General features: G+C 67.3%; 110 protein-coding genes, 1 tRNA gene and 1 pseudogene (2 of these 112 only partly in view). 65 read left to right on the forward strand and 47 right to left on the reverse strand.

Features of this window, described 5'->3' with window-relative positions; all coding sequences use genetic code 11:
* From ACW170_RS06445 to ACW170_RS06455, 3 genes are all read right to left on the reverse strand, one after another.
* Positions 1–642, reverse strand: the 5' portion of a protein-coding gene (locus ACW170_RS06445) for an acetyl-CoA C-acetyltransferase (RefSeq protein ID WP_492088831.1). It extends 564 nt beyond the left edge of the window; 642 of the gene's 1,206 nt are visible here — the first part of the coding sequence; its start codon is at positions 640–642; its stop codon lies off the left edge, out of view.
* A 269-nt stretch (positions 643–911) separates the two neighbouring features.
* Positions 912–1,133: a hypothetical protein gene (locus ACW170_RS06450; protein WP_492088832.1), complete on the reverse strand. Its 222-nt coding sequence runs from the start codon at positions 1,131–1,133 to the stop codon at positions 912–914.
* A 60-nt stretch (positions 1,134–1,193) separates the two neighbouring features.
* Positions 1,194–2,453: a PQQ-dependent sugar dehydrogenase gene (locus ACW170_RS06455; RefSeq protein WP_492088833.1), complete on the reverse strand. Its 1,260-nt coding sequence runs from the start codon at positions 2,451–2,453 to the stop codon at positions 1,194–1,196.
* Between the two features lie 195 nt (positions 2,454–2,648).
* Here ACW170_RS06455 and ACW170_RS06460 point away from each other — a divergent pair.
* The 3 genes from ACW170_RS06460 (at position 2,649) to ACW170_RS06470 (ending at position 3,450) form a co-directional block, all read left to right on the forward strand.
* A tRNA-Met gene (locus ACW170_RS06460) sits at positions 2,649–2,725 on the forward strand.
* A 154-nt stretch (positions 2,726–2,879) separates the two neighbouring features.
* A complete protein-coding gene (locus ACW170_RS06465) occupies positions 2,880–3,053 on the forward strand; it encodes a hypothetical protein (RefSeq protein ID WP_492088834.1) in 174 nt (57 codons plus the stop codon).
* An 88-nt stretch (positions 3,054–3,141) separates the two neighbouring features.
* A complete protein-coding gene (locus tag ACW170_RS06470; protein WP_492088835.1) occupies positions 3,142–3,450 on the forward strand; it encodes a hypothetical protein in 309 nt (102 codons plus the stop codon).
* Positions 3,451–3,458: 8 nt separating this feature from the next.
* Here the strand turns inward: ACW170_RS06470 and ACW170_RS06475 are convergent, their stop codons facing one another.
* A complete protein-coding gene (locus tag ACW170_RS06475) occupies positions 3,459–4,124 on the reverse strand; it encodes a redoxin domain-containing protein (RefSeq protein ID WP_492088836.1) in 666 nt (221 codons plus the stop codon).
* A gap of 70 nt (positions 4,125–4,194) precedes the next feature.
* Here ACW170_RS06475 and argH point away from each other — a divergent pair, with 70 nt between their 5' ends.
* The 4 genes from argH to ACW170_RS06495 are packed head-to-tail and all read left to right on the forward strand — an operon-like array spanning position 4,195 to position 7,772.
* A complete protein-coding gene (argH, locus tag ACW170_RS06480) occupies positions 4,195–5,559 on the forward strand; it encodes an argininosuccinate lyase (RefSeq protein ID WP_492089142.1) in 1,365 nt (454 codons plus the stop codon).
* On the forward strand, positions 5,556–5,786 hold the full coding sequence (locus ACW170_RS06485) for a hypothetical protein (protein ID WP_492088837.1): 231 nt from the start codon (positions 5,556–5,558) through the stop codon (positions 5,784–5,786). Before argH ends, ACW170_RS06485 begins: the two co-directional genes overlap by 4 nt.
* A 6-nt stretch (positions 5,787–5,792) precedes the next feature.
* Positions 5,793–7,067, forward strand: a complete 1,275-nt coding sequence (gene lysA, locus ACW170_RS06490; protein WP_492088838.1) for a diaminopimelate decarboxylase — start codon at positions 5,793–5,795, stop codon at positions 7,065–7,067.
* 48 nt (positions 7,068–7,115) lie between these two features.
* Complete coding sequence (locus ACW170_RS06495) at positions 7,116–7,772, forward strand: hypothetical protein (protein WP_492088839.1); 657 nt, start codon at positions 7,116–7,118, stop codon at positions 7,770–7,772.
* 6 nt (positions 7,773–7,778) lie between these two features.
* On the opposite strand, the gene ACW170_RS06500 is transcribed toward ACW170_RS06495, so the two are convergent.
* Positions 7,779–7,976 carry a hypothetical protein gene (locus ACW170_RS06500; protein ID WP_492088840.1) on the reverse strand — a complete coding sequence of 66 codons (198 nt, stop codon included), beginning with the start codon at positions 7,974–7,976 and terminating at the stop codon, positions 7,779–7,781.
* A gap of 12 nt (positions 7,977–7,988) precedes the next feature.
* Here ACW170_RS06500 and ACW170_RS06505 point away from each other — a divergent pair, with 12 nt between their 5' ends.
* Positions 7,989–8,852, forward strand: a complete 864-nt coding sequence (locus tag ACW170_RS06505; RefSeq protein WP_492088841.1) for a cation diffusion facilitator family transporter — start codon at positions 7,989–7,991, stop codon at positions 8,850–8,852.
* Positions 8,853–8,883: 31 nt separating this feature from the next.
* Here ACW170_RS06505 and ACW170_RS06510 read toward each other — a convergent pair whose 3' ends face one another.
* Positions 8,884–9,741: a glutamate racemase gene (locus ACW170_RS06510; protein ID WP_492088842.1), complete on the reverse strand. Its 858-nt coding sequence runs from the start codon at positions 9,739–9,741 to the stop codon at positions 8,884–8,886.
* Between the two features lie 128 nt (positions 9,742–9,869).
* Between ACW170_RS06510 and ACW170_RS06515 the strand changes: the two genes are divergently transcribed.
* Positions 9,870–12,047 (forward strand): M3 family metallopeptidase, encoded by a 2,178-nt coding sequence (locus ACW170_RS06515; protein ID WP_492088843.1) that lies wholly within the window; start codon positions 9,870–9,872, stop codon positions 12,045–12,047.
* Between the two features lie 70 nt (positions 12,048–12,117).
* On the opposite strand, the gene ACW170_RS06520 is transcribed toward ACW170_RS06515, so the two are convergent.
* Complete coding sequence (locus ACW170_RS06520) at positions 12,118–12,399, reverse strand: UrcA family protein (RefSeq protein ID WP_492088844.1); 282 nt, start codon at positions 12,397–12,399, stop codon at positions 12,118–12,120.
* A gap of 243 nt (positions 12,400–12,642) precedes the next feature.
* On the opposite strand from ACW170_RS06520, the gene ACW170_RS06525 reads away from it, so the two are divergent.
* Positions 12,643–13,608 carry a magnesium and cobalt transport protein CorA gene (locus ACW170_RS06525; protein WP_492088845.1) on the forward strand — a complete coding sequence of 322 codons (966 nt, stop codon included), beginning with the start codon at positions 12,643–12,645 and terminating at the stop codon, positions 13,606–13,608.
* A gap of 45 nt (positions 13,609–13,653) precedes the next feature.
* On the opposite strand, the gene ACW170_RS06530 is transcribed toward ACW170_RS06525, so the two are convergent.
* Positions 13,654–13,995, reverse strand: coding sequence for a UrcA family protein (locus tag ACW170_RS06530; protein WP_492088846.1), 342 nt, complete (start codon positions 13,993–13,995; stop codon positions 13,654–13,656).
* 138 nt (positions 13,996–14,133) lie between these two features.
* On the reverse strand, positions 14,134–16,833 hold the full coding sequence (gene ppc / locus ACW170_RS06535) for a phosphoenolpyruvate carboxylase (RefSeq protein WP_492088847.1): 2,700 nt from the start codon (positions 16,831–16,833) through the stop codon (positions 14,134–14,136).
* 171 nt (positions 16,834–17,004) lie between these two features.
* Between ppc and ACW170_RS06540 the strand changes: the two genes are divergently transcribed.
* Together ACW170_RS06540 and ACW170_RS06545 are read left to right on the forward strand one after the other, a co-directional pair.
* On the forward strand, positions 17,005–18,201 hold the full coding sequence (locus ACW170_RS06540) for a divergent polysaccharide deacetylase family protein (protein WP_492089143.1): 1,197 nt from the start codon (positions 17,005–17,007) through the stop codon (positions 18,199–18,201).
* The gene (locus ACW170_RS06545) at positions 18,201–18,677 is read left to right on the forward strand and encodes an RNA pyrophosphohydrolase (RefSeq protein WP_492088848.1); all 477 of its coding nucleotides are present in this window, start codon (positions 18,201–18,203) and stop codon (positions 18,675–18,677) included. The genes ACW170_RS06540 and ACW170_RS06545 overlap by 1 nt, the downstream gene beginning before the upstream one ends.
* Positions 18,678–18,722: 45 nt before the next feature.
* On the opposite strand, the gene ACW170_RS06550 is transcribed toward ACW170_RS06545, so the two are convergent.
* Entirely contained in the window at positions 18,723–19,202 is a 480-nt protein-coding gene (locus ACW170_RS06550; RefSeq protein WP_492088849.1) for an Hsp20 family protein, read from the reverse strand.
* A 256-nt stretch (positions 19,203–19,458) separates the two neighbouring features.
* Between ACW170_RS06550 and ACW170_RS06555 the strand changes: the two genes are divergently transcribed.
* From ACW170_RS06555 to ACW170_RS06570, 4 genes are all read left to right on the forward strand, one after another.
* Entirely contained in the window at positions 19,459–20,268 is an 810-nt protein-coding gene (locus ACW170_RS06555) for a class I SAM-dependent methyltransferase (protein WP_492088850.1), read from the forward strand.
* Positions 20,269–20,357: 89 nt separating this feature from the next.
* Positions 20,358–21,272, forward strand: a complete 915-nt coding sequence (locus ACW170_RS06560; RefSeq protein ID WP_492088851.1) for a class I SAM-dependent methyltransferase — start codon at positions 20,358–20,360, stop codon at positions 21,270–21,272.
* Positions 21,269–22,318, forward strand: coding sequence for an alpha/beta fold hydrolase (locus tag ACW170_RS06565; RefSeq protein ID WP_492088852.1), 1,050 nt, complete (start codon positions 21,269–21,271; stop codon positions 22,316–22,318). The genes ACW170_RS06560 and ACW170_RS06565 overlap by 4 nt, the downstream gene beginning before the upstream one ends.
* Positions 22,319–22,362: 44 nt before the next feature.
* Positions 22,363–23,016 carry a hypothetical protein gene (locus ACW170_RS06570; protein WP_492088853.1) on the forward strand — a complete coding sequence of 218 codons (654 nt, stop codon included), beginning with the start codon at positions 22,363–22,365 and terminating at the stop codon, positions 23,014–23,016.
* Between the two features lie 74 nt (positions 23,017–23,090).
* Here the strand turns inward: ACW170_RS06570 and hisN are convergent, their stop codons facing one another.
* Together hisN and ACW170_RS06580 are read right to left on the reverse strand one after the other, a co-directional pair.
* On the reverse strand, positions 23,091–23,876 hold the full coding sequence (hisN, locus tag ACW170_RS06575; RefSeq protein ID WP_492088854.1) for a histidinol-phosphatase: 786 nt from the start codon (positions 23,874–23,876) through the stop codon (positions 23,091–23,093).
* 67 nt (positions 23,877–23,943) lie between these two features.
* Positions 23,944–24,336 (reverse strand): helix-turn-helix domain-containing protein, encoded by a 393-nt coding sequence (locus ACW170_RS06580; protein WP_492088855.1) that lies wholly within the window; start codon positions 24,334–24,336, stop codon positions 23,944–23,946.
* 192 nt (positions 24,337–24,528) lie between these two features.
* Between ACW170_RS06580 and ACW170_RS06585 the strand changes: the two genes are divergently transcribed.
* Positions 24,529–24,771 carry a GlsB/YeaQ/YmgE family stress response membrane protein gene (locus tag ACW170_RS06585; protein ID WP_008258823.1) on the forward strand — a complete coding sequence of 81 codons (243 nt, stop codon included), beginning with the start codon at positions 24,529–24,531 and terminating at the stop codon, positions 24,769–24,771.
* 355 nt (positions 24,772–25,126) lie between these two features.
* On the opposite strand, the gene ACW170_RS06590 is transcribed toward ACW170_RS06585, so the two are convergent.
* Entirely contained in the window at positions 25,127–25,681 is a 555-nt protein-coding gene (locus ACW170_RS06590) for a hypothetical protein (protein ID WP_492088856.1), read from the reverse strand.
* A gap of 157 nt (positions 25,682–25,838) precedes the next feature.
* Between ACW170_RS06590 and ACW170_RS06595 the strand changes: the two genes are divergently transcribed.
* Together ACW170_RS06595 and ACW170_RS06600 are read left to right on the forward strand one after the other, a co-directional pair.
* Positions 25,839–27,497, forward strand: coding sequence for a GNAT family N-acetyltransferase (locus ACW170_RS06595; RefSeq protein ID WP_492088857.1), 1,659 nt, complete (start codon positions 25,839–25,841; stop codon positions 27,495–27,497).
* Positions 27,497–28,663 carry a kynureninase/PvdN C-terminal domain-containing protein gene (locus tag ACW170_RS06600; protein ID WP_492088858.1) on the forward strand — a complete coding sequence of 389 codons (1,167 nt, stop codon included), beginning with the start codon at positions 27,497–27,499 and terminating at the stop codon, positions 28,661–28,663. The genes ACW170_RS06595 and ACW170_RS06600 overlap by 1 nt, the downstream gene beginning before the upstream one ends.
* Here the strand turns inward: ACW170_RS06600 and ACW170_RS06605 are convergent.
* The 3 genes from ACW170_RS06605 to ald form a co-directional block, all read right to left on the reverse strand.
* Positions 28,660–29,541, reverse strand: coding sequence for a hypothetical protein (locus ACW170_RS06605; protein WP_492088859.1), 882 nt, complete (start codon positions 29,539–29,541; stop codon positions 28,660–28,662). The two genes, ACW170_RS06600 and ACW170_RS06605, sit on opposite strands and share 4 nt — an antisense overlap.
* A gap of 141 nt (positions 29,542–29,682) precedes the next feature.
* Entirely contained in the window at positions 29,683–30,729 is a 1,047-nt protein-coding gene (obgE, locus tag ACW170_RS06610; protein WP_492088860.1) for a GTPase ObgE, read from the reverse strand.
* 194 nt (positions 30,730–30,923) lie between these two features.
* Positions 30,924–32,042 (reverse strand): alanine dehydrogenase, encoded by a 1,119-nt coding sequence (ald, locus tag ACW170_RS06615; RefSeq protein WP_492088861.1) that lies wholly within the window; start codon positions 32,040–32,042, stop codon positions 30,924–30,926.
* Between the two features lie 147 nt (positions 32,043–32,189).
* On the opposite strand from ald, the gene ACW170_RS06620 reads away from it, so the two are divergent.
* Positions 32,190–32,666 carry an Lrp/AsnC family transcriptional regulator gene (locus ACW170_RS06620; protein WP_492088862.1) on the forward strand — a complete coding sequence of 159 codons (477 nt, stop codon included), beginning with the start codon at positions 32,190–32,192 and terminating at the stop codon, positions 32,664–32,666.
* On the opposite strand, the gene ACW170_RS06625 is transcribed toward ACW170_RS06620, so the two are convergent.
* From ACW170_RS06625 to nepR, 7 genes are all read right to left on the reverse strand, one after another.
* Entirely contained in the window at positions 32,667–33,992 is a 1,326-nt protein-coding gene (locus ACW170_RS06625; RefSeq protein ID WP_492088863.1) for a GSCFA domain-containing protein, read from the reverse strand.
* Positions 33,989–34,795: a WcbI family polysaccharide biosynthesis putative acetyltransferase gene (locus ACW170_RS06630; protein ID WP_492088864.1), complete on the reverse strand. Its 807-nt coding sequence runs from the start codon at positions 34,793–34,795 to the stop codon at positions 33,989–33,991. Before ACW170_RS06630 ends, ACW170_RS06625 begins: the two co-directional genes overlap by 4 nt.
* A 187-nt stretch (positions 34,796–34,982) precedes the next feature.
* Complete coding sequence (locus ACW170_RS06635) at positions 34,983–36,437, reverse strand: NAD-dependent succinate-semialdehyde dehydrogenase (protein ID WP_492088865.1); 1,455 nt, start codon at positions 36,435–36,437, stop codon at positions 34,983–34,985.
* Between the two features lie 90 nt (positions 36,438–36,527).
* Positions 36,528–36,665 carry an entericidin A/B family lipoprotein gene (locus ACW170_RS06640; protein ID WP_492088866.1) on the reverse strand — a complete coding sequence of 46 codons (138 nt, stop codon included), beginning with the start codon at positions 36,663–36,665 and terminating at the stop codon, positions 36,528–36,530.
* A 48-nt stretch (positions 36,666–36,713) separates the two neighbouring features.
* The gene (gene phyK, locus ACW170_RS06645; protein WP_492088867.1) at positions 36,714–38,417 is read right to left on the reverse strand and encodes a sensor histidine kinase PhyK; all 1,704 of its coding nucleotides are present in this window, start codon (positions 38,415–38,417) and stop codon (positions 36,714–36,716) included.
* A 112-nt stretch (positions 38,418–38,529) separates the two neighbouring features.
* A complete protein-coding gene (locus ACW170_RS06650) occupies positions 38,530–39,141 on the reverse strand; it encodes a sigma-70 family RNA polymerase sigma factor (RefSeq protein WP_492088868.1) in 612 nt (203 codons plus the stop codon).
* Positions 39,138–39,341, reverse strand: a complete 204-nt coding sequence (gene nepR / locus ACW170_RS06655; protein WP_271165325.1) for an anti-sigma T factor NepR — start codon at positions 39,339–39,341, stop codon at positions 39,138–39,140. The genes ACW170_RS06650 and nepR overlap by 4 nt, the downstream gene beginning before the upstream one ends.
* 200 nt (positions 39,342–39,541) lie before the next feature.
* Between nepR and phyR the strand changes: the two genes are divergently transcribed.
* Entirely contained in the window at positions 39,542–40,336 is a 795-nt protein-coding gene (gene phyR / locus ACW170_RS06660) for an anti-anti sigma factor/receiver protein PhyR (RefSeq protein WP_492088869.1), read from the forward strand.
* A gap of 65 nt (positions 40,337–40,401) precedes the next feature.
* Here the strand turns inward: phyR and ACW170_RS06665 are convergent, their stop codons facing one another.
* A complete protein-coding gene (locus ACW170_RS06665) occupies positions 40,402–40,710 on the reverse strand; it encodes a hypothetical protein (RefSeq protein WP_492088870.1) in 309 nt (102 codons plus the stop codon).
* Between the two features lie 385 nt (positions 40,711–41,095).
* Between ACW170_RS06665 and ACW170_RS06670 the strand changes: the two genes are divergently transcribed.
* Both ACW170_RS06670 and ACW170_RS06675 read left to right on the forward strand, forming a co-directional pair.
* A complete protein-coding gene (locus ACW170_RS06670; RefSeq protein WP_492088871.1) occupies positions 41,096–42,124 on the forward strand; it encodes an NADP-dependent oxidoreductase in 1,029 nt (342 codons plus the stop codon).
* A gap of 9 nt (positions 42,125–42,133) precedes the next feature.
* Positions 42,134–42,541: an acyl dehydratase gene (locus ACW170_RS06675; protein WP_492088872.1), complete on the forward strand. Its 408-nt coding sequence runs from the start codon at positions 42,134–42,136 to the stop codon at positions 42,539–42,541.
* Between the two features lie 56 nt (positions 42,542–42,597).
* On the opposite strand, the gene ACW170_RS06680 is transcribed toward ACW170_RS06675, so the two are convergent.
* Positions 42,598–43,374, reverse strand: a complete 777-nt coding sequence (locus ACW170_RS06680; RefSeq protein ID WP_492027256.1) for a SapC family protein — start codon at positions 43,372–43,374, stop codon at positions 42,598–42,600.
* A 110-nt stretch (positions 43,375–43,484) separates the two neighbouring features.
* A complete protein-coding gene (locus ACW170_RS06685; protein ID WP_492088873.1) occupies positions 43,485–45,527 on the reverse strand; it encodes a TonB-dependent receptor in 2,043 nt (680 codons plus the stop codon).
* Between the two features lie 107 nt (positions 45,528–45,634).
* Between ACW170_RS06685 and ACW170_RS06690 the strand changes: the two genes are divergently transcribed.
* The 7 genes from ACW170_RS06690 to ACW170_RS06720 all read left to right on the forward strand — a co-directional run bounded on the left by ACW170_RS06690 (position 45,635) and on the right by ACW170_RS06720 (position 51,419).
* Entirely contained in the window at positions 45,635–46,132 is a 498-nt protein-coding gene (locus ACW170_RS06690) for a Fur family transcriptional regulator (RefSeq protein ID WP_492088874.1), read from the forward strand.
* A gap of 2 nt (positions 46,133–46,134) precedes the next feature.
* The gene (locus ACW170_RS06695) at positions 46,135–47,025 is read left to right on the forward strand and encodes an alpha/beta fold hydrolase (RefSeq protein WP_492088875.1); all 891 of its coding nucleotides are present in this window, start codon (positions 46,135–46,137) and stop codon (positions 47,023–47,025) included.
* Between the two features lie 185 nt (positions 47,026–47,210).
* Complete coding sequence (locus tag ACW170_RS06700) at positions 47,211–47,789, forward strand: nicotinate-nucleotide adenylyltransferase (RefSeq protein ID WP_492089144.1); 579 nt, start codon at positions 47,211–47,213, stop codon at positions 47,787–47,789.
* Positions 47,790–47,922: 133 nt separating this feature from the next.
* Positions 47,923–48,348, forward strand: coding sequence for a ribosome silencing factor (rsfS, locus tag ACW170_RS06705; protein ID WP_492088876.1), 426 nt, complete (start codon positions 47,923–47,925; stop codon positions 48,346–48,348).
* Between the two features lie 4 nt (positions 48,349–48,352).
* The gene (gene rlmH, locus ACW170_RS06710; RefSeq protein WP_492088877.1) at positions 48,353–48,817 is read left to right on the forward strand and encodes a 23S rRNA (pseudouridine(1915)-N(3))-methyltransferase RlmH; all 465 of its coding nucleotides are present in this window, start codon (positions 48,353–48,355) and stop codon (positions 48,815–48,817) included.
* 1 nt (position 48,818) lies between these two features.
* A complete protein-coding gene (locus ACW170_RS06715; RefSeq protein WP_492088878.1) occupies positions 48,819–49,898 on the forward strand; it encodes a murein hydrolase activator EnvC family protein in 1,080 nt (359 codons plus the stop codon).
* A 138-nt stretch (positions 49,899–50,036) separates the two neighbouring features.
* Complete coding sequence (locus tag ACW170_RS06720; protein ID WP_492088879.1) at positions 50,037–51,419, forward strand: S41 family peptidase; 1,383 nt, start codon at positions 50,037–50,039, stop codon at positions 51,417–51,419.
* A gap of 24 nt (positions 51,420–51,443) precedes the next feature.
* Here ACW170_RS06720 and ACW170_RS06725 read toward each other — a convergent pair whose 3' ends face one another.
* Positions 51,444–51,959, reverse strand: a complete 516-nt coding sequence (locus ACW170_RS06725) for a hypothetical protein (RefSeq protein ID WP_492088880.1) — start codon at positions 51,957–51,959, stop codon at positions 51,444–51,446.
* A 384-nt stretch (positions 51,960–52,343) separates the two neighbouring features.
* Between ACW170_RS06725 and ffh the strand changes: the two genes are divergently transcribed.
* From ffh to ACW170_RS06745, 4 genes are all read left to right on the forward strand, one after another.
* Complete coding sequence (gene ffh / locus ACW170_RS06730; protein WP_492088881.1) at positions 52,344–53,891, forward strand: signal recognition particle protein; 1,548 nt, start codon at positions 52,344–52,346, stop codon at positions 53,889–53,891.
* A gap of 24 nt (positions 53,892–53,915) precedes the next feature.
* A complete protein-coding gene (gene rpsP / locus ACW170_RS06735) occupies positions 53,916–54,464 on the forward strand; it encodes a 30S ribosomal protein S16 (protein ID WP_492088882.1) in 549 nt (182 codons plus the stop codon).
* A 69-nt stretch (positions 54,465–54,533) separates the two neighbouring features.
* Positions 54,534–55,061, forward strand: coding sequence for a ribosome maturation factor RimM (gene rimM / locus ACW170_RS06740; protein ID WP_492088883.1), 528 nt, complete (start codon positions 54,534–54,536; stop codon positions 55,059–55,061).
* Between the two features lie 79 nt (positions 55,062–55,140).
* Positions 55,141–55,842, forward strand: coding sequence for a glutathione S-transferase N-terminal domain-containing protein (locus tag ACW170_RS06745; RefSeq protein WP_492088884.1), 702 nt, complete (start codon positions 55,141–55,143; stop codon positions 55,840–55,842).
* Here ACW170_RS06745 and ACW170_RS06750 read toward each other — a convergent pair.
* The 8 genes from ACW170_RS06750 to ACW170_RS06785 all read right to left on the reverse strand — a co-directional run bounded on the left by ACW170_RS06750 (position 55,839) and on the right by ACW170_RS06785 (position 64,170).
* A complete protein-coding gene (locus ACW170_RS06750; RefSeq protein ID WP_492088885.1) occupies positions 55,839–57,020 on the reverse strand; it encodes a benzoate/H(+) symporter BenE family transporter in 1,182 nt (393 codons plus the stop codon). The two genes, ACW170_RS06745 and ACW170_RS06750, sit on opposite strands and share 4 nt — an antisense overlap.
* Before the next feature lie 43 nt (positions 57,021–57,063).
* Positions 57,064–57,861, reverse strand: coding sequence for an enoyl-ACP reductase FabI (locus ACW170_RS06755; RefSeq protein ID WP_492089145.1), 798 nt, complete (start codon positions 57,859–57,861; stop codon positions 57,064–57,066).
* Positions 57,862–57,962: 101 nt separating this feature from the next.
* Positions 57,963–58,841: a UTP--glucose-1-phosphate uridylyltransferase GalU gene (galU, locus tag ACW170_RS06760; RefSeq protein WP_492088886.1), complete on the reverse strand. Its 879-nt coding sequence runs from the start codon at positions 58,839–58,841 to the stop codon at positions 57,963–57,965.
* Between the two features lie 86 nt (positions 58,842–58,927).
* Positions 58,928–59,995: a substrate-binding domain-containing protein gene (locus ACW170_RS06765; protein WP_492088887.1), complete on the reverse strand. Its 1,068-nt coding sequence runs from the start codon at positions 59,993–59,995 to the stop codon at positions 58,928–58,930.
* 96 nt (positions 59,996–60,091) lie between these two features.
* Positions 60,092–60,961 (reverse strand): phosphonate ABC transporter, permease protein PhnE, encoded by an 870-nt coding sequence (gene phnE, locus ACW170_RS06770; protein WP_492089147.1) that lies wholly within the window; start codon positions 60,959–60,961, stop codon positions 60,092–60,094.
* Positions 60,962–60,978: 17 nt separating this feature from the next.
* A complete protein-coding gene (gene phnD / locus ACW170_RS06775) occupies positions 60,979–62,007 on the reverse strand; it encodes a phosphate/phosphite/phosphonate ABC transporter substrate-binding protein (protein WP_492088888.1) in 1,029 nt (342 codons plus the stop codon).
* Positions 62,004–62,813, reverse strand: coding sequence for a phosphonate ABC transporter ATP-binding protein (phnC, locus tag ACW170_RS06780; protein ID WP_267515367.1), 810 nt, complete (start codon positions 62,811–62,813; stop codon positions 62,004–62,006). Before phnC ends, phnD begins: the two co-directional genes overlap by 4 nt.
* 118 nt (positions 62,814–62,931) lie before the next feature.
* Positions 62,932–64,170 (reverse strand): DUF2254 domain-containing protein, encoded by a 1,239-nt coding sequence (locus ACW170_RS06785; protein WP_492088889.1) that lies wholly within the window; start codon positions 64,168–64,170, stop codon positions 62,932–62,934.
* Positions 64,171–64,400: 230 nt separating this feature from the next.
* Between ACW170_RS06785 and ACW170_RS06790 the strand changes: the two genes are divergently transcribed.
* The 3 genes from ACW170_RS06790 to ACW170_RS06800 are packed head-to-tail and all read left to right on the forward strand — an operon-like array spanning position 64,401 to position 67,162.
* Positions 64,401–65,666, forward strand: a complete 1,266-nt coding sequence (locus ACW170_RS06790; protein WP_492088890.1) for a type III PLP-dependent enzyme — start codon at positions 64,401–64,403, stop codon at positions 65,664–65,666.
* Positions 65,667–65,702: 36 nt separating this feature from the next.
* Positions 65,703–66,077, forward strand: coding sequence for a four helix bundle protein (locus ACW170_RS06795; RefSeq protein WP_492088891.1), 375 nt, complete (start codon positions 65,703–65,705; stop codon positions 66,075–66,077).
* 41 nt (positions 66,078–66,118) lie between these two features.
* Entirely contained in the window at positions 66,119–67,162 is a 1,044-nt protein-coding gene (locus ACW170_RS06800) for a 1,9-bis(guanidino)-5-aza-nonane synthase (protein WP_492088892.1), read from the forward strand.
* Between the two features lie 6 nt (positions 67,163–67,168).
* Here ACW170_RS06800 and ACW170_RS06805 read toward each other — a convergent pair whose 3' ends face one another.
* Positions 67,169–68,062: a Rossmann-fold NAD(P)-binding domain-containing protein gene (locus ACW170_RS06805; protein ID WP_492088893.1), complete on the reverse strand. Its 894-nt coding sequence runs from the start codon at positions 68,060–68,062 to the stop codon at positions 67,169–67,171.
* A gap of 8 nt (positions 68,063–68,070) precedes the next feature.
* Positions 68,071–69,303, reverse strand: coding sequence for an NAD-dependent epimerase/dehydratase family protein (locus tag ACW170_RS06810; protein ID WP_492088894.1), 1,233 nt, complete (start codon positions 69,301–69,303; stop codon positions 68,071–68,073).
* A gap of 353 nt (positions 69,304–69,656) precedes the next feature.
* On the opposite strand from ACW170_RS06810, the gene ACW170_RS06815 reads away from it, so the two are divergent.
* The 3 genes from ACW170_RS06815 (at position 69,657) to ACW170_RS06825 (ending at position 72,683) form a co-directional block, all read left to right on the forward strand.
* Positions 69,657–70,643 (forward strand): DUF4167 domain-containing protein, encoded by a 987-nt coding sequence (locus ACW170_RS06815; RefSeq protein WP_492088895.1) that lies wholly within the window; start codon positions 69,657–69,659, stop codon positions 70,641–70,643.
* Positions 70,644–70,822: 179 nt separating this feature from the next.
* Positions 70,823–71,476: a DUF4893 domain-containing protein gene (locus ACW170_RS06820; RefSeq protein ID WP_492088896.1), complete on the forward strand. Its 654-nt coding sequence runs from the start codon at positions 70,823–70,825 to the stop codon at positions 71,474–71,476.
* A gap of 13 nt (positions 71,477–71,489) precedes the next feature.
* Positions 71,490–72,683 carry an FAD-dependent oxidoreductase gene (locus ACW170_RS06825; protein ID WP_492089148.1) on the forward strand — a complete coding sequence of 398 codons (1,194 nt, stop codon included), beginning with the start codon at positions 71,490–71,492 and terminating at the stop codon, positions 72,681–72,683.
* Between the two features lie 129 nt (positions 72,684–72,812).
* On the opposite strand, the gene bglX is transcribed toward ACW170_RS06825, so the two are convergent.
* Positions 72,813–75,173 carry a beta-glucosidase BglX gene (gene bglX / locus ACW170_RS06830; protein WP_492088897.1) on the reverse strand — a complete coding sequence of 787 codons (2,361 nt, stop codon included), beginning with the start codon at positions 75,171–75,173 and terminating at the stop codon, positions 72,813–72,815.
* 124 nt (positions 75,174–75,297) lie between these two features.
* Between bglX and ACW170_RS06835 the strand changes: the two genes are divergently transcribed.
* The 3 genes from ACW170_RS06835 (at position 75,298) to ACW170_RS06845 (ending at position 78,132) form a co-directional block, all read left to right on the forward strand.
* A complete protein-coding gene (locus ACW170_RS06835) occupies positions 75,298–76,581 on the forward strand; it encodes an MFS transporter (protein ID WP_492088898.1) in 1,284 nt (427 codons plus the stop codon).
* A 181-nt stretch (positions 76,582–76,762) separates the two neighbouring features.
* The gene (locus ACW170_RS06840; RefSeq protein ID WP_492089149.1) at positions 76,763–77,416 is read left to right on the forward strand and encodes a cytochrome c oxidase assembly protein; all 654 of its coding nucleotides are present in this window, start codon (positions 76,763–76,765) and stop codon (positions 77,414–77,416) included.
* Positions 77,413–78,132, forward strand: a complete 720-nt coding sequence (locus tag ACW170_RS06845; RefSeq protein WP_492088899.1) for a cytochrome b — start codon at positions 77,413–77,415, stop codon at positions 78,130–78,132. The genes ACW170_RS06840 and ACW170_RS06845 overlap by 4 nt, the downstream gene beginning before the upstream one ends.
* Positions 78,133–78,145: 13 nt before the next feature.
* Here the strand turns inward: ACW170_RS06845 and ACW170_RS06850 are convergent.
* Positions 78,146–78,847 (reverse strand): annotated as a pseudogene (locus ACW170_RS06850) (c-type cytochrome); the annotation flags it as partial.
* Here ACW170_RS06850 and ACW170_RS06855 point away from each other — a divergent pair.
* Genes ACW170_RS06855 through ACW170_RS06870 form a run of 4 tightly spaced genes read left to right on the forward strand, consistent with a single transcriptional unit; the run spans position 78,825 to position 83,053 of the window.
* Positions 78,825–79,238, forward strand: a complete 414-nt coding sequence (locus ACW170_RS06855; RefSeq protein ID WP_492088900.1) for a c-type cytochrome — start codon at positions 78,825–78,827, stop codon at positions 79,236–79,238. The pseudogene ACW170_RS06850 and the gene ACW170_RS06855 sit on opposite strands and share 23 nt — an antisense overlap.
* The gene (coxB, locus tag ACW170_RS06860; RefSeq protein ID WP_492088901.1) at positions 79,228–80,205 is read left to right on the forward strand and encodes a cytochrome c oxidase subunit II; all 978 of its coding nucleotides are present in this window, start codon (positions 79,228–79,230) and stop codon (positions 80,203–80,205) included. Before ACW170_RS06855 ends, coxB begins: the two co-directional genes overlap by 11 nt.
* Positions 80,202–82,748 carry a cbb3-type cytochrome c oxidase subunit I gene (locus ACW170_RS06865; RefSeq protein ID WP_492088902.1) on the forward strand — a complete coding sequence of 849 codons (2,547 nt, stop codon included), beginning with the start codon at positions 80,202–80,204 and terminating at the stop codon, positions 82,746–82,748. Before coxB ends, ACW170_RS06865 begins: the two co-directional genes overlap by 4 nt.
* Positions 82,745–83,053 (forward strand): hypothetical protein, encoded by a 309-nt coding sequence (locus tag ACW170_RS06870; protein WP_492088903.1) that lies wholly within the window; start codon positions 82,745–82,747, stop codon positions 83,051–83,053. Before ACW170_RS06865 ends, ACW170_RS06870 begins: the two co-directional genes overlap by 4 nt.
* A gap of 25 nt (positions 83,054–83,078) precedes the next feature.
* Here the strand turns inward: ACW170_RS06870 and ACW170_RS06875 are convergent, their stop codons facing one another.
* On the reverse strand, positions 83,079–84,434 hold the full coding sequence (locus ACW170_RS06875) for a M23 family metallopeptidase (RefSeq protein WP_492088904.1): 1,356 nt from the start codon (positions 84,432–84,434) through the stop codon (positions 83,079–83,081).
* Positions 84,435–84,821: 387 nt separating this feature from the next.
* Here ACW170_RS06875 and ACW170_RS06880 point away from each other — a divergent pair, with 387 nt between their 5' ends.
* From ACW170_RS06880 to ACW170_RS06890, 3 genes are all read left to right on the forward strand, one after another.
* Entirely contained in the window at positions 84,822–87,980 is a 3,159-nt protein-coding gene (locus tag ACW170_RS06880; protein WP_492088905.1) for an intermembrane phospholipid transport protein YdbH family protein, read from the forward strand.
* Positions 87,981–88,057: 77 nt separating this feature from the next.
* Positions 88,058–88,246: a YnbE family lipoprotein gene (locus ACW170_RS06885; RefSeq protein ID WP_492042207.1), complete on the forward strand. Its 189-nt coding sequence runs from the start codon at positions 88,058–88,060 to the stop codon at positions 88,244–88,246.
* A gap of 32 nt (positions 88,247–88,278) precedes the next feature.
* A complete protein-coding gene (locus tag ACW170_RS06890) occupies positions 88,279–88,638 on the forward strand; it encodes a DUF1318 domain-containing protein (protein ID WP_492088906.1) in 360 nt (119 codons plus the stop codon).
* 204 nt (positions 88,639–88,842) lie between these two features.
* Here the strand turns inward: ACW170_RS06890 and ACW170_RS06895 are convergent, their stop codons facing one another.
* A complete protein-coding gene (locus ACW170_RS06895; protein WP_492088907.1) occupies positions 88,843–89,967 on the reverse strand; it encodes a DNA cytosine methyltransferase in 1,125 nt (374 codons plus the stop codon).
* Between the two features lie 81 nt (positions 89,968–90,048).
* Here ACW170_RS06895 and ACW170_RS06900 point away from each other — a divergent pair, with 81 nt between their 5' ends.
* Positions 90,049–90,510: a COG3650 family protein gene (locus ACW170_RS06900; protein WP_492088908.1), complete on the forward strand. Its 462-nt coding sequence runs from the start codon at positions 90,049–90,051 to the stop codon at positions 90,508–90,510.
* 21 nt (positions 90,511–90,531) lie between these two features.
* Here the strand turns inward: ACW170_RS06900 and ACW170_RS06905 are convergent, their stop codons facing one another.
* Positions 90,532–91,305, reverse strand: a complete 774-nt coding sequence (locus ACW170_RS06905; protein WP_492088909.1) for a LytTR family DNA-binding domain-containing protein — start codon at positions 91,303–91,305, stop codon at positions 90,532–90,534.
* A gap of 157 nt (positions 91,306–91,462) precedes the next feature.
* On the opposite strand from ACW170_RS06905, the gene ACW170_RS06910 reads away from it, so the two are divergent.
* Complete coding sequence (locus ACW170_RS06910; RefSeq protein ID WP_492088910.1) at positions 91,463–91,987, forward strand: DUF2306 domain-containing protein; 525 nt, start codon at positions 91,463–91,465, stop codon at positions 91,985–91,987.
* Here the strand turns inward: ACW170_RS06910 and ACW170_RS06915 are convergent.
* Positions 91,984–92,751, reverse strand: a complete 768-nt coding sequence (locus tag ACW170_RS06915; protein ID WP_492088911.1) for a TetR/AcrR family transcriptional regulator — start codon at positions 92,749–92,751, stop codon at positions 91,984–91,986. The genes ACW170_RS06910 and ACW170_RS06915 overlap by 4 nt on opposite strands.
* A 190-nt stretch (positions 92,752–92,941) precedes the next feature.
* Between ACW170_RS06915 and ACW170_RS06920 the strand changes: the two genes are divergently transcribed.
* From ACW170_RS06920 to ACW170_RS06970, 11 genes are all read left to right on the forward strand, one after another.
* A complete protein-coding gene (locus ACW170_RS06920) occupies positions 92,942–95,167 on the forward strand; it encodes a TonB-dependent receptor (protein WP_492088912.1) in 2,226 nt (741 codons plus the stop codon).
* A gap of 120 nt (positions 95,168–95,287) precedes the next feature.
* Positions 95,288–96,808 carry a spinster family MFS transporter gene (locus ACW170_RS06925; protein ID WP_492088913.1) on the forward strand — a complete coding sequence of 507 codons (1,521 nt, stop codon included), beginning with the start codon at positions 95,288–95,290 and terminating at the stop codon, positions 96,806–96,808.
* An 87-nt stretch (positions 96,809–96,895) separates the two neighbouring features.
* Entirely contained in the window at positions 96,896–98,086 is a 1,191-nt protein-coding gene (gene sucC / locus ACW170_RS06930; protein WP_492088914.1) for an ADP-forming succinate--CoA ligase subunit beta, read from the forward strand.
* A 207-nt stretch (positions 98,087–98,293) separates the two neighbouring features.
* The gene (locus tag ACW170_RS06935; RefSeq protein WP_492088915.1) at positions 98,294–98,806 is read left to right on the forward strand and encodes a hypothetical protein; all 513 of its coding nucleotides are present in this window, start codon (positions 98,294–98,296) and stop codon (positions 98,804–98,806) included.
* Positions 98,807–98,856: 50 nt separating this feature from the next.
* Positions 98,857–99,114 (forward strand): DUF6364 family protein, encoded by a 258-nt coding sequence (locus ACW170_RS06940; RefSeq protein WP_492042221.1) that lies wholly within the window; start codon positions 98,857–98,859, stop codon positions 99,112–99,114.
* Positions 99,098–99,523 carry a PIN domain-containing protein gene (locus ACW170_RS06945; RefSeq protein ID WP_492088916.1) on the forward strand — a complete coding sequence of 142 codons (426 nt, stop codon included), beginning with the start codon at positions 99,098–99,100 and terminating at the stop codon, positions 99,521–99,523. The genes ACW170_RS06940 and ACW170_RS06945 overlap by 17 nt, the downstream gene beginning before the upstream one ends.
* An 18-nt stretch (positions 99,524–99,541) precedes the next feature.
* On the forward strand, positions 99,542–100,444 hold the full coding sequence (gene sucD, locus ACW170_RS06950; protein ID WP_492088917.1) for a succinate--CoA ligase subunit alpha: 903 nt from the start codon (positions 99,542–99,544) through the stop codon (positions 100,442–100,444).
* A gap of 261 nt (positions 100,445–100,705) precedes the next feature.
* Positions 100,706–103,720: a 2-oxoglutarate dehydrogenase E1 component gene (locus ACW170_RS06955; RefSeq protein WP_492088918.1), complete on the forward strand. Its 3,015-nt coding sequence runs from the start codon at positions 100,706–100,708 to the stop codon at positions 103,718–103,720.
* 40 nt (positions 103,721–103,760) lie between these two features.
* The gene (odhB, locus tag ACW170_RS06960; RefSeq protein WP_492088919.1) at positions 103,761–105,269 is read left to right on the forward strand and encodes a 2-oxoglutarate dehydrogenase complex dihydrolipoyllysine-residue succinyltransferase; all 1,509 of its coding nucleotides are present in this window, start codon (positions 103,761–103,763) and stop codon (positions 105,267–105,269) included.
* Positions 105,270–105,329: 60 nt separating this feature from the next.
* Positions 105,330–105,953, forward strand: a complete 624-nt coding sequence (locus tag ACW170_RS06965; protein ID WP_492088920.1) for a glutathione S-transferase family protein — start codon at positions 105,330–105,332, stop codon at positions 105,951–105,953.
* A gap of 154 nt (positions 105,954–106,107) precedes the next feature.
* Complete coding sequence (locus tag ACW170_RS06970) at positions 106,108–106,452, forward strand: hypothetical protein (RefSeq protein WP_492088921.1); 345 nt, start codon at positions 106,108–106,110, stop codon at positions 106,450–106,452.
* Here ACW170_RS06970 and prfA read toward each other — a convergent pair whose 3' ends face one another.
* Entirely contained in the window at positions 106,453–107,520 is a 1,068-nt protein-coding gene (prfA, locus tag ACW170_RS06975; protein WP_492088922.1) for a peptide chain release factor 1, read from the reverse strand.
* Positions 107,521–107,699: 179 nt separating this feature from the next.
* Between prfA and ACW170_RS06980 the strand changes: the two genes are divergently transcribed.
* Together ACW170_RS06980 and ACW170_RS06985 are read left to right on the forward strand one after the other, a co-directional pair.
* On the forward strand, positions 107,700–108,140 hold the full coding sequence (locus tag ACW170_RS06980; RefSeq protein ID WP_492089150.1) for an RrF2 family transcriptional regulator: 441 nt from the start codon (positions 107,700–107,702) through the stop codon (positions 108,138–108,140).
* Between the two features lie 33 nt (positions 108,141–108,173).
* Positions 108,174–108,950 (forward strand): sulfite exporter TauE/SafE family protein, encoded by a 777-nt coding sequence (locus ACW170_RS06985; RefSeq protein ID WP_492088923.1) that lies wholly within the window; start codon positions 108,174–108,176, stop codon positions 108,948–108,950.
* A 26-nt stretch (positions 108,951–108,976) separates the two neighbouring features.
* On the opposite strand, the gene ispG is transcribed toward ACW170_RS06985, so the two are convergent.
* From ispG to ptsP, 3 genes are all read right to left on the reverse strand, one after another.
* Positions 108,977–110,113: a flavodoxin-dependent (E)-4-hydroxy-3-methylbut-2-enyl-diphosphate synthase gene (gene ispG / locus ACW170_RS06990; RefSeq protein ID WP_492088924.1), complete on the reverse strand. Its 1,137-nt coding sequence runs from the start codon at positions 110,111–110,113 to the stop codon at positions 108,977–108,979.
* Positions 110,114–110,163: 50 nt separating this feature from the next.
* Positions 110,164–111,276: a helix-turn-helix domain-containing protein gene (locus tag ACW170_RS06995; protein ID WP_492088925.1), complete on the reverse strand. Its 1,113-nt coding sequence runs from the start codon at positions 111,274–111,276 to the stop codon at positions 110,164–110,166.
* Between the two features lie 184 nt (positions 111,277–111,460).
* Positions 111,461–111,707, reverse strand: partial view of a phosphoenolpyruvate--protein phosphotransferase gene (gene ptsP, locus ACW170_RS07000; protein ID WP_492088926.1) — the end only. It continues 2,012 nt past the right edge of the window; 247 of the gene's 2,259 nt are visible here — the last part of the coding sequence; the start codon falls outside the window, past its right edge; its stop codon occupies positions 111,461–111,463.

Here is a 111,707-nt window from a genome sequence, read left to right on the forward strand (position 1 = left end):
CATGTCCGTGTTCGGACGAATGGTCTCGTCGCGGTCCAGGATGGTCAGGCCCAGCTGGTCCTTGACGCCGATGACCGACTTCTTGAATCGGCCCTCGGCCCAAGCCTGGGCGGCGCGCTTGTGGCTTTCGACCGAATAGGCGTCCACGTCGTCGCGGCTGAAGCCGTATTTGGTGGCGATCATGTCGGCCGACACGCCTTGCGGCACGAAATAGGTCGGGAAGGCCGACGACGGGTCCGTGGGCCAGGCGCCCATGTCCGAGCCCATGGGCACGCGGCTCATGACCTCGACTCCGCCGCCGACGGCGAAGTCGGCTTCGCCGGACTTCACCTTGGCGGTGGCCATGTTCACGGCTTCCAGGCCCGAGGCGCAGAAGCGGTTGACCTGAACGCCCGCCGTATATTGCGACCAGCCGGCCGAGAGCACCGCCGTGCGGGCGATGTCGGCGCCGAGTTCGCCCACGGGGGTGACGCAGCCCAGGATGACGTCGTCGACCTTGGACGTATCCAGGTCGTTGCGGTCGCGGAGGGCCTCCAGAACCTGGGTGGCCAGGCTGAGGCCGGTGATCTCGTGCAGCGAGCCGTCCTTCTTGCCCTTGCCGCGCGGGGTGCGGACGGCGTCGTAGATATAGGCGTCAGCCATGGGCGTGTGTCTCCATTTTTGATCCCGGCGCTCAAGGTCCGCCGGCTGGGCGGGCGTCTCGCGACCTGGGGGAAGGACGGGTCTAAGCTCGGACGTCAAGAACCCTACGTTTACGTCAACGTCAAGTAATAAGCCGCGTGAACGGCTGCGGCGACAGGGCCGCTGAGACGAAATGGGGGGCAGGTCGGCGACCGCGCCAGACACGAAGGCGTGCGGGGAGCCGGCCGCGACCGACACGGTGACGCGGCTCGGGCCGGCTCGGCCGGTCGTCAGTTCGAACGAATGCGGCTGGCGCCGCCGGTAATGCGGCAGGCGTATTCAGTCTCGGGCCGGCCGCTCTGCAGACCGGTTGGCGTCAGAATGCCGCCTCGCTCGGTGCAGCTGGCTTCAAGCCGATCCATGTCGGCCTTGTAGCTGTTCTTCTGGCCGGTGGAGGCGCAGGCGGTCAGCAGGGGGGCGGTCATCAGAAGGGAAACGAGGACGGCGCGCATGATGTCTCCTGTTCTCGAAACGCGAAACGTTCCGATCCTGCCCCCCGGCGTGGCCGCAGATTACTGCGCGACCGCCAGCCTGACCAGCTTGCCGTCCGTTTCATCGGTAATGGCCCAGACGGCGCCGTCTGGTCCCACGGCCACGTCGCGGATCCGCTCGCCCAGGTCGGTCAGCAGCCGCTCCTCGCCGACGACGCGGTCGTTTTCGATCACCAGTCGGGCGATGTGTTTCTCCCTCAGACCGGCGACCAACAGATTACCGTCCCAACCGGGGAACATGGCGCCTTGATAGAAGGTCGCTCCGCCCGGCGCGATGACCGGGTCCCAGTAATAGACCGGCTGTTCCGTACCCTGCGCTTGGGTGGCCCCGTTGTTGATCTGACCGCCCGCATATTCGACGCCATAGGCCGCGTCGGGCCAGCCGTAGTTCAGACCCGGCTTGTCCAGATTGACCTCGTCGCCGCCGCGCGTGCCGTGTTCGATGGTCCAGATGGCGCCCGTGCCGGGCTGGACGGCGATCCCTTGGGCGTTGCGATGGCCCAGGCTCCAGACCTCGGGCAGGGCGCCGGCGCGGCCGACGAAGGGATTGTCGGAGGGAACCGAGCCGTCGGCGTTGATGCGGATGGTCTTGCCCATGTGCGAGCCCAGATCCTGGGCCTGGGGCCGCATCGGCCGGTCGGAGCGTTCGCCCAAGGTGATGAACAGCTTGCCGTCCGGTGCGAAGGCCAGGGCCGAGCCGAAATGCTTGTCGCCGTCATAGACGGGCAGGGCGCGGAAGATGACCTGGACATTCTCCACCCGCGCCCCGTCGTCGGACAGGCGGCCCCGCGCGACCGAGGTGGCGTTGCCGCCCTCACGGGGCTCCGAATAGCTCCAGTAGATCAAGCGGTCCTGGGCGAAGCCGGGGCTGACGACGACGTCCAGCAGGCCGCCCTGGCCGCGCGCGTCGACGCGCGGCAGGCCTTGAACCGGTTCGCCGATCTGGCCCTGGGCCGTGATGATCCGCAGTCGGCCGGGCTTCTCCGTCACCAGCCAGCGCCCGTCGGGCGTCAGGGCCAGTCCCCACGGGTGCGACAGGCCCGAGGCCACGACGCTGTGGCTCAGCGCCTGTTCGGTCTTCACGCCTGGGGCGCGGGTCTGTCCGGCGAAGGCGGGCTTTTGATCGGGGTTGTTGGCCGGCCGGGTCTCCAGCGGCGCGCCCGCCTGACCTCCTGTTTGCCCCCCCGCATGGCCCGAGGCCGGGGCGCTCTCGCCGCTGGCGCCGCAGGCTGCGGCGAGGACGAGCAGGGAGGTCGAGGCGGCGAGGATGATCAGGCGCATGGGGGTGACTCCGGTCGGGTCTGGACGTTCCGTCTGAACAGAAGCCTCAGGGTTAGCCTTCCCGCGAAACCCTGTCATGCGCCGCATCGCCGCACGATCTGCGTCGAGACGACTTGAACCGCGCGCCCGACGGCGATATAGGCACGCCTCTTTCGCGCTGGCCACCGGCCTCGCGGACGCCCGGAGACGGGATGCGACTGGGTAGCTCAGATGGTTAGAGCGGTGGATTCATAACCCACAGGTCGGCGGTTCGATCCCGCCTCCAGTCACCACTCCCTTGAAATCATGTCGCTCGCAGCTCGACCGAGATGAGCGCTGCCCGAACCCCTTGGTGCGGCTGAGGTTGCGGTGGTTCGCGTACAGGGGGCATTGTCAGTTCCTGAAGGGCCGCGCCGCGACACAGTGTGCGCATTCAACGAGGGAGAAATGATGAAGCCTGTAAAGCTGAGCGTCGCCGTCAATCTTGTGGGCATGGCATGCCTCTGTGGGTCGTTTTTGCTGCGACACATTCTGGATTTGGATGGAGCGAGCGCGGTGATGCTGGTGATCGCCGTGCCGCTCCTGCTCACCGCTGTCGTCTTGGCGACCAACGGCCGATGACCCTCCAAGCCGGGAAGTATCCGTGTTCGCGCAACCGGCTTGGCCTTACTGCGTTCTGCGGCGGACAACCTCGACCCGGAGAAACCCCATGACCATCCGTACGAAGGCCCTGCTGGCCGCCGCCGCCGTTCTGTCACTGGGCGCCGCCGCCTGCACCGAGACCGAGCAGGAAAACACTGAGGCGCGCGCCGAGGCCGCCGCCGACAGCACCGCGGAGGCTGCGGCCCGAGCGGGGGAGGTCATCGAATCCGGCGCCATGAAGGCCGCTCAGGCTGTCGAAACCGGCGCCGGCAATGTCGCCGACGAGCTGGAGGAAAACCAGGCCGAAGCCGCAGCAGAGGGCAAACCCGGCGCCGTCAATCCGAACACCGGCCGGCGCGTGCCGGCCGAAAACTGAACCCCCGATCAGGCGGCAGGCGTCGTCCCGGCGGAAGGCGCGCCTTCCGCCAGCAGGGCGTCGATCAAGGCGTGGGCCTCGGGGCTGTTCCAGTCGGCCTCGCCCGAGAAGGTGGCGCGGATCCGGCCTTCGCGATCCAGGAAGATGGTCTGGGGCATCTTGCCCTTGCCCGGAAACTCGAACGGCAGCTGGAATTTGATGTCGCTGTACAGCGGCAGCGGCTCATGGACGTCGATGAAACTCTTGGCGTCGGCCAGGGCGTCGGCCGAGGCGTCGACATTGATCGGCAGGACAATCAGGTCCTCGTTGGTCTGATAATGCCTGGCCAGGGCCGCCAGGGTCGGCATCTCGGTGCGGCACGGGGCGCACCACATGGCCCACAGATTGACCACCACCACCTTGCCCTCGAAGGTCGAGAACCGCACGGCCGTGCCGTTGCGGTCGCGGAACATGTATTCGGGCGCGGTCTTCAGATCGGTCGGCGTCTCCAGCGACGCCAGCGGCCCGACGGCGAACCGGGCCAGATCGCTTTTTGCGACGGGCGTCGTCTGGGGTTGCGCCTTCTGCCTATGATTGGCGTATAGCGACATCGCCAAGCCGCCGGCGCCGGCGAGCGTGCTGAACAGCACGAGCGCGCCGACGACCGCCCAGATCGCCTTTCTCGAGCCACTCATGACAGACGCCGCCTCCGATACCGCCCAAGCCAATGTTTCTAAGGCCCCGGCAAAGCCCGCAGGTCAAGACATGTGGGGCGGTCGCTTTTCGTCGCGCCCCGCCGAGATCATGCAGGCGATCAACGTCTCCATCGGCGTGGACCAGCGTCTGTGGCGTCAGGATCTGGCCGGATCGCGCGCCCATTGCCGGATGCTGGCCAAGCAGGGCGTGATCCAGGCGGCGGACGCCGAGGCCATTCTGGGCGGGCTGGACGCTATCGAGGCCGAGATCGTCGGCGGGACCTTCCCCTTCCGCGACCAGTTCGAGGACATCCACATGAATGTGGAGGCCCGGCTGTCGGAACTGATCGGCGAACCCTCGGGCCGGCTGCACACGGCGCGCAGCCGCAATGACCAGGTGGCGGTCGATTTCCGCCTGTGGGTCCGCGACGCCGCCGACCGCACCATCGCCCAGCTCAAGGCCTTGCAGGCCGCCCTGCTGGACCGGGCCGAGCAGCACGCCGCCGACCTGATGCCCGGCTTCACCCATTTGCAGACGGCCCAGCCCGTGACCCTGGGCCACCATCTGATGGCCTATGTCGAGATGTTCGGCCGCGACGCCGGCCGGTTCGCCGACGCCCGGACGCGGATGAACGAGAGCCCGCTGGGCGCAGCGGCGCTCGCCGGTTCGCCCTTCCCCATCGACCGCCACATGACGGCGGCCGAACTGGGCTTCGACCGGCCGATGGCGAACTCGCTGGACGCCGTGTCGGACCGCGACTTCGCCTTGGAAAGCCTGGCCGCCGCCTCGATCACGGCCGGCCACCTGTCGCGTTTAGCTGAAGAGATCGTGGTCTGGATGACGCCGATGTTCGGCTTCGCCAGCCTGCCCGACGACCTGACGACGGGGTCGTCGATCATGCCGCAGAAGCGCAATCCCGATGCGGCCGAACTGGTCCGGGCCAAGACCGGTCGGATCCTGGGCTCGCTGGTCGCCCTGTCGACCGTGATGAAGGGCCTGCCCCTGGCCTATTCCAAGGATATGCAGGAAGACAAACCGCCGGTGTTCGAGGCGTTTGACGCCCTGGATCTGGCCCTGGTCGCCATGACCGCCATGGTGTCGGCCCTGCGGCCCAATACCGAACGGATGGCGGCCGCGGCCGGCGCCGGCTTCTCGACTGCGACCGACTTGGCCGACTGGCTGGTGCGCGAACTGAACCTGCCCTTCCGCAAGGCGCACCACGTCACGGGGGCGGCGGTGAAACAGGCCGAGGCGATGGGCGTGGACCTGTCGCAACTGCCTTTGGAAGAAATGCAGAAACTCGAGCCGGGGATCACGGAAGCGGTTTACAAGGTGCTGACCGCCGAGGCTTCGTGCCAGAGCCGTCAGAGCTATGGCGGCACCGCGCCGGAACAGGTCCGCGCGCGCATCGCCGACTGGAGAGCCCGCCTATGAAGAAGACCCTGATCCTCGCGGGCCTGCTCGCCCTGTCGGCCGCCGGCTGCGGCCGTATGGCCGATCTGGAATCGCCGGTGCGCGAGACCGAGCGGGCCACCCGCAGCAGCCGCGCCCCCGGCCTGCCCGAGCCGGCGACCATCAACCGCCCGTCCAGCAGCGTGCCGATCGACGGCGGTCCCAACAACCCGATCGGCGCCGGCGCCGCCCAGAACGACCCCCGCTAGGCCGCCTTGCACCATTTCGACCTGAAGGACGGTGCCCTCCATGCCGAGGGCGTGCCGCTGGAAATCATCGCCGACGAGGTGGGGACGCCCGTCTATGTCTATTCCACCGCGACGCTGAAGCGACACTACGGCCTGCTGCGCGCCGCCGCCGATGCGCATCGTGAGGCCCTGGGCGAGGCCCTGATCGCCTTTGCGGTCAAGGCCAACTCCAACCTGTCGGTGCTGGCGACCCTGGCCAAGTTGGGCTCGGGCGCCGACACCGTGTCCGAGGGCGAGATTCGTCGCGCCCTGGCGGCGGGGATTCCCGCCGACCGGATCATCTTCTCCGGCGTCGGCAAGACGGATGTGGAGATGGTCTTCGCCATCAGCGTGGGCGTGCGCCAGATCAATATCGAATCCGGCGCCGAGCTGGATCGGCTGATCGCGGTCGCGGCCCTGATGCAGGCGTCGCCGGCCGTGGCCGTTCGGGTCAATCCCAATGTGGGGGCCGGCGGCCACGCCAAGATCACCACCGGCGGCAAGGGCGACAAGTTCGGCGTGCCGGTCGAGGAGGCCATGGGGCTTTACGCCCGCGCCTCGGCCTCGCCCCATGTCACGCCTGTGGGCCTGGCCTGCCATATCGGCAGCCAGATCACCGACCTGGCCCCGCTGGAGGCCGCCTTCACGGTTCTGGCCCAGATGACCCGCGACCTGCGGGCCCAGGGTCATGCGGTGACGCGTCTGGACCTGGGCGGCGGCCTGGGCGTGCCCTATTCGGGCGGGGTCGAACCCCCGTCGCCGGCCGACTATGTCGCTATGGCCGCGCGGGTGCTGACTGGCCTAGACGTCGAAGCCGCCTTCGAGCCCGGCCGTCTGCTGGCCGCCAACGCCGGGGTGCTGCTCAGCCAGGTGATCCAGGTCAACGAACGCTCGGACGGGCGACGCTTCCTGGTGCTGGACGCGGCAATGAACGACCTGATGCGGCCCGCCCTGTACGACGCCTTTCACGACATCAAGCCGGTCAATCCGCGCCCCGGCGCCGCCCGCGCCCATGATGTGGTCGGTCCGGTTTGCGAGACCGGCGACACCTTCGCGAGGGATCGCGACCTGGCGCCGCTGGAAGCCGAGGATCTGGTCGTCTTCACTGGGGCCGGCGCCTATGGGGCGGTGATGTCCAGCGAATACAACAGCCGACCCCTGGTGCCCGAGGTTCTGGTGGACGGCGACCAATGGGCCGTCATCCGGCCGCGTCCCACCTATGAGGACATGCTGGACCGGGAGCCCTTCGCCGACTGGCTTTAACGCTGAATTGGCCTCGACTGTTATAAAGTAACGAGCTATAGGGCCGCCATGTCGCCCGTCTCCGAACCGTCCGTGCTGCTGTCCCTGCTCGGGGGCGGCTTCGTCGCGGCCTTCCTGCACGCGGCCCTGCCGACCCACTGGCTGCCCTTCACACTTGTGGGGCGGGCCCAGGGCTGGCGGGCGTCGCGGGTGCTGCTGGCGGTGACGGTGGCGGGCCTGGCCCATATCGCGACGACGGCGGTGGTCGGCGGCCTGATCGTGGCGGCGGGCCTGGCCCTGGACCAGTGGGTCGAGGGGCTTCTGCCCCATCTCGCGGCGGTGCTGCTGTTCCTGTTCGGCGCCTTCTACCTGGCGCGGGCGACCCTGCTGCGTCCGGTGACGGCCGGCGGGCCGCAAATTGCCGCCGCCGCCCCTGCCGTCTCCAACAAGGCGGCCTTCCTGGGCCTGGTGGCCATGATGGCGGTGTCGCCGGGCGAGGTGCTGTTGCCTATCTATCTGTCCTCGGCCTCGGAAGGCTTCGCCGCCTTGGTCCTGCTGACCCTGGTCTTCGCGGTCGGCACCATCGCCGGCATGGCGGTGTTCACCGCCCTGGCGAGCGCGGGGGCCTCCATCCTGCGGCTGGAGCGCTGGGCGCGATACGAGGGCGCGGTGCTGGGGGCGGCCCTGATCGCCCTGGGTCTGATGGTCGCCCTGCATCAGCATTGACGAGTATTACATGATAACATTCAATGCGTTATCATGTACCAGCTTGGCCGTTTGCGGAAATGGCGTATAGGCGGACACATGAGCGCCTCGCACGGACACGATCACGCCGATCACGCCGATCACGACCATGATCACGACCATGATCATGGTCATGCGCATGGCCATCATCACCATGGCCATGGGCATCACCACGGACACGGCCACGCTCACGGGCCGGTGGACACCGGCGACTGGCGCTACGCCGTCGGCCTGGTGGTCAATCTGGCCTTCGTCGTCTGCGAGTTCGGCGCGGGCCTGATCGCGGATTCCACCGCCCTGATGGCCGACGCCGGGCATAATCTGTCGGATGTGCTTGGCCTGGCCATGGCGGGCGGCGCGGCCTGGCTGGCGCGGCGTGGAGCCCATGGGGCGGCCGGTGGTCGGCGGACCTACGGCTTCGGCAAGGCCACTGTGCTGGCGGCCCTGGCCAACGCCCTGCTGCTGATCTTCGCCTGCGGGGCCATCGCCTTCGAGGCCGTGCGCCGCTTCGCCGAACCTGCGCCGGTCGGCTCGGGCGTCATCATGACGGTGGCGGCCATCGGCTTCGTCATCAATCTGGGCACGGCCCTGCTGTTCATGAAGTCCCAGCACGACCTGAACGCCCGCGGCGCCTATCTGCACATGATGGCCGACGCCGGGGTGTCGCTGGGGGTGGTGGCGGCGGGCGGGCTGATCATGCTGACCGGCTGGTCCCTGGTGGATCCGATCGTCAGCCTGGTCATCGTCGCCGTGATCCTGTGGTCGACCTGGGGGCTGCTGAAGGATTCGGTCAACCTGGCCATGGACGGCGCGCCCGGCGACGTGGACATGATCGGGCTGGAGCGGGCGCTTGCGGGGCTGGACGGGGTTCGCGAAGTCCATGACCTGCACGTCTGGGGCCTGTCCACCACCGAGACCGCCCTGACGGCCCACCTGGTTCATGACCGCGCGGATGGTGCGGCCTTGCTGATGGAGGCCCAGGCCGTGGCGAAACGCCATTCGATCCGCCACACGACGCTTCAGCTGGAAAACGAGGCCCTGCCGGATTGTCCGGGGTGTTGAAGAGGGCGCCGCGCGTCGGCGGCGGACTGCCCTACGCCCGCGCGAACGCCAGCGGCGCGCCCCAGAACTGCGACACCATTTCTGACTGCGGACCGGCCTGGCCCGTCGTCAGGAAGTCGCGGCGGCCGCTATCGCCCAGCTCATACTCGGGGTGCCGCGCGAAATAGCGCTCCAGCGCATCGGCCACGGCCGCCGGCTGGTTGATCAGCACCGTCCCCGCCGGCAGGGCCGAGGCGAACAGTTCGGCGATGATCTCGTAATGGGTGCAGCCCAGAATGGCCTTGTCCGGATGGCGGCCGACGCGGCGGCGCAGGGCGTCGACATGGTCGTCCACCACCACCTTCAGCTCCTCGCGCGGGGCGCCCAGTTCGATCAGGCCGGCCAGGCCGGGACAGGGCTCGGAAAAGACGGCGATGTCCTCGCGCCGCTTGTCGATCTCGATCTCGAACACGCGGCTGATGGCGGTGGCGGCGGTGCAGAAGACGCCGGTGATGTCGATGGCCTCGACCTTCTCGCCCTCTTGGGGTCGCTCCGCCTCGAAGCTCCAGGGCTTGCCGGTGGCGGCCTCGATGGTGGGCACGATGATGCCCAGCACATTGACCGGACGGCCCAACCGCTGGCGCAGGCCGGGGATCCAGGTCTGCTGCAGGCGGCGCAGGGCGATGGCGCTGGCGGTATTGCAGGCCAGGACCACGACCGAGGCGCCCGCGTCGAACAACCGCTCGCACCCCGTCTTGGTCAGTTCGACGATGTCTTCGCCGCCCCGCCCGCCATAGGGCGCGTGGGCCTGGTCGGCCAGATAGACGAAGTCGCGCTGCGGAAAGCGCCGGGTCAGTTCGCGATGGACGGTCAGGCCGCCCACGCCGGAGTCGAAAACGCCAATAGCCATGACCGCGCTTTAGAACAGTGCGACGATCGATCCAACAAGATTACGGGCCTTTAACGCCCCGCGCAGGTGACGATCCGCCCTGGCGCGCCTAAGTGTAGCCCCGACATGATTTTTCCACGGAGCATTCCATGCACAGACGCCAGCTTCTCATCGCGGGCGGCAGCCTGATGGCCCTCTCGGCCTGCGCCTCGACCGGATCCGGCGCCGCTTCCGTCGCGCCGCCCGCCATGGATCTGGCCGAAGAGGCCCGCATCGCCCGCGCCGTCCTGCCGGCCGTGACGCCCCGGGCCGAACTGCTGCAGCCCTGGACCGGGTCCTATGACGGCCTGCCGCCGTTCGACAAGGTGACCCCGGCCAAGCTGCGCGAGGCCATGCTGGAAGGCATCGAGCTGCAACGCGCCGACATCGCCGCCATCGCCAACAATCCGGAAGCCCCGACCTTCGCCAACACCATGGCGGCGCTGGAACTGGCCGGCGAGCCGCTGGACCGGGCGTCCAACCTGTATGGCGTCATGACCTCCAACATCGGCGGCGAAGCCTATGACGCCGTCGACACCGAACTGTCGCCCATCCTGTCCGCCGCCTCGGACGAGATCACCTTCAACGCCGCCCTGTTCCAGCGCGTCAAGACCATCGCGGACAACGCCGACGCCATGGGCCTGAGCGCCCAGCAGAAGCGTCTGGCCGAGCGTCGCCGCGACGCCTTCATCCGTTCGGGCGCCAATCTGGACGCGGCCGGCAAGGCCGAGCTGGGCCGGATCAACACCGCCCTGTCCAACGCCTTCACCCGCTTCGGCCAGAAGGTCGTCGCCGACGAGAACGCCTGGACCCTGATCCCGAACGAAGCCGGTCTGGCCGGCCTGCCCGCCTCGAACAAGGCCGCCGCCGCCTCGGCCGCGCGCGGCCGCAATCTACAAGGCTGGGCCATCCTGAACACCCGTTCGTCGGTCGATCCCTTCCTGACCTTCGCCGACGACCGGGCCCTGCGCGAGCAGGTCTGGAAGAAGTTCGTCAATCGCGGCGACAACGGCGACGCCAACGACACCAATGCGACCATCGCCGAGATCGTGAAGCTGCGCGACCAGAGGGCCAAGCTGCTGGGCTATCGCAACCATGCCGAACTGCGCATGCAGGACACCATGGCCAAGACCCCGGCCAATGCGCAGAGCCTGATGGACCGCGTCTGGGCGCCGGCCAAGGCCCGCGTGGCCGAGGAGGTCGCCGACATGAAGGCGATCGCCGGCTTCGACATCGAGCCCTGGGACTACCTCTACTTCGCCGAGAAGGTGCGCAAGGCCAAGTACGACCTCGATCAGAACCAGCTGAAGCCGTACTTCGAACTGAACGCCGTCCGCGCCGGCTCCTTCGCCATGGCCGAGCGTCTTTATGGCTTGAAATTCACCAAACTGCCCAAGGGTTCGGTGCCGACCTTCGAGCCGGACGTCGAGGTCTATGAGCTGCACGACAAGGCCACCGGCAAGCTGATCGGCCTGTATTACACCGACGACTACGCCCGTCCGGGCAAGCGTTCGGGCGCCTGGATGACCACCTATCGGTCCTTCTCGACCCTCGACGGCTCAAAGGTGATCCTGGGCTCGAACAACAACAACTTCACCAAGCCCGAGCCCGGCGAGCCGGTGCTGATCTCGCTGGACGACGCCGAGACCCTGTTCCACGAGTTCGGCCACACCCTGCACTACTTCTCGGCGAACGTGACCTATCCGTCGTTCGGCAATACGCCGCGCGACTTCGTCGAATATCCGTCGCAGGTGCACGAGCACTGGGTGCTGAGCCGGCCCATCCTAGACGGCTATCTGAAACACTATCAGACGGGCGAAGCCATGCCCCAGGCCCTGGTCGACAAGATCCAGGCCTCGTCCACCTTCAACCAGGGCTATGCGACGGTCAGCTATCTGTCGTCCGCCATCGTCGACATGGACCTGCACACGCAAACCACGCCGCCGACCGACATCGACGCCTTCGAGAAGGCCAGCCTGGCGCGCATCGGCATGCCCAGGGAGATCGTGATGCGGCACCGCCTGCCGCAGTTCAATCACCTGTTCACGTCCGACGCCTATTCGGCCGGCTACTACAGCTACCTCTGGTCCGAGACGATGGACGCCGACACCTGGGCCTATTTCGAGGAGTCGGGCGACGTCTTCAATCTGGACATCGCGGGCCGGTTCAAGTCGATCATGCTGGCGCCGGGCAACACTACCGACCGGGCCGAAGCCTATCGCGCCTTCCGCGGTCGCGACCCGGACGTGGCGGCTCTGCTGAAGGTCCGGGGTTTCCCGGTGTCCTGATCGGGCGGGCTTAGAGCGAAAGCCGATAACGGGGACGCCGTCGGACATCGGTCCGGCGGCGTCCTGCGTTTCAGGCCTCGAACGAGCGGCTGCCCCGGGCGTATTCGGTTCGGGCCTGCGCCGGCAGGTTCGACAGGGCCTCCTCGCGCACGCCTGCGCGGCAGGACAGGCGCTGGACGGGCGTACGGTTGTCGCAGAGCTGGTTGGCCAGTTGACGAATGCGGGTGTCCAGCCGCGCCGCGCCTTCGCGGGTGGTCAGGTCGAGATCCCCATAGGAGATGCGAAGGTCTGAAGCGGAGGCGGCGCTCGCAGCCAGGATGGCGGCGGTCGTTAGAGAGGCAATCCTGAACATGATCCTGTTTCCCTTTTTCTCGCCCCTCTATCGGCTGGGGCAGTGCAAGGTGGCTCAGAACCGCAGCCAAACGGCGAAGCTTCCGCGGCGGAAACACGGCCGAGTCATAATTCGGCGTCATGACATTTCGGACAGATGAACGTCGCTTGGACGGCCGCGAGGCCGACGCGTTCTTCGAGCGCATTTCGTCAGGCGCTGTCATGCCCTAAGGCGTAAGTAGCGCATCCGTTTTCGGGAGAATCCATGTCCGTCGTCGCCTCCTACGTCTACAAGGACGGCAAGCGCGTGCGGGCGGCGTCTCTGACGCACAAAGGTCTGGCCCTGAAGCTGGGCGAGTTCGTCTGGATCGGTCTGCACGATCCGACCGATGCCGAGTTCGACATTCTGGTGAAGCGGTTCCACCTCCACCCCCTGGCGGTCGAGGACGCCCTGTCAGCCCACCAGATGCCGAAGGTCGAGGTCTATGGCCGCGAGCTGTTCGTGGTGGCGCGCACGGCGGAAAAGCTGGACGACCATATCAGCTATGGCGAGACCCACGTCTTCGTCGGGACCGACCATGTCATTACGATCCGCCACGGCTCGGATCGGTCGCACACGGCCCTGCGCGCCCAGCTGGAGGCCGCGCCTGACCAACTGCGAGCCGGGCCGGACTTCGTCCTGCACGGGGTGCTGGACTTTATCGCCGACGCCTATGTGCCGATCGTCGACGGGGCCGAGGACAGTGTGCTTGAACTGGAGCAGAGGGCGCTGGACACCTTCCTGTCTCGCGCGGAAATCCGCCGACTGTTCACCCTGCGCCGCGAACTGCTGAAGTTCCGGCGCATCCTGGGGCCGATGGAGGAGGTGGCGGGCAAGCTCCAGTCGCTGGATTTGCCGTGTATCGACCCCGACATCCGCCCCTATTTCCGCGACATCGGCGACCATGTGCGGCGCGTCAACAGCCGGTTGAACGGTCTGACGGAAATCCTGGCCTCGGTGTTCGAGGTCGCCAATCTGCTGGAGCAGCAGAGGCAAGGCGTCATAACCCGCAAGCTGGCGTCCTGGGCGGCGCTTCTCGCCGTGCCCACGGCTATCGCCGGCATCTACGGGATGAATTTCGAGTTCATGCCTGAACTGCACTGGCGTTACGGCTACGCGGCCGTGATGGGCCTGATCGTCGCCGTCTGCGTCGGGCTGTACATCACCTTCAAACGCACGAAGTGGCTATAGGCTGACGTGTCGGCGAAGGGCGGACGCCCTTCGCCGACCGCAGCATCAGCTGTCGGCGAACAGGCCGACGGCCTGGACGATCTGACGCGCGCCGCGCGGGGCGCGGGCATAGTCGATCTGGCGCGAGCGCGGCAGTTGGCGCATCGCCTCGGCGCGAACGGCCGAGCGGCAGGCCTCGGTGCGGACGATCCGGCTGCCCGAGACCGAGAAGTTGCGGCACAGGTCGGCGGCGGCCTGGTCGATACGGTCGTCGAAGGCGGCGGCGCCGGCGGCGGTGGACAGGTCCAGATCGCTGAACGAGATCGAGGCCTTGTCCTGGGCCAGGGCGGGAACGGAAGACACGGACAGGACGGCGACGGCGAAGAGAACGGGGGAGAGAACCTTCATCGCTTTGCTCCTAGGAGAAAGATAATCGCCCGAAACGGCGACGAGGGCGCAATACGCGTGTTGTGTAACAGCACGATGAGGGTTCCGGCGCCGATGTGCGACAGCCGGATTAAATCGTCTTAAGGGTAATGGCCGCAATCAGCCGCTGTTGCGCAGCCCCGCGGCCACCCCGTTGATCGCGAGCAGGATTCCCTCGCGCACCCGCGGATCCTCGTCACCCGCCCGTCGCCGACGGATCAGCTCGATCTGCACATGGTTCAACGGCTCGACATAGGGCATCCGCAGCCGGATCAGACGATCCAGCTCCGGCTGGCCCCCAAGAAGCTTGTCATGGCCGGTGATGGCCAGGATGGCGTCGTGGGTTCTCTGCCATTCGTCGCGGATCTCGCCATAGATGCGGGCGGCCAGCGCGGCGTCGGTCACCAGGGTGGCGTAGCGCCGGGCGACGGTCATGTCCGACTTGGCCATGACCATTTCCATGTTCTGCACCAGGGTGCGGAAGAAGGGCCAGGCCTCGGCCATGGACTTCAGCCTGGCCATGTCCTGCCCCTCGACCGCCGAGCCGAAGCCGAACCAGCCGGGCAGCATGACCCGGCTCTGGGACCAGCTGAACACCCAGGGAATGGCCCGCAGATCCTCGATCCGCGTCGAGGCGGTCCGCGACGACGGGCGCGAGCCGATCTTCAGGTCGGCGATCTCGGCGATGGGGGTGGCGGCGCGGTAATAGTCGACGAAGCCGTCGGTCTCGTAGACCAGCTTGCGATAGGCGGCCATCGACCGGGCCGACAGGTCCGATAGGGTAGCGCCGTGTTCGGCGGTGAAGACCTGGTCCTTGCCCTGGCCCAGCGAGGCCAGGACCGCGCCGCAGGTCAGGGCGTCCAGATTGCGCAGGGCGATCTCGGGCTCGCCGTACTTGTTGGCGATGACCTCGCCCTGTTCGGTGGTGCGGATCCGACCCTGGACCGTGCCCTCCGGCTGGGCCAGCACCCCGGCGAAGGACGAGCCCCCGCCGCGTCCGACCGTGCCGCCGCGTCCGTGGAACAGCTGCAGCTTCAGACCCGCGGACTGCGTCACCTCGACCAGGGCGCGCGAGGCCTCGTGCAACTCCCAGCCGGACGTCAGATAGGAGCCGTCCTTGTTGGAGTCCGAATAGCCGATCATCACCTCCTGCACGCCGCGCGCCTTGGCCACGGCCAGGGCGGACGGCTCCTTCAGCAGACGCTCCAGCGTGGGCCGCGAGGCGCGCAGATCCTCGATGGTTTCGAACAGGGGGGCGGCCTGGATCGGGCAGGCGGCGGGATCCTCATGGCGATAGAGGCCGACCTCCTTCAACAGCAGATAGACTTCCAGCAGGTCCGAGGCCGCGTCGGTCTTGGACACGATGTGGGTGCGGATCGCCTGGGGGCCGAAGGCGGCCAGGGCGGCCGCGGCGGCCTGGAGAATGCCCCGCTCTTTCAGGGTCTCGGCGGCATAATCGGCATAGGGGCTGAACAACTGGCGCGGCGAGGCCAGTTCGGCCGCCAGCACCGCCAGCCGCCCTTCCTCGTCGAGAGCCGAATAGTCGGCGCAAACCCCGGCCGTCTTCAGCAGATCGGCGACGACCCGCTCGTGGACATCGGAATTCTGGCGCAGGTCCAGGGTCGCCATATGGAAGCCGAAGATCTCGACCGCCGTGACCAGGTCGTTCAGCCGGTCGTCGGCGAACACGCCGCCGTGGTGGTTCACCAGGCTGTCGTGCAGGATTCTGAGGTCGGCCTCGAAAGCGTCCGGGCCGGAATAGGGATCAGCCGCGACGACGGCGCGACGCGGCGGCGGGGTTCCGCCCCGCGCCTCATAGGTGGCGGCCAGACGCGCGTAGACCCCGGTCAGGGCGCGACGATAGGGCTCGTCGGCGCGCTGGGGCGAGGGGTCGTGGGCGGCGTCGGCCAGGGCCGCTAGCTCCGGCGAAACCTCGGCCAGTTCGGCCGCCAGGCTCAGCTCGGCGCCCAGGGCGTGAACCTCGTCCAGATAATAGCCCAGCACCGCGCGCGACTGGGTGCGGAAGGCGGCGGCCAGCACCGTCCCGTCAACGTTCGGATTGCCGTCCCGGTCGCCGCCGACCCAGGTGCCGACCCGCATGAAGGGTTGGAGGTCCGGGGCGTCCAGCAGGCGTCGCCAGGCCGACAGCTGTTTCGGCGCGACGCGCAGGAAGATGCGATCCAGGAAGGAGACGACCGTGTCGATCTCGTCCTGCACCACCAGCCCCTGGGTGCGGACCAGGCGCGTGGCCCACAGGATGACGATCTGGCGGCGCAGCGGCTCGTTGATCAGGGCCGGCGAACAGGCGTCTCCGGCCTTGTCGCAGGCGTCCAGCATGTCGGAAATGGCGGCGATCCGGTCGATGACGCTCTTGCGCCGCACCTCGGACGGGTGGGCCGTCAGGACCGGCGAGACCAGGGCTTCTTCCAGCAGGGCGCGCACCGCCGCCTTGTCCACCTTCTGCTCGGCCAGCCGCTGCAGGGCGCCTTCGGGCGTGTCGGGGCGGGCGCCGGCGACGGCCTGGCCCTGGGCGCGACGACGGGTGGCCCGGTCCTCGGCGATATTGGCCAGAAGCGAGAACAGGGCGAAGCCATGCGCCAGACCGGCGGCCTGATCGACCGACATGGTGGTCAGCAGCTTTTCCAGCCGCTTGGCCGGATGCGAGGCCGGGTCGCGGTGATAGGCCACCGAGGCCTGACGCACGGCCTCGACGTGTTCGAACAGGGCCTCGCCGCCCTCCTGACGAATGACGTCGCCCAGTATGCCGCCCAGCAGTCGGACTTCTTCGCGCAGGGCGTCGTCGGCGGCGGGCGTCATCATCGGTTTGTCCTAGGCGGGGGCAGGGAGACGGCCATGTGAAAGAGCCGAAACGCCCCCGTCAACGCACGATCCATGACAACGGGCGATAGAAGCGGTTCATGGTGAACGACCGTTAGGCTTTCTTAACCGGCGCGATGCGAGGATGAGGGCGAAGGATTCCGCCCCGTGTCCATGTTCGCCAAACGCCAGTCCGCTCTCGCCGCCGCCGCCGGTTCTCCGCCCGCCGCGCGTGGAAAGCCGAGCCTGAAGCCCGTCGTCGCCGTGCTGAAGAAGCCGCCGGTGATCGCCGGCCTGGCCGGTCTGTTCCTGCTCTCTACCGGCGCCCTGTTCCTGACTGTCCTGGGCGATCCGCATGCGGGCACGCCCTCGGCCCGTATCGCCCTGCACCGCGAGGAGGCGGCGGCGACGCCGACGCCGGCCCCGACCGGGTTCGAGGCCTTTTCCATGGGGGCCATGGGCCTGTATCAGGACCTGACGGGAACCGGCGATCCCTCCAGCGCGGCGGGCGGAGAGGCCGTGATCACCCTGCCGGACGGCGCCACCGTCTCGGGCGGCGCCAGCTATACCGCCCCGGTCCAGCCCGCCTCGCCCCTGCCCAAGGCCCCGATCGCCGGCCTGTCCCAACCCGGCCCCAGCGGCCCCCTGCCGATGATCGCGCCCGACGGCCGCGTCCCGGCCCAGGCCTATGCCCGACCCTTCCGCTCGAACGGCAAGCCGCGCGTGGCTCTGATCGTCGGCGGCCTGGGGCTGAACGCCGTCACCACCCGCGCCGCCATCGAACGCCTGCCGGCCGAGGTGACCCTCAGCTTCGTCCCCTATGCCGACAATCTCCAGTCCTGGATCGACCAGGCCCGCGCCCAGGGCCATGAGGTCATGCTGGAAATGCCGATGGAGCCCAGCGGCTATCCCGACAACGACCCCGGCCCCTACACCCTGCTGGCCAGCGGAACCCCGGACGACGTCCAGGCCAAGATGGACTGGCTGCTGGGCCGCGCTGTCGGCTATTTCGGCGTGACCAACTATCTTGGCGACCGGTTCGCGACCTCGGACACGGGGATGAACGCCTTCCTGTCGACCCTGCGCCAACGCGGGATCGCCTTCCTCGACGACGGCTCGTTCCAGCGTCGCCCCGGCGCCTGGGCCCGCGCCAGCGCCGACAAGGTCATCGATCAGACCCAGTCCCCCGCCGCCATCATCGCCGCCCTCAACAGTCTTGAGGCCCAGGCCAAGCTGCGCGGCTCGGCCCTGGGGACCGGCTTCTCCTATCCGGTCACGGTCGAGGCCGCCGCCCGCTGGACCGCCGGCTTGGAACAGCGCGGCCTGCAACTGGCGCCGGCCTCGGCCATGACCCTGCGGCCCGGCCGGTAATGACCGACCTCAGTCTGTACCGCCCCAATGTCGGGGTCGTGCTGTTCAACGCCGACGGTCTTGTCTGGTACGGCCGCCGCCACGCCACGCCCGGCCCGCATAACTGGCAGTTTCCGCAAGGGGGCGTGGACGAGGGCGAGGATCTGACAGCCGCCGCCCTGCGTGAACTGCGCGAGGAGACCGGGGTCGTCTCGGTCGAGTTCCTGGCGCGAACCGACGACTGGATTCTGTACGACTTCCCGCCCGAGGCGATGAACAACGCCAAGGCCTGGCGCGGCTTCGTCGGTCAGCGCCAGCAGTGGTTCGCCTTTCGCTTTACGGGCCAGGACAGTGAAATCGACCTGCAAGCCGACGACGAGATCGAGTTCGACGCCTGGCGCTGGGGTTCCCTGTCCGAGGCCTGCGACCTGATCGTGCCGTTCAAACGCCCGGCCTATGAACAGGTGGTCGCCGCCTTCGCGCATCTGGCGGCATAAAAAAGGGCGGCGCGAACGCCGCCCTTTCCAGTTCCATGGGGCCGATCAGGCCGCCTTGGCCTTGTCCGTCTTGGTCTTGCCTTCGATCAGGGGCTGGGCGCCGCCGATTTCGATGCGGCGGGGCTTCAACGCCTCAGGCAGTTCGCGCTTCAGCGAAATCGACAGCAGGCCGTTGACCAGATTGGCCTCGCTCACGACCACATAGTCGGCCAGCTGGAAGCGGCGCTCGAAATCGCGCTCGGCCAGGCCGCGGTGCAGATAGGTCTTCTGCGCCTCGGCGTCGTCATTGGCGGTCTTGCGGCCTGTCACGGTCAGCAGGTTTTCCTTCACCTCGATATTCAGCTCGTCGGGAGAGAATCCGGCGACGGCGATCTCGATGCGATAGGCGTTCTCGCCCGTGGTCTCGATATTATAGGGCGGATAGCCGCCGTCCTGGCTGGTCCGCGCGGCGGTCTCCAGCAGATTGGCAAGACGGTCGAAACCGACGGCCGAACGGTACAGCGGGGTGAAATCATAGGTACGCATCAGCATCCTCCTGAGGATCAGCAAGGTTGAGCCGCCCGGCGGTTTGCCCGGACGGTAGGAGTTCAGCTCAACGACCCGAAATCGGCGCCGTCGGTCTGGAGAGCCCGGAACCGGCGCTCTCGAGAGATGAAATGGGATGCGCCGAACGGGCGTCAAGGGGGCGGCCGTGCGCGACCAATCCCCGCGTCTCACGATCGTCATTTGCGCCGGCCGCTGCGCCCCGTATTGAAGATCACCCCTGATGAAGGAACACCCCATGCGTCTCGCCGCCTTCGGCCTCGCCGCCCTGCTGTCGACCGTCGCCGCGACGACGGCCTCCGCCCAGTCTCAAACCGCCCCCACTCAGGGCGCCTGGACCCCGCCGCGCTCGGCCCTGTCCAGCGCCATCCCGACCCTCGCCGAGGATGCGGCCCTTCAAGCCGCCGTCGCCGCCGAGACCCGGCCCGCCGCCGACCGCGCCCGCGACGCCGCCCGCCGCCCTTACGAGGCCCTGACCTTCTGGGGCCTGACGCCCGACATGACGGTGGTCGAGATCGAACCGGGCGGCGCCAGCTGGTGGCGGCATATTCTCGAACCCTATGCGGCGGCGACCGGTGGCCGCTATGTCGGCGTCAACCGTCCGCTGGAGAGCATGGGGGTCGAGCCCGGCTCGGCCGACTTCATCCTGGTGGCCCGCGCCTTCCACAACTGGTCGCGCAGCGGCCGCACCGAACCCTATCTGAAAGCCTTCTACGCCGCCTTGAAGCCTGGCGGGATCCTGGCCGTGGAACAGCACCGCAGCGCCGAGGGTCTGAACGTCGCCGACGTCGCCTCGACCGGCTATGTCCCCGAAAGCTATGTGATCCACGAGGCCCAGGACGCCGGCTTCGTGCTCGAGGCCCGCAGCGAGCTGAACGCCAATCCCAAGGACGACCACGACCACCCGTTCGGCGTCTGGACCCTGCCTCCGGTGCGTCAGTCCCAGGCCCGTGACGGCTCGGGCGCCCTGACCCCGGACCAGCGCGCGGCCTTCGATGCAATCGGCGAGAGTGACCGCATGACCCTGCGGTTCCGCAAGCCGGAATAGTCCCTTTTGACCCGCGCCGCGAACGTGAGTAAGCCCGTTCGACCAAGGTTTGCCGGACGCGGGGCCCGGCGTTCCGAGGGGGTGTTTTGATGGCTGAACTTTCTGCGATTTCCAGCGGCCTGTCGCGCCGGTTTCTGCTGTCCGGCGCGGCCGGACTGGCCCTGACCGGGACGTTAGCCGCCTGCGGACGCGAGAAGGACGCGGCTCCCAAGGCGCCGCCCGCCCCGGCCGGCCCGCCCGAAGGGTCGCTGGAATGGGCGCTCGCCGGCCCCTGGCGCGCCCAGGACCGGCCGCGCGACGCCTTCCGGCATCCGATGGAGACCCTGCGCTTCTTCGGCCTCAAGCCGACCATGACAGTGGTCGAGTTCTGGCCCGGCAGCGGCTGGTACACCGAAATCCTGGCCCCCTACCTGGCCGAGGGCGAGGGGACCTACGTCGCCGCCCTCTTCCCCGAAGGCCCGACCGCCGACCCGGCCCAGGCCGCCCTCAACGCCGCCTTCCAGACCCGGTTCAGCGGCGACAAAAAACTGTACGGCGAGCCCCAGTTCACCTTCTTCGGCGCGGGCTCCGGCCCCGTGGCGCCGGCGGGCACGGCCGATCTGTGCCTGTTCCTGCGCACCCTGCACGGCTGGATGGCCGCCGGGATCGCGGAAAAGGCCTTCTCCGACGCCTTTGCGGCCCTGAAGCCCGGCGGGGTTCTGGGCATCGAACAGCACCGTCTGGCCCCGGAAGAGGATCAGGATCCCGTGGCCGCCAACGGCTATGTCCAGGAGGCCTTCGTCAAACAGCTGGCGGCCGAGGCCGGCTTCGTCTTCGTCGCCGCCTCCGAGATCAACGCCAACGAAAAAGACACCAAGGACTATCCGTTCGGGGTCGACACCCTGCCGCCGATGCGCCTGACCGCCCCCCGGGGCGAACCCGCCGACCCCACGTTCGACCGGTCCAAGTTCGAAGAGATCGGCGAAAGCGACCGTATGACCTTGAAGTTCAGGAAACCCGAGTGAACCGCGCCCAAGCCTTCGCCGCCAATGCGCCCCTGATGGGGGTTCCCGGCGCCTCTTCGCCTCCGGGCGGCAAGGGCGACTGGTATCGCGGCGCCGGCGGCATGCGCCTGCGCGCCGCCCTGTGGATCCCCACCCATCTGACGGCCGAGACGGCGCGCGGCACCGTGGTGCTCAGCCCCGGCCGCACCGAGCCGATCGAGAAATATTTCGAGGTCATCGGCAATTTCCTGGCGCGCGGCTGGTGCGTCCTGGCCCACGACTGGCGCGGCCAGGGCCTGTCCGCCCGCCTGCTGCCGGACCGGCTCAAGGGCCACGCCCGCGCGGTCGAGGAATTCCTCGATGACTACGGCCGCCTGCTGGACGCGTTCGAAAGCCAGTGCCCCAAGCCCTGGATCATGGTCGGCCATTCGATGGGCGCCTGCCTGAACCTGCTGACGCTGGAAGCCGGCGAGACCCGTTTCGCGGGCGCCGTCCTGTCCAGCCCCATGCTGCGGATCAAGACCGGCAAGCGGTCGATGTGGTCGGTCAAGCTGGCGGTGCGCTGGAACATCCGCCACGGCCATGCGGGCGACTATATCCTGGGCGACCCGGACGATCCGTTCGACCACACCTTCGCCGAGGACGCCCTGACCTCGGACGAGACCCGCTACGAGATGTGGCGCCAGCAGCTGTACGCCTGCCCCCACCTGGCCATCGGCGGCCCCACCTACGGCTGGCTGGCCTTCGCCCTCGACGCCGGCGAGCGCGCCCTGAAGCCCAAGGCCCTGAAAACGGTCAAGATCCCGGTCTCGATCGTCCAGGCCGACGCCGACGACGTGGTCTGGAAACAGACCAGCCGCTGGGCCGCCAAACGCCTGGGCCGCGGCCGCTATGTCGAGGTCCCCGGCGCCAAGCACGAAGTCATCATGGAAGCCGACCCCATGCGCGCCGTCTTCCTCGACGAGTTCGACGCCATGGCCGACTACGTCTCGCCGCCCAAGGGGGCGACGGCTGATCCGTCGGCGCGGGTCGAGGACGTGACGGAAGAGCAGCCGTCAGTGGCGTGAGTTAGGGGGGCGTCGAACGTCGAGTCTGTACGCTAGGCCGAATCTTGCAACGCAACTCTCAAAGGCGTTCAGGAACTTTCAAAAATGAAGGACTGACTACAATCACTCCCGAGCAGGCTTTCGATGACATCGTAGTCCCGGCCCTCTTAGAATATGCGTTGGCCGAGACGGAGTTGACGACTGCGTGCGTCGCGAAACTCGACCTGACCGTTGCTCGGGCTAATGTCGTGCGCCGAGGGCGTACTGCCGCTATAGAACTCCACCAGTTCGCTGATAGGGTGTTTGAAAGCGTGCCTCGGCAGAGCTGGATGCCGGTTGCCGCGAATGTTCACGAGTTGCGGAAAGTCGTTGAGGACCAACACTGCGTGTTCGTTGGCGGCTCAAAGCCGATGAAAGACCTTAGCCTGCTCCACGACGTAGCGGATGCCTACAAGCATGTTCGCCTCGAACCACGCGCGAGCCGACGTGTTCTCTCTGAAACTGCGACGAACCTCATCTCCACTGGTTTCGGACAGCTTGCCTGGGGAGAGGGTAAGTGGGGTGGTGTCGAACAAGCCATCGTTGCCCAGAATGACGGGTGCCAGCGAGCTCTATCGTCAATCTTGCTGAACGCCGCCAATGCCTGGCTGGTGACGATGGGCAGGCCGCCGGACATCCATCTGATGACGCCAGAAAATCGACCCGACGACAAAGTCTAGCACTCGTAGATCATGCAAGGGTGGGGGCGGTTAGCCGACAATCTCCAAGTCTGCTTTGTAGTTCCCCGCGTCCGCTACCCCGCCGCCCTCTTCAGCGTCACCAGCGCCTGACCGATCAGCCGCTCATCCCCGACGGCCAGGATCTGCCCGCTCCCATCCGGCGCCTCCCCGCGCCAGTTGACCACCCGTCCCCCGGCGGCCTCGATCACCGGGACCAGGGCGGACCAGTCCCAGGACTTCAGGCTGGTCTCGGCGACCAGATCCATCTTGCCCGCCGCCACCATCGCATAGGCGTAGGCGTCGCAGCCCAGTCGGGCCAGGCGGGCGGCGGCGCGGACCTGGGTCCAGGCGCCCCGTTCGGCGCCGTTGAAGATGTCGGGATCGGTGGTCGAGATGACGGCCTCGGTCAGGTGCTCACAGGCCCGCACCGCCAGAGGCGTCTCGGTTTCGCCGCGCATCAGCCGGGCGCCGGACGGGCCGCCGATGAAGATCTCGTCCAGATAGGGCTGGGCGATCACGCCCACGGTCGGTTTGCCGCCCGCGCGCAGGGCGATCAGCGTGGTCCACAGCGGCAGGCCCGAGATGAAGGCCCGCGTCCCGTCGATGGGATCCAGCACCCAGACGTGGTCGGCGTCCGGCCGGTCCTCGCCGTATTCCTCGCCGATGACGCCGTGGTCGGGATAGCGCGCGGCGATCAGGCGGCGAATGGCCGCTTCGGCCTGTTTGTCGGCCTCGGTCACCGGGTCGAAGCCCGCCGCCCCGCCCTTGTCCTCATGCCCGATGTCCGAGCGGAAGAAGGGCAGGGTGACGCGCGCGGCTTCGTGCGCCAGCTCCACCGCGAAGGATTCGAATTCGGTCATGGGCGCTATTAGCCCAGATCGCCCCGTTCCGAGAACCCCGCGCCGACGCCCTCGGCCGCGCGTCTTGTCAGGCGACCGCTTCGCTGGACTCGTGCAGCGACTTGGCCAGGTCCAGCAGGCGTCGGCGCGGCCGTTCGCCCAGCTGGTAGTAGGCCTGGATCAGATCCAGCGTCTCCTTGCGCGAGAACATCTCGCCCCCTCCGCCGGACATGGTCTGGACGGCGTCCTTGCGCTCCAGCGCCTCGGTCACGCCGTCGTAGAAATAGCTGACGGGCGTCTCCAGCGCCTCGGCCAGCTGCCACAGGCGGGCGGCCGAGATGCGGTTGGCGCCGCATTCGTATTTCTGGATCTGCTGGAAGCGGATGCCGACCTGAACGGCGAGCTGCTGCTGGGTCAGGCCCAGCAGGCGGCGGCGGCGACGCAGGCGGCGGCCCAGGTGGAGATCGATGTCGGTGGCCATGGCCCCCTGTTCCTCATCTTGCGACCTGTCCCAACGCGGGACGGCTCGCCTTCCACGCCGCAATCCGCGTGCCGAAGGTCGCGCGGCAGGGGAGTTACGCGGTTCTTCGAACGCCTCGTCAAGTCGGTCGCAACCCAATTCCCCCGGACGCATTAAGTCCGCAGCTTGGCTTCAACGGAAGGAAACTACACCATGGGCATTATCGCCTGGATCATCATCGGTATCGTCGCGGGCTGGCTCGCGGAACAAATCATGGGCCGCAACCACGGCCTGATCACCAATCTGATCGTCGGCGTCATCGGCGCCCTGATCGGCGGTTTCGTCGCCAATGCGCTGGGCTTCGCCTGGGGCGGCTGGATCGGTTCGACCATCGTGGCGACCATCGGCGCCATCATTCTTCTGTTCCTGCTGGGTCTGGTCAAGCGTCGCGCCTGATCGTCCCTCTGGACTGCAACGACGAAAGGGCGGCTCGCAAGAGCCGCCCTTTTTCGTATGGGGCGAGGCCGGCGTTCCGACGTTGGACACGCTCAAATCTTTTGACCATCACTTCAAATCGCGGCGGCGCGAGGCTTTCCGCCCCGTTTCGACCTCTCAGCCCAGCCCGCCTTCCGGCGGGGTTACACTGATCCCAAGAGGCTTTTGGGGGGAGGGGGATCATGCAGCAGGTTTGGCAGTTTGGCGCTTTGTCACCCTGTTTTTACGACACCGTGCAGCCGGACACGAAAAAGGCGGCCGGGACGCATCCCGACCGCCTTGTCTCTATCGATCCGCGGGCGTGGCCCGCCGGTCGTCAGCCCTGGGGCTGGTCGCCGGTGGGCGGGGCCATCGGGTCGCTGCTGCCCGACGGAGAAGCCGGATCGGGGATCGCCGGTTCCGGGGTCGTGGGCGTCGGCAGGGTCGGCGGCGTGGACGGCATGGTTGTGGACGGGTCCATGGTCGACGGCGTCGAGGACGGCGAGGCGGCCGAAGGCTCGGTCATCGGCGCGGGGGCGGCGCCTGGAATGGGAGCGGCGGCGTCGAACTCGGCCTTGGTATAGGCCACGGCGACATTGGCGCCCTCTTGGCGAATGCCGTTCAGCGGCACCGCGCGAAGCTGGCCGTCGGCGCCGCGCACCGTCAGCTCCTGTGCGCCCGAGGCGTTGTTCTGCACGCCTTCCAGCTTGCCCAGTTCGCCGTCAGGGCCTTGAACCGAGGTTCCCGGCGTCAGCGACAGGCTCGGCTGGGCGGCCGGCTCTTGGGTCGCGGGGGTCTGAGGGGCTGCGGTCGCGGCGTCCTGCGCCAGAGCAGGCGAGGCGATCATGAAGGCGGCGGCGGCGCTGCCCAGAATAGCGGTCTTGAGGTTCATGGGACTTCACATCCGGTGGCGCGGGCCCGGCGCCCGCATCCCCAAAACTCGCCGTGTTACGGATTGTTTCGTATGCCTCGAAAAGACCTCGGGACTGCCCCGGTTGGCCGATTCCTGGTCTAAGGTGAGGCGTTATGTCGAATCGCCAGGGGGCCGCGTGAACCGCCGCAACGTCTATGTGCCCCGTCTGCTGCGCCGATTGTTGGGGCTGGCCTATGAGCTGACGCCTCAGATCTTCGCCGTCTTCGCCTTCGGCGCCGGGTCCCTGATGCTGATCTCGGCCGTCACGCCCGAGTTCGACGACCGGCTGCGCCAGCTGACCGGCGTGGTCTCGCCGATCCTGATCGACCTGTCGCACTTCGTGGCCAGTATCGCCGGCTTCGTCCTGCTGCTGCTCTCGGCGGGCCTGTGGCGACGCCGGCGCGGCGCCTATTGGGCCGCCCTCGCGGCGCTTGCGGTCGGCGCGGTCTTCTCCCTGCTCAAGGGGCTGGACTGGCAGGAATCGATCGACCTCATCATCGTCGCCGTCCTGCTCGCGCCCTGCCGGACGGCCTTCAACCGTCGCTCCCGCCTCAGCGAGCCCTTGAGGCCAGGCTGGCTGCTGCTGCTGGTGGCCGTGGTCGTCTCCATGCTGTGGCTGGGCTTCTTCGCCTATCGCGACGTCGCCTATTCCGATGAACTGTGGTGGCGGTTCCTGGTGGACCGCCAGGCCTCGGGCTTCCTCCGCGCCGGCCTGGTCCTGTCTCTGCTGACTCTGCTCGTCGCCGGCCGTTCCCTGCTCAGTTCGCCCGGCGCGGACAGCCATGGCCCCGCCTCGGCCGACGAGATCGAGCGCGCCCGCATCGCCCTGGAGACGGCCGAGGAGGCGACGCCCGAGGCCTGGCTGGCCATGCTGGGCGACAAGGCCCTGCTGTTCAGCCCTTCGGGCCGCAGCTTCCTGGCCTATCGGGTGCGCGGGCGGCGCTGGATCGCCATGGGCGAGCCGGCGGGCGCGCTGGAGGAACGTCAGGAACTGCTGTGGGCCTTTGCTGAACTGGCCGACAGCTACGGCGGTTCAGCCGTCTTCTATTCCGTCGGCGACGATATTCTCAGCGAACTGGCGACCATGGGTCTGGCCATGCGCAAGGTGGGCGAGACGGCCGTGATCCGCACCGAGGCCTTCACCACCGAGGGGAAGGGCAAGCAGAATCTTCGCACCGCCCTGAACCGGGCCGAGCGCGAAGGCGCCCGGTTCGAGGTCCTGCCGCCCGGTGCGGCCAAACCCCTGGAGGCCGAGCTGAAGGCCATCTCCGACGCCTGGCTGGCCATGCACAATGGGGCGGAGAAGGCCTTCTCCCTTGGCCGTTTCGACATCGACTATCTGAACCTTACGCCCCTGGCGGTTATGCGCGAGGGCGATCGGATCGTGGCCTTCGCCAATCTGCTGGTCACCCCCGGCGAGGCGGCGGTGGATCTGATGCGCTATACGCCGGACGCCCCCCACGGGGTGATGGACTATCTGTTCACCCGCTGCGTCCAGTGGGCCAAGGCCGAAGGCGTCGCCGTCTTCGACCTGGGCATGGCCCCCCTGGCCGGGCTCGAGGACCGTCGCGTCGCCCCGGTCTTCGCCCGCGTCGGCGCCCTGGTGTTCGAAGAGGGCGGGGCCCTCTACGGCTTCCAGGGCCTGCGCAGCTACAAGGCCAAATTCTCCCCGGACTGGAAGGCCCGCTTCATCGCCGCGCCGGTCTCGACGCCCCTGCCCCTGGCCCTGCTCGACGTCGCCCTGCTGACCAGCGGCGGCTGGCTGGGCATGCTGGGGATCAGAAAGGGATGCTGATGTCGTTCAAACCCCTCTTTTCGCGCGCCCTGGCCCTCGCGCCGGACCGCCTGCACTTCGCCGCCCACAGCCATCATCTCTGGCCCGACGTCAGTTTCGAGGCCCAGCAGCAGGCCTGGCTGGACGCCAATCTTCATGCCGACCGCAAATGGGATCTGATCTTCGACGAAGTCATCCCTCGCGCTCAGGCGGAAGTGGCGCAGGAACTGGGCCTGCCTGATCCGAACAGCCTGGTCTTCTCGTCCAACACCCACGACCTGCTGCTGCGGGTCTTTTCAGGCTTCGAGACCCGGCCGGTCCGCATTCTGTCCACGGACGGCGAGTTCCATTCCTTCCGCCGCCAGGCCGAACGCTGGGAAGAAGCGGGTCAGGCCGTGGTCACCCGCGTGCCCCTGGCGCCGTTCGAGACCTTCGCCGACCGCTTCGTCGCGGCGGCCGCAGAGGGCGGTCACGACTGGATCCTGGTCAGCCAGGTCTTTTTCCGCACCGGCGGCCTGTTCGACGGGATCGAGGCTCTGGCCGCTTTGGCCCGGCCCGAGGGGCCCTGGGTTCTGGTCGACGGCTATCACGGCTTCATGGCGACCCCGACCGACCTATCCGCCGTCGCGGACCGGATCTTCTACGTCGCCGGGGGCTATAAATACGCCATGGCCGGCGAGGGCGCCTGTTTCCTCCACGCCCCCGACGGCTTCGCGCCCCGGCCGGTGGTGACCGGCTGGTTCGCCGAGTTCGGGGATCTGTCAGGCCCGCCGGGCGGGGTCCAGTATAGGTCGGACGGCGGTCGCTTCTGGGGCGCCACCTTCGACAGTTCGTCCCTGTATCGGTTCAACGCCGTGCGCGGGATGCTGACCCAGGCCGGGCTGACCACGGCCGCTGTAGCCGGTCACAGCCTGGGCCTGGCGATCCAGTTCCAGGACGCGGTTCGCGCCGGTCAGGCCGGCGTTCTGGGCGAGGCGCAGATCCTCAACCCCGTGCTGGGCGACGCCCCCCGCGCGCGATTCCTGGCCCTGCGCCATGACAAGGCCCCGACCTGGCGCGCAGCCCTGCTGGCCGAGGGGATCGTCACTGACGTCCGTGACGACGTGATCCGCTTCGGCTTCGGCCTGTACCAGGACGCCGAAGACGTGGAGCGGCTGATCGCCGCCTGCCGGACGCTTGGAGCCTAGAAGAAGGTCGTATCGTCCTGCTTCTTGGCCTCGGGGGCGGCGCGCGGGGCCGGAGGAGACGCCGCCGCGGGCGTCCCATTGGGGGGCGTATTCGGCGTCTGGCCTGCTGCGGGCGGTATGGCCGGCAGGGCCGGATAGGGCAGGGCCGCCGGATCCGCCGCCGCTGGGAATCCGTCTCCGGGCGTGGTCTCCGGCGCGGGGAGGGCGTCGACCGGTTCAGCCTGGCCCACCCGGTCGGGGGCGTTCAGATCGTCGCGGATAAAGACCCAGGCCCGGCTGTCCGCACAGCCGCAGGCCTTCAGGAAGCCCTCGCGGTCGCGCCACAGGATCAGGGGATAGGTGATCTGCACGCCTGCATCCTTCAGCAGGGCGCTCAGACGCGTCTCGAACTGGCGGCTGGCCTCGACCACGGCGGACCGGGCCAGATTGCCGTCGGCCGCCGGTATGCCCGCCGCCGTCCACGCGCTTGCCGGCGTCGCGGTCCAGCGCTGATACAGCGACCAGTCGCGAGTCAGCCACAGTTCGGCGATCGTGGCCCGCTCGGCGGCCGTGGACTGGGGCAAGCCTTCCCGGTCGGCGCGGGCGAACAGGATGACCCGGGCTTCGACCCCCGCCGCCCGCAGCTTCGCCACCTCCTCGCGCTCATAACGCTGGGCCGAGGCGCTGTCCCGATAGGCGATGATATAGAGGGGCGCGCCCCCGCCGCCGCCGGATACCCAGGAGGCCTCGTCGAGCAGTTGCTGGATCTGGGCTTGGTCGCGGCTGATCGTGACCGGCTGGAACCGTGAATAAAAGTTCCAGTAAGCCCAATAGCCGACCCCGGCCAGGATCAGGCCGATCAGGGCGGCCAGGGCTGACCATATCAGTAGTCGACGCATGGGGAGGCGGGCTCCAGCTTTACCGTTGGCGCTGGTTAACGCATAGCATTGAAAACCGTTGTCCGCCCACTTCTCCGACGGATTATCCGGCGAAATCCTAGGGTGACGTTCGCGCGCCACACCCGTGCATCCGCAAGCCTGTCAGGGTTGCCAGCCCGAAGTCTGATCGGCATCGCTGTCGCCGGCCAGGGCGCCCCGGGTCTTCTTCACCTCAGCCCAGGCGGCGCGCAGCAGGGCGGCCACGCCCTCGCCGGACACGCCGGACACCAGCATGGGGCGACGACCGGCGACGGCCTCCAACTCGGCCGCCTTCTCCTCGCGTTCCTCGGGCGACAGGGCGTCGATCTTGTTCAGCGCCAGGATCTCGGCCTTGTCGGCCAGGCCTTCGCCATAGGCCTCAAGCTCGCCGCGGATGATCCGATAGGCCTCGGCCACGTTCTCCTGAGTTCCGTCGATCAGGTGGATCAGGCTGGCCGAACGCTCGACATGGCCCAGGAAGCGGGTGCCCAGGCCGGCGCCCTCGCTCGCGCCCTCGATCAGGCCGGGGATGTCGGCGATGACGAACCGTTCGGACGGCGACAGGTCCACCATGCCCAGATTGGGCGCCAGGGTGGTGAAGGGATAGTCGGCGATCTTGGGCTTGGCGGCGCTGGCCGCCGACAGGAAGGTGGACTTGCCCGCGTTCGGCAGACCGGCCAGGCCGATGTCGGCGATCAGTTTCAGCCGCAGCCAGATCCAGCGTTCCTGACCGTCCTGGCCAGGGTTGGCGTAGGTCGGCGCCTGGTTGGTCGGTCCCTTGAAACGGACATTGCCCCAGCCGCCGTTGCCGCCCTTCAGCAGCAGTTCGATCTTGCCCGGCGTGTCCATGTCCAGGAGGACGGTCTCCTTGTCCTCGTCCAGCACCTGGGTGCCGACCGGCACCTTCAGATGCACGTCCTCGCCCTTGCCGCCGTGCATCTGGCGGCCCTGGCCGTGGTGGCCGGTCTGGGCCTTGAAATGCTGCTGATAGCGATAGTCGATCAGGGTGTTTAGCCCATCGACCGCCTCGATCCAGACGTCGCCGCCCTTGCCGCCGTCGCCGCCGTCCGGGCCGCCGTTGGGAATGAATTTCTCGCGTCTAAACGACACTGAGCCCGCGCCGCCGTTGCCGGAGCGGATATAGATCTTGGCCTGGTCGAGGAACTTCATCGCGGGCTTATGCCGCAAGACGACAAGAATTTACAGCCGCCCTCTCCCCTTGCGGGAGAGGGAGACCGCGCACGGCGGCGAAGCCGTCGTTCTGGCGCGGCCGGGCGAGGGGTCACACACGCGTTCGAGCGAGTGCGACCCCTCATCCGGCCCTTCGGGCCACCTTCTCCCGTAAGGGGAGAAGGATAGGCGCGTCAGCCCTTGGCCCACACCCCGAACGGGTCGCTGGACTCCATGCCCAGGGCCTGGGCCACCGCCGGATAGGTGATCTCGCCCTTCAGCACGTTCAGGCCGCGCGCCAGGTGCGGGTCCTTCTTCAATGCGTCCAAGCCGTGATCCGCCAGGGCCAGGCCGAAGGGCAGGGTGGCGTTGTTCAGGGCTTCGGAACTGGTGCGCGGCGCGGCGCCGGGCATGTTGGCGACGCAATAGTGGACCACGCCGTCGATGACGTAGGTCGGGTCCTCGTGGGTCGTCGCGTGCGAGGTCTCAAAACAGCCGCCCTGGTCGATGGCCACGTCGATCAGCACCGATCCGGGCTTCATCGTCTTCAGATGGTCGCGCTTCACCAGTTTCGGGGCCGAGGCGCCGGGCACCAGGACGGCGCCGATCACCACATCGGCCTTGACCAGTTCTTCCTCGATGGCGCCGATGGAGGAATAGCGGGTGATGACCCGGCCGCCCGTGATCTCGTCGATATAGGCCATGCGCGGGATGGAGCGTTCCAGCACCACCACCTCGGCGCCCAAGCCCATGGCCATCCGCGCCGCGTTCAGTCCGACGACGCCGCCGCCCAGCACCAGTACCCGCGCCGGCGCCACGCCCGGAACGCCGCAGAACAGCAGGCCCATGCCGCCGTTATGCTTCAGCAGGGTCTCGGCGGCCGAGAAGACCGCGATCCGGCCCGCGACTTCCGACATGGGGGCCAGCAGCGGCAGGCCGCCGCGCGCATCGGTGACGGTCTCATAGGCCACTGCGGCGCATTTCGACGCCAGCAGGCCCTTGGTCTGTTCCGGATCGGGCGCCAAGTGAAGATAGGTGTAGAGGATCTGGCCCTCACGCAGCATCTCCCACTCGACCTTCTGCGGCTCCTTGACCTTCACGATCATGTCGTTGTTCGCGAACACGGTCGCGGCGTCGGCGACCAGGGTCGCGCCCGCCTTCTCGTAGTCCGCATCGGTGAAGCCGGCGCCCAGGCCGGCGCCGGTCTGGACCGAGACCTGATGACCATGGGCCACATATTCGCGCACCGCCGTCGGCGTCAGGCCGACCCGGTGTTCGTTCTTCTTGATTTCGCTGGGAACGCCGACGCGCATGGGGAACCTCTCCGAAAAAAATGGGAGCGTCCGTCTCTGCGGGCGGATCGCTATCGTTTCACATATAGCGCCGAGCGGGTCGCAGAATCCTGTTCATTTCACGACCTGATCGCCGTACATGCGCTCCTTCTGCGAAGGAGCTGCGCCATGAAGACTGTTTCCGCCGTCGAACTGGATGGAACTGACAGGAAGATGCTCCGTCTGCTGCAGCAGGACGGCCGCATGACCAATGCCGATCTGGCGCGTCAGGTGGCTTTGTCCGAAAGCGCCTGCCTGCGCCGCTTGCGAGCGCTGGAGGCGGCGGGCGTGATCGACCACTACGCCGCCGTCATCAGCGAACGAGCGGTGGGCCTGCCGATCAGCGTCTTCGTCACCGTCACCCTATCGTCTCAGTCAGAGGCGGCTTTGAGCGCCTTCGAACAAGCGGTCGCCGCCGCGCCGGAGGTGATGGAATGCTATCTGATGACCGGGGGCGCCGACTATCTGCTGCGGCTTGTGGTGCGCGACGTCGACGATCTGGAACGGGTCCACGCCAAGACCCTGACACGCCTGCCAGGCGTCCACCGCGTCTCCTCCAGCGTGGCCATGCGGTCGGTGGTCAAGCGCGGGGTCTTGCCGGTGTGATCAGCCACCGCCTGTCCATTCGAGCCATAGCCCTACGGCGTCTGGGTCGATCGTCCCCTTCGCTCGGAACTCGGTCGATGCCAGGAGAGTCCTTGCGAAGCTGAGTCGGTCGGGATGGTGTCGCCGATGCAGATCGATGACTTCCGGGCTTTCTGGCCGTCGATTGAGGAACAACTTGTAGCCATTGCGGATTTCTCCGGCGGTCAGCCCGGGTTCGTCGGAGTGTGTCGAAACCGCCGCGATAGTCGGTTCGGAAGCTTCGTGCCGCTTGATCCGGCTGCTTTCGAGCGCCGCTTCCAGTACGTCTTCATCGCAGACGAGGTCGGCGTTGGACCCGCTCTCGTAAAGGGGCGCTGGAAGTGAGCTGTCGGCGGCCTCGCCGCGGATGAAGTGGCGTTCGAAGACGCGCATGACGTGGGCGACGCCCGCCTCCTCCACCTCACGCAGATCCTGAGCATAGTATCGCCCGGCCCCGCCGGGCCCGGTGATTATCTCGAAGGATGGGAAATAGACCACACCCTCGCGGGTGTCCGCCGCGTTCTGGGCCGCCACACGAAGCACGGATTTGCTGTAGACCGTTGATTGCAGGACGTGGCGGTCTTCGAACGTCGCCTTTAGGGGAACCGGGGAAACCGTGAGGATGATCCTTACCTTCGGATTGACCGATCGGGCCTTGTCGATGAACAGGTCTAGGTCGGCGATAACCTCGTGGACCTTGAAATTGACGGGCTCGTGCAGCGCCGGGTCGAACGCTCCGCCCGCCACGCCCGGCGCTGTCGGATAGATCGCGCCGCCGTTACGGGCACGCCAGGCTTCGGTAAGGCCCAGGGTGAAGACCAGGACATGGGCATCCTCGAACACGCGGCGTACGGCGGCCAGATGCGACTCCCGGGAGGCGGTCAGGTCCTCAAGGCTGGCGAAACCGCCCGGATCGATCTGGGGTCGGAAAGGATCGACGAAGCGGTCGCCCCTTTTCCAAGCTTCGTCGAAGGTCGCCTCACCGAAGGCGCGGTCGAACAACTGCACGGCCTGCCTCACGGTATAAACATTGCCATAGCGAGCCGAGAAAACGCCGTAGTTGGCGTTGCGGGCGTCGGCCACCGACATGCCCGGAGGCGCGGCTTCAGGAACATGATAGTTGAACCCGGCAGCCTGAAGCCGTCGCGAGATATGCTGTGCGAAACAGCTGCCCATCGTAACCACCTTGTCGGATGGCGCGATGAGGAACGGCGCGTTCGACATGGGATCTATCTGCGCCGGATGAACCCAGGTGACGCCGCGGCTCCAGAAACAATGGTCCGGCAGAGCGCTGTAAGGATTGGTCATTGCGCGGCCGCCTTCCGCATCACGGCGTCGAAATGCCGGTCGTCGGCCATGGAGCAGATTACGGGAGAATCGGCTTCTTCCAGGGCGCGGAACTGGAGGTTCAGATAGCCATCGATATCGTAGAATGTGTTCTGGAACTTCCACAGCGTGCTTGGAGGCAAGGCCAGAAAGTCGGCCACCCCTGGATAGACCGGCCACACAGCACCGTGGCTCAGGGCGTCGGGAACCATATGCTCGGCCAACTGGCGAACTGCAGCCTCGTCCGCGCCGAGTCGCCGCGCCACGACCCGCGCCAATTGGGCGATGGCCGAGATGTGCGGGTGATTCAGGACATGCATGAACAGGCTGCCGGAAGACTGCAACGGCAGAAAGAAGTCGGCGAACGGGATGGACGTAAGGTCAAAATAGTGACGCGACTCGTTCACGGCGGTCGTCCAGTATCGATCGAAGCCGAGCGCGCTCATGGTTTCCGGGGTGAACAGCCGCATGGCCTCCGCCGGCTCCATTCCCTGCTTCCAGCACCAGACGCCGATGGCCGAATGGTAGGGGGCGCTGGCCGTGACATTGATGGGCTTGCCGTCGCTGTAGGCGACGGTGAGGTCCGGATGGAAGCCAGCGAAATGGATGCTGGGAATGAGCAGGCATTTCGATTCGTCGAAATCGTGGTCGACGGTCATCTGCGCTCTCAGTTCAGGCGGCGCGGAGGTAACAACGATGTCCGCCTCGGCGGCGGCCGCAGCCATGCTCGCTCTAGCCTCCGCTGTATCAAACCAGTGTTGGCCCGTAACGTTGTCGCCGGGCATGAATATGTCCAGGCAAGCGGTAAGGCCGCCGGTTTGGCAGTTGGCGATGACTAGAATTTTGCGGCCGCTACGGTCGACACGCTTACTGAAGGATGTCACGCTGAGCTATCCACAGGGCCAAAAGGGCAGGCAGTCGACCGATACCAACATTTGACGCCGTCGTCATGTTTCGAGTCGCTGTTCGACCCTACCGCAACGCTAGGGTCACCGTCTTCACGTCCACATACTCGTCGATGCCGTGGATTGAGCCTTCGCGGCCATAGCCGGACTGTTTGACCCCGCCGAACGGGGCCACGGCGGTGGAGATCAGGCCAGTGTTGACCCCGCACATCCCCGCCTCGATCCGGCGGCTGAACCGAATGGCCCGGTCCAGATCGCGGGTGAATAGATACGACGCCAGTCCGAACTCGCTGGCGTTGGCCTTCTCCAGAACCTCGTCCTCGCTGTCGAAGGGGAAGACCGGGATCATAGGACCGAAGGTCTCTTCCTCGCGGAACAGTTCGTCGTTTCCGCCCAGGGTCACCGTCGGCTGGAAAAAGCGGCCGCCCAGCTCATGACGCGACCCGCCCGTCAGTACCAGGCCCCCGTCGGCCTGCACCGCCGCAACGTGTTTCTCGACCTTGTCGATGGCCTTGTCCTCGATCAGCGGGCCGACCTTGACCCCGTCTTCGAAGGCGTTCCCGACCTTGATCTTCGCCACTTCCGCCGCCAGCTTTTCGGCATAGGCCTCAGACACAGACCGTTCGACATAGACCCGATTGGGACAGACGCAGGTCTGGCCCGAGTTGCGGAACTTGCCCTTGATGGTTTCGGCCACGGCCAGATCCAGATCGGCGTCAGCGAACACGATCAACGGGGCGGCGCCGCCCAGCTCCATCGACACCCGTTTCAGGGTCGGGGCGCATTGCTCGGCCAGCTTCCGACCCACGCCTGTCGATCCCGTAAAGGACAGTTTGCGGATCAGGGGGCTTTCCGTCAGCACCTTGCCGATCACCGAGGCCTCGCCTGTCACGATTGATAGAGCCCCGACCGGCAGACCCGCCTGGTAGGCCAACTCGGCCAGCGCGATGGCCGTGAACGGAGTCTGGCTGGCCGGCTTGACCAAGGCGGTGCAGCCGGCGGCGAAGGCCGGACCCAGCTTCCGCGTCAGCATGGCCGCCGGAAAGTTCCAGGGCGTGATCAGGGCGCACGGCCCGACGGCCTCGCGATAGGTCAGCAGGAGATGGCCCAGCGGGCTGTCCTGGGTCTCGCCGATCAGCCGCTCGGCTTCTCCGGCGAACCATTTGATGAAGCCGTTGGCGTAGACCACTTCGCCCTTGGCCTCCTCGAACGGCTTGCCGTTCTCCAGCGCCATCAGGGCGCCCAGGCCCTCGACATTCTTGTCGATCAGCTCGGCCCATTTGCGTAGAAACGCAGCGCGTTTGTGCGGATCGGTGCGGGACCAGGCGGGAAAGGCGTCGGCTGCGGCATGTATGGCGCGTTCGGTCTCTGCCGCGCCCAGGTCCGGAACATGGCCGATTATCTCTCCCGTCGCCGGATCGTCCACCGCTATGCCGCCGCCGCCGGCCGCGACAGGCTCTCCGGCGATCAAGGCGTGTTGGCGAAGCAGGGCGAGGCCGGCGTTCCGGACGGTCTGGTTCACGGAAATCTCCTGATGAGGTCCTGAAACGAACAAGGCCCCGACGAAGCGGGGCCTTGCAAGTCTCGATCACACGGCCTTGACCGCAGACGATCAGTTCTTGGCGTCTTGGGCCGCATCCGAAACGGCCGAGCCGGCGGCCTGGGTGTCACGGCCCACGCCTTCGACGGTGTTGCAGGCGGCGGTGGTCAGGGCGGCGGCGGCGGCGACCAGTACGAAAATCTTGCGCATGAGAAAGCTCCGGTTGAGCCGACATGGGAGTCTGTCGGTCTTGTCCTATCAACGCGACGGCACGGCTCCGGTTCCGTCGGCGCCGCCTGTCTTGTCCGCAGGGTCCGTCGGCGACAGAGCTTCTGGCGTGGCGAACGTCATGCGGGCGATAGTTCCCCCGCTCGGCGCCGCGACGAACTCGGCCTCGCCCCGCAACTGTTTGGCGAAGGCGCCCATCAGGGTTCGTCCCACCCCCGCTTCCGCGCCGTCCGAGGGGCCGGGGCCGTCGTCTTCGACTTCCAGCGTGGAGGTTTCTCCATGAACCCGGAAACGTACGTTCAACGCCCCGCCCCGCCCCGCAAAGGCGTGCTTCTGAGCGTTCGTGACGGCCTCCACCAGCCACAGCGCCAGGGGCGCCAGTTTGTCGGGATCGACCAACAGAGAGTCCGCCTCCACTGAACTGACTACGACCGGTCCCCGCACGGCTTCACTGGCCACCAGTTGACCGACGAGTTCGGTCAGGAACTCCCGCGCGTCGGCGTGGCGGATGTCGTCGCTCTGGTAAAGCGTGCGGTAGATCAGGGCCAAGGCCGAGATCCGTTGGCGCGTGTCCCCCAGCGCCGCCTTCGCCGGAGCGTCGGTCAGGGCCCGCTGTTGCATCGACAGCAGGGACGAGATGATCTGGAGATTGTTCTTCACACGGTGATGGATTTCGCGCATCAGCGCGTCCTTCTCCGCGATCGCATCGGTCAGCTCGCGGTCGCGCACGGTGATGGCTTCGGCCATCTCGTCCAGGGTCCGGGCCAGGGTGCGGATTTCAGACGGGGCGTTCATCGCCTGCAACGGCCGCACCGAAAACCGGCCCTTGGCGTAGAGGGCGGCGATCCGCTCCAGATAGTCGAGCCAGCGGATGAAGATCCGTTCGGACAGAAGCATGACCGCCGCAAAGGCCGTCAGCCAGGCGCCGAGCGGCAACAGCAGGCTGCCGATCGGATTGAGCCTGGCCCAAGATAGAAGTCCGGGGGCGGGCGCCGACAGCAGCGCGTAGAGGTCGCCGCCCGCCAAGACGGCGCCTGCGTAGTCGCGATTCTGGCCGCGGCTGTCCTTGGCGGCGAAGACGGCTGAGCCCTCGTCTCGCGCTCGCGCGACCCAGCCCGAAACATCGCCGCCGTCGGCGAATTTGAAGGCGCCGGGATCGCTGGCGACCAACAGACGGCCGGCGCCATCGGTCAGGGCGGCCTCCGAGGCCGAGGGCAGGGCGGGGTCCTTGATGTCGGGCTGAAGCGCAGACAAGGGAATGACGGCCGCCATGGCTCCGTCGAACCGCCCCATGGGCCTTTCCGCTCGAATAGCGATGATCAGGGCGGCGGGGTAGCCGGCGTCGGCTGGCGCGCGGACGACGACTAGATCCTCACCCTGCCTTAGACGTTGAAACCAATAGGCTTGAGTGGCTGGCGCCACCCCGGACCGAAGCCCGTCCGGGCGGCCGGATGCACAGACGGCGTCGCCGGAGGGGCTGAGGCGATAAAGCCCTTCATAGCCATCCAGGCGATCAACCAGGGCCGTCAGCCGGGGAGCGCAGTAGGGCCCCAGGGCGTCCGGGCTCAGCGCCCGCAACAAGACCTGGGCACCGTCCAATCGCGCCTTGACGTCGCCCGCGCTGCGCTCCGCAGCGAGCTGCAGATCGACCTTTCGGTCCTCGGCCTGGCCGCTGAAGTCTGCCTGGGTCTGAACCAAGATGAGGATGAGGATCGGCAAAAGGGCCAGAGCCATGGCGGAGCCCAGCCGGAAACGAATCCCTTGAAATCGGGCGGCGTTCCACTTCCGCTCGAGCCGCGGCTGGGCGGCTGTCGGATCGGGTCTGGCTTCCTCCGTCACCGAGGGCTCAGGATCGGGCGCCGGCCAGCCTGTCGGCCTCGCCGAGAATGGAGCGCATGGCGTCGCCTGCCGCCTTGCCGTCGCGTCCATAGCCCCCCTTCTCCAGGATGGCTTGCAAGGCGCGGCGCGCCCGGCTGACGCGGCTCTTAACCGTGCCGACGGCGCAGCCGCAGATCTCGGCCGCCTCTTCATAGGCGAAGCCGCCAGCCCCGACGAGAATCAGCGCCTCGCGCTGTTCCTCAGGCAGGGTCTTCAGCGCCTGGCGCAGTTCATCCAAGGCCACGGGAGCCTCGGGGTCGTCGACCGCCACCAGGGTGCGCTCTGCGGCCTCTTGGTCCAGCTGCGACTGGCGCCAGGACCGGCGCTTCTCGGAATAGAACTGGTTGCGCAGGATCATGAAGGTCCAGGCCTTCATGTTTGTGCCCATCTGATAGCTGGCGCGCGCGTCCCAGGCCTTCATCATGGCGTCCTGCGCCAGATCGTCGGCCGCGGTCGGATCGCCAGTCAAAGTGCGGGCAAACGCCCGCAGATGCGGAATCAGCTGGACCAGTTCACGCTTGAAGCCCTCGTCATCCGCCGAAGCAGGCTTAGGCGCGGCGCCCAGACGTGACGAGCTCATGAGCCACCGCCGGGAGACTTGGCGTCGGCGCGTTTTAGAATTTCAAGAAATTCGTCAGGAACAGGCTCGTTGACGACCTCGTCGAACATGTGGCGAAGCTTGACGCCAATAGCCTGCTGACGAAGGCGAGCTTCTTCGAGCCCCGCCTCCCCCGGCTTATCGGCGCCTTTGCGCCGCGAGGAATCGGAAGAATCAATCATAGACAGAACACCGCCCACCCAACTGCAGTGCAGAAATGCAGGGTCGATAACGTACCGCCACGCAGCGAGTTCCGGGGAATGTGGAATAAATGCTCAAGCTTGGGCGCGGGAGCGGAACCGTGAGCCGATTGGCACGTTTCCAGCCTTGTAGCGCTGCGTCCTGTGAGACGATCCAGCGAATTTTGTCGGGGACTGACTATATGAGCCTTCTGGCCAGACTTGCGCCGCATCTTCCTTACGTCCGTCGCTATGCGCGGGCGCTCACCGGCGATCAGGCGACGGGAGACAACTATGTGCGTGTCGCGTTGGAGGCCCTGGCCGCCGGCGAGCAGCAGCTTTCGCCGGAGATGACGCCGCGGGTTGCGCTCTATCACGTCTTCCACGCCATCTGGTCCTCGACCGGCGCTCAGCTTGAGGACGGGATCGGCGCCGAGGGCGGTTCGGACGCCTCCAGCCGTCTGTTGCGCATCGCGCCCCGGTCTCGCCAGGCCTTCCTACTGACTGCGCTTGAGGGCTTCACGCCCTCCGAGGCCGCCCAGATCCTATCCGCCGATGCGCGGGACGTGGAGCGGCTGATCGCCGACGCCCAGTCGGACATCGACGCCGAACTGGCGACCGACGTCCTGGTGATCGAGGACGAGGCCATCATTTCGGCCGACATCCAGAGCCTTGTGAAGGAACTGGGACACCGCGTCACCGGCGCCGCCACCACGCACGAGGAAGCGATCGAGGCTGTCGCGCGTCACAAGCCCGGCCTGGTCCTGGCCGACATCCAACTCGCCGACGGATCGTCCGGCATCGACGCGGTCAAGGAAATCCTTAAGAGCATGGATGTGCCGGTGATCTTCATCACCGCCTTCCCGGAGCGCCTGCTGACCGGGGAGCGGCCCGAACCGACCTTCCTGATCACCAAGCCCTTCCAGCCGGAGACGGTGAAGGCGGCGATCAGCCAGGCGCTGTTCTTCCATCCCTCGCGCCAAAAGCAGGCCGCCTAAGGTCCCTTGGGCCGCCATAGGTGACGATGAGCCCCGGTCACGTCGACCGGGGCTTTTTTCTGGGTTCAGCTGGACGGTTGAGTGGGAGCGTTGACATTGGGCGCCTCGCCCGTGGGGACGGGGCGCGGCTCGCCGTTCGGTCCTGTGGGGGCGTCTGCAGCAGGAGGCGTCGCCGCGTCTCCGCTGAAGGCGCGCGCATCCACCGCCTGATCGCCGTCATTGGCGTTGGTTTGCGACAGGCCGCCTTGGCTGAAGAACCAAATCAGGGCCAGCAGCAAGGCTGCGCCGCCCAGCGACGCGATCAGGATTATCAGGATACGCGAGCCGGACCGGCCCTGCCGGGTTGATTGCGCATCGACTCCTTGGCGCGCCACCGCCGCGTCGCCAGGGTTTGCTTGGGGATCTCGCTCTGCCATCTTTGCCTCCCGATTGGTGTTCAGATGGACACAACGCCCCCTCGGTAACGGCGTTCCGAAATCGTTGCCGACCGAGGGCTGATCTACGGCTGTTCGCCCGGAGCCAAAAAATCCTCTGATCGTGGGGAACCGCTGTTCCTAAGCGCCGTTACGGGTTTGCGGAGGCGGCGACGCCCCCCGACTTGAGATTGGCGAAAGCCAATCTGTCGCCTCCGCGCCTCATTCTCGATGATGCCACTTCAAGGCGGCCCTCAGGGGTCGCCTTTTTCTTTGCGGCGGGCCTCGACCGTCGCGCGAGACCGGGCCACCATGGTCCTCAAAGAAAACTTGCGGAGGATAGACGATGACCTCGAACGGAAAGACCAATCGCCAATGGGTGCTGCGCCAGCGACCCAAGGGCCTGATCCAGCCGGGCGACCTCGAACTGGTCGAGGGCCCGATCCCCGACATCAAGGAGTCCGAGGTGCTGGTCCGCACCCTCTATCTGTCGCTGGATCCGACCAACCGCACCTGGATGAACGATTCCGAAGGCTATTTGCCGCCGGTCGGCCTGGGCGAGGTGATGCGCGGCCTGACGCTGGGGGTTGTCGAGCACAGCCGCTCGGATCGGTTCAAGGTCGGGGATCTGGTCATGCCGGCTTCGGGCGGCTGGGCCGACTACGCCGTCGTGCCGGAGGGCGGGCTTCGGCCGGTGCATCGCGCGCCCGGCCTGCCGCTGACCGCCAATATGTCCGTGCTGGGCATGACGGGACTGACCGCCTATTTCGGCGTCACTGATGTGTTGAAGGCCAAGGCGGGCGAGACGCTGGTCATCTCGGCCGCAGCGGGCGCCGTCGGCTCCATCGCCGGCCAGATCGCCAAACAGCGCGGCTGCCGCGTCATCGGCATCGCCGGCGGACCCGCGAAATGCGCCTGGTTGACCGATGAACTCGGTTTCGACGCCGCTATCGACTACAAGAACGAGGATGTCGGCGAGGCGCTGGACCGCCTGGCGCCGGACGGAATCGATCTGAATTTCGAGAACGTCGGCGGCGACATCATGATCGCCGTGTTCAACCGGCTGAAGGTGCACGGACGGATGGCGGTCTGCGGTCTGGTCTCATCCTACAACGCCACCAAGGCGCCGCCGTCGCCGAACTTCGCCCGGATCATCACCCATCGGCTGAACGTCCAGGGCTTCCTGGTGCTCGACTACGCTCCCCGCGCCCGTGAAATGGTCGCCGAGATGGGGCCTTGGCTGGCGGATGGGCGGGTCAAGTGGAAGGTTCACGTCGATGACGGGCTGGAAGGGGCGCTCGACTCGCTGAACCGCTTGTTCACCGGCGATCATGACGGCAAGTTGCTCGTTCGCGTTTCCGAAGAACCCGCCTGAAGGATTGCCATGAGCGCCCCCCTGCTCGTCCACTATGAGGATCTGGAGACAGGGCAGGTGGTGCCGCTGGGCGCCTGCGCCGTCGATACTGCGGCGCTTGACGTCTTCGTCGAACGGTTCTCGCCCGGCTGGGACACCGCCTACGGCGCGCCTGACGCCATGGTCTATGTTCTGTGGAGCCGCCTGGCCGCCGAGAAATCCGGCGGCTGGGCCCAGACCAAGGTCTTGGCCGTGGACGGCCTGCGTTTCATGCGTAATCCGCCGCCTGGCGAGTTGCTGCGCGGCCGTATGACGGTGATGGGCAAGGACCCGGTCGGCGATGAAAAGGGGATCGTGATCGCGTCGCACGACCTGCTGGACGAGGCGGGGCGGCTGGTGTTCTCCTGCCTGACCCGAGCCCTGTTCGCGCGACGCTGAAACAAAAAACGCCCCGCCGGCGGACCGGCGGGGCGCTTGTTCTCGATGCCGAGGTCTTAGTTGACCGTGCCCGGCGCCTGGCGAAGGAAGGCCAGGGCGATCAGACGGTCCCAACCCAGCAGCGACACCAGGTGGGCGTAGATCTGGCCCAGGGCGCCATTGTCGCGCAGCTCGGCCAGCTTCTCGGCCGGCAGGGCCTTCAGCTTGTCTTCCGACACGGCGTAGTATTCGGCCAGCTTCTGCGGCGCGCCGGGCGTGCCGTCCGGGTTGCGCGGCGTGAACACGGCTTCACGGACGTCCAGCAGGTCCAGGTCCTGGATCAGCTTGACGAAGGCTTCGGTGCGCTGGCGCTCTTGTTCGAAGTTGTTGCAGAACTCCATCGCCATGGTCGTGTAGTCGCTGGCCTGACCATTGACGAACAGCGGGTTCTGGCCGCCTTCGGCGACGATCGGCGAGCCGCGGTCGATGCACAGGATCAGGCGCTGGTTCTGCTTGTCGTCGGCGAAGACGAACGGATAGCGGCGCACATAGGCGGGGATATAGGCGTCGGGGCGGAACTCGCCGTCGGCGGCCACGAACAGGTTCTCGCCCTGGCGCAGGCCCATGACCACGACCGGTTGGCGGTTTTCGCCGGTGAAGATGACCGGATAGGACAGGGCGGCGGCGGCGAATTCGGTCACCGTCAGCGGCACGACATTGGTCTGGGCCACGAAGGCGTAGGGCTTATCGGCCGGGTTGACGCCCAGCCCGCCGTGCTGGACCGGATCCAGCGGCTCGGGCTTGGTGTAGAAGAGGACATTGCCTTCGAGCGGCGAGTTGGTCGTGTCGGTCATGAGAAGCCAGGCACTCTGGAATTGATTGAGGCGGGCCTTCTAGCCCAAGCCTGCCTCAGCGGCAAACGGCCTCACGGACGGGGGGATTCCGTGAGGCCGTGCCGACAGGGTCAGAAGGCGTAGGTGACGCCGACGCGCAGGTTCCGGCCGGGCAGGGGGGCGATATCCTTCAGGAACGAGGTGTGCTCGCGCGCCTCTTCGTCGGTCAGATTATGCGCCTCGGCGAAGACGGTGATCTCCTTGTCGGCGAACGGACGCACCGCGCCCCGCAGATTGACCATCGTATAGGCGTCGGTGGGCAGTTCATTGTCGGACAGACGATCCTGCTCGCCGACGTGACGAACCTCTCCGGCCAGGTCCCACATGCGCGATGTCCAGGCCAGGCGGGCGGTGGCGGACCACGGCGGGATGCGCGCGGCCGGCCCCAGGTCGGTGTCCGCCTTGACGTAGTCCGCCGCGCCTTCCAGCGACAGTTTGCGGTCGCCGCTCTGCCACAGGGCGTAGGCGGCCTCGGCCTCGAAGCCCTGGAAGTCGGCGTCGGTCTGGACGAACTGATAGATCGGGAAGAACTCGTCCTCTTCCTCGAAATAGAAGTCGTCGCCCGTCGCGCGTTCGTCGATGAAGCCGTCGTACCAGGACTTGTAGACGTGCAGGTCGCCGGTGAAACGGCCGCGGTCATAGTGGACCGTGCCCTCTAGGGTGGTGACCTTTTCGGTGTCCAGGTTCACGTCGCCGGTCTCATAGGCGGCGGTGGCGATGTGGACGCCGTCGGCGAACAGTTCGACTTCGCTGGGCGCGCGCTCGGTGCGCGACAGGCTCAGGCCCAGGAACAGACCGGCCTGCGGACGCAGGAAGGCGGCCGCGCTGGCCGACCAGTTGTCGAACTCGCGCTCGACCTCGGCCGTCTCGCCCAGAGGCGTGGCGGTCAGGGTGCGGCGGTCGTAGCGCAGGCCGCCTTCGAAGCCGTAGCGGCCCAGGTCATAGCGCTGGACGGTGTACAGGCCCTGTTCCTCGATCTTGACGGTCGGGACGAAGGCTTCCTCGCCGATGGCCTCGAAATTACGCTCCAGGGCCTGGACGCCGATGGCGCCGTTCCAGCCGTTCTGCTCGCGCTGGACCAGTTCGCCGCGCGTTTCCCAGCCGTCCGAGTTGAACACGGTGCCCGGCTCGCCCGGTCCTTCAAACTCGGTGTGGGTGTAGTCGGCGTGGCCGTACGAGGCGCGGACTTTGGCGAAGGGGCCGGTGTCGAAGCGGTACTCGCCGCGTCCGTCCCAGCGTTCCTGTTCCAGGTTGATGAAGACTTCCGGCTCGGCGACGGTGCCGTATTCGCTTTCGGTCGATTTATAGGACAGGCCGACGAAGCCCTTGTCGGCGATGTACGACCCGCCGACGCCCCAGGCGTTCAGTTCGGACCAGGAGTTGGGCTGCGTGCCGCCGTCGCCGCGCGGCTCGCCGTCGCTGTCGGCCAAGATCTGCGAGCGGGCGGGCGAGGGGATGTCGTAGTCGTCGGTCTTGCGGGTCACGCCGCTGACGTTGAAGGCGAACCGGCCGACGCCGACCGTGGCGTGGCCCGAGGCGCCGCGTCCGTCGTCGACGCTGGAATACTGGGTCGAGACCCGGCCCTCGATCCCGCCTTCCGGCAGTGTCTCGGGGATTCGGTCGTCGATGATGTTGACTACCCCGCCGATGGCGGAGCCGCCATAGACCAGGGTCGCCGGTCCGCGTACGATCTCGATGCGGTGGGCTTCGCCGGGATCGGTGGCGACGGCGTGGTCGGGCGACACCGAACTGGCGTCGATCTGGCCCAGGCCGTTGGTCAGCACCTGAACGCGCGGCCCCGACAGGCCCCGGATCACCGGCCGGCTGGCGCCCGGCGCGAAATCAGTTGAGCGAATGCCTGGCATGCCGTTGACCAGATCCCCCAGCGAGGTGGCGGGGGCGATGGCCAGCTTCTGCTCGTCCAGAACGTCGGTGGCGATGGTGGTGGCGCGTTGCGTCACGCCAAACGGGGTCGCGGTGACGATGATGTCATCGACGGTGGTGGGCTGAGTCTCGGCGGTTTGGGCGAAGGCGGCGCCGCCCAGACCGCTGGAGGCTAGGGCGCTCCAGGCGACGGCGGACAGCAGTAGAGGACGGGTGACGAAGGGACGCATGGACGGCCTACTTTCGGGGAGAGATGATATTCTGTTATGAGATAACATCACGAGGCGTCAAGCCGTGATCTGTTGCGGTGACGCCGGTCAGCGACTAGCTGTGGCCCATGAGTTCCACCTGCGACCATGACCACGACCATTCCGGCTTGCACGGCGCGGCCCTGGCGCTCGCGCTGCAGGGCGCAGAGGCGCGCATGGCCGAGGCGGGGGAGCGGATGACGGCCCCTCGTCGTCGGGTTCTGTCCCTGCTGCTGGAAACCGGCGAGCCGGTGAAGGCCTATGATCTGATCGCCCGGTTCGGCGAGGACGGCCAGGCGGCCAAGCCGCCGACCGTCTATCGCGCGCTGGAGTTTCTCGAACGCCAGGGGATGGCGCACCGGATCGCCTCCATCAGCGCCTATGTCGCCTGTTCGGGCAGCGCCGCGAACGGGTCGGCGCCCCACGCCGCCGCCTTCCTGATCTGCGACTGCTGCGGCGCGACGCGCGAGATCGCCGGCCCGGACCAGGGTTCCATCGACGCCGCCGCCGCCAGCGCCGGCTATGCGATCACGCGCACCACGATCGAGGCGCACGGCCTGTGCCTGGCCTGCCGCGAGGCGGGCTGATCATGGACGTCGCCCGGATGTCAGCCCCGCGTCGGCTCAGCGTCCCCATTGAAAATCATTGGGGCGGCGGCCTGATGTCGGTGCTGGATTTCGGCGATCCCGAACGGCCGGTCGATCTGATCTTTTCGCACGCGAACGGCTTCAACGCCGCCACCTATCGCACCATGCTGTCGCCCCTGTCCGCCTCACTGCGCATCTGGGCGCCGGATCTTCGCGGCCACGGGGGCTCAAGCCTGCCGATCTTCGCCCGGCCCAAGGCCAGCTGGCTGGATCATCGCGACGACCTCCTGTCCTTGCTGGACGCCCTGGACGGCCCTCCGGTCGTCCTCGCCGGCCATTCGATGGGCGGCACGGCCTCGCTGCTGGCGGCCGCGGAACGCCCCGACCGGGTCTCCAGCCTGGTCCTGTTCGATCCGGTGATCTGGAAACGCTCGACCTTCCTGATCTTCAACCTGCCTTTCGCGCATCGCCTGCTGGCGGGCATACCCATAGCCAAGGCCACGCGCCGCCGTCGGGCCCTGTTCGACAGCCGCGAGCAGGCCCTGGCCGCCTATCGCGGGCGCGGCGCTTTCCAGGGTTGGCCGGACATGGTCCTGGCCGACTATCTGTCGGAAGGCCTGGTCGAAACGGATGAGGGCTATAGGCTCGCCGCCGATCCCGCCTGGGAGGCCGCCAACTATGCGGCCCAGGCGCACGATCCCTGGCGCGCCCTGCGCCGCTATCCCGGGCCCACGCGAATTCTGAAGGCCGAACGCGGCGCCCTGACCTTCGTCCCCACGTCGCCCCGAGGTCTGCATCATGTGAAGGTCGAGGTCGTGACGGACGCCGGCCACCTCTTCCCCATGACCCACGCCGACGTCGCCCGCGACGCCCTGTTCGAGGCCGCGGTATAGATCGGGGCGGCGTCCGTTCGCGGGGAGAAATCGGTATGCGGACCATCGCCCGCCATGATAAGGGCGCCGCTGAGCATAACTCCCCCGAGACGCCCCGCTTGTCCTTCTTTCACGCCGGTCCCGCGCCCAAAGGCGCCGGCCCCCGAACCGGGGGCTTGCGAGACGGTCTGATCCTGACGCCGGGGATGAAGGTCGGTCTGTTCGGCGGCTCCTTCAATCCGGCCCACGACGGTCACGCCCATGTGGCCGAGACGGCGATGCGCCGCCTGGGTCTCGACCGGGTCGTCTGGCTGGTCTCGCCGCAAAATCCTTTGAAGGACGCCCGCCATAGCGCCCCATTGTCCGACCGGATGGCTTCGGCGCGGGAACACGCGCACGGCCCGTCGATGATCATTTCGGACTTCGAGGCCCGCACAGGCGTGGCCTGGACCGTCGACACCCTGCGCCTGCTGGTGGCCCGGCATCCCGGCGTCCATTTCGTGTGGCTGATGGGGTCCGACAATCTGGCCAGCTTCCACCGCTGGAGAGGCTGGACCGACATCATGCGGCTGATGCCGGTGGCGGTGATCGCCCGGCCGGGGTCGCTGCTGGACAGCCGCACGGCGCCGGCGGCCGCGCGCTTCGCCGGTTTCCGTATTCCAGCCCAGCAGGCGGGCCTGTTGCCGACCCTGGCGGCGCCGGCCTGGACCTATCTGACGGCGCCGCTGAATCCCCTGTCTTCGACGGCGATCCGAACCGCGAAAGGGCGACGCGCGGGCTCGTGATCAGGCCGGCGGTTCACGTTCCGGCCCATTCGTGCTAGAGGACTGCTTTAGTCAACGCTCCTGGAGCCCTCCGCTGACCCCCTCGCCCGCGTATGATACGCAAGACGCCGCCGTTTCGAACACGGCGCACGAGATGGATGCTATCGAACCTCTCCATTCCGAAGACGGATCTGAACCCTCCCTGGCTTTCGGCGATTCCGCCCCGCGCCCGGTCGGCTCCACGCCGCTAGAAGAAGCCCTGCTGAGCCGCCTCGACGAGGACAAGGCCCAGGACATGGTCCTGATCGACCTCAAGGGCAAAAGCGCCATGGCCGACACCATGATCGTTGCTTCAGGCCGTTCGCACCGTCACGTCGGCGCCATCGCCGACCACCTGCTGCGCACCCTGAAGGAACAGGGTCTGGGCAAGGCCAAGGTCGAGGGCCTGCCGCACTGCGACTGGGTCCTGATCGACGCCGGCGACGTGATCGTGCACCTGTTCCGCCCGGAAGTGCGCACCTTCTACAATATCGAGAAGATCTGGGCGGTCGATTCCGCCCACCGCATGGTCCGCGACTAAGACCGTGAAGCTGAGCATCGTCGCCATCGGCCGGCCGGGCCGGGGGCCTGAGGCGACGCTCGCCGACGACTATGCCCGGCGCGCCACCCTTGCGGGACGCGCGCTGGGCCTCGGTCCCCTCGAACTGATAGACCTCGAGGCCCGCAAGCCGGGCAAGGCGCCGGAGGCCGAGCTGATCCTCGCCGCCGCCGAAGGCGCGCACTTGATCGCCTGCGACGAGCGCGGCAAGACCTATGGCTCGCGCGCCTTCGCCGACCATATCGCCAAACTGCGCGACCAGGGCGAACGCCGGCTGGTCTTCGCCATCGGCGGAGCCGACGGGCTGGACGAGATCGTGCGCGCCGCCGCAGCCTCGACCCTGGCCTTCGGTCCCCAGACCTGGCCCCACGCCCTGGCCCGCGCCATGTTGGCCGAACAACTGTATCGGGCGGTTACCATCCTGGCCGGATCACCCTATCATCGCGACTGACATGGGTCGCGCCGCCACACTTTCCCTCGCCCTGCTGACGGGCCTCGTCCTCGCCGCCCCCGCCGCAGGTCGGCAGGCGCCCGAGAGCGAACTGGGGCGCATTCAGGCCGAATATCGCGATGAGGCGGTGCGGGCGCGCCGCCTGCGCGCAGACGCCGAGGCGGCCAAGGACGAACTGGCGCAGCTCGAGCGCCGGCTGGCCGCCCTTCGCGCCGACGAACAGACTGACGACCGCCAGATCGAGGATCAGCGCGCCCGCCTTCAGCAGCTCAGCGCGCGTGAGGCCGAACTGGTCACCAATCTGGCCCGTGAACGCGGCGCCCAGGGCCGACTGCTCAGCGCCCTGCAGATGATGAGCCGCCGCCCGCCGCCCCCTCTGCTGGTCCCGGCGGACAAGGCGATCGACACTGTGCGCGCCTCTATCCTGCTGAAGGCCATGACGCCGGATCTGGAAAAACGTGCGAAAGCCCTGGCCGACCGTCAGGCGGAGATCATGCGCATCCGCCGTCTTGCCGTCCTGTCGTCCGAGCGGCTGCTGACCACCGAAAGCGCCCAGGGCGATCGTCGCGCGGAGATCGAGGGTCTGACCGCGCGCAAGACCGCCCTGACCGCCGTCCTCAACGCCGAGGCCCGCGCCGCCGAGCGGGCCACGCGTGTGCTGGAAAACCGCATCCGCGAGCTGGGGGGCGCCGTGCCCGCCGCCGAGCCGGCCGAGGCCGCCCCCGCTCGCCTTCCCGCCGGCCGCAGCCGTCTCAGTTCACCGGTCCAGGGCGCGCCCAGTCAGACCTGGGGGCCGGGAACCTCCGGTTGGCGCTGGCGCGCAGACCGAGCGTCCGTGGTGGCGCCCGCCGACGCCAAGGTCGCTTATGCCGGACCTCTGACCGGCTGGGGGCAGGTGGTGATCCTGGACTTGGGTCCCGGTTGGCGGGCGGTGATCGCAGGGCTGGAGAGTGTTGATGTGACGCCGGACGCTCGTGTCGCCGACGGCCAGTCCCTGGGTCGCAGCGGCCCCGACGGCGACGTCTATTTCGAGCTGCGACGCGAGGAACGCCCCATCGACCCGGGTCCCTGGCTGCAATGACCCGCAATAGAGCTTTGCAATCCGCCCTGACGCTGATTTTATCGGCATGACGCCGCGTCGCCACGATTCCGTCGTGTCTGCGGGGCCTTACCTTCCCAACGGGCGCCCGTCATGATCGGCCCGACCGAAAGAGACCGAATGCGTAAACTGCTCCTCGTCGGCTGCGCCGCCCTGGTTCTCGGCGGCTCCGCCGCCGTCGCCACCAGCCAGACGCCTCGCAACGAAACCTTCCGCATGCTGGAGCTGTTCGGCGACGTTGTGGGTATCGTCGAGCAGGCCTATGTGGTCCCGGTCGACAACAAGAAGCTGATCGAGGCCGCCCTGGCCGGCATGATGACGGCGCTCGACCCTCATTCCAACTATCTGGCGCCGTCCAACTATGACGATCTGCGCGAGCGCACCGAGGGCCAGTATTCCGGCGTCGGCCTGACCATCACCTCCGAAGGCGGGATGGTGAAGGTCATCTCGCCGATGGACGAAAGCCCCGCCGCCAAGGCCGGGGTCCAGGCCGGCGACGTCATTTCCTCCATCGAAGGCCAGAACGCGGCGGGCCTGACCGTCACCCAGGTGTCCGAGAAGCTGCGTGGCGCGGCCGGCACCAGCGTTCGCGTCACCTTCCTGCGCGACGGGGAAGAGCCGCGCGAGGTCGTCCTGACCCGCGAGATCATCAAGGTCCAGTCGGTCACCGGCCGGGTCGAGGGCGATTTCGGCTATCTGCGCGTCTCGACCTTCAACGAGAACACCGGCCGCGAACTGACCGAAGCCATCGCCAAGATCAAGGCGGAGAAGCCGGGCGTGAAGGGCTATGTCCTGGACCTGCGCAACAACGGCGGCGGCTTGCTGAACGCCGCCATCGACGTGTCCGACGCCTTCCTGGAGCGCGGCGAGATCGTCAGCCAGCGCGGCCGCAAGCCCGAGCAGATCCAGCGCTATTCCGCCAAGCCCGGCGACCTGACCGGCGGCCTGCCGGTGGTGGTCCTGGTCAACTACGGCTCGGCCTCGGCGTCCGAAATTGTCGCCGGCGCCCTGAAAGATCATGAGCGGGCGACCATCGTCGGCCTGACCAGCTTCGGCAAGGGATCGGTCCAGACGGTGATCCCGCTGCGCCAGGGGCGTGACGGCGCCCTGTCGATCACCACGGCCCGCTATTACACCCCGTCCGGCGCCTCGATCCAGAAGATCGGCATCGAGCCGGACCTGGAGGTCGCCCGGTCCGAGGCCGAGGCGCGGATCGTTTCGCGCTCCAGCTTCATCTATTCCGAAGCCGCCTACGCCACCGCCCTGGACTCCTCCATCGGCGCCGAACGCAAGGGGCCGCACATCCCCTATGAGGCGCCGGGCAAGGACTTCGACAAGGAGAAGGACTACCAGCTGCAACGCGCCCTGGACGTCCTTCGCGCCGGCGGCGACCTGTCGAAACTGTCCGCCCCGCCTGAAAACATCGTCGTGACGGCGCCTGGTTCAGAACCGAAGAAAGACGAAACGCCTACGGAGGAGCCGGAGACGCCGGACGAGCCGTAGCACCAGGAGACCTGCCGGCCGCGTCTATAGACAGGCGTTCAGGTCGTCTTGGATGGCCCAGGTCAGATCGCCCAGAAGGCCGCCATTCGGATCGAAGGTCGTGACCAGAGCCTGATGCGACGCGTCTGATCCTCCCCAGGCCTTGAGGGTGTAGTTCGTGCCATGCGTCCCAATGGCAAGGCCCTGCTCCTTGGAGTCGGAGGCATAGGGAGGTGGCGGCCGGAACGCGGCGATCCTTTCCACCGCTCTTCGCACTTGGGGGCAGTCGGATTCGTCGAGCCATGCATCAAAGGACTTGTCGGCCTGTCCCGGGACCCCGTTATGTCGGCGGACGACGTGCGCCACCCAATAGGAGGCGGGGGTGTCGCTGGTTGCGGGATAAGGCGAACGTCGCCAGAATCGGGCCTCCATCCTGTCGCTAACGCCAAACCCGCCCCAGCCGCCTTCCAAAGCGAAGATTTCCCTCTCGCTCCATCCTTGAGGCAAGGGTGGGAGGGCGGGCGAGGTCTGGAGGAGGGTCGCGACAAGAAGGGAAATCATTTCGTTTCCTCGATGGGGTTCCAGACACCCTGCCGTCTGTACGTCCTATCAGAAAGAGGCTCGTTCTGAACACGCTGCGACTTCGCTGGAGCTTGACGGGCTTCTTGCGGACGATGCGAAAGGGAGATTCGACATTCCCCTTGTTTTCCTTCATAAGCCGCCGCTTCCGACGCAAGTGAACCTCGCGTCTCCACCAGCACGACAGCTTTTCTGTTGTGCTATCGCGCTTAGCGTTACTTGAGCACGGCCCTTTCGGGCTCGAGTAGGCCGAAGGCCGGTAGCCCAAAGGAAAGAACGAGGCTGGCGAGAACCCTCCGCCGACGTGATCGTCGCCGGGGGCCGTTGTCGTATGGAGCCGTTTCACCCGTCGCCACGAGGTAGTGAATGTTCGAGGCTCTGAACGAGCGGCTGACAGGCGTCTTCGACCGGATCACCGGCCGCGGCGCCCTGTCCGAAAAGGATGTCGCCGAGGCGATGCGCGAAGTGCGCGTGGCCCTGCTCGAGGCCGACGTCGCCCTGCCGGTCGTCAAGGAATTCATCGCCTTCGCCACCGAACGCGCCACCGGTGAAGAGGTCATCCGTTCGGTCCGCCCCGCCGACCAGGTGGTCAAGATCGTCTATGACGGCCTGATCGAGATGCTGGGCGGCGAAGAGCCGGTCCCGCTCAACACCAACGCCACTCCGCCCGCCGTGGTGCTGATGGCCGGCCTTCAGGGCTCGGGCAAGACCACGACCTCCGCCAAGCTGGCGCTGCGCCTGACCAAGTTTGATCGCAAGAAGGTCATGATGGCCTCGCTGGACACGCGTCGTCCGGCCGCGATGGAACAGCTGGCCCAGCTGGGCAAACAGATCGACGTCGCCGTCCTGCCCATCGTGGCGGGCGAGAGCGCGGTTCAGATCACGCGCCGGGCGCTGCAATCGGCCAAGCTCCAGGGCTTCGACGTCCTGATCCTCGACACCGCCGGCCGCATCACCCTGGACGAGGGGCTGATGAACGAGGTGGCCGAGGTCGCCGAGATCTCCAAGCCTGTCGAGACCCTGCTGGTCGCCGACAGCCTGACCGGCCAGGACGCGGTCCGCACCGCCGCCGCCTTCCACGCCCACCTGCCCCTGACGGGCCTGGTCCTGACCCGCGCTGACGGCGACGGTCGCGGCGGCGCCATGCTGTCGATGCGGGCGGTCACCGGCCTGCCGATCAAATATCTGGGCGCCGGCGAAAAGGTCGATGCGCTGGACGTGTTCGACGCCCGCCGCGTCGCCGGCCGCATCCTGGGGCAGGGCGATATCGTCGCCCTGGTCGAAAAGGCCAGCCAGGACCTGGACCAGGCCAAGGCCGAGAAGATGGCCCGCAAACTGGCCAAGGGCCAGTTCGACCTCGACGACCTGGCCGCTCAGCTGCAGCAGATGAAGCGGATGGGCGGGCTTCAGGGCATCATGGGCATGCTGCCCGGCGTAGCCAAAATGAAGTCCCAGATGGCCGAAAGCGGCGTCGACGACCGCATGATCCTGCGCCAGGAAGCCATCATCTCCTCGATGACCAAGGCCGAGCGCAAGAAGCCCGATCTGCTGAACGCCAGCCGCAAGAAGCGGATCGCCGCCGGCGCCGGCGTCGATGTGCAGGACGTGAACCGGGTTCTGAAACAGCACCGCCAGATGGCCGATGTGGTCAAACAGATGGCGCGCGGCGGCCCCAAGAAGATGCAGCAGATGGCCGCCATGCTGGGCGGTCTCGGCGGCGGGGGCGGCATCCCCGGCATGCCGGGAATGGGCGGCGCCCCCGATCTGAACCGATTGAAGGCCCTGGGCGGCGGCAAGACGCCGGAACCCAGCGCCGACGAACTGAAAGCCATCCAGGACCGGCTCGCCGGCCTGGGTGGCGGACAACTTCCGGGCGGCCTTCCGGGCCTTCCGGGCTTCCCTCCCAAGAAATAACGACTTCCTAGAAAGAGACTGACAATGCTGAAGATTCGTCTGGCCCGCGGCGGCGCCAAGAAGCGCCCCTACTACCACATCGTCATCGCTGACTCGCACTCGCCCCGCGACGGCAAGTTCATCGAGAAGGTCGGCAGCTACAACCCGATGCTGCCCAAGGACGGCGCCACCCCGCGCGTCGCCCTGAAGGTCGAGCGTATCGCCGAATGGCTCGGCAAGGGCGCCCAGCCGACCGACCGCGTCGCCCGTTTCCTGTCGCAGGACGAGACCCTGGGCGCCAAGGTGAAGTGGACCCAGTCCAACAACCCGAACAAGGGCGCTCCCGGCAAGAAGGCGCAAGAGCGCGCCGCCGAACGCGCCCAGCGCGAAGCCGACCGCCTGGAAGCCGAAGCCGCCGCCAAGGTCGAGGCCGCTGAAGCCGCCGCCCGCGCCAAGGAAGAAGCCGCCGCCGCCGCTGCTGCTCCGGCTCCGGTTGCTGAAGAAGCTCCGGCCGAAGAAGCGCCCGCTGCTGAAGCCGCTGCTGAAGAGGCCCCCGCTGCTGAAGAAGCCGCTGAAGAAAAGACCGAAGCCTAAGCTCTTCGGTCTCGACACGATCAAGGCGGCGTCCTTCGACGCCGCCTTTTTCATGCGCTAAGGACGACCATGACCACGGACAGCAGATTGATCCTCGTCGGCCAGATCGGCGGCGGTTTCGGGGTTCGGGGCGAGGTGCGGGTGACCGCCTTCACCGCCGATCCCTTGGCCCTGACCGCCTATGGCCCGCTGATGCGCGCCGATGGGACCGTGGCCCTGACCCTGACCTCGACGCGGCCCGACAAGAACGGCGTCGTCGGCCGGGCCAAGGAGATTGCGACGAAGGAAGAAGCCGACGCCTTGCGCGGCTTGAAACTTTACGTCCCCCGCGACCGCTTCCCGGATCCGGACGAAGACGAATTCTATCTCGCCGACCTGATCGGGGTCGAGGTCCGCGACACGGCGGGCGGGGTCATGGGCACGGTCAAGTCGGTCCAGAATTTCGGGGCCGACGACATGCTGGAAATCGCCCCCGCCACCGGCGGCCCCACCTGGTACCTGCCCTTCACCAAGGAAGCTACGCCCGAGCTGCACCTGGCCGACGGCTGGCTGCTGGCCGTGCCGCCGACCGAGGTGGGCGAGCGCGAGCCGGACTGAGGCGTTTCCGCCCCTGTAGATGTTGCGGATCGGGCGGGCGGCGCCGACATAGGGCTTATCGTAAAGCCGAGGCTGACCCATGACCGCCCTGACCGCCTTCCCGATCACCCGCCGCTGGCCGGCGCAACATCCCGATCGGCTCCAGCTCTATTCCCTGCCGACACCCAATGGCGTGAAGGTCTCGATCATGCTGGAGGAGATCGGCCTGGCCTATGAGCCGCACTTCATCGACATCATGGCCAATGAGACCTGGGGCCCGGAATATCTGTCGCTGAACCCCAACGGCAAGATTCCGGCGATCCTCGATCCCGACGGTCCCGGCGGACAGCCGCTGGCCCTGTTCGAATCCGGCGCCATCCTGATCTATCTGGCGGAGAAGACCGGCAAACTGCTCTCCGCCGATCCCGCGACCCGATACGAGACGATCCAGTGGGTCATGTTCCAGATGGGCGCGATTGGCCCGATGTTCGGCCAGCTGGGCTTCTTCCACAAGTTCGCCGGCAAGGACTATGAGGACAAGCGTCCGCGTGATCGCTACGTCGCCGAAAGCCGCCGCCTGTTGGGCGTGCTGGAAACCCGATTGGAAGGCCGGGACTGGATCGTCGGAGATTACTCCATCGCCGACGTCGCCACCCTGGGCTGGGTCCGCAATCTGATCGGTTTCTATGAGGCGGGCGAGGTCGTCGGCTTTGCGGACTTCCCGCGCGTCGCCGCCTGGCTGGAGCGCGGCCTGGCCCGCCCGGCCGTACAGCGCGGCCTGAACATCCCGGCGCGGGACTAGGCCCGGCGGAGGAAGCGGCCCGCACCCAGGGCCGCGAACCCTACGACCAGCCCCCAAAAGGCGGATCCTACCCCGAACAGGGCCAGTCCCGAGGCCGTCGCCGCAAAGGTCAGGACGGCGGCCTCGCGTGACGGCGCATCGGCCGTCAGGCTCAGCAAGGCGCCGGTCAGGGGCGCAATCAGGGCCAGACCCGTTACGGCCGCCAGTACGGCCGGGGGCATGGCGATGAACAGGCCCGCCAGCGGCGCGGCGAACAGAGCCACGATGAGATAGAAGCCGCCGTATATCACACCGACGATCCAGCGCTGACCCGGATCCGGATGGGCGTCGGGTCCGGTGCAGATCGCCGCTGTGATGGCGGCCAGATTGACCCCGTGCGCCCCGAACGGCGCGGCGACCAGGCTGGCGATCCCGGTGGACAGGATCAGGCGGTTCGCCGGCGGCGGATAGCCGGCGCCCTGCAGCACCACCAACCCCGGCAGGTTCTGCGCCGCCAAGGTCACCAGGAACAGCGGAAAGCCCAGGCTGATCGCGGCCTTCGCATCGAAGGCGGGAATGACAGGCTCCAGCCGGCCAAACAGGCCGGTGCCGACGGGCAGGGCGAGTTGACCTCGCATCGCCAGCACCGCAAAGGCCGCCGCCAGCACGGCGGGCAGGGCCCAGGTCGGCCAGAGCCGCCGGAAGACCAGAAAGACCGCGATCAGGCACAGGGTCAGCGCCGTCTCGTCCGGCACGACCTTGAACAGCCGCAGGACGAAGGGCAGCAGCACCCCCGCCAGCATGGCCGAGGCTATGGCCGACGGGATACGCCCCGCCAGCCGACCCAGCGCCGGGATCAGACCGGTCAGGATCATCAGGACAGCGGAAACGACGAAGGCGCCGACCGCCGTCTGCCACGACAGCCCCAGGGCTGATGCGGCCAGCAGGGCTGCGCCCGGCGTGGACCAAGCCAGGACCACGGGGATCTTCAGCCGCCAGCTCAGCAGGGCGCCGGGAATGCCGATGGCCAGGCACAGCGCCGTGACCATGGAGCCGATCTGGCTGGCGTCCGCGCCCAGGGCCTGCCCCGCCTGCACCACCAGGGCCACCGTGCCCCCGAACCCGATGACAGTCGCCACGGCGGCGGACGAAAAGGCGGAGGCGGGCGGGGCCCGCATGGAAAAGGCCGGAGCAGTCATGCCCCGGCCTTAAACCGTCGCCGTAAAGGGCGAAAGAGCGGGATCAGCCTTCCATGTCGTCCGGCAGGCCGACGGCGTGGAAGCCGGCGTCGACGTGAACGACCTCGCCCGTCGTCGAACGACCCAGGTCCGAGCACAGCCACAGGGCGGCGCCGGCGACGCCCTCCATCGAGGTCTCTTCCTTGATCAGCGAGAACTGGGCGCTCTTGGAGTGCAGGCCGCGCCCGCCCGAGATGCCGGCCAGCGACAGGGTGCGCATGGCGCCGGCCGAGATGGCGTTGACGCGGATGTTCTTGGGCCCCAGGTCGCGCGCGATATAGCGGGTCGCCGCCTCCAGCGCCGCCTTGGCCACGCCCATGGTGTTGTAGTTCGGAATGACCCGCTCGGACCCCAGATAGGTGAGGGTGATCAGGCTGCCGCCGTTCGGCATCAGCTTGGCGGCGCGCTTGGACACGTCCACGAAGCTGAAGGCCGAGATGTTCATGGCCAGAAGGAAGCTGTCGCGCGTGGTGTTGTCGACGAAACTGCCCTTCAGCTCGTCCTTGTTGGCGAAGGCCACCGAGTGAACGACGAAGTCGATCGTGCCAAAGGTCTTTTCCAGCTCGGCGAAGGCGGCGTCCATCGAGGCGTCGTCGGTGACGTCAGCCTGGACCAGCAGCTTGGCGCCGACGCTCTCGGCCAGCGGACGCACGCGACGCTCCAGGCTCTCGCCCAGATAGGTGAAGGCCAGTTCCGCGCCCTGGGCCGCCAGTTGCGAGGCGATGCCCCAGGCGATGGAGCTGGAATTGGCCACGCCCATGATCAGGCCCTTCTTGCCCTTCATGAGGTCGCCGGTCGGCATGTCCCAGCCTTCGGAAGTGGCCATGGTTCGTCTCCTGATGATTTGCCGGGAGGGTTAGCAGGGGTCGGCGCGATCCGGAACCCCTGCGGCCTTCCCTTGCGTCAGAGCAGGGCCGTCACCGCCGCGCGTGCGGCCTCGCCCAGGTCGGGGCGCTTCAGGGCCAGGGCGACATTGGCTTTCAGCAGGCCGATCTTGTCGCCGCAGTCGTGGGTCACGCCTTCGTATTCGACGGCGGTGAACAGCTGGTTGGCCATCAGGCGGGCCATGGCGTCGGTCAGCTGGATCTCGTTGCCGGCGCCGCGTTCCTGGGTCGCCAGCAGGTCGAAGATTTCCGGCTGCAGGATATAGCGGCCCGAGATCGACAGGTTGGACGGCGCCGTGCCCTTGGCCGGCTTTTCGATCATCCCCTTCATGGTGATGCGACGGCCCTCACGGCTGGCCGGATCGACGATACCGTATTTGTGGGTCTCGCTCTCGGGCACGGCCTCGACGCCGATCAGATTGCCGCCGACCTCGTTATAGGCGTCGATCAGCTGCTTCAGCGCACCGGGTCGGCTGTCGACGATGACGTCGGGCAGCAGGACGGCGAAGGGTTCATGACCGATGATGTCGCGGGCGCACCAGACGGCGTGACCCAGACCCTTGGGCGACATCTGGCGGGTGAAGCTCATCTCGCCGGCATTGGGCAGTTCGGCCCGCAGCTGGTCGAGGATCTCGGTCTTGCCCTTGGCTTCCAGCTGGCTTTCCAGCTCGATCTGGTGATCGAAATAGTCCTCGATCGCGCCTTTGGAGCGGCCGGTGACGAAGACGATATGTTCGATCCCGGCCTCGCGGGCTTCTTCGACGATGTAGGAAAGGATCGGCCGATCAACGACGTTCAGCAGTTCCTTCGGCGTGGTCTTCGTGCCGGGGAGGACACGGGTTCCGAGACCGGCGACAGGCAGCACGGCCTTGCGCAGACGCGCGGGCTGAGAAGTCATAGGGTTTTCCTGATTGCTATCCCGCCCCCATCATAACCGACGGATCGGCCGTGGAAAGGGGCGGATAGCTTTCAAGGAGAGCGTTGTTACTTGGCGGGCCGTTGCATCGGCGTCATCGCTGAAACGATGGCGCGTTGAGCGACGAGTTGGTCCTCCGGCAGCGGGATCAGACCACGGTCGGCCAGATAGCCGCCCTTGCCGGCCGAGCCCTCGGACAGGAATTCCTGCACAAACTGCTGAAGCCCGGGGATCACGCCGATATGGGCCTTCTTCACATAGATGTAGAGGCTGCGCGACAGCGGGTATTCGCCGCTGGCGATGGTGTCGGCATTGGGCGTGACGCCGTCGATGGTCTCAGGCTTCACCGTGTCCAGATTCTGCTCCAGGAAGGAATAGCCGAACACGCCCAGCGAACCAGGGGTGCGGGTCAGGGTCTGGACGATGGCGTTGTCGTTCTCGCCCGAGTCGATCCAGGCGCCGTCTTCGCGCAGGGTGTGGGCTAGGGCCTCGAACCGATCTTCGTCGGTTTCCGCTACGGCCGCCGCTGCGGGAACCAGCTTAGCGCCGGGCGTCATGCCCAGTTCCAGGAAGGCGTCGCGGGTGCCCGAGGTGGGCGGCGGGCCATAGACCTGGATGCGTTGGTTCGGCAGGCCGGCGTTGACCTGATTCCAGGTGGTGGCCGGGTTGGCGACGAAGGCGCCGTTCGGTCCGGGAACTTCCTTGGCCAGGCCTTCGTAGATGTCGTTCAGTTCGAAGTTGAAGCTGTTGCCGTTTCGCGCCGTGGCGATGACGATGCCGTCGAAGCCGATCTTTATCTCGACGATTTCGGTCACGCCGTTCTTGGCGCACATGTCGAACTCAGACGCCTTCATCTGACGCGAGGCGTTGGCGATGTCCGGCGTGGTCGGGCCGACGCCCTGGCAGAAGGCCTGGATGCCGCCGCCGGTGCCCAGGGATTCGACGCGCGGCGCGGCGCCGCCCGAAGTCCGTGAAAAGTTTTCCGCGACACGCGTGGCGAAGGGGAAGACGGTGGACGACCCGGCCGCCCAGATCCCCGAACGGGCCGAGGACCCGCCGCCGGACCCGCCGTCGCCGCAGGCCGCCAGAGCCAGAAGCGCGGCTGCCGCCGTCGTCAGTTTCAGTGTGCGGATCATTCTGCGCTCTCCCTGAGCATCGATTTCACGACGTTTAGACCAGACGATTGTGAAGGTTTTTCCCGCGTCCCGGCAGCGAGACGGGAGGCGAAACCGTTACAGCAGGCGCTTGCGCATGACCTGGGACAGGGTGTCGATCAGGGTCACGGCGACAACGATGACGATGGCGATGGCGGCGACGCGGCTATAGTCGAAGGCCTGGATGCTTTCGAACAGGGTCTGGCCGATGCCGCCCGCGCCGATCAGGCCCAGCACGGTGGCCGCGCGGCTGTTGGACTCGAACCGATACAGGGCGAACGAGGTCCACAACGGGGCCACCTGGGGAAAGACGCCCCAAACGATCTCGTGCAGCTTGCCGGCGCCGGTGGCGCGCACGCCTTCGACCGGTCCCTTGTCGATCGACTCGACGGCTTCCGAGAACAGCTTGGCCAGGACACCGCCGGTGTTCAGCGCCAGGGCGAGCACCCCGGCCAGCGGGCCCAGGCCGACGGCGACGATGAACAGGGTGGCGATGACCAGGTCGGGAATCGACCGCAGCAGGTCCATGAACCGGCGCACGACGAAGACCATCCAGCCCGGCGCGATATTGCGCGACGCCATCAGGCTGAGCGGCAGGGCCAGGAAGACGGCCAGGAAGGTGCCCCACAGGGCGATCTGAACCGTCAGCCACATCTGGCCAGCCAGGCTGGTCGTCGGCTGGGTGAAGATATGGGTGAAGGAGGTCCAGAAGTCTCCGGGCGGGAAGATGGCCGCCCAGTCAGGGCGCAGCAGATCCGCGCCATAGGTCGAGATGTTCGACGAGCCCGAGAACAGCCGGCCGAAATTCTGCATGTCCACCTTGCCGAAGCTGGCGATCAGGATGATCGCCAGACCGCCCCACAGCAGGAGGTCGAACAGGGTCGAGGACAGGGACTTGGTCGGGGCTGAGGGCACGGTTCCCGGGGCGACGCCGCCCCGTGCCGCCATGTCTGCGGTGACGTCGGTCAAGGTTGGACCTCGCGCTTGGCGCGCAGAGCAGCCAGGTCGCGCTCGGCGGCGGCCACGCCGGCCTGGTCGTTCTTGGCCTTGGCCTCGCTCAGCTTCTGGTCAGCGACCATCTCACGGACCGGATCCAGGTAGGAATCGTCGGCGGCGCGGAACATCGAATAGTTCAGTCCGGCCAGCACCTGACGCTGGCGGTCGGCTTCGGGGCCCTGGCCCTGGCCGTAGGTCAGGAAGAAGCTGCGCAGCTTTTCCTTCAGCGCCGGGTCCAGGTCCTCGCGGATGACGATGCCCGATTCCGGGATCGGCGGCGACACCCAGATGTCTTCGATCTGCGACGCCAGTTGCGGGTTCTCGCGGCGCATGAAGACCGTGTTGACCGAGTTGGAGGTGGCCACATCGACCACGCCCGTCGCCACGGCGAAGGCGTTGGCCTGGTGGCTCGCCGAACGCACGGTCTTGAAACACTGGTTCGGGACGATGCCGCGCGGATTGAACAGGAAGGTCAGCGGGGCCAGGGTGCCCGAGGTCGACTGGGCGTCGCCGATGCCGAAGTCATACTGCTTGCCGCAGGCCAGCACCTTGTCCAGCGTGATGCCCGAGCCCTTACGCACGACCAGGGTCGAGGTGTAGCTGTCGCGCCCTTCCGGATCGACGATCCGGGCGATCACTTCGCCCTGAGCGCGGTCCACGGCTTCCAGCGCCGGCTTGGCCGAGAACCAGGCCACCTGGGTCTGGTTGAACCGCATGGCTTCGATCAGGACATTATAGTTGCCCGCGAAGAAGGGCTTCACCGGCACGCCGACGGCCTTGGACATGTCGTCGAGCAGCGGCTGCCACAGCGGTCCGGAAGACGCCTGGCCTTCCGCCGACAGGATCGAGAAGGTCAGCTCCGACGGCATGGCTCCGGCGGCCTGTTTTTCATCGCCGCCGCACGAGGCGACGCCCAGCAGCAGGACCGCGGCGCCGGCGGCTGCGAACAGACGACGGGAAAGGGATGTGCGGGCCATAGGGGTGCGGGACGGGCTCATGCCTTGGTCTCCCAGAACGCGTCCTCGAATTCAGGACCGTAGATATCGATCAGGCGCTGGTGATCCAGGCCCGTGGCGGGACCGTCATAGACGATCTTGCCGCCCTGCAACGCGATGACGCGGTCGCAGTAGCGGATGGCGTAGTCGACCTGGTGAAGGGTGACGATCACCCCCATGCCGTCGCGCTTGTTCAGTTCGACCAGCAGTTCCATCACCTTGCGGGCCGAAACCGGGTCCAGCGAGGCGACCGGCTCGTCGGCCAGAATGGCCTTGGCCCCCTGGACGATGGCGCGGGCGATGGCGCCGCGCTGCTGCTGTCCGCCCGAAAGCGTATTGGCGCGTTGGCCGGCGTAGTCGCTGACTCCGACCCGGTGCAGGGCCGCCATGGCGCGGTCCTTGTCGGCTTGGGGCCACAGGCCCAGCAGGCCTTGCCAGGCCGGCAGACGCCCCAAGGCGCCCAGCATGACATTGGCGAACAGGCTCAGGCGGCCGACCAGATTGAACTGCTGGAAGATCATGCCCAGCTTGCCGCGCGCCTTGCGCACGGCGCCGGTGACGCGACCGTCCTTCTGAACCGTCTCGCCGAAGACGCTGATCGTCCCTTGGCCGGGGTCGATGGACTGAAGCCCGGTGATGGAGCGCAGAAGCGTGGACTTGCCGGATCCCGACGGGCCGATCAGGGCGACCATCTCGCCCGAGGCGACGGAAATCGAGACGCCGTCCAGCGCCTTTCTCGATCCGAAGGTCTTCGACACGTCACGCGCCAGGACTAGCCCGGGGGCGACGGCGGCTGCGGATGAACTCATGAACTCGCTGGGAGGCTGTGGCGAACGGGCGCCGCATGACGCGATAGGCGCGTTTGGGCAAGTCTTAATCGCACGTCGGGCGCGACCTCGTCCAGACCCCGCCTTGGCGCGCCTGCCTTCAGCGCGCCAGCGCCGCAGCTTCAAGCCGCCGAACATCGGCGGCGAGCGGCAGGGCCGCGCGAGATCTGTCCAGCGCCTCCTGCGCCAAGCTCGCGACGGGGGACGCTAGAGCCGGAGTCTTCGCCAAGGCGCCGAGCCCCTTCTGTAGTCTTAGGGCGACGACCAGATCACCCGCACCATATCGCGCAATCGGCCCGAACAGGTCTTCCAGCAGATCCTCATGGGTCACTGATGGCGCGAGCAGGCGATCACAAGGGGAGTCGCGCCCTTCGCGACCGCGATCTTCGGGAGGCTGAACCCAGATGTCCAACAGTCGCACGCCTGTTCCGATCACCTGTATGGCCGTGCCCGGATCATTGACGCCGGGCGATAGGGCCTTGGCGGCTATTTCGCCCAGGACGATCATTCCGAAACGGGGGTCCTGGTCGAAGGATCGCGCATCCCCCAGGGTGAAGGCCGAACGGAAATCAGCCTGCGCCTCGTCGTCGCAGGCGGGCAGGCTGATGCGCGCCAAGACGCCGCCGCGGCGCACGAAGGCGCCGGGAACCGCCACGATCTCCACCTCGCAGTCTCGAGCCTTGGCCATGGTTTGCAGTCGTGCGGGATCGACGTTCTGGACATAGCCGGTGGTCTTGGCCGTGACATCGGCGCCGGCGTTCAGACGGCCCTCCCGGCCGCCGAAGAAGGGGTCGTCCCGGCGCGTCTCCAGCGCCTTCAGCGCGCGCGCTTCGACCAGATTGATCGTATGACCCACCCGCGCCAGGCTGGACAGGCGGTTGATCCAGGCCAGCAGCCGATAGGCCACCATCCCGACCATGGCCAGACTGACCAGGAACAGGATGGCGCGGCCGTTCTGACCATAATAGTGGGCGTTGATCGCCGTCACCGAGACAATGGCGTACAGAAACGCCCCGACAAAGGTGGCTAGCGCCTTCTGGGTCTCCTCGTCGGTCGTGACCAGGGCGGCGACACGCGGACTGGCCGCTGTGGATACCGACGTATAGGCGGTCACCATGGCCCCGACCGAGAAGGTCGCGACCCCCAGCAGGCTGGACGCCAATATGGTCAGTATGGACTCGACCGACTCGCCGCCCAGCCGTTCGGCCATGTCGTCGGGAACCCAGGGCGCCAGGGCGGCCGCCAGCAACGACGCCGCGACGCCCACGCCTGCATAGGCCGTCGCCTTGACCCACAGTTGGCGCGCCAGCTTGCGCCACAAGAACAACCAGCGATTCATGAAATCCTCCGCCTGGCGCAACGATCCAGAACGGCCGAGGTTGCCCCACGACGGCCCCCAAGGAATTGTGACAGCTATTCTGTCGGCCGCCCCAGGCCCCGCCACGAAAAAACCCCTTTACATGACAGTTCGATGCCCCCATATCGCGCCTTCCGGCGGACCCCGTGGTCTAACCGTTAAGCGCTGCTAACGCCGGTCTGGGTTTCACAATTAGCAGGGGGTTACGTGAATTGCGCACGTATCAGCTTCCCCTGGACCTGGTCCGTGAGCGGTCCCCTGAACGTCCCGTCGCCCTCGTGCGGCCGCGTTCGGTTTCCGTAGCGGCGCGCTGGTTCCAGGATAATCTAAAGGCCGACGTCTTTTATGCCGTGAAGGCGAACCCGTCGTCTTGGGTCATCGAGACTCTGATCGAGGCCGGTGTTCGCGGTTTCGACGTGGCCTCCATCGCCGAGATCGAGCTGGTCCGCTCGGTCAGCCATGACGTTCGCCTGGCCTTCATGCACCCGGTCAAGAGCCGGTCTGCGATCACCAAGGCCTATTTCGAACATGGCGTTCGGACCTTCTCGCTCGACTGTGTCGATGAGCTGAACAAGATCCTCGACGCCACCGGCGGCGCGGACGACCTGAATCTGATCGTGCGCATGGCCGTCTCGGCCGACGGCGCCGCCTATACGCTTTCGGGCAAGTTCGGCGTCTCCTCTGATCAGGCTCCGGCTCTGCTGATGGCGACGCGCCAGGCGGTCAAAGACGGTCTGATGGGCGTCAGCTTCCACGTTGGCTCCCAGTGCATGCGTCCGACCGCCTACCAGGCCGCCATGGCCCAGGTCGGTCGTTCAATCAGCCGCGCCGGCGTCATCGTCGACATCGTCGATGTCGGCGGCGGTTTCCCCTCGGTCTATCCGGGCATGGTCCCGCCGGACATGAGCGAATACGCTGACGCCATCCATCGCGGCTTCAACGAGATGCCGGTGTCGGAAACGACCGAGCTGTGGTGCGAGCCCGGCCGGGCCCTGGTCGCCGAATCCTCGTCGATCCTGGCCCGCGTCGATCTGCGCAAGGGCGACGCCCTGTATCTGAACGACGGTTCGTACGGTTCGCTGTTCGATGCGACCCACTCGCGCTGGCCCTTCCCGACCAAGCTGGTTCGGGACGGCGAAAGCGCGGGCGAGTTGAAGGCGTTCCAGTTCTATGGTCCGACTTGCGATTCCATCGACCATATGCCGGGTCCGTTCTGGCTGCCGGCCGACATCCGCGAGGGCGACTTCATCGAAATCGGCATGCTGGGCGCCTATGGCGTCGCCATGTCGACGGGCTTCAACGGCTATGGCGAACACGACATCGCCGCGGTCGAGGACGCCCCGATGGCCTCGCTCTACGGCCTGGCCCCGCGCTCCATCCCGACCGTGCGCACCACGGCCGAGGAGAACGCCCGCAAGGTCGTGCGCCTGTCACGCCCGAAAGGTAAGGCCGGTCAGAGGAAGAAGTCGCGACGCTGATCGTAAGAGGTGAATCGTGAGTCGTGATTGTCAGCCATGACCGACTTGCGAACCCACCGCGATCTTGACGTCTGGAAGCTTTCGCTTGATTGGGTCGAGGCAGTGTATCGTTGCTCGCGGTCATGGCCGTCTGACGAGCGGTTCGGCCTGATCAGTCAGGTTCGTCGTGCAGCCGTCAGCGTGGCCGCGAATATCGCGGAGGGCGCGGGCCGAAACGGAACGGGCGAATTCGTCCACTTCCTCGGCATCGCGCGCGGGTCGCTCGCCGAGGTCGAAACCCATCTCCTCATCGCCGCGCGTCTCGGCTATCTAACGACTGACAATCTCCAGCCTTTGCTTGCCGACATGGAGCGGATCGGGCGCATGCTCTCCGCCCTTTCGTCGCGACTGAAGCAACGGCGACAAGACTGACCGCACTTCACCCTTCACGCCTCACGATTCACGAGTCACCCATGACTGCCAACACTAAGGCCCAGCTGCTGCAAAATGTCGTCGAACACGTCGACATCACGTCCTTCGACGCGCGCCCGATCATCGACAGCATGCGCAAGATGTCCTTCAGCTCGCGCGACACCGCCCGCGCCGCAGACATCTTCTCCATGGCCATCGAGGACAAGGACTGCTCGCCCTGGCTGATTCTGGCCGGCTCGACCTCGGCCGGCGGCTGCATGCACGTCTACCGCGACATGGTGAAGTTCGGCATGGTTGACGCGGTCGTCGCCACCGGCGCCTCCATCGTCGATATGGATTTCTTCGAGGCCCTGGGCTTCAAACATTACCAGGCCGCCGGCGAGGTGGACGACAACGTCCTGCGCGAAAACTACATCGACCGGATCTACGACACCTATATCGACGAGGAAGAGCTCCAGGCCTGCGACCACACCATCCTGGAGATCGCCAACCGGCTGGAGCCGCGCGGCTATTCCAGCCGCGAGTTCATCTGGGAGATGGGCAAGTGGCTGAGCGAGGGCAACGCCAAGAAGCCCGGCTCGCTGATCCAGACCGCCTATGAAGAAGGCGTGCCGATCTTCTGCCCGGCCTTCGTCGACTCGTCTGCCGGCTTCGGCCTGGTCAAGCACCAGAAGGAACGCGCGGCCGCCGGCCAGCCCTATCTGATGCTGGACGCCATCGCCGACTTCCGCGAACTGACCGACATCAAGATCGCCGCCGGCGTCACCGGCCTGTTCATGGTTGGCGGCGGCGTGCCCAAGAACTTCGCCCAGGACACCGTCGTCTGCGCCGAAATCCTGGGCGTGGAAGCCGAGATGCACCGGTATGCGGTTCAGATCACCGTCGCCGATGTCCGCGACGGGGCCTGTTCGTCCTCGACGCTGAAAGAAGCCGCCTCCTGGGGCAAGGTCCAGACCACCCACGAACAGATGGTCTTCGCCGAAGCCACCACCGTCGTGCCCCTGATCGGCTCCGACGCCTATCACCGCGGCGCCTGGAAGGCCCGCGACAAGCGCCGCTGGAACAAGCTGTTCGAAAAGGCCTGATGCGGACTAACTGACCAACCTCAAGGGTGGCGGCGCATCCATCAGCGCCGCCAGCCCCTCGCGCCAGCTCGGATAGACGGGCCTCCAGCCCAGCTCCGCCTTGGCCAGGGCGTTCGAGACCCGTTTGGAATCCAGATAGAAGCGCCGCATGGCCTCGCTGACGCTGTCGTCGGTCCAGTCCACCTCGGGTGGACGGGGCAGGCCCATCCGGTCGGCGGCCCAGGCCGTCACCACATCGGCCGGCGAGGGGGCGTCGTCGGTCAGATTATAGGCGGCGCCGGGGCGCGGCCGATCCATCGAGGCGAACAGGCCCGAGACTACGTCGTCCAAATGGATGCGGTTGAACACCTGGCCCGGCTTCCTCACCAGTTTCGCCGTCCCGTCCCGCAGCCGGTCCACGACGCTGCGTCCCGGCCCATAGAAGCCCGGTAGGCGGAAGATCTGCACCGTTAGCCCCATCCCCTGCGCCCCGTCCAGCCAGTCGCGCTCGGCCCGCACCCGCCGCGCGCCTTCCAGGCTGGCGGCGTTCAGCGGCCCGTCCTCGAACACCCAGCCCCCGGCCCGGTCGCCATAGACGCTTGTCGATGAGACATAGCCGATCCAGTCGGGCCAGGCCTGGGACGCCACCGGCGCCAGGGCGCGCAGTCCCGGACAGCCGTGAGTGTCGGGCGCCGCCGTCACCAGTACCGCCGTCGCGGCCTCCAGCGCGCTCTTCAGCGATGGCGCATCAGCGGGATCGATCGCCGTGATCCCTTCGGCCGCCAGCGCGCGCCGTCGGTCGGGATCGCGGGATGTGGCCGTCGCCCGGCCGCCGCGCCGGATCGCCTCCAGCGCCGCTGCGCGACCCAGATAGCCGCCGCCGAAGACCAGCAGGGACGGTACAGGGGCGGCGTCGGACATAGATTTACTCAGGCGGTCAGGACTTTGGGCGACGGCGGCGGCGCATATGGCCGCGCTTCATTTTCCAGCGCCTCGGCCCGGCGTTGGTTCCAGGCCGAGACACAGGGCACCCGCGTCAGGTCGGCCCTGTCGGCGTAATGCCGGGCGATCTCCGTCACCTCGTCCATCAGCCCTTGGGCCAGGGTGATGGGCTTCAGCCCCAGGTCGCGGAACTGGTCGTTGGCGACGACCAGGTCGTTCTCGTCGGCCTCCTGGCGTGGATTGGCGACATTGTGGACCACTGCGCCGGTCTTGTCGGCGATCAGGGCGGCCAGGTCGCGGACCCGGCGGCTTTCGGTCATCTGGTTCAGGATCTTGACCCGGTCGCCGCGCTTGGGCGGGTTCTTCAGCGCCAGTTCGACGCAGCGCACCGTGTCCTGAATATGGATGAAGGCCCGCGTCTGGCCCCCCGATCCGTGGACCGTCAACGGATAGCCGACCGCCGCCTGCATCAGGAACCGGTTCAGCACCGTGCCGTAGTCGCCGTCATAGTCGAACCGGTTGATCAGCCGCTCGTCCAGCTTGGTCTCGACCGTCTGCGTCCCCCAGACGATGCCCTGGTGCAGGTCGGTGATCCGCAGATTGTCGTTGCGGGCGTAGAACTGGAACAGCAGGGCGTCCTGCGTCTTGGTCATGTGATAGATGCTGCCCGGGTTGGGCGGGAACAGGATCTCCTGCTCGGCCGGGCCGTTGTCGGTCTGGACCGTGACCTTCAGATAGCCCTCGGGAATGCGCAGCCCCGCCGTGCCGTAGCCATAGACCCCCATGGTGCCCAGGTGAGCCAGATGCACGTCCAGCCCGCTCTCGACGATGGCGGCCAGCAGGTGGTTGGTGGCGTTGATATTGTTGTCGACCGTGTACAGCTTGTGCCGCGCCGACTTCATCGAATAGGGGGCCGCTCGCTGTTCTGCGAAATGCACCACGCTGTCGGGCTCCCGGTCGCGGATCAGGGCGACCAGACGGTCGAACTCCTTGCCGACCGTCATGTTGACGAAGCCGATATCGCGGCCCGAGACGTCTTTCCACGCCTTGATCCGCTCGCCCATGGTGCGGATCGGCGTCAGCGACTGGACCTCCAGCTCGTTGTCGATGTTCCGGCGGCTCAGGTTGTCGACGATCGTTACGTCCCAGCCGTTGGCCGAAAGATGCAGGGCTGTCGGCCAACCGCAGAAGCCGTCGCCGCCCAGAACCAGAACCCGCATGAAGAAGCCTCGTCGTCGTCTCAAAGTTCATGCCTAGCCCACGCAAGGGGCTTCGGCAAAGCGGGGCTGTGACCTATGGGTGCGACGCTTTGACGAAAACCCCTTGGAAAGCACCGTCGCACAGGCTAAGTCTCGCTCGTCTCCCACTCAAACGCAGCTTTCCGGGCCTCTATCCGGCTGTTCGCGGCTTGAGCCGACCATGACGGTCGGTCCCGAAAGGACCGGCGCACCATGCGGGCGACAAGGCATTCCGACAGTTCGACAATCGGGGATCGGCCCCGAGCGAAACGGAACCACGAAACGGACGGAACCGGCCGCTGGCCTGGGCTCCATCCCTGCACACGGTAGCGCGAATGAGAGATTTCAAGGGCATGAAGCGTCAGCGCGGACGCAATCGGAACAAGGCGGGCGCCTCAAACGCCAACAGCGCCAATCCGAATCGTTCGTGGGACTCGCAAGGCCCCGAAAACATCAAGGTCCGCGGCAACGCCCAGACCGTGTACGAGCGCTATCAGCAGCTGGCCCGCGACGCGGCGTCCGGCGGCGATCGGGTGCTGGCCGAAAACTATCAGCAGCACGCCGAACACTATTACCGCGTCCTGCGCGCGCTTCAGCCCCAGCGGTCCTTCTCCGACATCGCCGCGCGCGAACAGTCGAACCAGGGCTTCGATATCGACTTCGAAGATGAATCCGGCGCCCAGGCCGCCGCCTTCGTCGCCGCTCAGCAGGCCGCCGACCGTCAGGTCCAGGAAGCCGCCGACCGCGAGCAGGGCCAGAACCGCGAGCGCAACGACCGCGACCAGAACCGTGACCGCGACTTCAATCGCGACCGGGACCGTGATCGGGACCAATCTCAGAACCGTGATCGCGACCGTGACCGTGATCGTGACCAGAACCGCGAGGCCCAGCCGCCGCGCGAACCCCGCGAACCGCGCGAAGACGGCGAGGCCCGCGCCGAGGGCGAAGGCGGCGGTCGTCGCGAGAGCCGTCGCGAACGCTGGGAGCGTCGCCGCGAGGAACGCAACCGCCGCTTCGACAACCAGGAAAACCCGGGTTCGGATGAGGGCGCCGACGTTCAAGCCGAGGCTGCGCCGGCCGCCGAGCCTGCGTTTGAAGCGCCCGTCGAATCGCCGGCGGCAGAGGACCGGCCCGCCCGCCGCTCGCGTCGTCCGGCTGTGGCCGCTGCCGACGATGAGGCTCCGACCGCCCTGCCGGGCTTCCTGACCCGCTCATCCGCCCCCGCTGCTTCGGTGCCTGCCGAGACCGCCGAGGACGCAGAACCCGCGCCGCGCCGTCGCGCCCCGCGGCGCAAGGCCGAGGTCGCCGACAGCGAAGGCTGACCCGCCGCGCGCCCGGCCTCTCCCGGCCGGGCGGCGCACGAACGGCCTTGACGGCGGCGGTCCATGCGGCGCCTAAAAGGGTCCGCGTCGTCAGGCGCGGCCCTCGACCAGCCTTAAGGGAAGCCTTGATGCGTCAATGCTCACAGTCTCGCTCTTCGGCGTCCGCCAGGCTTCGCGCCATGATCAGACCCGTCGTGTTGACTGCGCTGCTCGCTGCTGCGGCCTGCGCTTCCGCACCGCCGCCACCGCCTCCTCCTCCGCCGGCGCCCAGCGGGGGGGGCGGCGCGGTCCTGATGGACTGGCGCGGGATCATCACCGCTGCAGACCGTGATCGCTACCAGCGCCGCGACGCCGCCTGGAGCCTGGCCCTGCAACAGGCCCACCGCCAACGCGGTTCGGGCGACCTGGACAGTCTCGGCGCCCTGATCGATCCAGGCGCCGGCCGCCCCGACGTCGCCCCGCCCCCCGGCGCCTATCGCTGCCGCACCGTCAAACTGGGCTCCCAGGGCGGCGAAGAAGGTCTTGGCTATGTCGTCTACGGCTGGTTCGCCTGCCGTATCGAACAGACCCCGCGCGGCCTGAAGTTCACCAAACTGACCGGCTCCCAGCGCCCCTCGGGCCTGCTCTTCCCCGAGAACGACCGCCACATGCTGCTGCTCGGCTCCATGGCCCTGGCCCAGGAGCCCGCCGCCAACTCCTACGGCCGCAACCCCGACCGCGATCTGGTCGCCGTGCTGGAACGGGTCGGCGACGCCCGCTGGCGCCTGGTCCTCCCCTGGCCCCAGTACGAATCGAACCTGGACCTGATCGAACTGGTCCCGGCGGCGAATTGACGCCGACTTGACCGTGATCAGGGACATCGCCGTCGCCGGCGCCGGCCCTACAGGTCTAGCCGTCGCCTTGATGCTGGCGCGACAGGGGCGCCGGGTCGTAGTTTTCGAGCGGTTCGACGCGGCCCAACCGGTGGGCGCCGGCTTCATGCTTCAGCCGACAGGGCTGGCGGTGCTTGACGCATTGGGCCTGACGTCTGAAATCCAGAACCTGGGGCAGCCGATTGATCACATCTTTGGCCGTGCGGCGCCCAGCGGACGTGTCGTCCTGGACGTTCGCTATTCCGATTTGAAACAGCCGCGCCACGCCTTGGGCGTCCACCGCTCCGCCATCTTCCACGTCCTGCATCAGGCCTGTCTTGAGGCGGGCGTTCAGTTCGAGCTGGCGCGCGAGGCGACGGCGGCGTCGCAGGGCCGGCTGAGTTTCGCAGATGGAAGCATGTCTCCGGCCTTTGATCTGGTGATCGACGCGACCGGCGCCCGTTCGCCCATCGCGGCAGTCCTGGCCCAATCCCAAGGGTCAGGTCGCCGGGACCTGGCTTACGGCGCCCTTTGGACCACCACGCCCTGGCCCGCCGATTCCCATTTCGACGAGCGCGCCCTGCAACAGGTTTATCGTGGGGCTGCGAAAATGGTCGGCGTCCTGCCGGTCGGCGCCCGCCCAGGCTCGCCCGAACGCCTGGCGACCTTCTTCTGGAGTTTGAGAGTCCAGGACCATGCCGCCTGGGTCCGTCAGGGGCTCGAAGCTTGGAAGGCCGAGGTCCGCTCGCTCTGGCCCGAGACGACCGCGCTGCTCGAGACCATCCGCCATCCCGACGATCTGGTATTGGCCCGCTACGGCCACCACACCTTGGCGCGGCCCGTCGCGGATCGGTTGGCCGTCGTCGGTGACGCGGCCCATTCAACCAGTCCTCAGCTGGGCCAGGGGGTCAACATGGGGCTGCTGGACGCTCACGCCCTTTGTCGAGCGCTCCAGACCTATGCCGATCTCGACATGGCCCTGTCGGCCTATGCGCACGAGCGCCGCTGGCATCTGCGCCTCTACCAGGCGCTCAGCCTTGGGTTCACGCCCTTTTATCAGGCCGACGGGCGGCTTTTGCCGTGGATTCGCGACCATGTGCTGGGCAAGGCCGCGCGCCTGCCCTTCGCGCCGCGCCTGTTGGCCGCCACGGTCTCGGGCCTGCTGCTGGATCCTCGAAGGCCAGGCTGACGCCTCGCGTTGAATCCTGCGGCGGCTTCGCGTTGCTAACATCCGCTCAAGAACGGTTGGGCCGGCTCAAATATGGGCGGAGCGCTGATTGGCTGTCTTCTATGGTTCGCGCGCCGAGATTCGGGCGGCTCAGGAAACAGGTTCCTCGGCGGACGGGGTGGGGATGGCGGCGGCGGGAATGGCGCTTCGGCCTTCGGAGGTGATGGCGAACTCGCCTCGGGCGCGGATATCGGCCGAGGATGCGCCGATCATCACCTGGATGGCGCCGGCCTGGATGCGCCAGCCGTCGGCTTCCCAGAAGGCGACCTGGGCGGGGGTCAGGGTAAAGCGGACGCGTTTGGCCTCTCCCGGGGCGAAGGCGACCCGGCGGAAGCCGCGCAACTCCTGCGCCGGTCGAGAGACGGCGGCGACAGGGTCGCGGACATAGAGCTGGATCACTTCGTCGGCGGCGACGGACGCGGTGTTGCGCACCACGATGCTGACCTCGACCGCGCCGTCGGCGCCGATCTCGGCCTGGCTGAGTTCAAGCGCGCCGTATTCGAAGCGGCCGTAGCTGAGGCCGTGGCCGAAGGCGAACAGGGGGGTTATGGGCTGGTCGCGGTATCGGGCGGTGTCGCGCGTCAGATCCTCGGCGGCGGGGCGTCCGGTCGGCAGGTGGGCGTAGGTGAGCGGCGCAGCGCCGCTGGCGCGCGGGAAGCTGATGGGCAGGCGACCGCCCGGCGAGACGCGGCCGGTCAGGACATCAGCGATGGCTGGGCCAGACTCGATGCCCAGAAACCAGGTCTCCACGATGGCCGGCGCGCGGCGAGCCAGTTCGGGGATGGCCAGCGGGCGACCATTCATCAGCAGGACGACGACCGGCTTTCCCGTGTCGAGCACGGCGGCGGCCAGCGTCTCCTGCGCGGCGCTGAGGCCGATGTCGGTATAGCTGCGGGCCTCGCCCGAGCGGTCAAAATGCTCGCCGACCACCAGCAGGACCAGGTCCGACGCCTTCGCCGCCTCGACCGCCTCGGCCAGGGCCTGAGCGTCTGAAATTTCGTTCACGGCCTGCGCCCCTTCGCCGGCGGCGGTGACGGCGATCGCCTGGGCGGCTTCCGAACGATAGCCCTGGGCGTAGGTGATGGTCGCCTGCGGCATGGCTTCGCGCAGGGCGGGGATCAGGGGCCGAACATCCTCGACCTTGCCCTGGGCGCGCCAGCTGCCGAGCGAGGAGTTGGCGTCCTCCGCCAGCGCGCCGATCACGGCGATGCGCCGGGCGGAGGCGGCGAGCGGCAGCAGGTCGCCGTCGTTCTTCAGCAGGACGATGGACCGGCGAGCCGCCTCACGCGCCAGGTCGCGATGCGCCGGGGTCAGCATGGCCTCGGCTTCGCGGGCCGGATCTGCGCGGCCATAGGGATCGTCGAACAGGCCCAGTCGCTCCTTGGCTGTCAGCACCGCCACGACCGCCTGGTCCAGCAGCGGCAGCAGGGTCGGATCGGCTTCGATCGCCGCCTTCAGCTGGGCGGAATACAGACCCCCGGCCATGTCCATGTCGATCCCGCCGCGCAAGGCCAGGGCGCCGGCCTCCTGCGGCGTGCCGGCGACGGCGTGGTTGAGCAGTTCGGGTATGGCGTTCCAGTCGCTGACGATCAGGCCGTCATAGCTCCACTGGTCCCGCAGCAGGCCGCGCACCAGGGCCGGATGGGCCGTCAGCGGCACGCCCGCGATGTCGTTGAAGGCGGTCATCATCGACCCCGCCCCGGCCTTGGCCGAGGCGTAGAAGGGCGGCAGATACACCTCGTGCAGGGTGCGGTCGGAGATGTCGGCGCTGTCGTAATCGCGGCCGCCCGCCGCCGCGCCATAGCCGACGAAATGTTTGGCGGTGGCCAGGATCGAGGCGGGGTCGGCCAGGGACGCGCCCTGATAGCCCTGCACCTGGGCCGTCGCCAGGACCGAGCCGAGGTACGGGTCTTCGCCCGCCCCCTCGACCACCCGGCCCCAGCGCGCATCCCGCGCGATGTCGACCATGGGCGAGAAGGTCCAGTTCAGGCCGGCGGCCGTCGCCTCGACCGCCGCCACCTGGGCCGTCTGCTGAACCAGAGCCGGATCCCAGCTCGCCGACAGGGCCAGGGGCACGGGGAACAGGGTCTTGTAGCCGTGCACCACATCCATGCCGAACAGAAGCGGCACGCCCAGCCGGGACTCCTCAACCGCGATGCGTTGCAGTTCACGGATCTGGGCCGCTCCGGCGACATGCAGGAAGGAGCCGATTTCGCCCCGCCGCACCCGTTCCAAGGCCGCAGCGTCCAGCCGCGAGTTCAGGGCGCGCTGGCGCCCGCCGGGCACCTGGTTCAGCTGGCCGATCTTTTCTTCCAGCGTCATGCGGCCCAACAAGTCGCGGACGCGCTGGGTTGGCGGCTCGACGGCAGGAGCGCCCGCCGCGCCCGCTGCGGAGAGAGACAGCCAGACCAGACCGGCGGTCAGGGCGACGCAGAGGCGTTTCAGAAGCATGGCGAATTCTCTGATAGCGTTCTCAACAAGGGTCGATTACCCCTAAGCCATGGTTTGACCGTCGCAAAGCCCGCACCGCAAGGCGCAGAGAAAGCGGGAAGCGACGGCGGGGAGATTAGGTTCGATGACACAGTCTATTGGCCAGTCGACGTTGCGACGGATCACGGCGCGACTGATGCCGCTGTTCTGTCTGATGTATCTGATCGCCTATATCGACCGGCAGAACGTCTCCTACGCCAAGCTCCAGATGGCCGACGCCCTGGGGATGAGCGAGGCGGTCTATGGCCTGGGCGCCGGCCTGTTCTTCATCGGCTATTTCCTGTTCGAGGCGCCGGCCAATCTGGTGCTGGCCAAGGTCGGGGCCCGGGTCTGGTTCACCCGCATCATGGCCACCTGGGGCCTGATCACCGTCGCCCTCGGCTTCACCAATAGTCCGGCGATGTTCTACGTGCTGCGCTTCCTGCTGGGCGCGGCCGAGGCCGGGTTCTTCCCGGGCGTCCTCTATGTGCTGACCCTTTGGTATCCCCAGGCGCACCGTGGGCGGATGATCGGCGCCTTCATGATCGCCAGCGCCGTCGCCAATGCGGTCGGCGCCCTGATCGGCGGCGCTCTGCTGGATATGGATGGGCTGTTGGGCCTGGCGGGCTGGCAATGGGTCTTCATCGCCACCGGGATCCCCGCCGTGCTGCTGGCCCCCTATGTGCTGTGGCGTCTGCCGAACGGACCGGGTTCGGCGCCTTGGCTGGCGCCCGAGCAGAAGGCCTGGATCGCACGTACTCTTCAGGATGAAGCCGACGCCACGCCCGATACCGGCCACGCCGCAGCCTGGCGCGCCATAATGGATCGCAGGGTGCTGCTGCTGGCCCTGATGTACGTCGGCTTCCCCCTGGCCGCCTATGGGCTCAGCTACTGGCTGCCGACGGTGGTTAAGGGGTTCGGGGTTTCGAACACCGTCAACGGCATGCTGAACGTCATCCCCTGGATCCTGGTCGGCCTGGCCCTGTGGTGGCTGCCGCGTCACGCCGCCCGCGTGGGCCACAGCGCCTGGCATATCGCCGGCCCCGCCCTGGTGGGCGCCGCCTGTCTGGTGCTCAGCGTCGTGGTGCCGGGCGCAGTGGCCAAGTTCGCCCTGCTGTGTGTCGCCGCCCCCGCCATCTTCGCCGCCCAGCCCGTGTTCTGGAGCCTGCCGCCGACCTTCCTGCGGGGCGCGGGCGCGGCCGCGGGCATCGCGGCGATCAACTCCATCGGCAACCTCGGCGGCTTCGTCGCCCAGACGGTGGTGCCCGCGATCAAGCAGGCCACCGGCAGCGACATCCTGCCGATGCTGTTCCCGGCCCTATGCCTGGCGATCGCGGCCGGCATGGTCTTCATCGTCCTGCCGCAGCTGTCGCGAGTTCCCCGCACGTAAGATTCCGAGGTGCGGCCTTTCGTCAGGTCGCTCGCCAGGAACCAAGCGCAGTTCAGAGCTTTCAAACCTGAGCAAAGGTTTGAGGGGCGCGACTGTTGGCGAAGACTCGATCATGAACCCGGCGCCGCTATGGACGCCCTATTGCGGGGCCGCGCCCGAGTTTGGCGAGTGGCGTTGGAACCTGGATCCCATCCTGCTCCTGGTTCTGGCGGGGGCGACAGCCCTGATCGCCTTACGGTTGGACGGACGTCGGCGCCTGTTCGGGCTGGCGGGGATGGCCGTGCTGGCGGTCAGTTTCGTGTCGCCTGTGTGCGCGCTCAGCTCGGCTCTCTTTTCAGCCAGGACCGTACACCACGTGCTGTTGGTGGGTGTGGCCGCGCCGCTGCTGGCCTCGGCTCTGCCTGAACGGCGCCAGGGCTCCCTTCTTCTGGCCACGGCGGTTCAGGCCCTGGTCTTCTGGGTCTGGCATGCGCCGGACGCCTATGCCGCCGCCTTGTCAAACGACGCCGTCTACTGGCTCATGCAGATCAGCCTGCTAGTCAGCGCGGTCTGGTTCTGGACGGCTGCGCGGGCGGCGTCGGCCCCCGCAGCGGTCGTCGCCCTGCTGGCCGCCATGCTGGCCATGGGGTTGCTCGGCGCCATCCTGACCTTCGCCGGCCAGGCGGTCTATGCGCCCCACGCCTATACGACCCTGGCCTGGGGGTTCACGCCGCTGGAGGACCAGCAGGCGGCCGGCCTGATCATGTGGGCGCCCGCAGCGGCCCTGTATCTGTTCGCGGCCCTCTGGCGTCTGGGCGCGCTTCTGGGGTCTGACGGCGAGGCCCGGGCGGCGTGATCGAACGGCTCTTCACCCAACTGCTGGAATGGGCGGCCGGGCACCACGACCAGGGTCGATACTCGCCCGTTGGCATCCTGTTCCACTGGGTCATGGCGGTGCTGGTGATCTTTCAGCTGGGCTGGGGCTGGTGGATGGGCCGTCAGCCCGTCGGCGGCGCCATGGTCGCGGCCTATGACCTGCATTTCGCGGTCGGAGTCCTGATGCTGATCCTGGTGATGGGGCGGCTGTCATGGCGTCTGCTCGCGCCCGATCTGATCAATGATGCGGACAAGCCGGGATGGGAAAGCATGGCGGCCCATGTCACCCACTATGTCTTCTACACCTGTATGTTCGGCCTGCCGCTGTCAGGCTGGGCCATGATTTCGGCGACGGATCGGACACGGCAACTGGAGACGCTCGGCTTCATCAAATGGCCGCTTCTGCCGATGCAGGATCTATCGAACAGCCAGCTATGGGCGATCGAGGCCGCCGCGGAGTGGATGCACTGGGGGCTGGTCCTGACCCTGCTGCTGATGATCCCGATTCACGCCGGCGCGGCGCTCAAGCACCATCTGATCGATCGGGACGACGTGTTTCACGCGATGCTGCCGGTCGTGCCGCTGCGTCAACGGAAGCGGACCCGCTGGCAGCGGCGCTGGCGGGCGCTGGAGAAGCGGGTTGCATCGACAGCCAAAGGGCTATGGCGCGGGCTTCTGGGTCCGAAAGCGATTTGACGGCGGCGGCCATGACCCCGCGCGGGTCATTGCGCCGTTTGCCCGATTTCCAGCGTTCGATCTGCTCCAGCGTATAGGCGAGGGGCTGGCCCGCGATCTGGGGATTGCCGCCCTGTCCCGATCCCTGGCCTTCTGCGCCGTGGCACGAGGCGCAGGCCACGATCCCGCGCGAGGCGTCGCCGTTGAGGTAGATCGCGGGCGCCGGGCTCGCCAACGTCTGTGCCCGCGACGCGGGCATGGCGGCATAGTAGGCTACGACGTCGCGCCGACCCTTTTCGTCCAGGGCCTTGGCGATACGGGTCATGGTGTCGTCGGGGCGAAGGCCCGAGGCGTAGTTCTCCATCTGTTTTTGCAGATAGCCGACGTCCAACCCCGCCAGGCGGGGCGCGGCCACGCCGTCGCCGCCGCCATCCAGGCCGTGACAGGTAAAACAGGCGTTGGCCGCGCCGCCGGCGCCGCCGCTCATGGCGATGATCTCGCCGCTCGCGGTGAAGGCGCGGTCGGTCTCGCCCGGCGTGGAATCGCAGGCGGTCAGGCAGACCAGAACAAGCAGGGCGGAAACGGATGCGCGCACGCACATCGAACACCCGCTTATGGCGGAGGTTCCGAAGTCCGGCTTTGCGAGGCCACGTGTCGCAGTGGGGAACCTTCGCATTCGGCGTGGATTGGTCTGGCGAAGCTTTGGGGAGCGGATGGTTTCTCGGACGACAGCCATAGCAAAGACGAGGGAAAGGGCGTCTGGCCTGCTGGCGGCGGCAGCGTCGGCTCTCGCGCTGAGCGCCTGTGTCGATAAGGCCGATCTGCCTCGACCGGTGGCCCAGGGGGACGCCGCGAAAGGCCTTGCGGTCATCCGCGATGTCGGTTGCGCCGCCTGCCATAAAATTCCCGGCGTCGCCTGGCCTGAGGGCCGATCGGGCGGGAGTCTCTCCGGCTTTGGCGCCCGGCCCCTGATTGCGGGCAGATTGCCCAATCAGTCCGACGTCCTGATGCAATGGCTGATCGACGCGCCCTCGCTAGACCCCGGAACGGCCATGCCGCCCATGCCCCTGACACGAGACCAAGCCCGCGACGTCGCGGCCTATCTGTATACGCTCGATGAAGACTGAACAGACTCCCGGAACCGCCGGCTGGCCGCCGCCCGTGCTCGATCCCGCCGGGCCCTTCGCGGGGCCTGTCCAGACCGTGGCCTGGGTGCTGTTCATCATGGCGGCGGTGGTCATGGTCGTGGTGTTGGTTGCGCTGGGCGTCGCCCTGTTCGGGCCGCGAAAATGGAAGCGGCGCGTTGGGGGCGAACGTCTGATCTGGATCGCCGGTCTGGCCTTTCCGGTGGTCGTGCTGACGGGTCTGTTGATCTACGGCCTGAGCACGACGGCGCGGGTCGCCGATGCGCCCAAGCCGGGCGAGATGCGGGTGCGGGTCACCGGCGAGATGTGGTGGTGGCGCGTCGCCTATCTGGATGACCAGGGACGCGAGATCCTTCAGGACGCCAATGAGGTGCATATCCCCGCCGGTCGCCCCGTGGTGTTCGAGTTGGAGAGCGCGGACGTGATCCACAGCTTCTGGGTCCCCCGCCTGGGCGGTAAGACCGACATGATCCCCGGACGCCGCAACTTCATGCGGCTTCAGGCCGACGCCCCCGGAACCTATGGAGGCCAGTGCGCCGAATATTGCGGCGGACCGCACGCCTTGATGGGCTTGGTGGTCGTGGCCCATGCGCCGGAAAACTATGCGGCCTGGGTGAGCAAACAGGCTCGACCGGCCGCCGCCGTGCCATCGCCCCAGCGCCCGCTCGCCTTGATCGACCAGGGACGCAATGTCTTCGCCGCCTCGGGTTGCACCGCCTGTCATACGATCCGTGGCACGGAAGCGAACGGGTTGGCTGGGCCGGACCTGACCCATGTGGGGTCGCGTCAAACCCTGGGGGCGGGCATATTGCCCAATAATCAAGGCACGATGGCAGGTTGGATTTCCGATAGCCAGGCGCTGAAGCCCGGCAATCGCATGCCGTCCTACCCGGTCCTGACGGGCCAGGATCTGCGCGCCGTCTCGGCTTATCTGGAAAGCCTCAAATGAGCGCCGACCCGAGGTTCGACCCCGCAGTCTACGCTCGCTTACCCACCAGCGACGAAAGGCCTGAACACGAGCTGGAGCAGCTCGAACAGGTTTGGTGCGGGCCGCGAAAGCCGTGGGAGTGGATCACGGCGATCAACAACAACTACGTCGGCGTCTATTACGTCGGGGCGGCCATGCTGTTCTTCGTGCTGGCGGGGGTGCTGGCCCTGCTGATGCGGACCCAGCTGGCCCTGCCGATGACGGGCTTCCTGGCGCAGGAGACCTACAACCAGATCTTCACCATGCACGGCACGGTGATGATGTTCCTGTTCGCGGTGCCGGCGGTCGAGGCGCTGGGCGTCCTGCTGCTGCCCCAGATGCTGGGCGCGCGCGACCTGCCGTTTCCGCGGCTTAGCGCCTATGCCTTCTGGGCCTATCTAATCGGGGGGCTGTGCTTCTTCGCCTCGCTGTTCTTCGGGCTGGCTCCGAACGGCGGCTGGTTCATGTATCCGCCCCTGACCTCGACCACCTATTCGCCGGGGATCAACGCCGACTTCTGGCTGCTGGGCATCGGTTTCATCGAGATCTCGGCCATCGCCGGGGCCATCGAGATCATCGTCGGGGTTCTGAAGACCCGGGCGCCGGGCATGACCCTGGACAAGCTGCCGATCTTCGCCTGGGCCATGCTGATCTTCGCCTGCATGATCATCATCGCCTTCCCGTCGATCATCCTGTCGACCCTGCTGCTGGAGTTGGAACGCGCGCTTGGCTGGCCCTTCTTCGATGCGGCCAAGGGCGGCGATCCCATGCTGTGGCAGCACCTGTTCTGGTTCTTCGGCCATCCCGAGGTCTACATCATCTTCCTGCCGGCGGCGGGGGCGATGTCGACCATTATTCCCGCCGTCGCCCAGACGCGGCTTGTGGGCCACCGACTGGTGGTGCTGGCCATGCTGGCGACCGGCTTCATCAGTTTCGGCGTCTGGTCGCACCACATGTTCACCACGGGCATGCCGCAGATCTCGATCAACTATTTCAGCGCGGCCTCAATGGCCGTCAGCGTGCCCGCGGGCGTGCAGGTCTTCGCCTGGATCGCCACCCTGGCGGCGGGCAAGATGCGGTTCAACACCCCCGGTCTGTTCGCGGTCGGGGGGCTGGTCATCTTCGTCATGGGCGGGCTGACAGGCGTCATGGTCGCCATGGTGCCGTTCGACTGGCAGGCCCACGACAGCTATTTCATCGTCGCCCACCTGCATTACGTCCTGATCGGCGGCATGGTCTTCCCCCTGTTCGCCGCCATCTACTACTGGACCCCCATGTCCAGCCGCCGGCCGCTGAGCGAGCGGTGGGGCAAGTGGATCTTCTGGCTGATGTTCATCGGTCACAACGTGACCTTCCTGCCCATGCACCTGACCGGGCTGATGGGCATGCCGCGCCGGGTCTACACCTATCTGCCGGACCGGGGCTGGGAGCTGCCGAACATGATTTCGACGGTCGGCTCCTTCCTGTTCGGATTGGCCGTGCTGCTGTGGGCTGTCGACATGCTTCGCAACTTCCGTCCGTTCGGGAAGAAGGACGCGGGCAATGTCTTCAATGGCCCGGGGTTGGAGTGGCTGCCGTCCGGCCGTTATTCGCTGCGGTCCATTCCTGTGATCAAGAGCCTGTATCCGGTGTGGGATCAGCCCGATCTGGCGCGCGATGTTGAGGCTGGCCGCTATTTCCTGCCGGGGGCGCCGCGCGGCGAACGCGAGACCATCGTCACCAGTCCGATCACTGCAGAGCCCCAGTATCTGCAAACCCTGCCCCGGCCCTCAAGCTGGCACGTATGGGGCGCCGTCTTCACCGCCGGCTTCTTCCTGATCCTGACCATTCAGGCCTATACCGCCTCCGCCATCAGCGGCCTTCTGGCGATCTATTGCATCCTAAAATGGTGCTGGAGACTGGATCGCCCCAGTGGGCCGGCGACGGTGGATGTCGGCGCCGGCGTGCGGTTGCCGACCTATGTCTCAGGCCCCAGCAGTCACGGCTGGTGGGCGATGGTCATCACCCTGATCGTCGGGGGCATGGTCGCGACCATGGCCTGTTTCTCCTACATCTTCCTGTGGAGCCGACGACCCGATCTGTGGCAGTCGCCGCCGGATCTGGGTTCGCTGCCCCTGACGCTGATCCTGCTGGCCGCTGCGGGCGTCGGCGGCTGGGCGGCGCAGGCGTCGCTGAAGCTGGACCGGCCCCGCAGCGCGGCGATCGCCGCCGTCCTGATGCTGGCTGCAAGTCTGGCGGCGGGCGGCGCCTTTGCGGCCGAAGCCTCGGCCTGGTGGAACTCAGGCCTGCGTCCCGACGCCTCCAGCCAGGGCGCGACCGTCTACGCCCTGCTGGCCTGGCAGGGGCTGTTCGTGGGCATCAGCCTGCTGATGGGACCGTTCGCCCTGCTGCGTTGGCTGTTCGGGCTCGCGTCGCCCCGTCATCCCGCGACCTTTGAGCTGATCGCTCTGTTCCTGGCCTTCACGGCCGCTCAGGGGGCGGCGACGACCCTGTTGGTGCGTCTGTTCCCGGGCGTAATGACATGAGGTTCTGGGCGCTGGCGACGGGCGGGCTTCTGGTCTGGGCCGCGCATTTTCTCGGCCTGTATCTTCTGGCCAGCGTCGCGGATGTCGCGAGGGATGACGCGGGGGCCTGGCGTGGCGCGGGGCTGACCTTCAGCCTGGCCTGTCTGGCGGTCGCGGCCGGTCTGGGCCTGAACGCCCTTATCCGGTCGCGCGCACGATTAGACGACGCCACGCAGGGCTTCGGCCTCGCGCTTCAGGCTGGAGCGGCGGTGATCGGGGCCGTAGGCGTCATTTTCCAGACGATGGTGCTGCTGGCGCCGGCGTAAACCGGCGAAAGGCCGCCTGTCTGAGTCAACCTTGGGCGGAGCGGAGACCCGTTGCCGAGGCTTGCTGCAGGGCCGGACGCTTCTGGCCGCCCGAGGCGATGACGCGGTCGATCCGGGCCTTTTCGGCGCGGAAAGCGGCCAGGTCGGCGCCGGACAGTTCGGTGCCTTCCTGGGTGCGGACGCCGGCGGGATTGATCCGCTGGCCGCTGCGCCACAGCTCATAGTGCAGGTGCGGGCCGGTCGAGGCGCCGGTCGAGCCGACATAGGCGACGACCTGGCCCTGGCTGACCCGCTGGCCGGCGCGGATGCCCGAGCCGTAGCGCGAGAGGTGGCCGTAGCCGCTTTCGAGGCCGTTGTTGTGGCGGATGCGCAACCAGTTGCCGTAACCGCCCCAGCGGCGCGCCTCGACCACCACGCCGTCGGCGGGGGCGACGACCGGCGTGCCGGTGCCGGCCGCGAAGTCGATGCCCTGGTGCATTTTCTTATAGCCGGAGATCGGGTGGGTGCGGAAACCGAAGCCCGACGAGACGCGGCGGAAATTCTGCAGCGGAGTGCGCATCATGGCCGAGCGCAGATTCTTGCCCGAGGCGTCGAAGAACTGGGCTTCCTTGGCGCCGGCCGGCTTGAATCGATAGAAGGTGACGCCGCGCAGTTCGGCGTACATCAGATCGCCCACGCCCACCGTGCGACCGGCTTCGGTCACGTCGCGGTCGAAGACCATGGTGAACTCGTCCGACGCGCGGATATCGCGTTGCATATCGAACTTGGTCGCGAACAGGCGGCTGGCCGAACGGACGATGGAGGCGGTGGCGCCCAGTTCGCGGGCGCTGGCGGACAGGGACCGCTCGACTTCGCCCTTCAGGACGACGGTCTCGTGGGTGACCTTTTCCTCGAGCGAGCGCAGGCGCAGGGCGCCGTCGAAGCTGCGCGACACGGTCAGCTGGCTGGCGGGACCGGTGCGCATGGTCAGGCCGATGAGGCGAGCGTCGCCCCGGCCGTCACGCGGCTTGGCGATGGCGGTCTCGAACCGGAGGCCGGCGCGGAGGTCGGCGAGGTCGAAGGCGTTGGCGACGGTGGCGGCGACGGCGCTGGCTTCTTCCGGCGCGACGCCGGTGCGGCGCACGGCCTGCTCGAAGGTTTCGCCGCGACGGATCTGGACGGGGATGGCTTCCGGGGCGGTCATGCCGGCCGGAGCATTGGCGGCCGCAAAGGCCTGGGCTTCCATGGCGGCCATCTGGGCCGACGACAGGACGGGAACCTCTTCCGCCTGGGCGGGTTGGTAGACTCTTCCGGCGAGCAGGGCCACCGAAATGGCGGCTGCGGCCGTGACGACATGCGGTGCGAGACGCATCGGTTGGCGGCGTGGGTCGAACTGAGCCATCGGTCCCGTCGTGTTGCGACGCCAGCGGCGCCAAACGTCTTAGCCAAAGATCGCGCCGAACAGACCCCGAAGCGCGAAGTCATCGGCTATACCCTGCCTGTCTCACTTTGGGAAGACAGACCGTTACAAACCGTTAAGAACCGGGGGCATACGGAAAAAAGTCTCGCAGACTCATGCGATTGATCCGCAGCCTCGCCCTCTTATCGCCCCGCTTGGCTGCAACCAAGCGGTACTCGGGCGCGTTCAGCCACGCTTGAGGCTTGTATTCGCATCGAGGGGGGCGATGGTGGTCCGGCGATCAGTTCTCAATCGAAACGGCGTTTCCGTTTGACCGAAAATCCCGAGAGTCCAACTGAGCGGCCCCGTCGTGTTCGGCGAAAGGGGGGCGTGCTGCGGCGCATTGGCCAGGCCTTGTTGGCCGCGCTCTTGATCGCGGCCCTGTTGGCGGCGGCCCTCTATCTGAACCGCCGCGCGGCGGCGCGCGAAGTTCTGGTCGGCTGGCTGGAGCGGCAAGGAATCCAGAGCGAGGTCGAGGTCGAGCGGATCGAGATGGACGGCTTCGTCGGGCGCATCCGCATCGGCGATCCAAGCAATCCGGATGTGACGGTCGAGCGGGTCGAGGTCGATTACGCGGTGGCCCTGCCGTGGTCGAAGACCGGCTTGGGGGTTACGCCCAGCCGAATTCGGCTGGTGCGGCCGGTGATGCGGGCCAGCTGGAAGAAGGGGAAACTGTCGCTGGGGTCGCTGGACCCTCTGGTCGAGCAGTTCACCGGCGGGCCGCCGAGGCCGGAGTCGCGCGGTCCCCTTGTCATCGTTGAAGGCGGACGCGGGCGGCTGGATACAGAATATGGGCCGGTCGAGATCCTGGCCGATGCGCGGGTGGACGACGGCAAGCTGATGCGGCTGAACGCGCGGATGCCGGCGGCGGCCCTGAAGAGCGGAGCGATCGAGGCGCAGGGGCTGGGCGCGACGGTCGATCTGATCACCACCGGCGACCGGATCGCCCTGCGAGTCGAGGCGGGGGCGGATCGGTTCGAAGGCAGCGGAATCAACGGCGAGGCTGCGCGGCTGAGCCTGAGGGGCGACCTGCCCTATCCCGATATGAAGACGCGGCGCGGAGATGGGCGGGCGGTGATCGACGCCCGTCTGGTCGGGGGCGCGCTGGGCCTGGGCGAGACTCAGGCGCGCGACGCCGAGGTCGCGGTTCGGTTCGACGGCGCGACGGCAGGGTGGATCGAGGCCTTCCGGCTGGACGGCGCGACCGATCTGGGCGTGAAGGCGGCGGCGATCGAGGGGCCGGGGCTGAAGGTCGGTCGGGTCGAGGGGTCGGCGACGGGCGGGCGGCTGACAGTGGCGCGCGATGAGGCTGTGCGCTGGAGCCTGGAGACGCCGCTTAAGCTGACGGCGGGGTCCGGTGAGGCTGGCCAGGCGCGGACGCAGGGACTGTCCATCCAGTCGCGCGGGCTGTCGATGGGCGGTCGCGATGCGAGCTTTGAGGCCACGGGGCCGGTGCAGGCGACCTTCGACCGGATCGGTTTCGGCGATCTGGAGCTGAAACAGGCGCGGGGCGATCTGAGCCTGGATGTCGTCAAGGACGATGCGGTACGGATCGCGGCGGAGGGCTCGCTGCGGTCGACGGGCGGGGTCTGGCCCCTGTTCGGGCCGGTCGGCTCGGACGATATCGCTGAGCTGGCCGAGATGAAAAGGGCGCTGGGGGATTTCGCCCTCAACGCGCCCTCGGTGCGGTTCACGACGGGGTCGGCAGGAACCCGCGTGAGCCTGGCGCGGCCCGTGACCCTGACCCCGGCTAACGGCGGAGTGCTGACGGTCGCCGAAGCCGGGGAGGCCGCCTATCAGGCCGAGCCGGGACGGCTGGGCGGCGGGGCGCTGAACCTGACGGCGACGCGGGGGCGGGGCCTCCCGGAGATGGCCGTGGCAGTGTCCAGGTGGCGACTGACCGAGACCGGATTTGAGGCCCTGCTGGACGGTCGGGCGCGGCTGGACTTCGACCTGGCCCGAGGGATCGACGCCCGGACGCGGGGCCTGCTGGCCATGGCCGACGGGCGGCTGACCTATGTCACCCCCGAGTGCGTCGACCTGACGGTTGAGCGGCTGGAGCTTGACGAGAACGACGTCCATCAGGTGGCCGGGAAACTGTGCCCCGAGGGCGGGCCGCTGCTGAGCTCCAAGGACGGCGTCTGGCGCGTGGCCGGCGGCTTCCAGGGCGTATCGGCGCAGGCGCCCTTCCTGGGCATGCGGTTCGAACAGGCCTCGGGTCGGGTGGTGGTGGACGGGACCAAGGCCGGGGTCGGGCTGACGGCGACGGTGGCCGAAGCCCAGGTGGTCGACGCGATCACGCCCAAACGGTTCGAGACCCTGGCGGCCTCGGGCCAGGCGACCCTGGCCAATGAGCGCTGGAGCGGCGGGTTCGACCTGAAGGGGACCGGCAAGGCGGCGGCGACCACCCTGGGGCGGCTGACCCTGGCCCATGACGGCCGGACCGGGGCGGGAGGCATCCATATCGCCGCGCCGGAGGTGACCTTCGTCGAGGGCGGGCTGCAGCCGTCGATGCTGAGCCCGATGGTCGAGGCCTTCGTCCAGTCGCCGGTGACGGGCTCCATCGGCTTCGACGGCCGGTTCGACTGGACCAAGGACGGCGAGCCGACCTCAAGCGGCCTGCTGAGCGTGCCGGGACTGGACTTCGTCAGCCCGGCCGGGCCGGTCAAGGGCGCGCGGGGCGAGATCGCATTCACCAGCCTGAGCCCCGCCGTGGTCACGGCGCCGAACCAGAGACTGACGATCGACAGCCTGGATGTCGGCGCGAACGCGACGGCTCTGGACCTGACCTTCGCCATCGACGGGGCCGGGATCAGCATCGCCGGCGGTTCGGTCCAGGCCGGGGGCGGGACCGTGTCGGTCGAACCCTTCGTCGTGCCGCTGGACCCCACCCAGGCATATAGCGGCGTGGTGGTGCTGGACCGGGTTCAACTGGGCGATCTGGTGGCCGACAGCGGGTTCGCCGACAAGGTCCTGCTGGACGCCCTGGTCTCGGGTCGTCTGCCCTTCATCATGGATCCGAAAGAGGGGCTGAAGATCACGGCGGGAACCCTTGGCGCGGTTCAGCCGGGCCGGCTGTCGATCCAGCGCGAGGTGCTGACCGATGTGAACGCCGGCGGCGGGGGCGCCGAGGTGCCGCCGAACATGGTCGAGGACCTGGCCTATCAGGCGATGGAGAATCTGGCCTTCGACCAACTGAGCGCCGATGTGAACAGCCTGGACGGGGGGCGGGTCTCGGTCCTGTTCCATATCCGGGGCCGGCACGAGCCGCCGCAGCGGCAGGAGCTGCGCCTGACCCTGGCCGAGCTGATCAGCCGGGAGTTCCTGAACCGCGAGCTGCCGCTGCCTTCAGGCACCCAGATCGACCTGACGCTGGACACCACCCTGAACGCCAACCAGCTGTTTTCCGACATCGTGGCGGTCAACCGCGCCCGCCAGGGCCGCCAGGACGACAATCCGCCGGCGCCCGCCGCATCGCCCACGCCCTAAGCCAAACCATTCAGCGACGGTTCACCCGCAGCCGTGCTAATGGACCCATCCAAACTGACCGACCCGGAGTTCTCGCCATGATCAACAAGCGCCAATTGGCCGGTGTCGGCCTCGGAGCGGTCGTCGTCGCGGTCTCGGCCTGCGCCCCGACCATCCGTCTGGAGGTTGCGCCGATCCAGATCTACGCCAAATTGGACGCTGACGTCCGCGTCCGGCTGGATCAGGAGCTGCAGCAACTGCTCCAGCAGAACCCGAACCTCTTCTGATCGCCTCGCTTCTTTTGAAAGGACAGGCCGATATGAGCCTTCGTAAATTCTTCGCCATCGGCGCCCTGGCCGCGGCCGTGTCGTTCGGCGGCGCCGCCCTGGCGCAAACCAGCGCCCAGAAGGCCCTGGTCGACCAGGCCAAGGCCGCCGGCACGGTCGGCGAACAGGCCGACGGCTATGTCGGCTTCCGCGTCAGCACTTCCGACGCCGCCCTGCGCGCCGCCGTGGACGCCATGAACGCCGGCCGCCGCGCCGCCTACGCCCGCAGCGCGGCCGAGGCCGGCACCAGCGCCGATGTCGCCGGCGCCCGGATGTTCGAAAGCCAGCTGCTGCCGCGCATCCAGTCGGGCCAGTGGTACCGCAACGCCCAGGGCCAGTGGGTCCAGCGTTAAGCTGAGGGCTGCATGCTTGGCGGTTTGGCGCTCTGAAAACAGGGTGACAAACCGCCAAACCGCCATCCCGATGCATTCTTTTGTCAAAGACCGAGGGCCATCCTAGCCCCGATTTGAGGCGTGCGAGGTCGAAGGCCGGTTTTTGATGTCAGGCGGCTGAAATCGCCTGGGTTTCTTTCCGGAATTAGGCGCGCTGGCGCGAGATCAGGCCGCCGCGCGGTGCGCCGTCAGGGCGGGCAGAAGCAGGCCCTCGGTCAAGGCGCGCACGACCGGAACCGCCACGGCGTCGCCCATCAGTTTCAAGGCCGCGCTCTCGCTGGACGGCAGGCGATAGTCGTCGGGCACGCCCATCAGACGCGCCGCCTCGCGCCCGCTCAGGCGTCGGACGCGGGCCCGGCCTCCGTCGCAGACCACGACATATTGGCGCGACGACCCGCCGGCGGGGGTGCGCAGACAGCCCGCGAGGCCGTCGAACCGGATTTCCAGCCGCTGGATTTTCACGCCCTTTTCGGTGCGCACGCGGCGATAGGCGGCGCCGACCATGCGGCGGCCCGAGGCGACGGCGGCCTCGACCCGCGCGCGGTGAAGCGGCGCGGCCAGAGCCAGGACGGCGTCGCCGTCGTCCAGCCATTCGACCGCATCGTCCGGCTCCAGCAGTGCGGAGAGATCAAGGTTGCGCCGGGGCGGGACCGGCAGGCTCCACCAGGCCCAGGCGTCGCGCACCGCCTGGGGCAGGCGGGCGTGGGCGGCGATGAGGCGGGGAGAGTGGAAGGGGGCAGATGGAGCGGATGTCTCAGGCGCTCCATCGAGGGCCGCATCCCGCATGGCCACGACGAACAGGCGCGGGCGCGACTGGGGCAGCCAGTGGGCCGCATCCATCTCCAGAGCCCCGACCCGGTAGCCGGCCTGGACCATGGCGGCGCAGACGGCGGCGAAGTCCCGTCCTCCCCCTGAAGTCAGAAGCCCGATGACGTTTTCCAGCACGATGACGCGCGGCGCTCGATCCTGGTCCGCCAGCCCCTGTATCAGTCGCCAGAAGCCCCAGAAGGCGCCGGAGCGTCCGGCCTCGAGACCGCCACGCGCGCCGGCCAAGCTGACGTCCTGGCAGGGGGAAGAAGCCCAGGCCAGGTCGGGGACGCCCGGCAGGTCGGCCGGCGTCAGGGACCAGACATCGCCGAGATGGAAGCGGATGTCGGGATGATTGGCGACGAAGGCCCGGCCCTTGGCGGGGTCCATGTCGTTGGCGAAGACGGTGTCGAGGCCGGACAGGCCTAGGCCGGCGAGACCGCCGCCGGCGAAGAACTCGAATGCGGTCGGGCGAATCGACATTCGTACACCTTAGCCCAGGCCGCGCCCTTGACCGAGGCCGCCCGCGTTCACACCTGCACCGCGAACGAGGGGAGCCCGTCCATGCGTCCGATCCGATCCGTCCTTCTGGCTGCGCCGATGCTGGGCGTCCTCGTCGGCCTGGCCGGCTGCTACGACCGCAATGAGAAGAAACCGGAATCGGCGCCCCTGCCCGAGACGGCCGCGACCCTGGGGGGCGTCGACCTGGGCCGGCCGGTCCGGGCGCTGGGCACCGAGCCGTTCTGGAGCGTCGAGCTCACGCCCGACGCCATCGTCTATACCCGTATGGACCAGCCGACCCAGCGGGCGCCCAATCGCGGGGCGACGGTTCAGGGGACGATGGCGACCTACGCCACCTCCACCGATCTGAAGGCGGCGCTGAACGTGGTGCTGATCGCCACCGAATGTTCGGACGGGATGAGCGACCGCACCTATCCCCTGACCGCACGGGTCGAGATCGGCGACGACACCCTGAGCGGCTGCGCCGATGCGGCCGCCGCGCTCAAGACCGCGCCGGCGCCCTGAGTCCGTGCCGCCGGGTCTTGCTCACCACCAGTCGGCTTCGCGCAGGGTGCGGGCGTAGCGGCGGCTGACGGGGACACTGAGACCGCCCTCCAGGGTCAGGGTGGCGCGGCCGTCGCCGCGATCGACGCCGCGCACGGCCGAGCGGGCCACCCACCAGCTGCGGTGGGTGCGGGCGCCCTCCAGCCCCTCCAGCTCCTCGACCGCGTCGGACAGGCGCATCAGGATCAGGTCCGAACCCCGGTCGGTGTGCAGGCGCAGATAATGATCCTCGGCCTGGACGGCGAGGAGGATGGCGCCTCTGAGTTTCAACGGCAGTCGATCCAGGAAACGGACCGGGGGCGGCGTGCTCGCTGCGGGAGAAGCAGGGGCGGCGTGGGTCTGAACCGGCTGGGCCCGGCCCAGGAAGACATTGACGGTGGTGACCGCCAGGGTGACGACCAGGACCGGGCCGAACAACTGGGGCAGGGCCGCCAGCGGATAGAGTTTCTGGGCGAAGAACAGGCCGGTCGTCGCCCAGACGATGACGCTGAGGGGGCCGGTGATCACGGCGGTCATCACCGCGACCGTCACCCAGGGGCGGTCGTCCACGTCGACGAACCGGGTCACGACCCGGCTGCACAAATGGCCCCAAAGCCCGCCCAGGATCATCAGCAGCACCCAGTAGGCCAGGCGCTGAACATAGGGGGCGTTCGCGCTGCCGAAGGCGCCGGTGGTGGCCAGGAAGACGCCGACCAGGACGGCGACGACCAGGCCGCGCAGGAAGGTTCGGCGACTGTCGGCGGCGGGAGGCGTCATGGCGGCTTTCAAGGAAGGGCCCCTGTTTGAAATCATGATTTTCGCCGCTGCGGAAGGGGCGTCCGTTCGCGAAGGGGAGGTGGTCGTTGGCGCAGAACGGGAGGCGCGACGGCGAGCCGGGCCGCAGAAGCGGCGAGACACATCGCCGGAGGTTCCCTTGTTTCGTCTCGCCCGTTTCGCCCCGTCCCTGATCGCCCTCTTCCTGCTGGGCGTCCCCATCGTCGTCTATCTGGCGGCGGATGGGGGCCGGGTCGCCTTGTTGGGGTACAGTCTGCGCGCGCCCGACTTCAGCCTGCTGGCGGCGGCGCCGACCGCGATCCAGATCCATGTGGCGGCGGCCCTGACAGCCCTGGCCATCGGGATCGTGCTGCTGGCCGGGATCAAGGGGACGCGGCTGCACCGGGCGCTGGGCTGGACCTGGGTGCTGGCCATGGGGACGACGGCGGTCAGCTCCTTCTTCATCCACACAATCAACCCCGGGGGGCCGGCGGGCCTGTCCTTCATCCATCTGATCAGCGGCTGGACGGTGGTGAGCCTGCCGATGGCGGTCCATGCCGCGCGGCGCCATCGGGTGCAGGCGCACCGGCGGGCGATGACGGGCATGTTCGTGGGCGGGCTGATCGTCGCCGGCGCGCTGACCTTCCTGCCCGGTCGGCTGATGTGGGCGGTCTTCTTCAGCTAGCGGGGCGACAGGCCGACGACGGCGCGGAAGCCGGCGGCGGCGAACCGGACCATATAGTCGCCGGCCGTCTCCAGATCCCCGGAGCGGGCCAGGCCGCCCGACAGCCGGTCCAGACGGCCGGTCTCGCCCAGGGTCAGGGTCAGGGCGCCCGACAGATTGTGATAGCCCCAGTAGAGATCCACCTCGCTGGCGTCCGGCAGGACCACGGCGATCAGTTCGATCAGCCGGCGGATGGACGGGTCGAAATAGCGGGCCATGGTCTCGCCGCCGAAGGTGGGGTTGGCGTTGGTCTGGGCCACCAGGGCGGCATAGTGTTTCCAGCCAGGCCCGCCCTTCAGCGACCATTCGAACGGGGGACGCAGGAAGGCCTCGAGCAGGCCTTCCAGGGTCATGTCGGCGCCGGCGGCCTCGGCGTAGCGGTCGATGGCGGCGACGCGGTCGTCGTTCCAGACCTGGGCCCGGCGCAGGAAGACGGCGTCGAACAGGTCGCGCTTGGCCCCGAAATAATAATGCACAAGTGCGGTGTCCACGCCCGCCTCGCGCGCCACCTCGCGGATGGTGACGCCGTAGAAGCCGTGTTTGGAGAACAGGTCCTCGGCCGCGTCCAGGATCAGGTCGCGGGTCTCGCCCGCCGCCTTGGCCTGGGTCTTGGGCGGGCGCCCGCGCCGGGCTGGAACCTGGCCGGGAAGAGCGCCGGCGGCCGCCTTGCGGCGCGCGGCGGCGATGGGGCGGACGGCGGCGGGCGAGGCGTCGAGCTTGCTCATGATCCGCAGGCTAGGCGGGCGGTCGCACCGGTGCAACGGCGCCACGCCCGGGATCGAACCGGCGGCGCTGTGACGCGGGGGAAGGGGAGGGTTTGACAGACAGCGTAAACCGGGTCAGGTTCAGGAAAATCATTGAACGCTGAATAAAAGCGTCAATCGGGCTGGAAACGACAACCGAAGGGGTAGGATCATGAGACATCATGTGAAGTGCGCGCTGCTGGCCGGCGCGGCGTGGGGCGTGCTGGTGGGGGCTTCGACGGCCCAGGACGCCGAGGCGGCGGCCCAGGCGGCGAACGCCGGGCAAGCCAATATGGTCGAGGACATCGTCGTCACCGCCCGTCGGCGCGACGAACAGCTGAAGGACGTGCCGGTCGCGGTCTCGGCCCTCAGCGCCGAGCGGCTGGAACAGACCGGCGCGACCAATATCACGGCCCTGCAGCAGCAGACGCCGAACGCCACGGTGCAGATCGCGCGAGGCTCCAACTCGACCCTGATCAGCTTCATCCGCGGCGTGGGCCAGCAGGATCCGCTGTGGGGCTTCGAGCCCGGCGTCGGCCTCTATATCGACGACGTCTATGTGGCCCGTCCCCAGGGCGCGGTGCTGGACATCTTCGACATCTCGCGGATCGAGGTGCTTCGCGGGCCGCAGGGCACCCTCTACGGCCGCAACACCATCGGCGGTGCGATCAAATACGTCACCAAGCGGCTGGGCGACGATCCCAGCCTGACGGCGCGGGCCGAGGTGGGCTCGTACAATGAGCGCAACTTCCTGCTGTCCGGATCGGTCCCGGTGGGTGACACCTTCGCCATCGGCGGCGCGGTCGCCACCTATCAGCACGACGGCTACGGCGAGAACCTGAATACCGGTCAGGACCAGTACGACAAGGACGTCACCGCCTATCGCGCCAGCGCCGAATGGACGCCGAACGACAGCCTGTTCTTCCGTCTGGCCTGGGACCGGGTCGAGGACGATTCCAGCCCCCGTCACGGCCACCGCGAGGTGAACTCGACCACCGGCGGCTATACGCCCCCGGCCAACGAATATGACACCTACGCCGGCATCACCGGCGAGCAGAAGGTGGTCACCGAGGGCGTGTCTCTGACTGGCGAATACCGGGTCAACGACCTGCTGACCCTGAAGTCGATCACCGCCTATCGCTCGGGCGACACCGAGACCATCATCGACTTCGACCAGACGCCGCTGCCAACCCTGGACGTGCCGGCCATCTATTCGGACGACCAGTTCACCCAGGAGTTCCAGGCCCTGTTCACCGGCGATCGCTGGTCGGGCGTGGCGGGCGTCTTCTATCTGGACGGCACCTCGTCCGGCGCCTTCGACACCATCGCGGGCAACCTGGGTCTGGCTATCGCGGCGGCGGGATCGGTGGACACCCAGTCCTTCTCGGTGTTCGGCGACTTCAGCTATGACCTCACCGACCGGCTGCACGTCTCGCTGGGCGGTCGCTACACCAAGGATGACAAGGACGCTTCGGTCCTGCGCCAGTTCTTCCTGGGCGCGACCCGCACCCCCTATACCGGTGGAACCGTCCGCCCGGTGTTCGCCACCCGGACCAACTATTCCGCGTCCGACAGCTTCGAGAAGTTCACGCCGCGCGCCAGCGTCTCGTATGACTTCAGCGAGGAAATCACCGGCTACGCCTCGGTCAGCCAGGGCTTCAAGTCGGGCGGCTGGGACATGCGGGGCGACGCCGCCCTGGTGCCGCAGACGGTCGACGGCTACCAGCCCGAGACGGTCACCACCTATGAGCTGGGGCTGAAGGGATCGGCCTTCGACCGGCGGATGAACTTCGCCTCGGCGATCTTCTATTCCGACTACAAGGACCAGCAGATCACGACCCAGCAGGTGGCCACGGCTCCGGCCGTCGGCATCGCCTCGGTAGTCGACAACGCCGGCGCCTCGACCATCTACGGCTTCGAGCTGGAAGGTTCGGCCTTCCTGACCGACGACATCACCGCCAACTTCTCGCTGGGCTATCTGAAGAACGAGTTTGACGAGTTTATCACCCGGATCACCGGCACGCCGGTCGATATCTCGGACACGCGCGAGCCGCAGAACTCGCCGGAATGGTCGGCCTATTACGGCATGACCTGGCGGGGCGACATTATGGGCGGGGAGATCCGGGTGACTCCGTCGCTGTCCTATCGTTCGGACTACCACCTGTTCGACACGCCGGACCCCATCCTGGACCAGGACGGCTATGTCCTGGCCGACGCCAGCGTGGTCTGGATCGCGCCGAGCAAACAGTGGGAGGTCGGCCTGTTCGGCCGCAATCTCACAGACGTTCGGTATAAGGTCGGGGGCTACAGCTTCGGCGGCGCGACCTACAACAACTCGATCAGCGCCTTCTACGGCCCGCCGACCACCTATTCGGCGCGCCTGACCTACCGGTTCTGATCGCGCCGAAGACGCCTGAGGCAGGGGCGGCGGTCCCAGGACCGCCGCCCTTTGCTTTGCAGGAACCGGACTTGGGGCTAGGCTCGCCCCAACAAGAAGAACACGCCGAGGGAAACGCCGATGACGACCGACACGCTGACGGACGGGCAGGCGCCCGCGCCGCATCGACCGGGCTACCGCTTCTATGTGCTGGCGGTGCTGATCCTGATCTACATGCTGAACTTCCTGGACCGGCAGATCATTGGCATCCTGGCCGCGCCGCTGAAGGAAGAATTCGGCATGTCCGACAGCCAGTTCGGCCTGTTGGGCGGCATCGCCTTCGCCTCGGTCTATTCGACCCTGGCCATTCCCCTGGCCTGGCTGGCCGATCGGTTCAGCCGGGTCTGGATCATGACCGGGGCCCTGGCGGTCTGGTCCGGCTTTACGGCCCTGTGCGGCATGGCGGGGTCGTTCGGACAGCTGTTCCTGTGTCGGATGGGGGTGGGCGTCGGCGAGGCGGGCGGGGTGGCGCCGGCCTATTCGCTGATCGCTGATTATTTCCCGCCGCATCAGCGGGCGCGGGCCCTGGCGGCCTTCGCTTTCGGAATCCCGCTGGGCATGGCGGCGGGCACCCTGGTCGGGGGGCTGCTGGCGGCGACCTATGGCTGGCGCACGGCCTTTATCGTCGTCGGTCTGCTGGGCGTGCTGGTCGCGCCCCTGCTGCGTCTGACGGTGAAGGATCCCAAGCGCGGCGGGACCGATGCGGTCAAGACCGAGGCCCAGGTCGCGGCCCTGGCGGCGGCGCCGGTCGGCACCGACCGGGCGGGCAAGATCGCGGCCCAGGTCATGCTGGGCCTGGGCGCCGGGCTCCTGATCCTGGCGGCGGCGAACTGGCTGTTGGGCGTGTCCCTGGGCAGTCCGTTGGTCCTGGCCTTCGCGGGCCTGCTGGCGGGCGTGATCGGGGTGTCGCTGATGGTGGCGCGGCGCACCGCCTCGGTGGTGATCAAAAAGCCCAGCTTCTGGCTGCTGGGTCTGGGCGCGGCCTCGTCTTCGGTGTGCGGCTACGGCGTCGCCGGCTGGCTGCCGCTGTTCTTCATGCGCAGCTTCGACCTGACCCTGCGCGAGACCAGCTGGTATTATTCAGGCATCGCCCTGATTGGCGGCATTCTGGGCATCTGGCTGGGCGGGACCATTGCCGACAAGCTGTCGAAAAAGGGCAAGGGCGCCTATCCCCTGACCCCGGCCATCGCCTTCCTGATCTCGGCGCCCTGTTTCATCCTGGCGATGAACTCGCCCTGGCTGATCGGCCTGGTCCTGCCGGGCGGCGGCAGCAACACCCAGCAGCTGGTCCTGGCCTTCCTGATCTTCCTGTTGCCGACCGGCCTGAACCTGGCGTGGCTGGGGCCGATCACGGCGGCGGTCCAGCATCTGGTCCCGGCGGCGATGCGGTCCACGGCCTCGGCCCTGTTCCTGCTGTTGAACAATCTGCTCGGGATCGCGGTCGGCTTCTACTATTTCGGCTGGATGAGCGACCTGCTGGCGCCCCGGTTCGGGGAGGAGAGCCTGAGGTGGGCCATCTATACCGGCATGGGCTTCTATGTTCTGGCGGCGATCCTGCTGATCGGGGCCTCGCGGACGCTGAAGCGGGACTGGGTCGACTAAAGGGTCATCATCAGACGGTTGCACCCGCGAAGGGGCGGGGCCTATAAGCCCCGCAAACCCTTCCCAGCAAAGATTGCGGCGGTCTCCATGAACATTCACGAATATCAGGCCAAGCAGGTCCTCAAAGGTTTCGGCGCCCCGGTCGCCGAAGGCGTCGCAGTGACGTCGGTCGATCAGGTCGAGGCGGCCGCCAAATCCCTGCCCGGCCCCCTCTATGTCGTGAAATCGCAGATCCACGCCGGCGGCCGCGGCAAGGGCAAGTTCAAGGAACTGCCGGCCGACGCCAAGGGCGGCGTTCGCCTGGCCTTCTCGGTCGAAGAGGCCGTCGCCCACGCCAAGGAAATGCTGGGCAACACCCTGGTCACCGCCCAGACGGGCGACGCCGGCAAACAGGTCAACCGCCTCTATATCGAGGACGGCGCCGACATCGATCGTGAACTGTACTGCTCGCTGCTGGTCGACCGCGCCTATGGCCGCATCGCCTTCGTCGTCTCGACCGAAGGCGGCATGGACATCGAAACCGTCGCTCACGACACGCCCGAGAAGATCCAGAACATCGTCATCGACCCGAGCGCGGGCGTGACCGACGCCGACGTCGCCGCCATCAGCGCCGCCTACGGCCTGACGGGCGCCGCCGCCGAAGACGCAAAGTCCCTGTTCCCCGCCCTGTACAAGGCCTTCGTCGAGAAGGACATGGACATGCTGGAGGTGAACCCTCTGATCGTCATGAAGAACGGCCATCTGCGCGTCCTGGACGCCAAGGTCAGCTTCGACGGCAACGCCCTGTTCCGTCATGACGACATCAAGGCCCTGCGCGACGAGACCGAGGAAGACGCCAAGGAAATCGAAGCCTCCAAGTGGGACCTTGCCTATGTCTCGCTGGACGGCAACATCGGTTGCATGGTCAACGGCGCCGGCCTGGCCATGGCGACGATGGACATCATCAAACTGTACGGCAAGGAGCCGGCCAACTTCTGCGACGTCGGCGGCGGCGCCGGCAAGGAGAAGGTCGCTGCGGCCTTCAAGATCATCACCGCCGACCCGAACGTCCAGGGCATCCTGGTCAACATCTTCGGCGGCATCATGAAGTGCGACGTCATCGCCGAGGGCGTCGTCGCCGCGGTGAAGGAAGTCGGTCTGAAGGTGCCGCTGGTCGTGCGTCTGGAAGGCACCAACGCCGAACTGGGCAAGAAAATCCTGAACGAGTCCGGCCTGACCATCCAGGCCGCCGACGACCTGGACGACGCCGCCCAGAAGATCGTCGCGGCGGTCGGCTGATCACACCAGCGGGGGTCGGCGTCGCCTCCGGGCGGCGCTGGTCTCACCCCGCATTCAGCATTCCCCCCCTGACCCGTTCAGGGGGGGTGGTTGACACCGCTGCAACCCTGATGAACCATGTTCTCTATGGGCGCTCATCGGGTTGTTCGGGCCTTAGCGGCTTCGTTGATATTTCTATGTGCGCCCTCTGCGCTTTCCGCGCAGTCTGTGGCGGCGCCTGAACCCACCGATATCGTCGCGACTTTGAACGCCATCTGCGTCGCGGCGCAGGGCGACCGCGCCCAGGCTGCAGTCCTGGCGGCGGAGGCCGGCTTTTCGCCTGTGCCGGAAAGCATGACGCCGCGACTTCGCAACGCCACGGAACGCGCAGGCTTCATGCGCACCAACGCCACCGACATGAGCATCGTCATGACGGGCCGGATGACGCGGCGCGTCGGGCGCGAGACGATTGTGCTGGATTTCTGCGGGGTCGCCGTCCGCCCCACCGATCATCGCGCCCTGGCCCAACGGCTGAGCGGCCTCATGAAGTTCGATTCCATCAATACGGTCGGCTTTGACGCCTATGCTTGGCTGCAGACCCCCGAGGGCCGGGCGCCGGCGCGAAGCCTTTCTGACGCCCAGTTCGTGGCGATGGCTCGAACGGGGCAAATGCGGCTTCTCGGGCTGGATCGGACGGGCCCAGGATCCACGCTGATCTATATGTTGCCGAGGCTCGACTAATCCGGCTCCACGGCCTATGTGTTACACATAACCCGTGTAGAGCGCCGCGCGTGACCCGCAACCTGACCCTCGCCATCGACGACGACCTGCTCGACAAGGTGCGGGTGCTGGCGGCCATGAAGCGGACCAGCGTCAACGAGATGGTGCGCGGCTTCCTGACCCGGCTGGTCGAGCAGGAGGTCGAACACGACGAAGCGACGCAGGAATTGCTGAAGCTGATCGACGAGTCCGAAGGGGACATGGGCGACTGGCGGTTCAGCCGCGAGGAAACCTACAGCGGAGAGCCTCGCTTTGATCGCTGGGGCTGAAGTCTTCCTCGACACCAATATCCTGATCTATGCGGCCCAAGGGGGGCGGGTTGCGCCGGAAAAGCGTGACATCGCGCGACGCATCATCCTTCAGGGCCGGTACGGAACGTCCGGGCAGGTGCTGGCCGAGTTTTACAATGTAGCGACCCTCAAGGGCGCGCGCCCTCTCACGCCGGAAACGGCTCGGCGCTGGGTTCGTACGCTGGCGAAGAAGCCTTGCCAGTCCATCGATCCCGCCGTCGTCCTCGCCGCCGTCGATCTGTCCCAGCGCTATCAGATCTCCTACTGGGACGGCGCCATCATCGCCGCCGCCGAGCGCCTCGGCGCCAAAGTCCTCTATTCCGAAGATCTCAATCACGGTCAGACCTACGGGTCGGTCCGGGTCGAAAATCCTTTCCTTTCCGCCTAACCCCAGAAACGAGACCTCATGTCCATCCTCGTCAACAAAGACACCAAGATCATCGTCCAGGGCCTGACCGGCAAGACCGGCGGCTTCCACACCGAACAGGCCCTGGCCTATCACGGCACCCAGATGGTCGCCGGCGTGCACCCGACCAAGGGCGGCACGAACTGGACCGGTTCGCACGGCGAAACCCTGCCGATCTACGCCTCGGTCGCCGAAGCCAAGGACGCCACGGGCGCCGACGCCTCGGTGATCTATGTCCCGCCGTCGGGCGCGGCCGCCGCCATCATCGAGGCCATCGACGCCGAGATCCCGTTCATCACCTGCATCACCGAGGGCATCCCGGTGATGGACATGGTCAACGTCAAGCGCCGCCTGGAAGGCTCCAAGTCGCGCCTGCTGGGCCCGAACTGCCCGGGCATCCTGACGCCGGACGAGTGCAAGATCGGCATCATGCCGGGCAATATCTTCAAGAAGGGCTCGGTCGGCATCGTGTCGCGTTCGGGCACCCTGACCTATGAAGCCGTGTTCCAGACCTCGAACGAAGGCCTGGGCCAGACCACGGCCGTCGGCATCGGCGGCGACCCGGTCAAGGGCACCGAGTTCATCGACGTGCTGGAACTGTTCCTGGCCGATCCGGAAACCACCTCGATCATCATGATCGGTGAAATCGGCGGCGGCGCCGAAGAAGACGCCGCCCAGTTCCTGATCGACGAAGCCAAGAAGGGCCGCTCCAAGCCGATGGCCGGCTTCATCGCGGGTCGTACGGCGCCCAAGGGCCGCACCATGGGCCACGCCGGCGCCGTCGTCTCGGGCGGCAAGGGCGATGCGGAATCCAAGATCGCGGCGATGGAAGCCGCCGGCATCCGCATGTCGGAATCGCCGGCCCGCCTGGGCAAGACCCTGGTGGAAGTGCTGAAGGGCTGATCACTTTGAGCGCGCTGCGCGCGGGCGCTATCGCTCGCCGCGCGGCGGCTCGCTGCTTGAGCGCTTTCGCGCATCAAAAATGCCGGTCTCGGCAGGATTGGACGCCCTCGGTTTCGGCCGGGGGCGTTTTTCTTTGCGGCTGCGACCAATTTCTCACCGAATTGCCCCGTTTCGGTCATGACCCATAAGGAAAGCGGGCCTATATGACGGGCGCACCCCTCACGGAGATGTGTCCGTCGGGGGCCAGGGATTGCGAAAACGATGGCGGACGATGCCGGTCGGCTGAACCAGGTCTTTGCCGAGACCTCATTCCTCTACGGGTCCAATGCGGCCTATATCGAGGAGCTGCACGAGAAATGGGCCACGGATCCGGGCTCGGTCTCGGCGGAATGGAAAGCCTTCTTTGACCAGTTGCGCGACAACGCCGCCAGCGTGAAGGCCTCGGCCGAGGCCGGCGGTTGGGGGCGTGGAACCGCCACCGAGCCCAGCGAGGCGAACGCGGTGTTCGACGGCCGCTGGCCGGCCCCGAAGCCTGATCCGAAGAAGCTCGGCGCAGCGCCGGCGCCCGCCACGGCCAAGGCTGCGCCCGTCGAGGTGTCCGCTGACGCGATCCGCGCCGCCGCCCATGATTCCATTCGCGTCCTGATGCTGATCCGCAGCTATCGCGTGCGCGGCCACCTGCAGGCCAAGCTGGACCCGCTGGGCATCGAACAGCCGGTCGAAAACCCGGAGCTGACGCCGGAATTCTATGGCTTCAGCGAAGCCGACATGGACCGCCCGATCTTCCTGGACGGGGTTCTGGGGCTTCAGACCGGGACGATCCGAGAAGTCCTGGACCTGCTGAAGCGCACCTATTGCGGCACCATCGGCATCCAGTACATGCACATCGCCGAGCCGGAAGAGAAGTCCTGGCTGCAGCAGCGGTTCGAGGGCGCCGACAAGTTCGAGCAGAACGCCTTCACCAAGGAAGGCAAGCTGGCCATCCTGAACAAGCTGATCGAGGCCGAGGGCTTTGAGCGGTTCCTGCACAAGCGTTTCCCCGGCACCAAGCGGTTCGGCCTGGACGGCGGCGAGGCCATGGTCCCGGCGCTGGAGCAGGTGATCAAGCGCGGCGGCAATCTGGGCGTCGATGAAGTCGTGCTGGGCATGGCCCACCGCGGCCGCCTGAACGTGCTCGCCGCCGTGATGGGCAAGCCCTACAAGGTCATCTTCCACGAGTTCCAGGGCGGCTCGGCCGTGCCCAGCGACATCGAGGGCTCGGGCGACGTCAAATATCATATGGGCGCCTCGTCGAACCGCGAGTTCGACGGCAACCACGTCCACCTGTCGCTGACCGCCAATCCGTCGCACCTCGAGATCGTCAATCCGGTCGTTCTGGGCAAGGCGCGCGCCAAACAGGCGTTCGACATCCGCGACGCCAACGCCGGCAAGCCCGAGGCCGAATGGGCGCTGGACCGGTCCAAGGTCGTGCCCCTGTTGATCCACGGCGACGCCGCCTTCGCCGGTCAGGGCGTGGTGGCCGAGTGCTTCGCCCTGATGGGGCTGAAGGGCTACCGCACCGGCGGCACCCTGCATTTCGTCATCAACAACCAGATCGGCTTCACCACCAGCCCGCGGAACTCGCGCTCGTCGCCCTATCCGTCGGACGTGGCTCTGATGGTTCAGGCGCCGATCTTCCACGTGAACGGCGATGATCCCGAAGCGGTCGTCTTCGCCGCCAAGGTGGCCACCGAATACCGCCAGAAATTCCACAAGGACGCGGTGGTGGACATGTTCTGCTATCGCCGGTTCGGCCACAACGAAGGCGACGATCCGACCTTCACCCAGCCGCTGATGTATTCGAAGATCCGCGCCCAGCCCTCGACCCGCGAACTGTATTCGCAGCGTCTGGTCGCCGAGGGCGTGATCACCCAGGCCGAGATCGACGCCGAGGTCGCCCGGTTCGAGACCTTCCTCGATGAGCAGTTCGAGGCCGGCAAGACCTGGTCGGCCGAGAAGGCCGACTGGCTGGACGGCCAGTGGCAGGGCTTCCAGTCGCCCAAGGACGAACTGCGTGGCGAGACGGGCGTGCCCCTGGCCAAGCTGACCGACCTGGGGCACCGCCTGACCACGATCCCCAACAGCGTCGACATGCACAAGACGTTGAAGCGGGTCTATGACGGCCGCCGCGAAGCCATCACCTCGGGCGAGAACCTGGACTGGGCCACGGCCGAGAGCCTGGCCTTCGCCTCGCTGGTCGACGAAGGCTTCCCCGTTCGTCTGTCGGGCCAGGATTCGGTGCGCGGCACCTTCTCGCAGCGCCATTCGGGCATCATCGATCAGACGACCGAAGAGCGGTACATGCCGCTGAACAATCTGCGCGAAGGCCAGGCCAATTTCGAGGTGATCGACTCGGCCCTGTCGGAAGAGGCGGTGCTGGGCTTCGAGTATGGCTATTCGCTGGCTGATCCCAACACCCTGGTGCTGTGGGAAGCCCAGTTCGGCGACTTCGTAAACGGCGCCCAGGTGGTGATCGACCAGTTCATCAGCTCGGGCGAACGCAAATGGCTGCGGATGAGCGGCCTGACCATGCTGCTGCCGCACGGCTATGAGGGCCAGGGTCCGGAACACTCGTCGGCCCGCCTGGAGCGGTTCCTGCAGCAGTGCGCCGAAGACAATATGCAGGTCGCCAACTGCACCACCCCGGCCAACTATTTCCACATCCTGCGTCGCCAGATGCACCGGCCGTTCCGCAAGCCGCTGATCCTGATGACGCCCAAGAGCCTGCTGCGTCACAAGAAGGCGGTCTCGACGATGAAGGATCTGGCGGAGGGTTCGTCCTTCCACCGCGTCCTGCACGACGACGCCCAGACGCGCCCCGACGTCGCCGGGATCAAGATCAAGGCCGACAAGGCGATCCGCCGCGTCATCCTGTGCTCGGGCAAGGTCTATTACGACCTGCTGGACGCCCGTGAGAAGAAGGCCAAGGACGGCCAGGCGGTGGACGACGTCTATATCTTGCGCCTGGAACAGTTCTATCCGTGGCCGATCCAGTCCCTGCGCAAGGAACTGGCCCGCTTCCCGAAGGCGGAAGTGGTCTGGTGTCAGGAAGAGCCGAAGAACATGGGCGGATGGACCTTCGTCGATCCGTGGCTGGAGCTGACGCTCGACAAGCTGGACGTCGCCTCCAAGCGCGCCCGCTATGTCGGTCGTCCCGGCTCGGCCTCTACGGCCGCCGGCCTGATGAGCCGACACCTGAAGGAACTCGAGACCTTCACCAACGAAGCCTTCGCCTGATACACGTCACTAGACACTCCGAAAGACAGCTGGACCCGACATGGCCGACATCCTGACCCCCGCCCTCGGTGAATCCGTCACCGAGGCCACCATCGCGAAATGGACCAAGAAGGTCGGCGACGCGGTCAAGAAGGACGAACTGCTCGTCGAACTGGAAACCGACAAGGTGTCGCTGGAAGTCGTGGCCCCGGCCGACGGCGTCCTGGGCGCGATCAACGCCGCCGAGGGCGCCACCGTCGTGCCGGGCACCGTCCTGGGTTCGGTGACCGAGGGCGGCGCTGCTGCTGCGACCGCCGCCCCCGCTCCGGCCAAGGCCGCCAAGGCCGAGGCCAAGGCCGCTCCCGCCGAAGCCGCCGCCATCGACATCACCGTGCCGGTGATGGGCGAAAGCGTCGCCGAAGGCTCGATGGGCAAGTGGCTCAAGAAAAACGGCGAGGCCGTCAAGAAAGACGAACTGCTGGTCGAGATCGAGACCGACAAGGTCGCGGTCGAGGTGTCGGCGCCGGCTGACGGCGTCCTGACCATCGCCGCCGACGAAGGCGCGACCGTCACCCCCGGCCAGAAGATTGGTTCGGTTTCGGGTTCGGGCGTCGCTGCGGCTCCGGCCGCCGCTGCTCCGGCTGCGCCTGCCGCCGCTCCGGCCAACACCGGCTCGGCCCAGGTCGCCAAGAACGAGGCGCTGTCGCCGGCCGTTCAGCGCGTGGTGGCCGAGAACAATCTGGACCCGAAAACCATCGCCGCCACCGGGCCCAAGGGCAATATCACCAAGGCTGACGCTATCGCCGCGATCGGCGCTGCTGCTCCGGCCCCGGCTGCTGCCGCCGCCCCCTCGGCCCCGCGCGCGGTCGGTCCGCGCGAAGAGCGGGTGAAGATGACGCGCCTGCGTCAGACCATCGCCCGTCGCCTGAAGGAATCGCAGAACACGGCCGCCCAACTGACCACCTTCAACGAGGTGGACATGACGAACGTCATGGCCCTGCGCGCCCAGTACAAGGACGTGTTCGAGAAGCGCCACGGCGTGAAGCTGGGCTTCATGTCCTTCTTCACCAAGGCCGTCGTCGCGGCCCTGCACGAGATCCCGGCCGTCAACGCCGAGATCGATGGCACGGACATCATCTACAAGAACCACTATGACATCGGCGTCGCCGTCGGCACCGACAAGGGACTGGTGGTTCCGGTGCTGCGCGACGCCGACACCCTGACGCTCGCCGGCATCGAAAAGGGCATCGGCGCCCTGGGCAAGGCCGCGCGTGACGGCGACCTGACCATGGATCAGATGCAGGGCGGCACCTTCACCATCACCAACGGCGGCACCTATGGGTCGCTGATGTCGACGCCGATCCTGAACGCGCCCCAGTCGGGCATCCTGGGCATGCACAACATCGTCCAGCGCCCGATGGCCATCAACGGCGAGGTCAAGATCCGCCCGATGATGTACCTGGCCCTCAGCTATGACCACCGCATCGTGGACGGCAAGGAAGCCGTGACCTTCCTGGTCCGGATCAAAGAATTGCTGGAAGACCCGCAGCGGGCCCTGCTGGACCTGTAAGACACCTGAAAAGGCGGCGATGATCTCGCCGCCTTTTCTAATTCTCGGCGAGGCCTGAACATGCTGACGCTCTATACTGCGCCCGGATCCTGCAGCCGGGCCAGCCATATCGCGCTGGAAGAGTCCGGCCTGAACTTCGAGGTCCGGCTGGTCGATTTCGCCCGCGGCGACCAGCAGCAAACGGCGTTTCTGGCCCTCAATCCGAAGGGGCGGGTCCCGGCCCTGGCGACCGATAAGGGGATCCTGACCGAAAGCCCGGCCATCCTGACCTATATCGCCGCGCTCGCGTCGTCGGGACTGTTGGCGCCGGTCGATCCGTTCGCCTTCGCCCGGATGCAGGCCTTCAACCTCTATCTCGCCTCGACCGTCCATGTGGCCCACGCCCATGGCCGACGGGCGTCGCGCTGGAGCGACGACGCTGCGGCCCAGGCCTCGATGGCGGCCAAGGTGACGCAGAACATGCGGGACTGTTTCGCCCTGATCGAAGCGGATCTGAGCGGCGACTGGGTCATGGGCGACGCCTATACGGTCGCAGACCCCTATCTGTTCACCTTCGCGGCTTGGCTGGAAAGCGACGGCGTCGACATCGCCGAGTTCCCCAAGGTGCAGGCCCATTACGAGCGGATGGGGTTGCGTCCGGCTGTCGTTCGCGCCCTTCAGGCGGAGCAGGCGACCGCAGCCTGAAATATCATCGATTGTGTCTCGTTTGCGGCGCTCGGCTCTTTTCGGCTGACTAAGGGGTTTTCCGGTCTTACGGCCTGGCCCGGAATGACGCCTTATTCCGGCCATGGAGTGGGCAGCGCGCGCGATCGGGATTTTCTACGTCTTGGGGGGACTGATGCTTCTGTATCAGGCCTGGCTCAACTGGCGTCTGCAACGGGCCTTGGCCGGCCTCATCCCCGTGTCGTTCAACGAACAGGTCGGGGATGGGGTGATCGCCCTGGGCGGCATGTTGGTCCTGGCGTCCGGCGCGGCCCTGGCGACGCTCAGCGGCTGGGCGGTCGCGGCCTTCCTGGCCGGATGGACGATCCAGGCCCTGTATCTGCTGTGGAATGATCGCATCGTCCGCATCGCCGAGCCCGCGGCGCTGAGCTGTCGTCGCCGGTCGGTCCATGCCTTCGCCGGCTATACCGTCGTCACCGCCCTGGTGCTGTGCCTGCCCATGCTGGGGGTGCTGGGCTGATCAGCCGAACTCGGCTTCCAGGTCGGCCAGGCGAGCCGCCTGATCCTCGGCGATCAAGGCGTTCAGCAAGGGGTCGAGGTCGCCTTCCAGGATCTGGGGCAGGCTGTGCAGGGTCAGGTTGATCCGGTGATCGCTGACCCGGCCTTGCGGATAGTTGTAGGTGCGGATCCGCTCTGACCGATCGCCCGACCCGACCTGAGACTTGCGCGTGTCGGACCGGGCCAGATCCTTGGCCTGGCGTTGCATGTCGTACAGGCGCACGCGCAGATTCTTCATCGCCTTGTCGCGGTTGACGTGCTGGGACTTTTCCGACGACGTCACCATGATGCCGGTGGGCAGGTGGGTGATACGCACGGCGGAATCGGTCGTGTTGACGTGCTGACCGCCCGAGCCCGAGGCGCGGAAGGTGTCGATGCGGATGTCCTTGTCGTGAATCTCGATCTCGACGTCCTCGACCTCGGGCAGGACCGCGACCGTCGCCGCCGAGGTGTGGATACGGCCCTGAGACTCGGTCGACGGCACCCGTTGCACCCGGTGGACGCCGCTTTCGAACTTCAGTCGACCGAACACGCCCTCGCCCGTCACCGTGGCGATGATTTCCTTGTAGCCGCCGGCGTCGCCCTCGGTCGCCGAATCCAGCTCTATCCGCCAGCCGCGCGTCGAGGCGTAGCGCGAATACATGCGGAACAGGTCGCCGGCGAACAGGGCCGCCTCGTCGCCGCCGGTGCCGGCGCGGACTTCCAGCACGGCCGAGGCGTTCTCGTCGGCGTCGCGCGGGGCCAGCAGCAGGGCGACGTCGCGTTCCAGGCCCGGCAGGCGCTCGGTCAGGTCGCGCAGCTCGTCCTGGGCCATGGCTGCCATTTCGGGATCGGCGGCCATCGCCTCCAGATCGACCATCTCAGCGCGGAGACGGGCCAAGTCCTGAACCGCGTCGGCGACGGGCTTGAGCTCGGCATGTTCCTTGGACAGGCGAACGATCTCGACGCCGTCCGTCGCGGCCCCCATCCGGGCCTCCACCTCGTGGAAACGGTCGAGCACCTGATCGAGACGGGCCTGGGGCAGACGCAAGGGGAAATCCTGGAGAAAGAGAGCGCCGTCCTTAGCGCGCCGGGGGGCGTGCTGTCGATTGTCGCCTGAACCGAGGCGCGGCGCCGGGATTGTGATTTTGCATAAGGACGGCGTCAGGCGCGATCACCGGTCCCTGTCCCACGTCTTGCGTCCGGGGCGTGATCACGCGATCACGGACCATGTTGTCGAACCGGTCCCGCTATGCGCTGCGCGCCATGATCCATCTGGCCGGCCTGCCCGGCGGCGGCCCCGCCACGATCGGTGAGATCGCCGAGGCGGCGACGGCGCCGCGCAAGTTTCTCGAGGCCATATTGCTGGACCTGCGGCGTCAGGGGCTGCTGGTGTCGAAGAGGGGGAGAACCGGGGGGTACGCCCTGGCGGCGCCCGCTGCACAAATCAGTTTCGCCGATGTGATCCGGGCGCTGGAAGGGCCGCTGGCCCTGGCGCCCTGCGCGTCGCGCACCGCCCATGGACCTTGCGAAACCTGCCCGGACGTCGAAACCTGTCCGCTTCAACCCGTGCTGCAGGACGGGCGCGACGCCATTGCAGCGGTGTTCGAGGCGCGAACCCTGCTGCAAGCGGCGGTGAATTCTTCTCCTATTGACCCGCTAGGGAAATAAGCCACACCGTCACGACCAACCTCCGGGGCCGCCATGCAAGATTTCCTCGTCTTCCTCCTCGTCGGTTTCCTGGCCCAGTCGGTCGACGGCGCCCTGGGCATGGCCTACGGGGTGATTTCATCGACGGTTCTGCTGTCGTTCGGCGTGCCGCCCGCGACCGCTTCGGCCAGTGTCCACGCCGCCGAAGTCTTCACCACGGCCGCCTCCGCCGGGTCTCATGCGGTGAACAGGAATGTGAACTGGAAGCTGTTCACGCCGCTGGTCCTGGGCGGCGTCGTCGGCGGCAGCCTGGGCGCCTTCGTCCTGACCAGTGTCGACGGCGATTTGGTGAAGCCCTGGATCACCGCCTACCTGACCTTCATGGGCGGGGTCATCATCTGGCGCGCCACCCGTCAAACGCGCGAACGGATCTTTCCGCTTCGAGCGGCGGGCCCCTTGGGCCTGGTCGGCGGCTTCTTCGACGCCATCGGCGGCGGCGGCTGGGGCCCCACGGTCACCACCACGCTCGTGGGATCGGGCGGCGATCCGCGCGCCTCGATCGGCACCACCAATACGGCGGAATTCTTCGTCACCTCGGCTATTTCCGCGACCTTCCTGGCCGCCCTGCTGACCGGCCATTGGGAGCAGGCCGAAGGGATCGCCACCCACGCGGCCTCGGTCGGCGGGCTGATCCTGGGCGGCCTGATCGCCGCCCCCTTCGCCGGGGTGATCGCCCGGATCGCCCCGCGCCGGGTCCTGACCTATGGGGTCGGCGCCGTGGTGCTGCTGTCGGCGGGCTATCAGGCGCTGCGGCTGTTCGGGGTGATCTGAGGACGCCGGCAAGTCGGCTGCGCGGCCTATTCCGCCGCCTGGAGCTCCGCCGCCCGCGCTGCGTCCAGTTCGGCGGCCTTCTGTTCGACGAGGTCGACGATGTGGTCGATCATGCCGTCGTTGGCCTGTTTGTGGGCGATCTTGCCGTTCAGATAGATCATGCCGGCGCCCTTGCCTCCGCCGGTGAAGCCGATGTCGGTGTAGAGGGCCTCGCCCGGGCCGTTCACGACGCAGCCGATCACGGACAGGCTCATCGGCGTAGAAATATGGGCCAGTTTCTCTTCCAGCAGGGCCACGGTCTCGATGACGTTGAAGCCCTGACGGGCGCACGACGGGCAGGCGATGATGTTGACGCCGCGGTGGCGCAGGCCCAGCGACTTCAGGATGTCGAAGCCGACCTTGATCTCCTCGACCGGATCGGCGGCCAGGGAGACGCGGATGGTGTCGCCGATGCCGGCCCACAGCATCGAGCCCATGCCGATGGCCGACTTGATCGTGCCGGTGCGCAGCGGCCCGGCCTCGGTCACGCCCAGGTGCAGGGGGCAGTCGATGGCGTCCGCCAACTGTTGGTAGGCGGCGACGGTCAGGAAGGGGTCGGACGCCTTCACCGAGATCTTGAACTCGTGGAAGTCGTGGTCCTGCAGGATGCGGGCGTGGTTCAGGGCGCTCTCGACCATGGCGTCGGGGCAGGGCTCGCCGTATTTCTCCAGCAGTTCCTTTTCCAGTGACCCGGCGTTGACGCCGATCCGCATCGAACAGCCGTGGTCCTTGGCGGCCTGGATCACGTCGCGGACGCGGTCGGGGCTGCCGATATTGCCCGGATTGATCCGCAGGCAGGCGGCGCCCGCCTGGGCCGCCTCGATGCCGCGCTTGTAGTGGAAATGGATGTCGGCGACCAAGGGAACCTTGGCCTCGCGGGCGATGGTCTTGAAGGCCTCGGTCGATTCCACGTCGGGGCAGGAGACGCGGACGATGTCGGCCCCGGCCTCTTCGAGCTGGCGGATCTGGTCGATCGTCGCCCCCGCGTCGGACGTCGGCGTATTGGTCATCGACTGGACGCTGATCGGGGCGTCGCCGCCCACCAGGACGGAGCCGACGCGGATCTGGCGGCTCTTGCGACGCTCGATATGGCGCCAGGGTCGGACGTGGGTGTGATCGCTCATGGAAGGGTCATATAGGCCGATGATGACGGCGGGACCACGGGGCGCGACGATCAGTTTGTCGTGGCGGCGCCGGCGAGGGGCGTGACAGGCGGGACCGCCTGTTGGGCCTGAGTTTGAACCTGGGCCGCCCGGTCAGCCTGAATCTGCAGCTGACGGCGCGCCTGCTCGTCCGCCACCTGACGGGCGGCGTCCTCGGCGCGGCGGTTCAGTTGCGTCAGGGGCGTGACGACGGCCGGCAGGACGCCGCCGTGTTCGCCGTTCAGATAGACGTCGAAGGCCGCCGGATCCGACACGTCGATGACGGCGCTGAGGGCCAGGGGCGCGCGCCAGGCTTCGCCTGCCGCCATCTGGCGCGCGAACAGGGCCTGGCCGTCGGCGAGACGCACCACCAGGGCGCCGGCCTTCTTGGCCTGGATCACCACCTGGGAGGCGGTGGCGGGCGCGCCATAGACGGCGCCGCGGGGGTTGAAGGCCTTTTGCACCGGGGCGTTGTTCGCCGCCGCCGCCGCCGCTGCGATCACTTCCGGGTCATTGGGGTCGATCCCGGTCAGCTGCGCCTCGAGGCCGGGGGTGATATAGAGGGCCGGCGTGGTCTGGTCGGGCGGCGCGGCGCGGGGCGCGCTGAGGTCGATCAGTCCGTCCTGGCCGGGCACGGCGCCGAGGGACCAGTTTTCGGGCACAGTGGCGATGTCTGACGGCTCGGGCGCCCGCATCAGATTGACGCGCTGGAAGATGTTCCAGCCGACGACGGCCAGGGCCACCACGGCGATCCCGGCGATGATGCGCGGCGAATAGCGTTTGACGTCCTCGAAGGCCACGCCGATCGGCGCTTTCAACGGCGCCGAGGTGTCGGGGCTTTCGCGCTTGAACCGCTCGACGGCTAGCTGTTCGTCCAGGCCCAGCGCCGCCGCATAGCCGCGCACATAGCCGATGGCGAAGACGCGGGACGGCAGGGACGACCAGTCGTTCTGTTCCAAAGCGATCAGGAAACGGGTGTGGACCTTGGTCTCGGCGGCCAAATCGGCCAGGGACTTGCCCGACTGCTCGCGCGCGCGGCGCAGGCCGTCGCCCAGAGTCGCGGACTCCGCGATGGAGGGCGTGACGTCCTTCCAGTCGGGATGTGCCTTGAACTCTTCGGGGGCGTTCCCCGCATCCAGCGCCATGACGCCTGACCCCACACTCGGAACGGCCTGAATCCGCTCCGTACTCGAAACGGACCTGTCGGTTAGCATGTCTTCGTGACCGGACGCGCCTCCCCCCGGAGTCCGTCCTGATGCGTCCTGTGGATAAACCATAATCCCTGTCCCATCAACGGCGATTCCCTGAACGGGACGCGCGCGGCGATCGTCAGACAGCGACGTTCAACTTTCGCGCCAGGGATTCGATCTCGTTACGGACGGAGCCGGTGGACAGGTTCAGCAGATTGTTCAGCCCACGTCGGGCGGCCGTCAGGTCGGCGGACAGGATCATCCGCTTGACCGGGCCGACGCCGCCGGCTGGGGCCGACAGGCGGGTGAAGCCCAGGGTGATCAGGGCGAAGGCCTCCAGCGGGCGGCCCGCCAGCTCGCCGCAGATCGACACGGGGGTGCCGGTG

It is taken from the genome of Brevundimonas sp. FV2ps16, assembly GCF_058681075.1.

Coding starts and splice junctions, on each gene's coding strand:
- ACW170_RS06450 (WP_492088832.1), bottom strand. CDS start 1,133: ATGCGCGCCGTCCTCGTTTCCCTTCTGATGACCGCCCCCCTGCTGACC.
- ACW170_RS06455 (WP_492088833.1), bottom strand. CDS start 2,453: ATGCGCCTGATCATCCTCGCCGCCTCGACCTCCCTGCTCGTCCTCGCC.
- ACW170_RS06465 (WP_492088834.1), top strand. CDS start 2,880: ATGATGAAGCCTGTAAAGCTGAGCGTCGCCGTCAATCTTGTGGGCATG.
- ACW170_RS06470 (WP_492088835.1), top strand. CDS start 3,142: ATGACCATCCGTACGAAGGCCCTGCTGGCCGCCGCCGCCGTTCTGTCA.
- ACW170_RS06475 (WP_492088836.1), bottom strand. CDS start 4,124: ATGAGTGGCTCGAGAAAGGCGATCTGGGCGGTCGTCGGCGCGCTCGTG.
- argH (WP_492089142.1), top strand. CDS start 4,195: ATGTGGGGCGGTCGCTTTTCGTCGCGCCCCGCCGAGATCATGCAGGCG.
- ACW170_RS06485 (WP_492088837.1), top strand. CDS start 5,556: ATGAAGAAGACCCTGATCCTCGCGGGCCTGCTCGCCCTGTCGGCCGCC.
- ACW170_RS06495 (WP_492088839.1), top strand. CDS start 7,116: ATGTCGCCCGTCTCCGAACCGTCCGTGCTGCTGTCCCTGCTCGGGGGC.
- ACW170_RS06510 (WP_492088842.1), bottom strand. CDS start 9,741: ATGGCTATTGGCGTTTTCGACTCCGGCGTGGGCGGCCTGACCGTCCAT.
- ACW170_RS06515 (WP_492088843.1), top strand. CDS start 9,870: ATGCACAGACGCCAGCTTCTCATCGCGGGCGGCAGCCTGATGGCCCTC.
- ACW170_RS06520 (WP_492088844.1), bottom strand. CDS start 12,399: ATGTTCAGGATTGCCTCTCTAACGACCGCCGCCATCCTGGCTGCGAGC.
- ACW170_RS06525 (WP_492088845.1), top strand. CDS start 12,643: ATGTCCGTCGTCGCCTCCTACGTCTACAAGGACGGCAAGCGCGTGCGG.
- ACW170_RS06530 (WP_492088846.1), bottom strand. CDS start 13,995: ATGAAGGTTCTCTCCCCCGTTCTCTTCGCCGTCGCCGTCCTGTCCGTG.
- ppc (WP_492088847.1), bottom strand. CDS start 16,833: ATGATGACGCCCGCCGCCGACGACGCCCTGCGCGAAGAAGTCCGACTG.
- ACW170_RS06540 (WP_492089143.1), top strand. CDS start 17,005: ATGTTCGCCAAACGCCAGTCCGCTCTCGCCGCCGCCGCCGGTTCTCCG.
- ACW170_RS06545 (WP_492088848.1), top strand. CDS start 18,201: ATGACCGACCTCAGTCTGTACCGCCCCAATGTCGGGGTCGTGCTGTTC.
- ACW170_RS06550 (WP_492088849.1), bottom strand. CDS start 19,202: ATGCGTACCTATGATTTCACCCCGCTGTACCGTTCGGCCGTCGGTTTC.
- ACW170_RS06555 (WP_492088850.1), top strand. CDS start 19,459: ATGCGTCTCGCCGCCTTCGGCCTCGCCGCCCTGCTGTCGACCGTCGCC.
- ACW170_RS06560 (WP_492088851.1), top strand. CDS start 20,358: ATGGCTGAACTTTCTGCGATTTCCAGCGGCCTGTCGCGCCGGTTTCTG.
- hisN (WP_492088854.1), bottom strand. CDS start 23,876: ATGACCGAATTCGAATCCTTCGCGGTGGAGCTGGCGCACGAAGCCGCG.
- ACW170_RS06580 (WP_492088855.1), bottom strand. CDS start 24,336: ATGGCCACCGACATCGATCTCCACCTGGGCCGCCGCCTGCGTCGCCGC.
- ACW170_RS06585 (WP_008258823.1), top strand. CDS start 24,529: ATGGGCATTATCGCCTGGATCATCATCGGTATCGTCGCGGGCTGGCTC.
- ACW170_RS06590 (WP_492088856.1), bottom strand. CDS start 25,681: ATGAACCTCAAGACCGCTATTCTGGGCAGCGCCGCCGCCGCCTTCATG.
- ACW170_RS06600 (WP_492088858.1), top strand. CDS start 27,497: ATGTCGTTCAAACCCCTCTTTTCGCGCGCCCTGGCCCTCGCGCCGGAC.
- ACW170_RS06605 (WP_492088859.1), bottom strand. CDS start 29,541: ATGCGTCGACTACTGATATGGTCAGCCCTGGCCGCCCTGATCGGCCTG.
- obgE (WP_492088860.1), bottom strand. CDS start 30,729: ATGAAGTTCCTCGACCAGGCCAAGATCTATATCCGCTCCGGCAACGGC.
- ald (WP_492088861.1), bottom strand. CDS start 32,042: ATGCGCGTCGGCGTTCCCAGCGAAATCAAGAAGAACGAACACCGGGTC.
- ACW170_RS06620 (WP_492088862.1), top strand. CDS start 32,190: ATGAAGACTGTTTCCGCCGTCGAACTGGATGGAACTGACAGGAAGATG.
- ACW170_RS06625 (WP_492088863.1), bottom strand. CDS start 33,992: ATGACCAATCCTTACAGCGCTCTGCCGGACCATTGTTTCTGGAGCCGC.
- ACW170_RS06630 (WP_492088864.1), bottom strand. CDS start 34,795: ATGCCCGGCGACAACGTTACGGGCCAACACTGGTTTGATACAGCGGAG.
- ACW170_RS06640 (WP_492088866.1), bottom strand. CDS start 36,665: ATGCGCAAGATTTTCGTACTGGTCGCCGCCGCCGCCGCCCTGACCACC.
- phyK (WP_492088867.1), bottom strand. CDS start 38,417: ATGGCTCTGGCCCTTTTGCCGATCCTCATCCTCATCTTGGTTCAGACC.
- ACW170_RS06650 (WP_492088868.1), bottom strand. CDS start 39,141: ATGAGCTCGTCACGTCTGGGCGCCGCGCCTAAGCCTGCTTCGGCGGAT.
- nepR (WP_271165325.1), bottom strand. CDS start 39,341: ATGATTGATTCTTCCGATTCCTCGCGGCGCAAAGGCGCCGATAAGCCG.
- phyR (WP_492088869.1), top strand. CDS start 39,542: ATGAGCCTTCTGGCCAGACTTGCGCCGCATCTTCCTTACGTCCGTCGC.
- ACW170_RS06670 (WP_492088871.1), top strand. CDS start 41,096: ATGACCTCGAACGGAAAGACCAATCGCCAATGGGTGCTGCGCCAGCGA.
- ACW170_RS06675 (WP_492088872.1), top strand. CDS start 42,134: ATGAGCGCCCCCCTGCTCGTCCACTATGAGGATCTGGAGACAGGGCAG.
- ACW170_RS06680 (WP_492027256.1), bottom strand. CDS start 43,374: ATGACCGACACGACCAACTCGCCGCTCGAAGGCAATGTCCTCTTCTAC.
- ACW170_RS06685 (WP_492088873.1), bottom strand. CDS start 45,527: ATGCGTCCCTTCGTCACCCGTCCTCTACTGCTGTCCGCCGTCGCCTGG.
- ACW170_RS06690 (WP_492088874.1), top strand. CDS start 45,635: ATGAGTTCCACCTGCGACCATGACCACGACCATTCCGGCTTGCACGGC.
- ACW170_RS06695 (WP_492088875.1), top strand. CDS start 46,135: ATGGACGTCGCCCGGATGTCAGCCCCGCGTCGGCTCAGCGTCCCCATT.
- ACW170_RS06700 (WP_492089144.1), top strand. CDS start 47,211: ATGAAGGTCGGTCTGTTCGGCGGCTCCTTCAATCCGGCCCACGACGGT.
- rsfS (WP_492088876.1), top strand. CDS start 47,923: ATGGATGCTATCGAACCTCTCCATTCCGAAGACGGATCTGAACCCTCC.
- ACW170_RS06715 (WP_492088878.1), top strand. CDS start 48,819: ATGGGTCGCGCCGCCACACTTTCCCTCGCCCTGCTGACGGGCCTCGTC.
- ACW170_RS06720 (WP_492088879.1), top strand. CDS start 50,037: ATGCGTAAACTGCTCCTCGTCGGCTGCGCCGCCCTGGTTCTCGGCGGC.
- ACW170_RS06725 (WP_492088880.1), bottom strand. CDS start 51,959: ATGATTTCCCTTCTTGTCGCGACCCTCCTCCAGACCTCGCCCGCCCTC.
- ffh (WP_492088881.1), top strand. CDS start 52,344: ATGTTCGAGGCTCTGAACGAGCGGCTGACAGGCGTCTTCGACCGGATC.
- rpsP (WP_492088882.1), top strand. CDS start 53,916: ATGCTGAAGATTCGTCTGGCCCGCGGCGGCGCCAAGAAGCGCCCCTAC.
- rimM (WP_492088883.1), top strand. CDS start 54,534: ATGACCACGGACAGCAGATTGATCCTCGTCGGCCAGATCGGCGGCGGT.
- ACW170_RS06745 (WP_492088884.1), top strand. CDS start 55,141: ATGACCGCCCTGACCGCCTTCCCGATCACCCGCCGCTGGCCGGCGCAA.
- ACW170_RS06750 (WP_492088885.1), bottom strand. CDS start 57,020: ATGACTGCTCCGGCCTTTTCCATGCGGGCCCCGCCCGCCTCCGCCTTT.
- ACW170_RS06755 (WP_492089145.1), bottom strand. CDS start 57,861: ATGCCGACCGGCGACCTCATGAAGGGCAAGAAGGGCCTGATCATGGGC.
- galU (WP_492088886.1), bottom strand. CDS start 58,841: ATGACTTCTCAGCCCGCGCGTCTGCGCAAGGCCGTGCTGCCTGTCGCC.
- ACW170_RS06765 (WP_492088887.1), bottom strand. CDS start 59,995: ATGATCCGCACACTGAAACTGACGACGGCGGCAGCCGCGCTTCTGGCT.
- phnE (WP_492089147.1), bottom strand. CDS start 60,961: ATGGCGGCACGGGGCGGCGTCGCCCCGGGAACCGTGCCCTCAGCCCCG.
- phnD (WP_492088888.1), bottom strand. CDS start 62,007: ATGAGCCCGTCCCGCACCCCTATGGCCCGCACATCCCTTTCCCGTCGT.
- phnC (WP_267515367.1), bottom strand. CDS start 62,813: ATGAGTTCATCCGCAGCCGCCGTCGCCCCCGGGCTAGTCCTGGCGCGT.
- ACW170_RS06785 (WP_492088889.1), bottom strand. CDS start 64,170: ATGAATCGCTGGTTGTTCTTGTGGCGCAAGCTGGCGCGCCAACTGTGG.
- ACW170_RS06795 (WP_492088891.1), top strand. CDS start 65,703: ATGACCGACTTGCGAACCCACCGCGATCTTGACGTCTGGAAGCTTTCG.
- ACW170_RS06800 (WP_492088892.1), top strand. CDS start 66,119: ATGACTGCCAACACTAAGGCCCAGCTGCTGCAAAATGTCGTCGAACAC.
- ACW170_RS06805 (WP_492088893.1), bottom strand. CDS start 68,062: ATGTCCGACGCCGCCCCTGTACCGTCCCTGCTGGTCTTCGGCGGCGGC.
- ACW170_RS06810 (WP_492088894.1), bottom strand. CDS start 69,303: ATGCGGGTTCTGGTTCTGGGCGGCGACGGCTTCTGCGGTTGGCCGACA.
- ACW170_RS06815 (WP_492088895.1), top strand. CDS start 69,657: ATGAGAGATTTCAAGGGCATGAAGCGTCAGCGCGGACGCAATCGGAAC.
- ACW170_RS06820 (WP_492088896.1), top strand. CDS start 70,823: ATGATCAGACCCGTCGTGTTGACTGCGCTGCTCGCTGCTGCGGCCTGC.
- bglX (WP_492088897.1), bottom strand. CDS start 75,173: ATGCTTCTGAAACGCCTCTGCGTCGCCCTGACCGCCGGTCTGGTCTGG.
- ACW170_RS06835 (WP_492088898.1), top strand. CDS start 75,298: ATGACACAGTCTATTGGCCAGTCGACGTTGCGACGGATCACGGCGCGA.
- ACW170_RS06855 (WP_492088900.1), top strand. CDS start 78,825: ATGGTTTCTCGGACGACAGCCATAGCAAAGACGAGGGAAAGGGCGTCT.
- coxB (WP_492088901.1), top strand. CDS start 79,228: ATGAAGACTGAACAGACTCCCGGAACCGCCGGCTGGCCGCCGCCCGTG.
- ACW170_RS06865 (WP_492088902.1), top strand. CDS start 80,202: ATGAGCGCCGACCCGAGGTTCGACCCCGCAGTCTACGCTCGCTTACCC.
- ACW170_RS06870 (WP_492088903.1), top strand. CDS start 82,745: ATGAGGTTCTGGGCGCTGGCGACGGGCGGGCTTCTGGTCTGGGCCGCG.
- ACW170_RS06875 (WP_492088904.1), bottom strand. CDS start 84,434: ATGGCTCAGTTCGACCCACGCCGCCAACCGATGCGTCTCGCACCGCAT.
- ACW170_RS06885 (WP_492042207.1), top strand. CDS start 88,058: ATGATCAACAAGCGCCAATTGGCCGGTGTCGGCCTCGGAGCGGTCGTC.
- ACW170_RS06890 (WP_492088906.1), top strand. CDS start 88,279: ATGAGCCTTCGTAAATTCTTCGCCATCGGCGCCCTGGCCGCGGCCGTG.
- ACW170_RS06895 (WP_492088907.1), bottom strand. CDS start 89,967: ATGTCGATTCGCCCGACCGCATTCGAGTTCTTCGCCGGCGGCGGTCTC.
- ACW170_RS06900 (WP_492088908.1), top strand. CDS start 90,049: ATGCGTCCGATCCGATCCGTCCTTCTGGCTGCGCCGATGCTGGGCGTC.
- ACW170_RS06905 (WP_492088909.1), bottom strand. CDS start 91,305: ATGACGCCTCCCGCCGCCGACAGTCGCCGAACCTTCCTGCGCGGCCTG.
- ACW170_RS06915 (WP_492088911.1), bottom strand. CDS start 92,751: ATGAGCAAGCTCGACGCCTCGCCCGCCGCCGTCCGCCCCATCGCCGCC.
- ACW170_RS06920 (WP_492088912.1), top strand. CDS start 92,942: ATGAGACATCATGTGAAGTGCGCGCTGCTGGCCGGCGCGGCGTGGGGC.
- ACW170_RS06925 (WP_492088913.1), top strand. CDS start 95,288: ATGACGACCGACACGCTGACGGACGGGCAGGCGCCCGCGCCGCATCGA.
- sucC (WP_492088914.1), top strand. CDS start 96,896: ATGAACATTCACGAATATCAGGCCAAGCAGGTCCTCAAAGGTTTCGGC.
- sucD (WP_492088917.1), top strand. CDS start 99,542: ATGTCCATCCTCGTCAACAAAGACACCAAGATCATCGTCCAGGGCCTG.
- ACW170_RS06955 (WP_492088918.1), top strand. CDS start 100,706: ATGGCGGACGATGCCGGTCGGCTGAACCAGGTCTTTGCCGAGACCTCA.
- odhB (WP_492088919.1), top strand. CDS start 103,761: ATGGCCGACATCCTGACCCCCGCCCTCGGTGAATCCGTCACCGAGGCC.
- ACW170_RS06965 (WP_492088920.1), top strand. CDS start 105,330: ATGCTGACGCTCTATACTGCGCCCGGATCCTGCAGCCGGGCCAGCCAT.
- ACW170_RS06970 (WP_492088921.1), top strand. CDS start 106,108: ATGCTTCTGTATCAGGCCTGGCTCAACTGGCGTCTGCAACGGGCCTTG.
- ACW170_RS06980 (WP_492089150.1), top strand. CDS start 107,700: ATGTTGTCGAACCGGTCCCGCTATGCGCTGCGCGCCATGATCCATCTG.
- ACW170_RS06985 (WP_492088923.1), top strand. CDS start 108,174: ATGCAAGATTTCCTCGTCTTCCTCCTCGTCGGTTTCCTGGCCCAGTCG.
- ispG (WP_492088924.1), bottom strand. CDS start 110,113: ATGAGCGATCACACCCACGTCCGACCCTGGCGCCATATCGAGCGTCGC.
- ACW170_RS06995 (WP_492088925.1), bottom strand. CDS start 111,276: ATGGCGCTGGATGCGGGGAACGCCCCCGAAGAGTTCAAGGCACATCCC.